General features: G+C 44.2%; 75 protein-coding genes and 1 other RNA gene (1 of these 76 running past the window's edge). 54 read left to right on the top strand and 22 right to left on the bottom strand.

All coding sequences use genetic code 11. The features are described 5' to 3' along the window. The 13 genes from ftsI to lpxC all read left to right on the top strand — a co-directional run. Positions 1 to 510: the final stretch of a peptidoglycan DD-transpeptidase PBP3 gene (ftsI, locus tag OO184_RS06540; RefSeq protein WP_265378475.1), read on the top strand. 1,257 nt of this gene lie to the left of the window's left edge; the window shows 510 of its 1,767 coding nt (coding positions 1,258–1,767); its start codon lies beyond the left edge, outside the window; its stop codon occupies positions 508 to 510. Continuing rightward, entirely contained in the window at positions 497 to 1,984 is a 1,488-nt protein-coding gene (gene murE, locus OO184_RS06545) for a UDP-N-acetylmuramoyl-L-alanyl-D-glutamate--2,6-diaminopimelate ligase (protein ID WP_265378476.1), read from the top strand. The genes ftsI and murE overlap by 14 nt, the downstream gene beginning before the upstream one ends. Beyond that, positions 1,981 to 3,360, top strand: coding sequence for a UDP-N-acetylmuramoyl-tripeptide--D-alanyl-D-alanine ligase (gene murF, locus OO184_RS06550; protein WP_265378477.1), 1,380 nt, complete (start codon positions 1,981 to 1,983; stop codon positions 3,358 to 3,360). Before murE ends, murF begins: the two co-directional genes overlap by 4 nt. Beyond that, positions 3,354 to 4,436, top strand: a complete 1,083-nt coding sequence (gene mraY, locus OO184_RS06555) for a phospho-N-acetylmuramoyl-pentapeptide-transferase (protein WP_265378478.1) — start codon at positions 3,354 to 3,356, stop codon at positions 4,434 to 4,436. The genes murF and mraY overlap by 7 nt, the downstream gene beginning before the upstream one ends. 2 nt (positions 4,437 to 4,438) lie before the next feature. Then, positions 4,439 to 5,749, top strand: coding sequence for a UDP-N-acetylmuramoyl-L-alanine--D-glutamate ligase (gene murD / locus OO184_RS06560; RefSeq protein WP_265378479.1), 1,311 nt, complete (start codon positions 4,439 to 4,441; stop codon positions 5,747 to 5,749). Next, on the top strand, positions 5,749 to 6,942 hold the full coding sequence (gene ftsW / locus OO184_RS06565; RefSeq protein ID WP_265378480.1) for a cell division protein FtsW: 1,194 nt from the start codon (positions 5,749 to 5,751) through the stop codon (positions 6,940 to 6,942). Before murD ends, ftsW begins: the two co-directional genes overlap by 1 nt. Then, positions 6,939 to 8,006, top strand: coding sequence for an undecaprenyldiphospho-muramoylpentapeptide beta-N-acetylglucosaminyltransferase (murG, locus tag OO184_RS06570; protein ID WP_265378481.1), 1,068 nt, complete (start codon positions 6,939 to 6,941; stop codon positions 8,004 to 8,006). Before ftsW ends, murG begins: the two co-directional genes overlap by 4 nt. 55 nt (positions 8,007 to 8,061) lie before the next feature. Beyond that, the gene (murC, locus tag OO184_RS06575; RefSeq protein ID WP_265378537.1) at positions 8,062 to 9,537 is read left to right on the top strand and encodes a UDP-N-acetylmuramate--L-alanine ligase; all 1,476 of its coding nucleotides are present in this window, start codon (positions 8,062 to 8,064) and stop codon (positions 9,535 to 9,537) included. Further along, on the top strand, positions 9,530 to 10,450 hold the full coding sequence (locus tag OO184_RS06580) for a D-alanine--D-alanine ligase (RefSeq protein WP_265378482.1): 921 nt from the start codon (positions 9,530 to 9,532) through the stop codon (positions 10,448 to 10,450). Before murC ends, OO184_RS06580 begins: the two co-directional genes overlap by 8 nt. Position 10,451: 1 nt before the next feature. Then, positions 10,452 to 11,258 carry a cell division protein FtsQ gene (ftsQ, locus tag OO184_RS06585; protein WP_088373324.1) on the top strand — a complete coding sequence of 269 codons (807 nt, stop codon included), beginning with the start codon at positions 10,452 to 10,454 and terminating at the stop codon, positions 11,256 to 11,258. 41 nt (positions 11,259 to 11,299) lie between these two features. Continuing rightward, positions 11,300 to 12,556 carry a cell division protein FtsA gene (gene ftsA, locus OO184_RS06590; protein ID WP_265378483.1) on the top strand — a complete coding sequence of 419 codons (1,257 nt, stop codon included), beginning with the start codon at positions 11,300 to 11,302 and terminating at the stop codon, positions 12,554 to 12,556. Between the two features lie 64 nt (positions 12,557 to 12,620). Next, the gene (gene ftsZ / locus OO184_RS06595; RefSeq protein WP_265378484.1) at positions 12,621 to 13,781 is read left to right on the top strand and encodes a cell division protein FtsZ; all 1,161 of its coding nucleotides are present in this window, start codon (positions 12,621 to 12,623) and stop codon (positions 13,779 to 13,781) included. A 98-nt stretch (positions 13,782 to 13,879) separates the two neighbouring features. Continuing rightward, complete coding sequence (gene lpxC / locus OO184_RS06600; protein ID WP_265378485.1) at positions 13,880 to 14,797, top strand: UDP-3-O-acyl-N-acetylglucosamine deacetylase; 918 nt, start codon at positions 13,880 to 13,882, stop codon at positions 14,795 to 14,797. 95 nt (positions 14,798 to 14,892) lie between these two features. Here lpxC and OO184_RS06605 read toward each other — a convergent pair whose 3' ends face one another. Continuing rightward, a complete protein-coding gene (locus tag OO184_RS06605) occupies positions 14,893 to 15,411 on the bottom strand; it encodes a DUF721 domain-containing protein (protein WP_265378486.1) in 519 nt (172 codons plus the stop codon). A gap of 32 nt (positions 15,412 to 15,443) precedes the next feature. Between OO184_RS06605 and secM the strand changes: the two genes are divergently transcribed. The 3 genes from secM to mutT all read left to right on the top strand — a co-directional run bounded on the left by secM (position 15,444) and on the right by mutT (position 19,255). Further along, positions 15,444 to 15,968 carry a secA translation cis-regulator SecM gene (secM, locus tag OO184_RS06610; protein ID WP_265378487.1) on the top strand — a complete coding sequence of 175 codons (525 nt, stop codon included), beginning with the start codon at positions 15,444 to 15,446 and terminating at the stop codon, positions 15,966 to 15,968. 82 nt (positions 15,969 to 16,050) lie between these two features. Continuing rightward, on the top strand, positions 16,051 to 18,762 hold the full coding sequence (gene secA, locus OO184_RS06615; RefSeq protein WP_265378488.1) for a preprotein translocase subunit SecA: 2,712 nt from the start codon (positions 16,051 to 16,053) through the stop codon (positions 18,760 to 18,762). A 100-nt stretch (positions 18,763 to 18,862) separates the two neighbouring features. Beyond that, complete coding sequence (gene mutT / locus OO184_RS06620; RefSeq protein ID WP_265378489.1) at positions 18,863 to 19,255, top strand: 8-oxo-dGTP diphosphatase MutT; 393 nt, start codon at positions 18,863 to 18,865, stop codon at positions 19,253 to 19,255. A gap of 37 nt (positions 19,256 to 19,292) precedes the next feature. Here the strand turns inward: mutT and yacG are convergent, their stop codons facing one another. From yacG to nadC, 7 genes are all read right to left on the bottom strand, one after another. Further along, entirely contained in the window at positions 19,293 to 19,490 is a 198-nt protein-coding gene (gene yacG / locus OO184_RS06625; RefSeq protein WP_265378490.1) for a DNA gyrase inhibitor YacG, read from the bottom strand. Positions 19,491 to 19,520: 30 nt separating this feature from the next. Further along, positions 19,521 to 20,273, bottom strand: coding sequence for a cell division protein ZapD (zapD, locus tag OO184_RS06630; protein ID WP_088373318.1), 753 nt, complete (start codon positions 20,271 to 20,273; stop codon positions 19,521 to 19,523). After that, entirely contained in the window at positions 20,266 to 20,889 is a 624-nt protein-coding gene (coaE, locus tag OO184_RS06635) for a dephospho-CoA kinase (protein WP_265378491.1), read from the bottom strand. The genes zapD and coaE overlap by 8 nt, the downstream gene beginning before the upstream one ends. Before the next feature lie 91 nt (positions 20,890 to 20,980). Next, a complete protein-coding gene (gene hofC / locus OO184_RS06640; protein ID WP_265378492.1) occupies positions 20,981 to 22,180 on the bottom strand; it encodes a protein transport protein HofC in 1,200 nt (399 codons plus the stop codon). Positions 22,181 to 22,182: 2 nt separating this feature from the next. Then, the gene (gene gspE / locus OO184_RS06645; RefSeq protein WP_265378493.1) at positions 22,183 to 23,625 is read right to left on the bottom strand and encodes a type II secretion system protein GspE; all 1,443 of its coding nucleotides are present in this window, start codon (positions 23,623 to 23,625) and stop codon (positions 22,183 to 22,185) included. 166 nt (positions 23,626 to 23,791) lie between these two features. After that, entirely contained in the window at positions 23,792 to 24,214 is a 423-nt protein-coding gene (gene ppdD / locus OO184_RS06650) for a prepilin peptidase-dependent pilin (protein WP_265378494.1), read from the bottom strand. Positions 24,215 to 24,436: 222 nt separating this feature from the next. Next, positions 24,437 to 25,327, bottom strand: a complete 891-nt coding sequence (gene nadC, locus OO184_RS06655; RefSeq protein ID WP_265378495.1) for a carboxylating nicotinate-nucleotide diphosphorylase — start codon at positions 25,325 to 25,327, stop codon at positions 24,437 to 24,439. Positions 25,328 to 25,707: 380 nt separating this feature from the next. Here nadC and ampE point away from each other — a divergent pair, with 380 nt between their 5' ends. After that, the gene (ampE, locus tag OO184_RS06660) at positions 25,708 to 26,562 is read left to right on the top strand and encodes a beta-lactamase regulator AmpE (RefSeq protein WP_265378496.1); all 855 of its coding nucleotides are present in this window, start codon (positions 25,708 to 25,710) and stop codon (positions 26,560 to 26,562) included. 102 nt (positions 26,563 to 26,664) lie between these two features. Here ampE and OO184_RS06665 read toward each other — a convergent pair whose 3' ends face one another. From OO184_RS06665 to OO184_RS06700, 8 genes are all read right to left on the bottom strand, one after another. Beyond that, a complete protein-coding gene (locus OO184_RS06665) occupies positions 26,665 to 27,984 on the bottom strand; it encodes a hypothetical protein (RefSeq protein WP_265378497.1) in 1,320 nt (439 codons plus the stop codon). Further along, entirely contained in the window at positions 27,968 to 30,610 is a 2,643-nt protein-coding gene (locus OO184_RS06670; RefSeq protein WP_265378498.1) for a fimbria/pilus outer membrane usher protein, read from the bottom strand. Before OO184_RS06670 ends, OO184_RS06665 begins: the two co-directional genes overlap by 17 nt. Positions 30,611 to 30,692: 82 nt before the next feature. Further along, complete coding sequence (locus tag OO184_RS06675) at positions 30,693 to 31,358, bottom strand: fimbrial biogenesis chaperone (RefSeq protein ID WP_265378538.1); 666 nt, start codon at positions 31,356 to 31,358, stop codon at positions 30,693 to 30,695. Beyond that, positions 31,336 to 31,458 carry a hypothetical protein gene (locus OO184_RS06680; RefSeq protein ID WP_265378540.1) on the bottom strand — a complete coding sequence of 41 codons (123 nt, stop codon included), beginning with the start codon at positions 31,456 to 31,458 and terminating at the stop codon, positions 31,336 to 31,338. Before OO184_RS06680 ends, OO184_RS06675 begins: the two co-directional genes overlap by 23 nt. A gap of 62 nt (positions 31,459 to 31,520) precedes the next feature. Further along, entirely contained in the window at positions 31,521 to 32,186 is a 666-nt protein-coding gene (locus OO184_RS06685) for a fimbrial biogenesis chaperone (RefSeq protein ID WP_265378499.1), read from the bottom strand. Positions 32,187 to 32,288: 102 nt separating this feature from the next. After that, a complete protein-coding gene (locus tag OO184_RS06690; RefSeq protein WP_265378500.1) occupies positions 32,289 to 32,864 on the bottom strand; it encodes a fimbrial protein in 576 nt (191 codons plus the stop codon). Further along, on the bottom strand, positions 32,864 to 33,583 hold the full coding sequence (locus tag OO184_RS06695) for a fimbrial biogenesis chaperone (RefSeq protein WP_265378501.1): 720 nt from the start codon (positions 33,581 to 33,583) through the stop codon (positions 32,864 to 32,866). The genes OO184_RS06690 and OO184_RS06695 overlap by 1 nt, the downstream gene beginning before the upstream one ends. A gap of 101 nt (positions 33,584 to 33,684) precedes the next feature. Continuing rightward, positions 33,685 to 34,299, bottom strand: coding sequence for a fimbrial protein (locus OO184_RS06700; RefSeq protein ID WP_265378502.1), 615 nt, complete (start codon positions 34,297 to 34,299; stop codon positions 33,685 to 33,687). A gap of 861 nt (positions 34,300 to 35,160) precedes the next feature. On the opposite strand from OO184_RS06700, the gene OO184_RS06705 reads away from it, so the two are divergent. The 9 genes from OO184_RS06705 (at position 35,161) to acnB (ending at position 47,525) form a co-directional block, all read left to right on the top strand. Next, the gene (locus tag OO184_RS06705) at positions 35,161 to 35,739 is read left to right on the top strand and encodes a hypothetical protein (protein WP_049582366.1); all 579 of its coding nucleotides are present in this window, start codon (positions 35,161 to 35,163) and stop codon (positions 35,737 to 35,739) included. A gap of 8 nt (positions 35,740 to 35,747) precedes the next feature. After that, on the top strand, positions 35,748 to 35,969 hold the full coding sequence (locus tag OO184_RS06710) for a helix-turn-helix domain-containing protein (RefSeq protein WP_049582365.1): 222 nt from the start codon (positions 35,748 to 35,750) through the stop codon (positions 35,967 to 35,969). Positions 35,970 to 36,313: 344 nt separating this feature from the next. After that, entirely contained in the window at positions 36,314 to 36,586 is a 273-nt protein-coding gene (locus OO184_RS06715; RefSeq protein WP_244161530.1) for a lipoprotein, read from the top strand. 47 nt (positions 36,587 to 36,633) lie between these two features. After that, a complete protein-coding gene (locus OO184_RS06720) occupies positions 36,634 to 37,002 on the top strand; it encodes a hypothetical protein (RefSeq protein WP_049582362.1) in 369 nt (122 codons plus the stop codon). A 597-nt stretch (positions 37,003 to 37,599) separates the two neighbouring features. Further along, the gene (pdhR, locus tag OO184_RS06725) at positions 37,600 to 38,364 is read left to right on the top strand and encodes a pyruvate dehydrogenase complex transcriptional repressor PdhR (protein WP_265378503.1); all 765 of its coding nucleotides are present in this window, start codon (positions 37,600 to 37,602) and stop codon (positions 38,362 to 38,364) included. A gap of 189 nt (positions 38,365 to 38,553) precedes the next feature. Continuing rightward, on the top strand, positions 38,554 to 41,217 hold the full coding sequence (gene aceE / locus OO184_RS06730) for a pyruvate dehydrogenase (acetyl-transferring), homodimeric type (RefSeq protein ID WP_088373302.1): 2,664 nt from the start codon (positions 38,554 to 38,556) through the stop codon (positions 41,215 to 41,217). Between the two features lie 14 nt (positions 41,218 to 41,231). Continuing rightward, on the top strand, positions 41,232 to 42,830 hold the full coding sequence (gene aceF / locus OO184_RS06735; RefSeq protein WP_265378504.1) for a pyruvate dehydrogenase complex dihydrolipoyllysine-residue acetyltransferase: 1,599 nt from the start codon (positions 41,232 to 41,234) through the stop codon (positions 42,828 to 42,830). A 206-nt stretch (positions 42,831 to 43,036) separates the two neighbouring features. After that, positions 43,037 to 44,464, top strand: a complete 1,428-nt coding sequence (gene lpdA, locus OO184_RS06740; RefSeq protein ID WP_088373300.1) for a dihydrolipoyl dehydrogenase — start codon at positions 43,037 to 43,039, stop codon at positions 44,462 to 44,464. A gap of 463 nt (positions 44,465 to 44,927) precedes the next feature. Then, entirely contained in the window at positions 44,928 to 47,525 is a 2,598-nt protein-coding gene (acnB, locus tag OO184_RS06745) for a bifunctional aconitate hydratase 2/2-methylisocitrate dehydratase (RefSeq protein ID WP_265378505.1), read from the top strand. A 1,052-nt stretch (positions 47,526 to 48,577) separates the two neighbouring features. Here acnB and OO184_RS06750 read toward each other — a convergent pair. Continuing rightward, positions 48,578 to 48,874 carry a Dabb family protein gene (locus OO184_RS06750; RefSeq protein WP_265378506.1) on the bottom strand — a complete coding sequence of 99 codons (297 nt, stop codon included), beginning with the start codon at positions 48,872 to 48,874 and terminating at the stop codon, positions 48,578 to 48,580. A 376-nt stretch (positions 48,875 to 49,250) separates the two neighbouring features. Between OO184_RS06750 and OO184_RS06755 the strand changes: the two genes are divergently transcribed. Then, positions 49,251 to 49,619, top strand: coding sequence for a YacL family protein (locus tag OO184_RS06755; RefSeq protein WP_265378539.1), 369 nt, complete (start codon positions 49,251 to 49,253; stop codon positions 49,617 to 49,619). A gap of 134 nt (positions 49,620 to 49,753) precedes the next feature. After that, a complete protein-coding gene (gene mscS, locus OO184_RS06760; RefSeq protein WP_265378507.1) occupies positions 49,754 to 50,626 on the top strand; it encodes a small-conductance mechanosensitive channel MscS in 873 nt (290 codons plus the stop codon). Between the two features lie 112 nt (positions 50,627 to 50,738). Here the strand turns inward: mscS and OO184_RS06765 are convergent, their stop codons facing one another. Further along, on the bottom strand, positions 50,739 to 51,119 hold the full coding sequence (locus OO184_RS06765) for a hypothetical protein (protein ID WP_265378508.1): 381 nt from the start codon (positions 51,117 to 51,119) through the stop codon (positions 50,739 to 50,741). A 235-nt stretch (positions 51,120 to 51,354) separates the two neighbouring features. Here OO184_RS06765 and argO point away from each other — a divergent pair, with 235 nt between their 5' ends. Further along, positions 51,355 to 51,978, top strand: coding sequence for an arginine exporter ArgO (gene argO, locus OO184_RS06770; protein WP_265378509.1), 624 nt, complete (start codon positions 51,355 to 51,357; stop codon positions 51,976 to 51,978). Between the two features lie 113 nt (positions 51,979 to 52,091). Further along, positions 52,092 to 52,814 (top strand): oxidative stress defense protein, encoded by a 723-nt coding sequence (locus OO184_RS06775; protein WP_265378510.1) that lies wholly within the window; start codon positions 52,092 to 52,094, stop codon positions 52,812 to 52,814. Here the strand turns inward: OO184_RS06775 and OO184_RS06780 are convergent. Continuing rightward, entirely contained in the window at positions 52,811 to 53,713 is a 903-nt protein-coding gene (locus OO184_RS06780) for a LysR family transcriptional regulator ArgP (protein WP_265378511.1), read from the bottom strand. The two genes, OO184_RS06775 and OO184_RS06780, sit on opposite strands and share 4 nt — an antisense overlap. Positions 53,714 to 54,116: 403 nt before the next feature. On the opposite strand from OO184_RS06780, the gene OO184_RS06785 reads away from it, so the two are divergent. From OO184_RS06785 to serA, 4 genes are all read left to right on the top strand, one after another. Beyond that, positions 54,117 to 54,671 (top strand): hypothetical protein, encoded by a 555-nt coding sequence (locus OO184_RS06785; protein ID WP_265378512.1) that lies wholly within the window; start codon positions 54,117 to 54,119, stop codon positions 54,669 to 54,671. 201 nt (positions 54,672 to 54,872) lie between these two features. After that, a complete protein-coding gene (locus OO184_RS06790; protein ID WP_167337834.1) occupies positions 54,873 to 55,034 on the top strand; it encodes a hypothetical protein in 162 nt (53 codons plus the stop codon). Between the two features lie 177 nt (positions 55,035 to 55,211). After that, positions 55,212 to 55,871: a ribose-5-phosphate isomerase RpiA gene (gene rpiA / locus OO184_RS06795; RefSeq protein WP_265378513.1), complete on the top strand. Its 660-nt coding sequence runs from the start codon at positions 55,212 to 55,214 to the stop codon at positions 55,869 to 55,871. 273 nt (positions 55,872 to 56,144) lie between these two features. After that, entirely contained in the window at positions 56,145 to 57,386 is a 1,242-nt protein-coding gene (serA, locus tag OO184_RS06800) for a phosphoglycerate dehydrogenase (protein WP_088373289.1), read from the top strand. Positions 57,387 to 57,437: 51 nt separating this feature from the next. Here serA and OO184_RS06805 read toward each other — a convergent pair whose 3' ends face one another. The 3 genes from OO184_RS06805 to zapA all read right to left on the bottom strand — a co-directional run bounded on the left by OO184_RS06805 (position 57,438) and on the right by zapA (position 58,695). Next, the gene (locus OO184_RS06805) at positions 57,438 to 58,031 is read right to left on the bottom strand and encodes a 5-formyltetrahydrofolate cyclo-ligase (RefSeq protein WP_265378514.1); all 594 of its coding nucleotides are present in this window, start codon (positions 58,029 to 58,031) and stop codon (positions 57,438 to 57,440) included. A 37-nt stretch (positions 58,032 to 58,068) separates the two neighbouring features. Next, positions 58,069 to 58,255, bottom strand: a non-coding RNA gene (ssrS, locus tag OO184_RS06810) — 6S RNA. A 110-nt stretch (positions 58,256 to 58,365) separates the two neighbouring features. Continuing rightward, positions 58,366 to 58,695, bottom strand: coding sequence for a cell division protein ZapA (gene zapA, locus OO184_RS06815; RefSeq protein ID WP_049582342.1), 330 nt, complete (start codon positions 58,693 to 58,695; stop codon positions 58,366 to 58,368). A 187-nt stretch (positions 58,696 to 58,882) separates the two neighbouring features. Between zapA and OO184_RS06820 the strand changes: the two genes are divergently transcribed. From OO184_RS06820 to OO184_RS06915, 20 genes are all read left to right on the top strand, one after another. Next, complete coding sequence (locus tag OO184_RS06820; protein WP_049582340.1) at positions 58,883 to 59,458, top strand: YecA/YgfB family protein; 576 nt, start codon at positions 58,883 to 58,885, stop codon at positions 59,456 to 59,458. A gap of 48 nt (positions 59,459 to 59,506) precedes the next feature. Continuing rightward, positions 59,507 to 60,826, top strand: a complete 1,320-nt coding sequence (pepP, locus tag OO184_RS06825) for a Xaa-Pro aminopeptidase (RefSeq protein ID WP_265378515.1) — start codon at positions 59,507 to 59,509, stop codon at positions 60,824 to 60,826. A 7-nt stretch (positions 60,827 to 60,833) separates the two neighbouring features. Beyond that, on the top strand, positions 60,834 to 62,012 hold the full coding sequence (gene ubiH, locus OO184_RS06830) for a 2-octaprenyl-6-methoxyphenyl hydroxylase (RefSeq protein ID WP_265378516.1): 1,179 nt from the start codon (positions 60,834 to 60,836) through the stop codon (positions 62,010 to 62,012). Positions 62,013 to 62,050: 38 nt separating this feature from the next. Further along, positions 62,051 to 63,283, top strand: a complete 1,233-nt coding sequence (gene ubiI / locus OO184_RS06835; RefSeq protein ID WP_265378517.1) for an FAD-dependent 2-octaprenylphenol hydroxylase — start codon at positions 62,051 to 62,053, stop codon at positions 63,281 to 63,283. A gap of 358 nt (positions 63,284 to 63,641) precedes the next feature. Beyond that, the gene (gene gcvT / locus OO184_RS06840; RefSeq protein ID WP_265378518.1) at positions 63,642 to 64,736 is read left to right on the top strand and encodes a glycine cleavage system aminomethyltransferase GcvT; all 1,095 of its coding nucleotides are present in this window, start codon (positions 63,642 to 63,644) and stop codon (positions 64,734 to 64,736) included. Between the two features lie 123 nt (positions 64,737 to 64,859). After that, positions 64,860 to 65,252, top strand: coding sequence for a glycine cleavage system protein GcvH (gcvH, locus tag OO184_RS06845; RefSeq protein ID WP_265378519.1), 393 nt, complete (start codon positions 64,860 to 64,862; stop codon positions 65,250 to 65,252). Positions 65,253 to 65,339: 87 nt separating this feature from the next. Then, a complete protein-coding gene (gene gcvP, locus OO184_RS06850; protein WP_265378520.1) occupies positions 65,340 to 68,216 on the top strand; it encodes an aminomethyl-transferring glycine dehydrogenase in 2,877 nt (958 codons plus the stop codon). A gap of 672 nt (positions 68,217 to 68,888) precedes the next feature. Then, positions 68,889 to 77,807 carry a two-partner secretion domain-containing protein gene (locus OO184_RS06855; protein WP_265378521.1) on the top strand — a complete coding sequence of 2,973 codons (8,919 nt, stop codon included), beginning with the start codon at positions 68,889 to 68,891 and terminating at the stop codon, positions 77,805 to 77,807. A 4-nt stretch (positions 77,808 to 77,811) separates the two neighbouring features. Next, complete coding sequence (locus tag OO184_RS06860) at positions 77,812 to 78,159, top strand: immunity 8 family protein (protein WP_265378522.1); 348 nt, start codon at positions 77,812 to 77,814, stop codon at positions 78,157 to 78,159. A gap of 144 nt (positions 78,160 to 78,303) precedes the next feature. Continuing rightward, a complete protein-coding gene (locus OO184_RS06865) occupies positions 78,304 to 79,149 on the top strand; it encodes a hypothetical protein (protein ID WP_265378523.1) in 846 nt (281 codons plus the stop codon). Between the two features lie 5 nt (positions 79,150 to 79,154). Continuing rightward, complete coding sequence (locus OO184_RS06870) at positions 79,155 to 79,568, top strand: hypothetical protein (RefSeq protein ID WP_265378524.1); 414 nt, start codon at positions 79,155 to 79,157, stop codon at positions 79,566 to 79,568. Positions 79,569 to 82,062: 2,494 nt separating this feature from the next. Continuing rightward, complete coding sequence (locus OO184_RS06875) at positions 82,063 to 83,496, top strand: NAD(P)/FAD-dependent oxidoreductase (RefSeq protein ID WP_265378525.1); 1,434 nt, start codon at positions 82,063 to 82,065, stop codon at positions 83,494 to 83,496. After that, complete coding sequence (locus OO184_RS06880) at positions 83,493 to 84,335, top strand: HemK/PrmC family methyltransferase (protein WP_265378526.1); 843 nt, start codon at positions 83,493 to 83,495, stop codon at positions 84,333 to 84,335. Before OO184_RS06875 ends, OO184_RS06880 begins: the two co-directional genes overlap by 4 nt. A gap of 24 nt (positions 84,336 to 84,359) precedes the next feature. Continuing rightward, positions 84,360 to 85,634, top strand: a complete 1,275-nt coding sequence (locus OO184_RS06885) for an 8-amino-7-oxononanoate synthase family protein (protein ID WP_265378527.1) — start codon at positions 84,360 to 84,362, stop codon at positions 85,632 to 85,634. Positions 85,635 to 85,694: 60 nt separating this feature from the next. Then, entirely contained in the window at positions 85,695 to 86,018 is a 324-nt protein-coding gene (locus OO184_RS06890) for a chorismate mutase (protein ID WP_118988063.1), read from the top strand. Beyond that, positions 86,019 to 88,094: an aminodeoxychorismate synthase component I gene (pabB, locus tag OO184_RS06895; protein ID WP_265378528.1), complete on the top strand. Its 2,076-nt coding sequence runs from the start codon at positions 86,019 to 86,021 to the stop codon at positions 88,092 to 88,094. Next, positions 88,087 to 88,974 carry a prephenate dehydrogenase dimerization domain-containing protein gene (locus OO184_RS06900; RefSeq protein ID WP_265378529.1) on the top strand — a complete coding sequence of 296 codons (888 nt, stop codon included), beginning with the start codon at positions 88,087 to 88,089 and terminating at the stop codon, positions 88,972 to 88,974. Before pabB ends, OO184_RS06900 begins: the two co-directional genes overlap by 8 nt. 22 nt (positions 88,975 to 88,996) lie before the next feature. Beyond that, the gene (locus OO184_RS06905) at positions 88,997 to 90,529 is read left to right on the top strand and encodes an MFS transporter (RefSeq protein WP_265378530.1); all 1,533 of its coding nucleotides are present in this window, start codon (positions 88,997 to 88,999) and stop codon (positions 90,527 to 90,529) included. 909 nt (positions 90,530 to 91,438) lie between these two features. Beyond that, positions 91,439 to 92,719, top strand: a complete 1,281-nt coding sequence (locus tag OO184_RS06910) for a hypothetical protein (protein ID WP_265378531.1) — start codon at positions 91,439 to 91,441, stop codon at positions 92,717 to 92,719. Between the two features lie 587 nt (positions 92,720 to 93,306). Then, positions 93,307 to 94,629 carry a hypothetical protein gene (locus OO184_RS06915; RefSeq protein WP_265378532.1) on the top strand — a complete coding sequence of 441 codons (1,323 nt, stop codon included), beginning with the start codon at positions 93,307 to 93,309 and terminating at the stop codon, positions 94,627 to 94,629. Positions 94,630 to 95,257 lie beyond the last annotated feature (628 nt).

Below are 95,257 nucleotides of genomic sequence, written 5' to 3' on the forward strand. Positions count from 1 at the left end.
GGGCTGATGGTAACACCATTACAGTTAGCGCGGGTCTATGCAACGATTGGTAGCTTGGGTATTTATCGTCCTCTGTCAATTACCAAAGTTGATCCACCTGTGCCGGGCACAAGAGTATTTCCTGAGCCTATCATGCGAACAGTCGTTCATATGATGGAAAGTGTGGCTTTGCCTGGCGGAGGTGGAGTACGGGCTGCGATAAAAGGTTATCGGATTGCAATCAAGACGGGTACAGCCAAGAAAGTCGGGCCGGATGGCAAATATGCTAATCGATATATCTCTTACGCCGCAGGTATTGCCCCTGCAAGTAACCCAAGATTTGCACTGGTTGTGGTCATTAATGATCCACTGACAGGTAAGTATTACGGTGGTGTGGTTTCTGCGCCGGTATTTGGTGCCATTATGGGGGGTGCTTTACGCATCATGAATGTGGAGCCGGATGCTTTGGCGGCAGGTGATAAAAACGAATTTGTGATTAATAAGAAAGAGGATACAGGTGGCAGATCGTAATCTACGCGATTTACTCGCGCCGTTGGGTATTGATGCCCCAGTGCGTGAGTTACGCGAAATGACATTAGACAGTCGTAAATCGTCTGCCGGAGATCTGTTTGTTGCGATTAAAGGGCACCAGACAGATGGTCGACACTACATTCCTCAAGCCATCGCACAAGGGGTTGCGGCGGTTATTGCAGAAGCCCAGGGCGAGGCTGATAACGGAACCGTACAAATTATGCATGGTGTTCCGGTTGTTTATGTGAACGATTTGAATAATAAGTTGTCACAGTTAACTGGTGAGTTTTACTGTCACCCTGGTGATAAATTGCGCTTGATTGGTGTCACTGGAACCAATGGTAAAACAACCACGACTCAATTACTTGCGCAGTGGAGCCACGGATTAGGCGAAACCAGCGCAGTGATGGGAACTGTTGGCAATGGTTTACTGGGGCGTGTGGCGCCAAGTGAAAATACTACAGGCTCTGCTGTTGATATCCAACTGGATTTGCAACAACTTGTTCAGCAAGGGGCGACTTTTGCAGCAATGGAAGTCTCTTCTCATGGGCTGGTCCAGGGGCGTGTGGCTGCGTTGCCGTTTGAGGCGGCAGTGTTTACCAATTTGAGCCGTGACCATCTTGATTACCACGGTGATATGGAACACTACGAAGCAGCTAAATGGCTGCTATTTTCCACTCATAATGTGAAGCAACAAATCATTAATGCTGATGATGAGATTGGATTGAAATGGTTATCCCATTTACCACAAGCGGTTGCTGTAACGATGGAAAACCGTCTGCCGGAAAATTGGCAGGGCCGTTGGTTGGCGGCGCATGAAATAAAGTATCACGATAAAGGGGCATCTATCACTTTCGAGTCCAGTTGGGGAGGCGGTACAATTGATAGTTCGCTAATGGGGGCATTTAATGTCAGCAACCTATTGTTGGCGCTTTCCACCCTATTGGTTCTGGATTATCCGCTGGAAAAACTGCTGGAAACAGCTTCCTGTTTGGAACCTGTCTGTGGGCGAATGGAAGTATTCACTGCACCGGGCAAACCCGTTGTCGTTGTTGATTATGCTCACACACCTGATGCGCTGGAAAAGGCTTTAATGGCTGCACGTTTGCATTGTCAAGGTAAGCTTTGGTGTGTTTTTGGTTGTGGCGGTGATCGTGATAAAGGTAAACGTCCATTGATGGGGGGCGTTGCAGAACAGTGGGCCGATTATGTGATTGTTACTGATGATAATCCGCGCAATGAAGAACCACAGGCAATTGTTGCTGATATTCTGACGGGGCTTCTTGATCCGGGGAGGGCGTTAGCAATTCATGGCCGTGTTGAAGCGGTAACCAACGCTATTATGCAGGCAAAAGCAGATGATGTTGTATTGATAGCGGGTAAGGGCCATGAAGATTATCAATTGGTAGGCCATCGTCGTCTGGATTACTCGGACCGGTTAACTGTTGCTCGGTTATTGGGGGTGATTGCATGATTTCCCTCACTTTGCAACAACTAGCACAAGTAACGAATGGCGTATTGAATCAGGTGACTGAACAGCAGGCAGCAAATATTTGTATCAGTGATGTGGCTACTGACAGCCGTCAGGTTGGAAATGGCAGTCTGTTTATTGCCTTGAAAGGTGAGCGTTTTGATGCCCATGATTTTTTTGCTGATGCAGTAAAAGCCGGTGCTGGCGCTTTGCTTGTCAGCCGTATGTTGGATGTTAACTTTCCACAGGTCGTGGTTAAAGATACTCGTTTAGCAATGGGTAAATTAGCGGGTTGGGTTCGCCAGCAGAGTAACGCTCGTGTCGTTGCGTTGACGGGATCGTCCGGCAAAACATCGGTGAAAGAGATGACTGCGGCGATTTTGCGCCAGTGTGGTAACACCCTCTATACCGCGGGTAACTTGAATAATGATATTGGCGTACCGCTGACATTGTTCAGACTGACGGAACAACATGAGTTTGCTGTGGTTGAATTAGGTGCAAGTCATGTTGGTGAAATCGCTTATACCGTAGAAATGGTTCGGCCAGAAACGGCATTAGTCAATAACCTGTTTGCCGCGCACTTATCGGATTTTGGTTCTCTTGCGAGTATTGCAAAAGCTAAAGGCGAAATTTTTACCGGCCTTCCAGAAAAAGGTACGGCCATTGTCAATATGGAAAGTAATGATTGGGCTCACTGGCAACAAGTTATTGGTGACAAAACAATTCAGCGTTTTTCCATGCAACAAGTATCAGGCGCTGATTTTTACGCTACGGATATTCAGGTTAAACAACTGACGACGGATTTTTGTCTGCACACGCCTATTGGTAGCACAGAAATCAACTTGCCGTTGCCTGGGAAACACAATGTCGCCAATGTGTTAGCTGCCAGTGCGTTGGCAATTTCTGTTGGTGCAACCTTACGAGATATTCGTCTGGGCTTGTCTGAGCTGAAAGCGGTACCGGGGCGGTTGTTTCCAATCAATTTGGCAGAAGGAAAATTGCTGCTTGATGACACGTATAACGCCAATGTTGGTTCAATGACCGTTGCCGTTCAGGTGTTATCACAGATGCCGGGTTACCGAGTGCTGGTTGTCGGCGATATAGGGGCATTAGGTGAACAGTCAGAAGATTACCATCGTCAAATTGGTGAAACCGCAGCTTCTTGCGGTATCGATAGCGTGTTCAGTGTCGGCAAATTAAGTATTCATGTTAGTGAGGCAAGCGGCTGTGGTCAGCATTTTGCGGATAAAGCCGCATTGATTGCAACATTGATTCCACTATTACAGCAACACAAAGTCATTTCAGTGCTAATTAAAGGTTCGCGCAATACCAAAATGGAAGATGTTGTTTACGCCTTACAGGAGAGCTTCACATGTTAGTTTGGCTGGCCGAATATTTGGTCAAATATCACACCGGCTTTCACGTCTTTTCTTACTTGACGTTTAGGGCTATCGTCAGCCTGCTGACTGCTTTGGCTATCGCATTGTGGATGGGGCCGCGCATGATTGCCTTCCTGCAAAAATTACAAATTGGGCAGGTTGTTCGCAACGATGGGCCGGAATCTCATTTTAGCAAGCGTGGTACGCCGACGATGGGTGGTTTGCTGATCTTACTTGCAATTACGATTTCTACATTGTTGTGGGTTCGCTTGAATAACCCTTATGTTTGGTGCGTGCTGATTGTGCTGATTGGTTACGGCATTGTTGGTTTTGTAGATGATTACCGCAAAGTTGTGCGCAAAGATACTAAGGGGTTGATTGCCCGCTGGAAGTATTTCTGGCAGTCCGTCTTGGCATTGGGTGTGGCGTTTGCCATGTATAGCGTCGGTAAAGATACGCCGGCAACGCAATTGGTCGTGCCATTCTTTAAAGATGTGATGCCGCAACTGGGTGTGCTTTACATTCTGTTGACCTACTTTGTGATTGTCGGAACCAGTAATGCAGTGAATCTGACGGACGGATTGGATGGTTTGGCAATTATGCCAACCGTTTTTGTTGCGGCGGGTTTTGCTTTGGTGGCATGGGCAACAGGTAACGTCAATTTTGCTAACTATCTACATATCCCTTATCTGAGCCATGCTGGCGAGCTGGTTATCGTCTGTACTGCGATTGTTGGCGCGGGGCTGGGTTTCTTATGGTTTAACACTTACCCGGCTCAGGTGTTCATGGGGGATGTGGGTTCTTTGGCATTAGGCGGCGCACTGGGGACGATTGCTGTGTTGTTACGCCAGGAGTTTCTATTGGTGATTATGGGCGGTGTATTTGTGGTAGAAACCCTGTCAGTTATTTTACAGGTGGGTTCTTTTAAACTGCGCGGGCAGCGTATTTTCCGTATGGCGCCTATTCACCATCACTATGAATTGAAAGGCTGGCCAGAACCGCGCGTTATTGTGCGTTTTTGGATTATTTCTCTGATGCTAGTGCTGATTGGGCTGGCAACATTGAAGGTACGTTAATCATGACGGATTATTTGGGTAAAAAAGTCGTCATTATCGGGTTGGGACTGACAGGTCTCTCCTGTGTTGACTTTTTTATGGCACGAGGCGTGATCCCTCGTGTGATGGATACTCGTGCGGTACCACCCGGCAAGGATAAACTGCCCGATGGTGTTGAGTGTCACAGTGGAAGCCTGAATATCGGTTGGTTGATGGATGCTGACTTGATTGTTGTAAGCCCAGGCGTTGCTTTGGCAACGGTGGAATTACAGGCTGCGGCTAATGCAGGTATTGAAATTGTTGGTGATATCGAGTTGTTTTGCCGTGAAGCAACAGCTCCAATTGTCGCAATTACGGGCTCTAATGGTAAAAGCACCGTTACCAGTCTTGTCGGTGAAATGGCGAGAGCGGCTAATTGGCAGGTGGGTGTTGGCGGTAATATTGGCCTACCTGCATTAGAATTGTTGAAGAAATCTTGTCAGCTTTATGTTTTAGAGCTCTCCAGTTTCCAGTTGGAAACCACATATAGCCTGAATGCAACAGCCGCCGCTGTGCTTAATGTGACTGAGGATCATATGGATCGCTATCCTCAAGGAGTATCTCAGTACCGGGCGGCTAAACTTAGGATTTATCGCCAGGCGAAAAGATGCATTGTGAACGCTCAGGATCTTCTGACACTGCCTGAAACGGGTATGGACAGCCGTTGTGTTAGCTTTGGTGTCGATTGTGGCGACTATCAGCTTGATAGTGAAAACGCCTGTTTGAAAGTTCACAACCAATCACTACTGGCGACAAATGAAATTAAGCTGACTGGACGACATAACTACGTCAATGGATTGGTTGCATTGGCTTTAGCTGATGCGGTTGGTATTCCTCGTGAAGCCAGTTTGACAGCATTGACGGTTTATCCGGGGCTTGACCATCGTTTCCAACTTGTTCATTTGAACAACGGAGTGCGTTGGATTAACGATTCTAAGGCAACCAATGTTGGCAGTACGGTGGCGGCGCTTAATGGTCTGACCTTGGAAGGCACGCTTTATTTGCTGTTAGGTGGTGATGGTAAGTCGGCAGACTTTTCTCCGCTCAAGCCTTTCCTTTGTGGGGATAAAATTCGGTTTTATTGCTTTGGCCGGGATGGGAAACGACTGGCGCAACTACGCCCGGAAATAGCGACATTAACTGAAACTATGGAACAGGCGATACGTGATATCGCTCCGCGGCTGGTGGCGGGTGACATGGTGCTGTTATCTCCTGCTTGTGCAAGCCTTGATCAGTTCCGCAATTTTGAACAGCGTGGTCATGAGTTTGCTCGTTTGGCAGAGGAGTTGGGCTGATGTCTATTCCGGGATTCAGTAGATTAAAAGACTGGGTTATTGGCGGCCGTGAAACTGATGCTGCCAATATGGTGTTGTATGATCGCACACTGGTTTGGCTGACGCTCGGATTGGGAATTATCGGCTTTGTTATGGTGACATCAGCATCAATGCCGGTCGGGCAGCGTCTTGCAGAAGATCCGTTTCTGTTTGCTAAGCGTGATGCGATTTATCTCTTGCTGGCTTTCGGATTGTCATTGATCACACTGCGTATCCCGATGGATTTCTGGCAACGTTATAGCAATCTGATGCTGCTTACTTCCGTTATTTTGTTGTTGGTTGTCTTGGTGGTGGGAAATTCAGTAAATGGCGCATCGCGTTGGATTGCCATTGGGCCTTTGAGAATTCAACCTGCTGAGTTATCGAAACTTTCTCTATTTTGTTATCTCGCCAGCTATTTGGTGCGCAAAGTAGAGGAAGTGCGGAATAACTTTTGGGGGTTTTGTAAGCCAATGGGTGTGATGGTCGTGCTAGCGGTATTACTTCTGGCTCAACCTGACTTAGGAACGGTGGTTGTACTGTTTGTCACAACGTTGGCAATGCTATTTCTGGCCGGGGCGAAGTTATGGCAATTTCTAGCGATTATTGGTTCGGGAATATTCGCGGTGGTTTTGTTAATCATTGCTGAACCTTACCGTATACGCCGTGTGACTTCTTTTCTGGATCCTTGGGAAGATCCATATGGTAAAGGTTATCAATTAACGCAATCTTTGATGGCTTTTGGTCGTGGGGAATTTTTGGGGCAAGGACTAGGAAATTCAGTACAGAAACTAGAATACCTGCCGGAAGCGCATACTGACTTTATTTTCTCTGTTTTGGCAGAAGAATTAGGTTACGTAGGTGTGGTTTTGGTGTTGTTAATGATATTCTTCGTCGCTTTTCGCGCAATGACGATAGGTCGTCGCGCATTACAGATGGATCAGCGTTTTTCGGGTTTTCTCGCTTGTTCGGTGGGTATCTGGTTTAGTTTCCAGGCTCTGGTTAACGTTGGGGCCGCCGCAGGTATGTTACCGACTAAAGGTTTGACTTTACCTTTGATTAGTTACGGTGGTTCAAGTTTGCTGATTATGTCGACAGCTATCGTATTGCTATTAAGAATTGATTTTGAAACACGCTTGGCAAAAGCTCAGGCGTTTGTAAGGAGCCCCCGATGAGTGGCAAAACCCGGCGTTTGATGGTGATGGCAGGTGGAACCGGAGGACATGTCTTCCCAGGGTTGGCTGTCGCTCATCATTTAAAAGACCAGGGCTGGGACGTTCTCTGGTTGGGAACAGCGGATCGTATGGAAGCCGATTTAGTACCGAAACATGGCATTGACATTGAATTTATTCAGATTTCTGGCCTGCGAGGTAAAGGGATCAAAGCATTGTTAGCTGCTCCGGTCCGAATTTTCAAAGCAATCTGTCAGGCAAAGGCGATTATACGTCGCTATCAACCAGATGTCGTGCTGGGCATGGGGGGATATGTTTCTGGTCCCGGCGGTATTGCTGCGTGGATGTGCGGTATTCCGGTTGTATTGCATGAACAGAATGGTATTGCCGGCCTGACAAACAGATGGCTGGCTAAAATTGCTACGACTGTTTTACAAGCATTTCCCGGCGCATTTCCAAAAGCGCCCGTTGTTGGCAACCCTGTCCGCGCAGATATGTTGGCGCTGCCTATGCCTAAACAACGTTTAACAGGGCGTGAAGGTCCGATTCGGATTCTGGTTGTTGGCGGCAGTCAGGGGGCGAGAGTTCTTAACCAGACAATGCCTGAAATTGCTGCCCGTATGGGTGATAAAATTACGCTTTGGCATCAGACAGGCAAAGGGGCGAAAGAAAGTGTTCAGAATGCCTACAACAACTCAGTTAAATGTGAACATAAGATTACTGAATTTATTGACGATATGGCACAAGCTTATGCCTGGGCTGATGTGGTGATTTGTCGTTCTGGCGCGTTGACGGTTAGTGAAGTGTCTGTTGCGGGATTACCTGCGATTTTTGTGCCATTTCAGCATAAAGATCGTCAGCAATACTGGAATGCGTTACCTCTAGAAAAGGTTGGCGCAGCAAAAATACTGGAGCAACCCCAATTTACGGTTGATGCAATAATCGAATTGTTAACTCAGTGGCAACGGCCGCAATTGTTGGAAATGGCGGAAAAAGCCCGTTCAGCAGCAATTGTTGATGCAACTGAGCGAGTATCGGCGGCATTAATCGATGCGGCGAAAAAATGATTTAGATCGCCTTAAAAAGGGCGGTGAAGCAAACATATATAGTGAAGAAGAAAACGTGAATACACAGCAACTGGCGAAATTAAGAGCTTTCGTGCCTGAGATGAGAAAAGTCAGGCATATCCACTTTGTTGGCATTGGAGGTGCTGGCATGGGGGGGATCGCCGAAGTGTTAGCTAATGAAGGTTATCAGATTAGTGGATCTGATTTAGCGCCAAACCCGGTAACTCGGCAACTGACTAAGTTGGGTGCTCAGATTTACTTTAACCATCGTCCTGAAAATATACTGGATGCCAGTGTTGTTGTGGCTTCAAGCGCAATCTTGGCGGATAACCCGGAAATTGTTGCTGCTCGTGAGGCCCGAATTCCGGTTATTCGCAGAGCAGAGATGTTGGCAGAACTCATGCGCTACCGTCATGGTATCGCTATTGCCGGGACTCACGGTAAAACAACCACAACGGCGATGATTTCTAGCATCTATGCACAGGCTGGTTTAGATCCCACTTTTGTTAATGGTGGTTTAGTTAAAGCAGCAGGAACACATGCTCGTCTTGGCAGTAGCCGTTATTTAATTGCGGAAGCTGACGAAAGTGATGCCTCTTTCTTGCATTTGCAGCCAATGGTGGCGGTCATTACGAATATCGAAGCAGACCATATGGATACCTATCATGGTGACTTCGAAAACTTGAAACAGACTTTTATTAACTTTTTGCACAACTTACCTTTCTATGGGCGTGCAGTTATGTGCCTTGATGATCCGGTTGTCAAAGAGTTAATCCCTCGTGTGGGGCGCTATATCACGACGTATGGTTTTAGTGAAGAAGCAGATGTCCGTATTACCCATTATGAGCAAAAGGGCGCTCAGGGATATTTTACTGTCAGCCGTCAAGATATGGCGGATCTGAAAGTCGTATTGAATGCGCCAGGTCGCCATAATGCGCTGAATGCAGCGGCGGCAGTAGCCGTTGCGACTGAGGAAGGGATTTCTGGCAGTGATATTTTGGCTGCATTGGCTGGTTTTCAGGGAACTGGTCGCCGTTTTGATTTTTTGGGCAATTTCTCTCTGGAACACGTTAACGGCAAAGGTGGCAGTGCAATGTTGGTTGATGATTACGGTCATCATCCAACGGAAGTGGATGCAACGATTAAAGCCGCTCGTGCAGGCTGGCCGGATAAACGTATTGTGATGATATTTCAACCTCATCGTTATACCCGAACCCGTGATTTGTACGATGATTTTGCCAATGTATTGAATCAGGTAGATGTATTGCTGATGCTGGATGTTTACTCGGCGGGTGAAGCGGTTATTCCGGGGGCGGATAGTCGTTCGTTGTGCCGTACTATCCGTAGCCGCGGTAAGTTAGATCCGATTTTAGTATCTGATTCAGCAAAGGTAACCACTGTGTTGGCACAGGTGCTGGATGGTAATGATTTAGTTCTGGTTCAAGGGGCCGGCAATATAGGCAAAATAGCGCGTAATCTGGCTGAAACAAAATTACAGCCATCTTTGAATGAGGAAAAACGCAATGGCTGAGAAAGTCGCGGTACTGTTGGGGGGAACTTCCGCTGAGCGTGAAGTTTCGCTGTTATCGGGACACGCCGTGTTGGCTGGATTGAGAGAAGCAGGTATTGATGCACATCCAGTTGATACAAAAGATTTTTCTGTAACTCAACTTAAAGAGGCCGGATTTGAGAAAGTCTTTATCGCGCTTCATGGGCGTGGTGGGGAAGATGGTACTTTGCAAGGTGTATTAGAGTTTTTGCAGTTACCCTATACCGGTAGCGGCGTGATGGCCTCTGCACTGTCAATGGACAAATTGCGCACAAAACAGTTATGGCAAGGGATTGGATTGACTGTTTCGCCATATGTTGCAATGAATTCTCAGCAATTTGAACGATTGACGGATTTTCAACTCCAAGAATATGTAGCAGATTTAGGTCTGCCATTAATTGTTAAGCCAAGTCTGGAAGGTTCCAGTGTTGGTATGACTAAGGTTAATGAGATTTCGGAGTTGCGTAGCGCATTAGAGATAGCGTTTCGTTATGACGTTGATTTGCTGATAGAAAAATGGTTGTACGGCCCGGAATACACGGTAGCCATCCTTGGTGATACGGCTTTACCTTCTATTCGTATTCAACCCGCTGCTATTTTTTATGACTATGAGGCAAAATATCTGTCTGAAGAAACACAGTATTTTTGTCCAAGCGGATTAAGTGATGAAAAAGAGCAGCAATTGGTAGAACTGGCGCTTAAAGCTTATCAATCAGTGGGATGTAGTGGTTGGGGACGGGTAGATGTCATGATGGATACTGATGGTGGTTTCTATCTATTGGAAGTGAATACATCGCCAGGGATGACCAGTCACAGCTTGGTGCCGATGGCTGCGCGTCAGGCTGGATTAAGTTTTTCACAGTTGGTGGTAAAGATTCTGGAGTTGGCTGATTGATATGTCTCAAGCGGCCCTGAAAGTAAGGGGGCGGGATAATGAAAATAGCAGTTCCCGTCCTAGTAACGGCTCTTACCTGGCAGGGCTTATTTTCTTCCTGATGGTAATTGGGACCATTATTTGGGGAGGTTGGGCAGTTCTTAACTGGATGAAAGATGCTAACAGATTGCCTATATCAAAACTGGTGGTAACGGGTGAGCGTCACTACACTACCAACGATGATATCCGGCAGGCAATTTTATCATTAGGGCAACCGGGAACTTTTATGACGCAGGATGTGAATATCATTCAGCAGCAAATTGAACGGATGCCGTGGATAAGGCAAGTCACTGTCCGTAAACAGTGGCCTGATGAACTGAGAATTCATCTGGTAGAATATGTCCCTTATGTGCGCTGGAATGAAACACAGATGCTGGATGCCGAAGGTCAAGTATTCAGCATTCCGCCTGAATGGGGAGCTAAAGGATATTTCCCGATGCTTTATGGCCCACAAGGCAGTGAAAAAGAAGTACTTGATGGTTACCGAGCTATGGCTAAACTTCTCGCCGCCAATAAACTGAAATTAAAAGCGGCGGCAATGACTGCGCGTCGTTCCTGGCAATTGACGCTGGATAATGGTGTCCAGCTAAAGCTGGGAAGAATGGATACAACAGGCCGTATTAAACGTTTTATCGAGCTTTATCCGCTGTTACAGCAGAACACAGAGAAAAGGGTAGATTACGTGGATTTGCGTTATGACAGTGGTGCCGCGGTAGGTTGGGCGCCTTTACCAATTGGTGATCCTAATGTTCCGGCCAAAGGGCAATAAACAATTACTGGCAATAATTATATGAGGCAGGCAGAACAACGATGATCAAATCGACGGACAGAAAATTAGTAGTTGGCCTAGAGATTGGCACAGCAAAGGTATCTGCCCTTGTTGGTGAAATTCTGCCCGATGGTATGGTTAATATTATCGGGGTGGGAAGCTGTCCATCCCGCGGTATGGATAAAGGCGGTGTAAACGACCTGGAGTCGGTTGTTAAATGTGTACAGCGGGCTATCGATCAGGCTGAATTGATGGCAGATTGTCAAATTTCTTCTGTTTATCTGGCGTTATCTGGAAAACACATCAGTTGTCAGAATGAAATCGGGATGGTTCCTATTTCCGAAGAGGAAGTCACTCAGGAAGATGTAGACAATGTTGTTCATACTGCCAAATCAGTTCGTGTACGTGATGAATACCGAATACTACATGTTATTCCGCAAGAATATGCTATCGATTATCAGGAAGGCATTAAGAATCCGGTAGGGCTTTCCGGTGTGCGCATGCAGGCGAAAGTTCACTTGATTACCTGTCATAATGATATGGCGAAAAATATTGCAAAAGCCGTTGAACGCTGTGGTTTGAAAGTCGACCAGCTTATTTTTTCCGGGTTGGCTGCCAGCTATGCTGTTTTGACCGAAGACGAGCGTGAATTGGGCGTTTGCGTGGTAGATATTGGCGGAGGGACGATGGATATTGCGGTGTATACCGGCGGAGCGCTGCGTCATACCAAAGTTATCCCTTATGCCGGCAACGTTGTTACCAGTGATATTGCTTATGCCTTTGGTACGCCGCCAAGCGATGCAGAAACGATAAAGGTACGCCACGGTTGTGCGCTGGGTTCGTTAGTCAGCAAAGATGAAAGTGTGGAGGTACCCAGTGTCGGTGGACGTCCACCACGTAGCTTACAGCGTCAGACGTTGGCTGAGGTCATTGAGCCGCGTTACATCGAATTACTGAATTTAGTGAATGATGAAATCTTGCGATTGCAGGAACGGTTGCGCCAGCAGGGGGTTAAACACCACTTGGCTGCGGGTATTGTCTTGACTGGTGGTGGCGCTCAGATTGATGGTTTGGCTGAATGTGCTCAGCGTGTGTTCCATGCTCAGGTGCGTATTGGTCAACCTCTTAATATTACTGGCCTGACGGACTATGCGCAGGAACCCTATTATTCAACAGCAGTGGGGTTGCTGCATTACGGGAAAGCCTCTCATCTTAATGGTGATGCGGATATTGAAAAACATGCTTCAGTGAGTCGCTGGTTTAAGAGAGTCAGTAGCTGGCTGAAAAAAGAGTTTTAATTTTATACAGAGGCTGCATCTTCTTTTAGCCTCGATATAAAGGCACAAAGCGGAGAGAAACTATATGTTTGAACCAATAGAATTAACCAATGACGCGGTGATTAAGGTCATCGGCGTCGGCGGTGGCGGCGGTAACGCTGTTGAGCACATGGTGCGTGAACGCATCGAAGGTGTTGAATTCTTTGCAGTAAACACGGATGCTCAGGCATTGCGTAAAACGGCTGTCGGCCAGACTATCCAGATTGGTAATGGTATTACCAAAGGTTTGGGCGCTGGGGCAAACCCGGAAGTGGGTCGTACTGCTGCTCAAGAAGATCGGGATGCATTGCGCACTGCGCTTGATGGTGCGGATATGGTATTTATCGCTGCCGGTATGGGTGGTGGTACTGGTACTGGCGCAGCGCCTGTGGTAGCTGAAATTGCAAAAGAGCTTGGGATTTTGACAGTTGCTGTGGTGACTAAGCCTTTCAATTTCGAAGGTAAAAAACGCATGGCGTTTGCCGAACAAGGGATCACTGAATTATCCAAACATGTAGATTCATTGATTACTATCCCTAACGACAAACTGTTGAAAGTGCTTGGCCGCGGCATTTCATTACTGGATGCTTTCGGCGCAGCTAATGACGTTTTGAAAGGCGCGGTTCAGGGTATCGCTGAACTGATCACGCGTCCAGGCCTGATGAATGTTGACTTTGCTGACGTGCGTACCGTGATGTCCGAAATGGGCTACGCTATGATGGGTTCTGGTATTGCACAGGGTGAAGATCGTGCAGAAGAGGCCGCTGAGATGGCGATTTCCAGTCCATTGCTGGAAGATATCGACTTGTCAGGCGCTCGTGGTGTTTTGGTTAACATTACTGCTGGCTTTGATCTGCGTTTGGATGAGTTCGAAACAGTGGGTAACACGATCCGCGCATTTGCATCTGATAATGCAACTGTCGTGATTGGTACCTCTCTGGACCCAGACATGAACGATGAGTTGCGTGTGACTGTGGTTGCCACCGGTATTGGTATGGATAAACGTCCTGAAATTACGTTGGTTACCAATAAGTCTTCTCAGTCAAGTGTAATGGAACACCGTCATCAGCAAATGTCTAGCGGTATGTCTTCATTGTCCGAGGAAAATAAACCAGCAGCAAAAGTGGTGAATGACCAAAGCGTACAAACTAGCAAGGAGCCCGATTATTTGGATATTCCTGCATTTTTGCGTAAACAGGCCGATTAATAGCTAAAAAATTGGATTCTCCGCTTTTTGTGCTAAACTTGCCCGCCAACCATAGTGTATAGTGGTTGGCAGGATGGATAACATTGCGAGATAAAACGATGATCAAACAAAGGACACTTAAACGTATTGTTCAGGCGACTGGCGTCGGTTTACACACCGGTAAAAAAGTCACGCTGACAATGCGCCCAGCACCGGCTAATACCGGGGTCATCTATCGCCGCACTGACTTGAATCCACCGGTTGATTTTCCGGCAGATGCAAAATCCGTGCGTGATACTATGCTCTGTACTTGCCTGGTAAATGAGCATGACGTGCGAATCTCAACGGTTGAGCATCTGAATGCAGCACTTGCGGGGTTAGGTATCGATAATATTATTATCGAAGTTGACGCGCCAGAAATTCCTATTATGGATGGTAGCGCTAGCCCGTTTGTTTTCCTGCTGCTGGATGCGGGCATCGAAGAGCTGAACACGGCTAAAAAATTCCTGCGTATTAAGGAAACTGTACGTGTGGAAGAGGGTGATAAGTGGGCAGAGATGACACCTTATAATGGTTTCAGTCTGGATTTCACTATTGATTTCAATCACCCTGCAATTGATTCAAGCTCTCAACGTTACTGCATGGACTTCTCGGCAGAAGCGTTTGTTCGTCAAATCAGTCGTGCACGTACATTTGGCTTTATGCGTGATATTGAGTACTTACAATCTAAAGGCTTATGTTTAGGCGGTAGCTTTGATTGTGCGATTGTTGTTGATGACTATCGTGTGCTTAATGAAGATGGTTTGCGTTTTGAAGACGAATTTGTCCGCCATAAAATGCTGGATGCAATTGGCGATCTGTTTATGTGTGGCTATAACATCATTGGCGCATTTACTGCGTTCAAATCTGGTCATGCGTTGAACAATAAACTGTTGCAGGCAGTTCTGGCGCAAGAAAGCGCATGGGAACTGATCACTTTCGAAGATGAAGCTGAAATGCCATTGGCTTTTCTTGCTCCATCAACTGTAATGGCATAACTCTCTCATGTGCTGAGAATAATTCAATGATATATCAGTGAGTTATGTTATCAGTGGTATTGTTCTCGCTGATGTTTTTTACTCAGCGTTAGCGCTTATTTTTTAGCTGTACTGGCACTCTCTCCGGCCAGTGCAGCTAATCGCTCTAATCTTTCCTTCAGCTTTTTTGGACTACGGTTCGCTAGCACTATTAATTCTTTCGCACTCTCTTGACTTAACTGACGCGTCGGTAACGTTTTGTGATCATTGCTCATCGTTTTTGCGAAGCTCTGCGCACTATTGCCATGCTTAATCATAAGTGATGGGTTAATCCTGATGTCGATAGATGACAATGATGGTAGAATTCCGCTTCTTAGTGTAGAAAGCAGCGTTGGCAGCTCGTAACGTAATCTGGTCATCCAACTGGCGTTTCCTGCTTCCAGTACCAGAATTTGTTTGCGATAATTAGCGACCCGACACCACGGATGTAATTGTGCGGGAAGCAAGCTAATAACGGCACGGTTAAGTTTTAACAAAGCGACGGCACGTTGCTGGATAACATGAAGCGGGCTTTTCTCAACGGCAGCGGCGTCTTCAAAAAGAACATCTAATGATTGTGGGCGGCTATCGCGCATAATAAAAGTAGCTCCGGTATGATGAAGGATTAATGGGTATTCTAAATCTTTGGCGACAATTTGGCAGACGTTATTTCTGGTCACATCTATTATTAGGGGTGGTTGCGGCAAGTATTGGCGTTCCTACCATTGCAGCGGGTGTTACCGATAATATTTCACAAGCGAATACCTCGCCTAGCCAAAGTTGGCAAAATCAGGCTTTATCAGCTTTTGATAATCTATTCTCATTGCAGAATGTTCAACACCAGCCGGCTAATGGTATTAATTACTGGCAACAACATGCTGTACGCAATGTGATCAGGCAACTTTCTTTTGTTTTTTCTATTTCCCAACCTGTGAGCGATGAAACAGCAAAACAAAGTATCCGGTTAAGCTCTTCTAGTATTCAGCAGCTTGTGCTAGAAACCCTGAATGCACTATTAACTCAGGAACCTAAGCCGCCTGAACCAGTTTCAGATATACCTTTCCTGAATGTTTCATCACAATCTTCTTATACTCCGACGTTTTGGATTGCTAAAGCCCAAGGTATCCGCGCAGGTCCTACTGCCTACCTCTGAATCTTCGTTTTTTTACAAATTCCGAAATAAATAACTATTTGCTGGCTGCGAGATAACGGCCTTATCTGAGATGTAATTAACTATGCTGATTAAATTATTAACAAAGGTTTTTGGTAGTCGTAATGACCGTACACTGCGTCGTATGCGTAAAGTTGTTGATGTGATCAACCGCATGGAGCCAGAGTTTGAAAAATTGTCTGATGACGAATTGAAGGGTAAAACAGCCGAATTTCGTGCCCGTTTGGAAAAGGGGGAATCGCTGCAAAATTTGTTACCTGAAGCATTTGCAACAGTACGTGAAGCAAGTAAGCGCGTATTTGCTATGCGTCATTTCGACGTTCAGTTACTGGGGGGAATGGTTCTAAATGAACGTTGTATTGCTGAAATGCGTACTGGTGAAGGTAAAACATTGACAGCGACTTTGCCGGCTTATTTGAATGCATTAACTGGGCGTGGTGTTCACGTAGTCACAGTGAATGATTATCTGGCACAACGCGACGCTGAAAATAACCGCCCATTGTTTGAATTTCTGGGATTGAGTGTTGGTATTAACCTGCCAGGTATGCCGGCTCCCGTTAAACGCCAGGCATATGCCGCAGATATTACCTATGGTACTAACAACGAATATGGCTTTGACTATCTTCGTGACAACATGGCATTTAGTCCTGAAGAGCGTGTTCAGCGCAAACTACATTATGCGCTAGTGGATGAAGTTGACTCCATTCTGATTGACGAAGCGCGGACGCCATTGATTATCTCTGGTCCCGCTGAAGATAGTTCTGAACTTTATATCAAAGTTAATAAGTTGATCCCTAAATTGATTCGTCAGGAAAAAGACGACTCAGAGACTTTCCAGGGAGAAGGCCACTTTTCTGTCGACGAAAAGTCCCGTCAGGTTAACTTGACGGAACGTGGTTTGGTTTTAATTGAGCAATTGCTGGCGGAAGCCAAATTGATGGAAGAGGGTGAATCCCTATATTCACCAACCAATATCATGTTAATGCACCATGTTACGGCTGCGTTACGTGCTCATGCGCTGTTTACCCGTGATGTTGATTATATTGTGAAAGATGGTGAAGTCATTATTGTTGATGAGCATACTGGTCGTACCATGCAGGGGCGTCGCTGGTCTGATGGATTGCATCAGGCTGTTGAAGCTAAGGAAGGAGTAGAAATTCAGAATGAAAACCAAACCTTGGCTTCTATCACTTTCCAAAACTACTTCCGGTTGTATGAAAAACTGGCGGGTATGACTGGTACAGCAGATACCGAAGCATTTGAGTTTAGCTCTATTTATAAGCTCGATACCATTGTGGTGCCGACAAACCGCCCAATGATCCGTAATGATTTGCCGGATTTGGTTTATATGACCGAAGCTGAAAAAATTGAAGCTATCATTGAAGATATCCGCGAACGTACCGATAAAGGGCAGCCTATATTGGTGGGAACTATTTCTATTGAAAAATCTGAACTGGTTTCCCGTGAACTGACTAAAGCGGGTATCGAGCACAACGTACTTAACGCCAAATTTCATGCAATGGAAGCAGATATTATTGCTCAGGCTGGTCAAGTAAGCGCGGTAACCATTGCGACTAACATGGCTGGTCGTGGTACGGATATTGTGCTAGGAGGTAGTTGGCAGGCAGAAATTGCTAAATTGGTAGAGCCAACAGAAGCTCAGATTGAAGGGATTAAAGTTGCATGGCAGGAACGTCATGATAGGGTTCTGGCCGCAGGTGGTTTGCATATTATCGGTACGGAACGTCATGAATCTCGTCGTATTGATAATCAGTTACGTGGGCGCTCTGGTCGTCAAGGGGATGCGGGATCGTCCCGTTTCTATTTATCAATGGAAGACTCGCTGATGCGTATTTTTGCCTCTGATCGTGTCACAGGCATGATGCGTAAATTGGGTATGAAACCGGGTGAGGCGATTGAACATCCGTGGGTGACTAAAGCCATTGCCAATGCTCAACGTAAAGTAGAGAGCCGTAACTTCGATATACGTAAGCAATTGCTAGAGTACGATGATGTTGCTAACGATCAGCGCCGCGCTATTTATGCTCAGCGTAACGATTTGCTGGATGTGAGAGATGTTAGTGAAACCATTGGTAGCATTCGTGAAGATGTATTTAAAGCAACCATTGATGCTTATATTCCCCCTCAATCTCTAGAGGAGATGTGGGATGTGGAAGGTTTGCAGCAACGTTTAGCGGCTGATTTCGATTTAGAGCTGCCGATCAAAGAGTGGTTGGACAAAGAGCCTGAACTACATGAAGAGACGTTGCGTGAGCGTATTCTTGAACAGGCTGTTGAAGTTTATAAACGTAAAGAAGAGGTTGTCGGCGTTGAAATGATGCGTAACTTCGAAAAAGGTATCATGTTGCAGACTCTGGATATGTTGTGGAAAGAGCATCTGGCAGCAATGGATTACCTACGCCAGGGTATCCATCTACGTGGTTATGCTCAGAAAGATCCAAAACAGGAATATAAACGTGAATCTTTCGCTATGTTTGCCAACATGTTGGAATCGCTGAAATACGAAGTGATTAGTACATTGAGCAAAGTTCAAGTGAGATTGCCGGAAGAAGTCGAGGCATTAGAGCAACAGCGCCGGGCAGAAGCTGAACGCTTGGCAAGACAACAGCAATTAAGCCATGAAGTTGAAAAAGGCGCATTGATGTCTACAACAGAAGCTCAGATTGCTAGTGGAGCTCGTAAAGTGGGCCGTAATGATCCTTGTCCTTGTGGATCGGGTAAAAAATATAAACATTGTCACGGGCGCTTGCAGTAATGATAAAAAGGCGGGAAACCGCCTTTTTACTGTTAGTTTTAATGGATATAACTTTTGGTTGTAAGCAATCAAAAAGAATAGATGAAGAAGTAAGAGTAATATGAAAAAGAAACATCTGCATATAGCCGCTGGTATTATTAGAAATGCGCAACATGAAATTTTTATTACTCAGCGTCATGCTGATGCTCATATGGGTGGTTTCTGGGAATTCCCAGGCGGGAAAGTTGAGAAAGAGGAAACGCCTGAACAGGCTTTACTACGTGAGTTACAGGAAGAGATTGGTATTGCCGTTACTCATTATGAGCTGGTAAAAACGGTTGAACATGATTTTCCTGACAGGTTGATTACCCTGTATTTCTTCTTGGTGGATGGATGGGAAAACGAACCTTTTGGTAAAGAAGGGCAGCTTTCTCGGTGGGTATTACAGAAAGATTTAATTGCTGATGAATTCCCGCCAGCTAATCGCAGCATTGTTGCATTACTTACCGCTTGAGTTGTCAATAGCCGCATTATAATAACGCGGCTATTTCTTATTGCTCAGGTTGTTCACTCCAATCGTCGCTATCGGAGTTTTCACTTTGGCTTGGTATCCGTTTCTCTTCACTTGCCCACTCGCCTAAGTCAATTAATTGACAGCGCTTACTACAAAATGGGCGGTGTGGGCTTATTTCTCCCCAAACCACGGTCTTACTGCATGTTGGACATTCAATGGTTAATAATTCAGACATAATAATTTTCCTGATAATTAGTTCGTAATATTAGCAGCATGCCAATTCAAATGGTAAATGAGCAGGCACGAAGCCTTTTTCACTATCCAATGGTAAAAAACGGATAGCAAACCGGGTCTTATGACCAGAAATTTGAGGAAACAGTAAAGGTTTTAGTGGTAAACGTAACCTCAGTAAATCTGCGCCTTCTGCTGTGTTCTGATGAAAACCGTTTTTACTGATTTCTGAACGGAAAATAGCAGATTGACGGATGAGTTCTAAAATACTTTCCAGGGCTTGTTGGAGAGGCAGCAAACTATCAATCCAGAATGCAACCATTTTATCTCTTTCTGATTGTGGTAAGTGAAGCCATAAATGTAGGGTGGGTAGATCAAAACCACAGCATCCACTTGGAATACTGAGACGCTGGCGCACCATACTGATAATTTTATCTTCTTTCAGGGATTGTCCTAACCGTGGTGCTTTACTTAATGCGATAGCTCGCTCTTTCAATTTTAATCTGAAACTATTGACAATATTAATATCAACATCGGGTATTTCAGCCCATTGTTTTAATTTGGCCTGTTGGCGTTCTAATTCTTTTAGCAATTCTGAACGTACTTCCCCCCGTTCTAGCACTTCAAGTAGCTCAGTCACTGTGCGGAAAAAGGCGAGGCTGCTTGCTAGTGAGTTTAAATGGCGTTGACTGGTGAGTTGTTGCAGAGAAGATTCAATTCTCAACCATGCTCGCATTTTTTCATTCAGTGGGTGTTCAAAAATGATTGTAGAAGTTGTGTCACTCATCATGATTATCCTGTCTGGCTGAACCAGCTAATCTTAAATATTGTTGATGTAGTTCGGCAACACGAGGAGCAATTGCCTGTACATTATCATGATTTGAGATAATGTCATCGGCATAAGCCAGCCTCTCGCTACGGGATACTTGGGCAGCCAAAATATTTTCAACCTGTTGGTTGCTAATACCATCACGAGTGGCTACCCGGCGGATTTGTAATTCAGGTGAAACGTCAACGACTAGAATCCGATCTGCCAGATGTCCCAAATTATTTTCGACTAATAATGGAATAACCCAAATAACATAAGGTGCAGTTATCTGTTTTAATTGTCGCTGGGTTTCTTGATGTATTAGAGGGTGAAGAAGTTGATTAACCCACTGTTTCTCTTGTTTGTTTGTGAATATTTTCTGGCGTAACAGTGCTCGGTTAAGGCTGCCATCGGGTGTCAATATGTCATGACCAAAGTGTTCTGTTATGGCTTGTAGAGCCGGCGTTCCAGGAGCAACGACTTCTCTGGCAATAATATCTGCATCGACAAGAGGAACACCAAGAGCTGCAAAAGCATTGGCGATTGTGGTTTTACCGCTGCCAATCCCACCTGTGAGTGCAATAATATAAGTCATCCTATCCCTTAATATTACTTGATACTATTTTAGGATTGTAACCGAAAGGAGGCAGATGACCTAGAGACAAAGCTATGGAATTATTTTTACTTTAGGTAAGTATCGTACCTAGCTGAAAAATGGGTAAATACATTGCGAGCAATAGTGTACCGACAATGATCGCTATTATGACTATAAGTATTGGTTCTAGTAACTGGGTCATATTATCAGAAATTTCCAATGCTTGTTGTTGGTACCAGTTAGCGAGATTTCCTAATAATAGTTCCAGATTGCCAGATTCTTCGCCAACACTGACAAACTGTTGACACAGAGCAGGAAAACAAGATTGTTGTTTCAGTGTTTCGCTCATTGGTATCCCTTGATTAATTTGAGCTCGTAAGAATTTAGTCGCTTGCAGAAATACCGGATGATTTATTGATGCAATAGCACTATCTAACCCTGCGGTGAGTGTCAGGCCGGCTTTTTGTGTCATAAACAGGATATGGAAAAGTTGCCCTAATTGCTGGCAACTAATTAATTTTGCAATAACGGGTAAACGTAACATTAGATTTTTTTCACGAGTGATCCATATTGTATGACGTTGACGTAATTGTAGGTAAAATAGAAGCAATATAATTAATCCAATAACACCATAGCTACCATACTGAATTAGCCAGTTGGAAGTTATTAATAAACTGCGGGTAAGCAGGGGAAGTTGTGCATCAAATGAATGATAAATATGTTCAAATTCGGGTAAAACAAAAACAAGCATTAATAAAATAATGATGCCGGCAACGACGGTAATAATCAGAGGGTAACGCAATGCTTTTGCTATTTTCTTCTGTAATTTATCTTGTTGCTCCTGTTGTTTAACCAATAATTGACAGCAGACTTCTAATTGCCCGGTTAATTCTCCAACAGTAATAAGTTGACAAAATAAAGGCGGAAATAGAAATGGATAATTTTTTAATGAGGAGGAAAATGACTCTCCACGGGTAATTTTTTTGCTAATATCTAATAATACACAGTGCCATAGTGAGTGATCACATTCGCGAATAAGAATATTGAGACAATTTAGCAATGGCATTCCTGATGATAATAGTGTTGCCAATTGACGAATAAAATTCAGACGATAGGCAATTTGTTGTTGATGATAAAATATCAATTTTTCACATTTTATATTATAAGGTTGCAACCCAGAATGAATAAGCTGCTGATATAAATCTTTCCGGCTATCACATAGTGATTTCCCTTTTGATATTTCGCCTTTGTTGTTCACTGCTTGCCAATTATAAAGATAATGAATTTTCATTATTACTCCTGACCAGTGACTTGATAAACTTCTTCTAATGTAGTGATACCTTGTTCCACTAATAAAATACCAGATGAAAGTAAAGTCTCTTTTCTTTGAGATGTAATGGTTTTTTGTGTATTTTGAGAGTTCTGTTCTGATAATATTTGTTGAATATCATCCGTTATTTCTAAAAACTCATAGATAGCTGTTCGACCATAATAACCGGAAAAACAGTGTTCACAGCCAACGGCCAGCCATTGCTTAATAAATAGAGAATTATTTTCAGTATTAATAATGGTTTCTTCTGTTTGTTGTTTACGACAATGAAGACATAATTTTCTAACAAGCCGTTGGGCGATAATTAATTTGATACAAGAAGCCGCCATATAACCTGAAATACCCAAATTTTGTAGGCGGGATAATGTATCTATGGTTGAATTAGTATGCAATGTAGAAAGGACCAGATGACCTGTTTGTGCCGCTTTTACTGAAATTTCCGCTGTTTCGCTATCACGTATTTCTCCCACCATAATGACATCAGGATCTTGGCGTAACAGTGCCCGTAATACTTTGGCAAAATTGAGGTCGATTTTGCTGTTAGTTTGTGTCTGGTTAACGCCGTTCAGTGGGATTTCTACTGGGTCTTCTACACTGCAAATATTCTTTTTATTCTGATTCAGATGTTGTAAACAGCTATATAAAGTCACGGTTTTTCCGCTACCTGTCGGGCCAGTGACTAAAATCATTCCTTGTGGTAATGCGAGTTTTTGTCGAAGCTGATTTAATAATGGATTAGGAATACCTAGTTGATCTAACGACAATTGTTGCATTGTATTTAATATCCTCAGTACAACTTTCTCTCCATGTATTGTCGGCAAAGTTGCCATACGGATAGCATAATTGTGTCGGGTGTCAGACCAATCAAATTGTCCATCTTGAGGTAGCCGTTTTTCAGCAATATTCAATTTGGCCATTATTTTAAGGCGTGCGGCAATGCTTGCGCTCATTTGAGAAGATGGCGAAGACAAGGGGTGTAATGCGCCATCAACCCGGATACGAATACGATAACCTTGTTGGAATGGTTCAAAATGAATATCGGATGCGCGTCGTTGAATTGCAGTTAATAAAGTTTGATTAATAAGTTGAATAACGGGCGCATCATTTTCATCTGTATTGGTATCAACTATAAGTGGTAATAACGCGGATTCTTCCTCTGGTACACGACTCAGCGAAGTATTTTGATGTAATATTGATTCTATCCTTGCCAGTGGCCAAATTTCCACATTAACGATACTCCCAGAAATAAAGCGTAATGCTGATAATAAATCATCATTAGGCAATTCGCTGCTGGCGATTGTTATCGTATTATCATCTTTTTTTATTACAACAGATTGGTGGCGTTGACAAATATCATGGATTTCTCTTTCCATCAATGTGTTTTCTGCTGTTGAAAGTGAGTTCATCGTTGCTTCCTGTATAAATATATATTGATATAACCGTTATCTTTCAAGTTGCCTCTTTGTTGGCTGCATTCACTCACCCCGGTCACATCGTTATCTATGCTTCCGGGGATTCGCTCCCTTGCCGTCGCGATGCATCTTGAAATCCATAGGGTATAAGAGTAATGAATTAAAATTCAAATAGTTCCTGACAACGGCTCTTTAATGAATTGTTTGCTGATTCACATTTAATATTCCATTTAATTAAACCTGTTTGTGTATTTAGTATCGGCTTTAATATAACACTGAGGTTTTTAAGACTCTGTTTCCCGTTAATGGTAACTTCCCCATTTTTAACTGAAATGTTTTCGATATATCTGCTGTTATGTTCTTTGGGGATTGACATTGCTCCTGCATTGCAACCATTAAAATCTTCAATTTCAAAACCGCAAAGTTCTATACCTGATTTATAAGGTACAATATTTTGTAGTATATCTGTTAAAGCGGCTTTCTGGATATACCCTTGATAACTGGGAATGCCAATAGCACTTAAGATGGAAATGATAGCAATAGCAACCATAATCTCCATTAAAGTAAATCCTTGTTGTCGCATATTTTTTCTCCGTGTTGTGGTATTGCGATATATACCCATTACCATCGGGTATAGAGAATGAAGGAAAGAGAAAAAAATAAAACAGGATATATGGAGGTTATGGAATTGACTCGAAAAAATATTTTTGGATTGCAAGGTTTGCAAAAATATTTACGGTGGTGTTCGCAAATTTTCTAGCTACCAATTGCTGATTTACACCACCATCAATATTATTATTGCTAATTACTGAAAGCGCATGGAGAGATCTAATGCTTTAATATGTTTAGTGAGCGCTCCAACAGAAATAAAGTCGATGCCTGTTTCAGCATAGCTGCGTAGAGTATCCAGGGTGATATTACCGGATACTTCTAAAGCGACTTTACCTGATGTGATAGCGACGGCTTCTTTCATCATTGGAATAGTAAAATTATCTAGCATAATAATATCAACATGAGCTTTTAGTGCCAGAATGAGTTCATCTAGAGTTTCTACTTCGATTTCAACAGGGATGCCAGGATGAGAATAACGAGCTTTATCTACTGCCTGTTTAATAGAGCCATTGGCAATAATATGGTTTTCTTTGATCAGGAAAGCGTCGAATAATCCAAGGCGGTGATTATTACCACCTCCGCAAAGTACAGCATATTTTAGGGCTGTGCGTAATCCTGGTAAAGTTTTGCGGGTATCAAGTAACTGAGTTTTTAAGCCGGCAAGACGGTGAACATAATGACTGGTTTCCGTTGCGACACCAGAGAGAGTCTGAATAAAGTTAAGAGCGGTGCGTTCACCAGTTAATAATATCTGTGCTGGGCCTCGTAATATGCAAAGTTTTTGGTTGGCTGTAATTGTATCACTATCTTTGACTAACCATTCAATGGAGATTTGGTCGCCTAATTGAGTAAAGACTTCATTCAGCCATTGTTGTCCACAGAAAATGCCATCTTCCCGAGTGATAATGACTGCGGTGGCTTGTTTATCTGCGGGAATTAATTGGCCGGTAATATCAGCAGTGAAATTTGTATTTCCGCCCAGATCTTCTTTTAGTGCTAGGGTTACGCTGGCAGGAATGTCGTTCTGCAAGTGCTCCATAAGAACGGCACGGCGCTGATCTGTATTGTAATTTTGTTTTGTCATTAAAAAGCTCCAGAGGTGATAACAATATTGATGGTTTGAACATGCTACCCTGTTGCGTAGTGAACAACTACTATCTTGGTTTTGTTATCTAGATTTAGTACGAGCTTTGTTGTATTGACACAATGATTTATACCCAATGGATTTCAAGATGCATCGCGACGGCAAGGGAGCGAATCCCCGGGAGCATAGATAACTATGTGACTGGGGTGAGTGAATGCAGCCAACAAAGAGGCAACTTGAAAGATAACGGGTATACAGGCAGACCCGGATGTAAAAGGGCATATCACTGGTTAAAGTGACGTTGCTTCGGAAAGAAAAATTGATCTGGGGCTTTATTTCGATTGGACACATTACCAGCAATTGTTGCAGGAGCAGAAAGAATGACTCTCTTTATACTGTTGTTAGTGTTGGCATGGGAACGGGTTTTTAAAATGGGTGACCATTGGCAATTGGAGCACCGTCTTGAGCCATTGTTTACCAATTTGAAGTCTTTTTCGTTATGGAAAAGCCTTTTAATGACGTTAGTAGTCATGATGATTACATGGACGTTGATTGAAATATTAAATGATTTTATGTTCGGTATTTTTGAACTGGTTTTATGGGTATTCATTTGTTTGCTGTGCATCGGGGCAGGGCGCTTACGGCATGATTATCGTGAATATTTTCGTACTGTTCATCAGGATAACAGGGAACAACAAAGAGAATATCTTACGCGTCTCGCAATTATTCATGGTTTACCTTCTGATGCCAGCAAAGAGAATATGTTGCGAGAGATACAAAATGCGTTGCTATGGATAAATTTTCGCTATTATCTGGCGCCGATTTTTTGGTTGATTGTGGCGGGTGAATTAGGGCCGGTTGCTTTAATGGGATATTGTTTCTTAAGAGCTTATCAGGGATGGTTGGCACAATATGGTACGCCGGTTCAGCGAGCTCAATCTGGCGTTGATGGCTTGTTGCATTGGTTGGATTGGATTCCCGTTCGTCTGGCTGGCGTTACTTATGCTTTATTAGGGCATGGTGAACGAGCTTTACCGGCGTGGGTTGCTTCTCTTAGTGATTTAAGAACCTCACAATATAAAGTGCTCTGTCAGCTTGCTCAGTTTTCATTAAGTCGCGAACCTCATCTTGATTCAATTCAAACGCCTATTGCAGCAGTGATATTGGCGAAAAAAGTGACTTTCTCTATCATCGTTGTTGTTGCCTTACTGACAATTTATGGGGCATTGGTTTGATTCGTTGGCTTAATGACTCTGATTGGTTCGGGTTTTATTCATCCCTTTAGCTATTAGAGCCGGTTTATGCAGCGCCGACTGGCGCTGCAACAATCGCAATAACTAAGCAGAAGGTTCGATGAAATTAACATCCGACCAGACTGAAATAACAGCGACAGCCTGGGCTAGTCCTCCGGCGCCATCCGCCTTCATCAGAATGGGTACAACGGATACTTGCGTTGATGCCGTATAGCTATCGTCCCCTCGCTTAACGTATCTCGCGTTTTCTCCTGAACCTCGGTGCCCGGTACTGAGTGATAAGGGGTTATTGGCAGAATCGAAGAACGCAAAGGCGACCTGATCTATTGACGAGGCCAGCGCATTCGGTTTACCCGGCACAAATGGCCCATCAATTCGGTAGAGTAGGCGTGAATGTTGAAAGACCTCGTCATCGCCGGAACAGGTGCTGTTTATCCCTATTTGCCTGGCTGATTCCAGTGGATCTCCCGCTTTTTTACCGGCTCTCTTCACTGTTCCCCAATTCACCGATGGCGGGGTAAGGACAACGGCACAGGTGGACGGCTTTTTAACGGATGAGAGGATGACGGTGGTCCACAGGGGTTTCAGCATGCCGTTAGGCCCCGATATTGCCGCTGGAGTCCAGCCGATCGAGCCCACTGACAAATGACTTCCCCCCGGTTTTGCATTGAAATTGCCGTCACTGTCCGGGTAAATCGCCCCGGTCACCGTGCGAACGCTGATATCAACCAGACCGTTAGCATCCGGGACGCAAGGAAGGTTCACGCCGCTATTCCCGGTTGCCAGATTGGCGGTGTGGTAAGTATTGGCTGAACCATGCGTCTGGCAAGAGAGTGAAGATTGCCCGATATCGACGGTAAAGTCACCGGTTCGACCTACTCGGGTGCTACTCGGTGACGACGAAGAGAGTAATGGGCTGGCGCCCGATCCCACGGTGTAGGCCATAAACTGCGTTCCGGCAGGGACACGACAGGTTGTCGACCAATCCAGCGGGCCGCTGGTGGTATAACCCACTATTTCATCACGTGAATAATCCCGCTTATCTTTGTTGTTTGGCGCCATTGCATAACCGGTGACATTGCGAACCATATGCACCAATTCAGCCTCACAGTCCTGATAAGTCTCTGTTGCCTGGAGTGGCAAAGCGGTGAATAAAAAGAGCAGTGATACTCCCAGGCCCATAAGGGTTGGGACCGGGTTTTCGACATGACTGCCCCACAAACGTTCAGTATTTAACATCCTTCTTCTCTCCAAATTATTCATCTGTTCAAATCGCGGGTCTAACTTCCGGGGATAACCGCTCTTTTGGCTGTGTTCCGGAGGCAAACGCGAGACAGGTGATGTTTTACCGGGCGCGCAGGTCAAGCTGCCCATATGAAGGTCACGCTTATAGACATACGGCATCGGCCTGCACCAGTTGTCCGGGGGTATCGGACGACACCTGATAACGGGTGGTGCATTGTTGATTTGCCCCGTTTCCCCATTTGACTTTCACATGACCGGCGGGCGGCATGCCGCTCAGATAAACCCGGCCGTTATCGCCCACAATGCCGCCGCCGGCCTGAGCCGCGTTACCTGCTAGCGTTGCCGTGGCGCCAAAGGGCACGGGTTTGCCATGATGTGTCAAAGTCAACAGCAACTGGCTGCCTAAGCGCACCTGATAATTGGCCAGCGTCACCGCCCCTTTTGTCGGGTAAACGTTCTTACTGGTCTGGTCAATATCAACCCCGTCCGGCAGTGTGGACGGATCTAGATTGATGGTGTTTTTATGGTAGACCGATCCGCCCGGCAGGACGGCGTAGCCGCGCCAGTCGGTCTGGACGTTGCCGTTACTGACCGTCACCCCTTTTGCGCCGGGCGCGCGGACTAACACCGCTTCATCACCTAATGAGCGTGATAGCGTCATGCCGTAAGGATGGATCAGGAGGGCGCCGGAAGTTCCGTAGGTGAAATGATGGCTATTGGCGCTGTCGTTGTAACCCAGATTAACGCTGCCCTGGCTGCCCTGATAACCCAGAGACAAAGACCGGCTGTTTTGCTGGCCGCTGTGTCCCCAGCCTTGCTGGAGGTTATAATTCAGGCGGTTATCCCATAACGTGCCGCTGATGCCGGTCTGTTGAGTAGTGTGACCCTGCGAGTCGCGCGAGGCGGTATAGCGGGTGTAAACGCCCTGTAATGCCGACGATGATCCAAAAAGACTGAGCGGGATCTGCATATTCAATGACAACTGGCGGTTCTCCGGCCAGTGGCCCTCGCCTTTTATACGAGAAATGTTATAACTCAGGTTATAGCTGATCCCCATCAACATGGCGTTGTAACCCAGACTCAGATTGTTGTCGGTACGGCCATTCCAGTAATCGTTGCGCGTCCCGGAGGCATAAAGACTGCCCCAGCGTCCCAGTGTCTGACGTAGATTGACCTGCAAGGTGCTTTGACGTCGGTCAAGCGCCCACGGGACCTGATATTCATTCAGGCTGTATCCCATGCTGTTAACATCACTGAAACTGTAGTAATGCTGAGTGGAATAGCGGTAGGCGGCCAAATCAATGCCGGTCCCGGTACTGATCAAGTTCTTGGAGTATTTCACCCGATAAGATTGGCCCTGTTGCTGGTTATCCTCCTGCCCTTTAACCCCTTGTAACTGGGCGCGGGCAAACGTCGCATCCGCAGACAGAGCGCCAAAAACCCCCAGTGACACGCCCGAGCCTAATACCCCCGACTGGTAGTTGCCGGCGACCAGCCCGCCGCCGTACAGTGTGATATTGTGCGGCAGGCCATAAACCAGCGTGCCTAGCGCAAATACCGGGGAACGGCTGCCATCGGTGAGGTTACCGCCGTGATATTGACCGGTCGTCAACTCATATTTAATGCCGCCGGGTCGCTGCATCACAGGAACAGACGAAGCAGCGAGGGTGGAGACCCGGGTACTGCCATCTTCCTCTTTGATGGTGACCGTCAGGTCGCCCGCGCCCCCGGTAGTGTACAGATCGTTGAAACGAAACGGCCCCGGCGCTACCGTGGTTTGATAGACGGTATAACCATTCTGGGAGACGGTCACCTGCGCATTGGAGTTTGCCACCCCGGTTATCTCCGGGGCGAAACCGCGCTGACTGTCAGGCAACATAGCCTCCTCAGAAGCCAGTTTCATGCCGCGAAACGGGATGCTGTCAAAAATGTCCCCGCCGGTATAGGTTTCACCCGCGGTGAGCTCACTGCGTAGTGACTGGATATCACGTTGCAGGTAGGTATTACTCACCTGCCATTGGGTCTGTGCCGGCATGGAAAAACCGGCGGGCCCCTCGTTGCGTTGACGGTTGTAACTGTAAGTTTGCGTGCTGCGCAGACGCCACGGGCCCAGATTCAACCCATTGCGAAAAGAGGCGAACAGATTGCGGGAGCGTGATCCGCCGCCGACTCCCTGACCGTCATAACGCCCTTCTGAACCGTTAACGGTGTAGTTCATCAAAAAGGCCGGAATGCCGTTATCCCACAGTGACGGATCGACCATCCCGGAATGATGAGGCTGCATGGCGATCTGAGGGACACTCAGATCCAGACGTAAACGGGCGAAATCCAGAGTTGCGCGGGCCTGCGGGATCTGTTTCGTCAGATCGGTAATGAGGCTGTCGTTCGTTTTTCCCTTAAAAGCCGGTAACCCGCGAACATTGACCCCATATTCTTCTAGCTGCGCAACCGTTAATACCGGTTGAAGATGGTTGTTAATCAGCCTGAATTCAATCTCGCGGTTGTCCACCTTATTCTGATTTATGTAGACATCGACCAGATAGCGTCCCGGTGCGACATACCCCGCGGTTTCATACGCCGAGAGATCGACATGACTGCGTTCACCGTCAGCGCCCATCAGGAAAGCCGGATTAAAGTATTCCCGCGCCGAGGCGGGCAGAGCCGTTGCCGTCAGTGAACACAGCAGACATAGGTACACCGGGCGGGGCCGGAAACTGCCCGGTTGACCGGACGCACGTTGGTTACCCGCCCGCAGCGCAGACGGAAATAAAATGTTTATTGCCATAGCTCATCTCTGCTTCTAATTAAGCTTATGCTGTTAATCTTGAGGTCACTTTGCCGGTACACCGTCCGCAGATGCGGCGGGTTTATAACGGGACGTGGCGATCCTGACTGTCACCGGGAAAACGCCAGACCAGCAGGCCCGGTGTCCCGGCAGTAAACGAATGGGTTTGAAACAAATAGGTTTGTATGCCTTTCGGCGGCACCATCGTTTGGCGTGTGTGGTTATCCGCGTGTTGTGCGCCTATTTTCAGGACAGAAAAAGTCAGAAAATAGGGCGTGGGATTTTCCACCCGCAATTGCGTTCCCTGAAGGGAAAATTTCACCTGTTTAGCCACCGTGGCGTTATCCCGGGCGGGGACGCCCTGAGGACGATAAAACAGCCGAATATTCATCTGTAAGGCGACTTGCACTTGCGAATGCTGGCCGGTTTGGCGCTCAGATGCGCCTGTGTCCGGTATAGCGACGCCCGGGATAGATCGCAGCGAGACGACAAAGGCCGATTCCCGATCCTGCGGCAACTGCCCGCCAAGCTGGCGAATACGGAACAAAAATTTCCCACCGGCTTCGACCCGCTTTAACGGCGGCAGGACAACAAAAGGGGGAACTTGCCCGGTTTTGGTGTCAAAGCGACCGGTATCGGGGTCCATCGGGCTGACAAATCCCTGTACCAGATAGCCTTGTTCGGTGTGATTCGTCATGCTGAGGGTCACTCCGCCCGGGCTATCTTTAGCCACATACGATAACTGCATCGGGGAGAACGATAACCCCTGATTCTCCGCCGCCTGCGCCTTTAACAGGCCCCCTAGCAGCAGGGCGAAACAGAAGGGGTAAATCATTGATCCACCGCATGCTCGCCCATTTCCGTTACTGATTCTCTTCACTTTCCACCTCTGGAGAAAACACGGGCGAATTTAACGCGCCACTTTGGCGGTAAACAGGTTTGAAGCCCCGCCGTAATCATTAATCATCGACCAGCTCACCGATTTTTTGCCCTCCTGTCCGACATAGGTCACACAATCTTGCGGCGCTATCATGGAGGGATAGCGGTTCAGATCGAGCGCCTGTCCGTCCAGCGTCAGGCTGTCCAGCGACAGGAAATACGGGGTGGGATTGCACGCCTTTATGCCATCGGGTTGCGACTGAAAGCGAAGCTGTCCATACGCCTTTTCCGGAAACATCGGCAGGCCATGCGGTCGCCAGAAAAACTTGATCCGCATCCCCACGCTCATCGACATCTGATCCTGAACCGGCTCATCCGTTACCGGCTGAGTTGCGGGGATGGCGTTCATCTGCACATATCCAAGCGATTCCCGATCCATCGGAAAGGAAGGCCGGTTAAACGTCGGCAAAATACGCAGGCTGTTCTGACTGTTGGCCTCCAGCCTGAACAGCGGCGGTGTTACCACAAACGCCGGTGCGGCTTTCTCCTGATTTCCCGTGATTCTTACCTGCACCAGCCACGCCTGAGATGTGGTGTTGACCACCGTCAGCGTTTGCGCCCGTTCCCCCTGGCTAAAAATCACCCGGGTTTTATTCAGGCTGATACCGGCTGCCTGACAAGGTTCTGTTCCAGTCATGCCTAACCCCAGCCAGAATAGTAGCGGCGCCAGCCTGTACCGCGTTGGGCGTGCCCGACTTGTTTCCACAACGCCTCCTGAAATCGGTTACCCGAGCTACGCTCAGTGATAGTCAAATTGAAATTGAATGTGCGCGGTCAATTCACCGGGGGTCGGTACAGCCGCGCCGGATTCATGTCGCATATCCATCTGGAAGGTGATTTGACTGTCTTTGGCGGCGCTACCCAGTGATGCCAAATCCACATAATCGCCATTTTTCAGGTAGCTCCCCAGTCCGCCTCCCGGCGCTTGATAGCGCAGGCCAAATCCCACATTGCCCGCTACCGTGGAAGCCTTATCCCGAAATAACGTCGGGTAGTCTTCTGATGTGGAACCGGCTATTTTAATGGCCGGGGTACGGCCCGTGCGGGCTGATCCGGCACAACCTGACAACGCCAGCGTAATAGGTTTGCTGCTCACAGAATCAATGTGTCCCGCACTGTTTTGCACCTCGGTGAGTGGTACGGATGAAAATTTCACAGTGGAAGATGTCTGTACATTAAGCTCACAGGTTGGCTGCTCCAGCGTCAATGCTAGCGTTAGCTCTGCTGTATTGGAGCTCGCTCCCCCAGACAGGGGGGCGGTACAGAACAGACTGGCCAGGGTTGTCTGTCTGATAAGGGTCCACGGTTTTAACATTACGGTATCTCCCCCTGATAGGATGATTCTCCGCCAAGGTCATTAATTACTGTCCAGCTCACTTTGGCCGGGTAATGTGCCCCTTTGAGCGGTAAAGCCAGAGCAGAGAAGGGGGATACCATGTTCTCCTTTTGTTGCTTCGTCATCAGCTCCTGTCCGCCCACTTTCAGGGAGGTAAAAGTGATGTAATAGGGTGACGGGTTGGTGACCGTTATCCCCTCGGCTGTCGGTTTGAAATGCAGGGTGCCAAACCCTTTTTCGGCAGAAATCGGTAGCCCTTGTGGGCGGTACATCAGTTTAATCGTGTTGGCCAGAGCAATCTGTACGCCCCCGGTAATCTGCTTACCGGCGGGATTGTCGGATTCAGGACTTAACGGGATGGCCTGCGCGGTAAACCAGAACAGGGATTCTCGGTCGGCGGGTAGTGCCTGTCCGGTTTTGATGATGCGCACCTGATTCTGGCTGCCTGGTTCCATACGAAACAGAGGTGGCGTCACCACAAACGGTGCGATTTTGCTCCCCTCAGGGGTAGAACTGACCGTCACCTGCATCAGATAGACGGCCTCTTTACTGCTATTACGTAGCGAAGCGGTTGCAGCGTGGCTGTCCGCCCGGTATATAATGCGGGTGGCATTGATCCCCACCCCTTCCGCTTGTGCGGAAGAGATAGGGCAGCCTAACAGACCGGCCACCATCATCGTTGTAATCAATCTTTTCACTGAGTCACCTGAATGTGTCTGGTTTGGTGTTGCGTCAGCAAGAATTGGACTTCCTTGTCCAATTCGATTGCTATGATGCCCTTAGCACTTGATGACGTTGATTATTGATAAACTATTTGAAATGTTACTGGGGCTATTACCTCTTGGACCTCCGGTAGGTTGCTGGACTTGGAAACTAGCGCCACTTTGAATTTTTTCATGCCCTTTCCATCTGTTGGGCTGGCTGGATCGAATTCTGTGGTATCAGCGATAGTAATAGGAGTTCCCTTAGTAATGGCGTTTGCCCCGTCATACACAGCCACCCCTACGTCAGCTTTAGCATTGGCGTTGAATAGATTGTCTTTGTTCTCAAGAGTCTGTCCCAAAATTTGCACTTTAATATCTTTTTTAGGAGTGAATTTATTACCGACTCCGGTACTTCCCATTTTGTTACTACAGTTAGCTAGTTTAACCGCTAATTCTTTTTCTTTTCCTGAAGAATTAGCGGTAGAGATGTTAGTACTAACATTTGTCGGGGAGATCATTCCCATATCTAAGGCGTAAGCACCTTTAGAACCACTGATACCAGTGCCAGAGACATCAAGCTCACAAGTCGCCGCGCCTATGGTGGCCATCACGTTTACTGTAGCACCACCTGTTGAAGCATGTGCCATACCCATTCCCATGCTCAGGAGCACTGCGGCTAATACGCTGGTTTTCAAAATTTGCTTTTTCATTTCATCTATTCCTTATCTACATCTATTTACATACATTTTGCCTAAAACAACATCACGACAGATTAAACAGTCAGGCCGCCAACGCGGTGCGTTTACTAGTCATTTAGAGTTATTTTGTTTGGTTATTAACTAGATGAAATATTTATAAAAAAATATTCACTACAAGAAATGACTTGTGGCTTATATCGTTTAGTTTGAGGGCCTTAGCCCTTAGCATCAGGAAATGAATATCAAATTGATCAAAAAATAGCCTAAAAACGGTTCGTAATATTCATAATTTAAGAAATAATTTCCTTTTGAAATCAAAAAAATAAGTAATTTTTTACAAAATAATACAAAAAATCTCTTTTAAGTGATGAAATTTTCCGTATACTGCCCCGGCGGTTGAAGATAACCGAACAAAATAACTCTAAATGTTCGGTTTTTTATCCCGTGTCAGAAACTGGCTTCCACTGAAAGCGCCATCACAACCTTAAGCAACTTTTTCTTCGCGTTCCGTCTATTCCTATCATTGCCCAAAAACCAAGACTTCCAGATTCACAAAAGAAATACATTAACTATTTTTATGAATTTTTTGGTATTGAGCGAGCATATTGAGCTTTGAAAAGGCTTCCTGTGTAAACGGCACTGTTAACCTTTATGACAAAATATCGCCGTGGCGGATAAATTGCTTTGGAAGGAATAACTACTTTTTTCTTTTTCTATCAATAAATTAATGACAGTTTTCAATGATTATCGCTATGATTTATCGATTACCCTGAATCATATTCTGTCTATTTAGTGATAAAAAATTATTGTCATACGATAACTTTTAAAGTACTTTAACGACAGTTTAGTTGAACATGTATATGGAATGACACAATGTGTGATAAACAGGAGTTTGTAACTAATCCCAGAATCAAGCTACTTAGCTTTCTGGCTATTATTATTGCTGCTGTTATGGCAATTGGTGATATAGGGTTCCATATTGCGTCTTGGTCGTTATGGCATGATACCACTCGTCAAGCTGTTCTTCAGGCATATAGTGATCTGATGCCTGCATTAATTGCAAAAGGATTTAAGCAGTCTTTATTAAGTGAGGTACTTTATATCTTACTGGATACGATACCTCGAATCATATCAACCGCTTCTTATGTATTAATCGGAATTTTGTTTTTCCGGTTTGCTAAAGGTGAAATATGGAGTGATCGTAATATTTCCGCTTCATTTATTATTGGTTTCCTGATGATTCTGGAGCAACTGCTTTACCCTGTGATTAATACATTACAAGGGATGGCGTTATCTGTGGATTTAGGAAAAGGACAACGGGTATTTAGTTTCTCGCTTGGTGTTAATTCAGAATCTCTGTTTATTATTATGTTTGGTGTATTCCTTCTGATATTTAGCTTAATTATGCGTGAATCTAAGAAGATAAGTGATGAGCAACGTTATTTTATCTGAGAATCATCATGAGTATTATAATAAGACTGGATGTGATCTTAGCGAAAAGGAAAGTAAAGTCTAAAGAATTAGCCGCCATTATTGGCATTACTGAGCAAAATTTATCATTGCTGAAAAATGGCAAAATAAAAGGTATCCGTATCGAGACGCTGGAAAAAATTTGTAAACATTTACAGTGTCAGCCTGGAGATATATTGGAATATGTGGAAGATGGAGAGGATAGCCGTTAATACAAAAAATAAAGTCACTGTATGTCTTTTGGTATCTTATAAGATGGAACTTTATATTCATTAGCCAGTTTTAAATACATGAAAATATTAACTATTTCATGTTTTTTATCTAGCCTGTTACTCTTCGGTGTTAATGGAACGCCAATAAAGCAGGTTTTTCCTTGCGATAAGAATATATATTTCTCTCTGGGGGGATATTGTTCTGATATTCCGTGGAATGCCAGAAAGATAAAATGCATATGTAGATATTACTTACTCGATCATAAAAAATAATCTCTCTTTTTATATGGTTTTTATTTAAGTTAAATTTTTATAATATATACAGCAATTTAAGGATATTAGGAATGAATAAATTTCTCATTGCTTTGTTATCAATATTTATGGTTACAGGATGTTCCATACCACAATTAAGTGATGCTTATGTTTCAACCTGTGGTTATCTTGAATGTAATGTCAAAGATATAATTTCGGGTGAAGAAGTTAAAGTCAATACCACGCATTCTGTGCCTGATTTTGATAAAAACACATCAATCCAAGACAGACAAATTATACAATCTGGTGGAAGGCCATCTTTTGAGAAAGATAGTTACCGTATTAGTGGGACTTTTAAATTCTAATTTAATTTCCCTGATTATTTTCTTTAGTTTTATTTGAGGCATTTTTTATGAATTCCATAAAAAAAATCACTATTATTCCTTTAATTATATTGTTTACTTTATTAACTGGTTGTACATCGTGGGAAAAACCGGGCGCAACTAAGTATGAAAGGGATAGGGATTATACTGAATGTAAGGCATTTGGTTATTCTCAATTACCATCAGACTGGACCAGCGAAATTGTTCATTCTTTCGAGACAAAACATTTTTCCTGTAAAGATAAAGACAAAAAAGAAGATAAATCCTGTAATCATTACGTTACTGTGCCAAAAACTGAAGTTAAGCGTTGGGATAAAAATGAATCGTCAAGGAGTTGGATAATTTCATCCTGTATGTATAGAAAAGGGTGGTATGAAAAGACGCGCTATTGGTTTTAATGATAGTACATTTTTCCCATCAGCAAGAGTTATGTGGAACTGTTGCTGGTGGTTCCTCACATATTTGCCATTATTCCTTTCTGATCACCAGTTTTAGCCCCTCAGTTTTATTGATTTGAGCTACATTTATAACCTGATGGTATGCAATTGTGTTTAAAATCAACAAGTGATGATTTGGTCGCTATATTTTTTTAATAAAGATTCAATTCTTTTATTGCTGTAACGATTCACTATACTCATTTATACGTTTAAAAAGGTTAGGTTAAGATATTATCTTAGGATATTTATTAACCTATTGGTTATCAACTTTTGCTAATTTTTAAAAAAAATTGTTAAAATTTGCAGGTTTTTATGATTTAGCACAAGGTCTTTATGGACAGTTGGTGAATACTTTGTTACTTTTATGGCCCAGTAGTTTAAATTGGTATTACCAATTGACTTCGGCAAAGACCGAAATAATGTTTATTCATATAACCTACCTTAAGTAGGCATTATTGATACAGGCTGCTTAAACACTGCCTAGGTTCGAAACGACAAACAAAATAGCCTAATGAGATAGGTTCTAACTGGCTTGGTTTTAACTGACTTATAGTAAATATGGCTTATAGCAAAATCCGCCAACCAAAATTATCAGATGTTATTGAGCAACGTCTCGAACATCTCATCCTTGAAGGATCTGTGCGTCCAGGGGAGAAGTTGCCGCCTGAACGTGAGTTGGCGAAACAGTTTGATGTGTCACGCCCTTCACTGCGTGAAGCCATTCAGCGGTTAGAAGCTAAAGGTTTTCTTTTTCGCCGTCAGGGTGGGGGGACGTTTGTTCAGAGTAACCTCTGGCAAAGTTTCAGTGATCCACTGGCACAACTACTGGCTGGTCACCCAGAATCTCAATTTGACCTCCTCGAAACCCGCCATGCTTTGGAAGGTGTTGCTGCCTATTACGCGGCCCTGCGTGGAACTGACGAAGATTTTGAACGCATTCGTGAATATCACCTTGTTATTCAACAAGCTCAGGAAAGAGGGGATGTCAATGCTGAATCCGAGGCTGTTTTGCAATATCAGCTTGTCGTTGCCGAAGCTGCGCATAATGTGGTTCTCCTTCATTTATTACGCTGTATGGCGCCTATGCTGGAACACAATATCCGGCAGAATTTTGAGTTTTTGTATACCCGCCGAGAAATGCTGATGGCCGTCAGCGATCATCGGTCGAAGATTTTTGAAGCGATAATGGCGAGGCAACCAGAGAAAGCCCGTGAGGCATCCCATCGCCATTTAGCTTTTATTGAAGATGTCTTATTAGATCTCAGTCGCGAGCATACTCGTCGCGAGCGATCATTACGACGTCTTCAACAGCATCAGGAATAAAATTAGCTGTGTAGATCTTGAAGTTTGCTGCGTCTGCACAGCTAAGTTGAGTCCCTTTACTGAGGGCGCTAGCGGCAACAACAGTGAGGGCCTATCTTCCAGTCATGACCGGCTGAACGTCAAAGGGTATGACGGGAAGGTAGGCTCCAAAACAATCATTAGAAACAGATAACAGATAAGGAATACACCATGTCAGACATTTTGAAAAATGACGTGGATCCGATCGAAACTCGCGACTGGTTACAGGCGATCGAATCGGTCATCCGTGAAGAGGGTGTTGATCGTGCCCAGTTCTTGATTGATCAGGTACTGAATGAAGCACGTAAAGGTGGCGTGAATGTTGCGGCAGGTGCTGCGAACCGCGATTACATCAATACCATTGCTGTTGAGGATGAGCCTGCTTACCCTGGCAACCTGGATTTGGAGCGCCGTATTCGCTCTGCTATTCGTTGGAATGCTGTGATGACCGTGTTGCGGGCATCCAAAAAAGATTTGGAATTAGGCGGTCACATGGCTTCATTCCAATCTTCAGCAACCATGTATGAAGTTTGTTTCAACCATTTCTTCCGTGCCCGTAATGAAAATGACGGCGGTGACTTGGTTTATTTCCAAGGTCACATTTCTCCAGGTGTCTACGCTCGTGCTTTCCTTGAAGGCCGTTTAACTGAAGAGCAGATGAATAATTTCCGTCAGGAAATTCATGGCAACGGTCTCTCTTCTTATCCGCATCCAAAATTGATGCCTGAATTCTGGCAGTTCCCAACTGTTTCAATGGGGTTGGGGCCAATTGGTGCGATTTATCAGGCTAAGTTCCTGAAATATCTGGAACACCGTGGTCTGAAAGATACATCCAAGCAGACCGTTTATGCCTTCCTGGGCGACGGTGAAATGGATGAGCCAGAATCTAAAGGGGCGATCACTATCGCAACCCGTGAAAAACTGGATAACTTGGTATTTGTCATCAACTGTAACCTGCAACGTCTGGATGGCCCAGTTACAGGCAATGGCAAAATCGTTAATGAGCTGGAAGGCATTTTTGATGGCGCCGGCTGGCAGGTGATTAAAGTGCTTTGGGGCGAGCGTTGGGATGAACTGCTGCGTAAAGATACCAGCGGTAAATTGATCCAAGTGATGAACGAAACGCTGGATGGTGATTACCAGACGTTCAAATCCAAAGATGGCGCTTATGTGCGTAAGCATTTCTTTGGTCGTTACCCAGAGACCGCTGAATTAGTCAAAGATATGACTGATGACCAAATTTGGGCGTTGAACCGTGGTGGTCATGATCCGAAGAAAGTCTTTGCCGCGTTGAAAAAAGCGCAGGAAACTACCGGCAAACCAACGGTTATCCTGGCTCAGACTATCAAGGGTTACGGTATGGGTGATACCGCTGAAGGTAAAAACATCGCTCATCAGGTTAAGAAGATGAATATGGAAGGCGTTCGCCATTTCCGTGATCGTTTCAATGTATCTGTGGCTGATGATCAACTCGAAAACCTGCCGTATGTGACTTTTGATAAAGACTCTGAAGAGTACAAATATTTGCATGAACGTCGTGCAGCGTTGGGTGGCTATTTGCCAAGCCGTCGTACTCATTTTGAAGAGAAGCTGGAACTGCCAACGCTGGAAGATTTTGGTCCATTGCTGGAAGAGCAAAACAAAGAAATTTCTACCACTATCGCTTTCGTTCGTGCCTTGAATGTGATGTTGAAGAACAAGTCAATCAAAGATCGTCTGGTTCCAATCATTGCTGATGAAGCGCGTACTTTTGGTATGGAAGGTCTGTTCCGTCAGATCGGCATCTACAGCCCTAACGGCCAGCAGTATACTCCGCAGGACCGTGAGCAGGTTGCTTACTATAAAGAAGATGCTAAGGGCCAGATTCTGCAAGAAGGTATCAATGAACTGGGCGCCGGTTCATCATGGCTGGCGGCGGCAACGTCTTACAGTACCAATAACCTGCCAATGATTCCGTTCTACATCTACTACTCTATGTTCGGGTTCCAACGTATTGGCGACCTGTGCTGGGCGGCAGGCGACCAACAGGCGCGTGGTTTCCTGATTGGTGGTACTTCTGGTCGTACAACCCTGAATGGCGAAGGCTTGCAACACGAAGATGGGCACAGCCACATTCAGTCTCTGACTATCCCTAACTGCATCTCTTACGATCCGGCATTTGCTTATGAAGTTGCTGTGATTATGCATGATGGTTTGGAGCGTATGTATGGTGAGAAACAAGAGAACATTTACTACTACATCACTACGCTGAACGAAAACTACCACATGCCGGCGATGCCAAAAGGTGCAGAAGAAGGTATTCGTAAAGGTATCTACAAGCTGGAAAGCTTGGCAGGCAGCAAAGGTAAAGTTCAGCTATTAGGTTCTGGTTCTATTCTGCGTCATGTTCGTGAAGCGGCACAGATTCTGGCTAACGATTATGGTGTGGGTTCTGATGTGTACAGCGTGACGTCATTCACGGAACTGGCTCGTGATGGTCAGGATTGTGAACGTTGGAACATGCTGCACCCAACAGAAACGCCACGTGTACCTTATGTTGCTCAGATCATGAATGAAGCACCGGCAGTGGCTTCTACTGATTATATGAAGCTGTTCGCAGAACAAATTCGTAATTTCATCCCTGCAAGCGAATTCCGCGTATTGGGCACTGACGGTTTCGGTCGTTCCGATAGCCGTGAAAACCTGCGTCATCACTTTGAAGTTGATGCTTCTTACGTGGTAGTTGCTGCTTTGGGTGAGTTGGCTAAGCGCGGCGAAATCGACGTGAATGTTGTGGAAGAAGCAATCAAGAAATACAACATTAACCCAGAAAAAGTTAACCCGCGTCTGGCATAAGAGGTAAAGAATCAATGGCTATCGAAATTAAGGTACCGGATATCGGTGCGGATGAAGTTGAAGTCACCGAAATCATGGTGAAAGTTGGCGATACAGTGGAAGCTGAGCAATCGCTGATCACCGTGGAAGGTGATAAGGCTTCTATGGAAGTTCCATCCCCACAGGCGGGTGTTGTTAAAGAGATCATCATTGCGGTTGGCGATAAAGTTGAAACCGACAAACTGATTATGATTTTTGATTCCGCGAAAGGTGCGGTAGAAGCTGCGCCAGCGGAAGAGCCAGCAGCGATAGCATTGTCTTCGCGTATGGCAGAGCCAGAACCAGTAGCTTCTGCGGCTATGGATGTTCATGTACCGGATATCGGTGGTGATGAAGTTGAAGTTACCGAAGTGATGGTTAAAAAAGGCGATACGGTTACAGCGGAACAGTCGCTGATCACCGTAGAAGGCGATAAAGCCTCTATGGAAGTACCGGCGCCATTCGCAGGTATCGTTAAAGAGATTAAAATCAAGGCCGGTGATAAAGTGAAAACCGGTTCTATGATTATGGTATTTGAAGTTGCGGGTGCAGCGCCTGCTGCTCCGGTTGCCTCAGCTCCAGCGCCAGCGGCTGAACCAGAGAAAGCGGCAGCGCCGGTTATTGCTAGCAGAAGCTTCGCAGAAGAAGATAAAAATGATTTCGCTGAAAATAGCGCTTATGTTCATGCAACGCCGGTGATCCGTCGTCTGGCGCGTGAATTCGGCGTTAACCTGGCTAAAGTGAAAGGTACCGGGCGTAAAGGTCGTGTTCTGCGTGAAGATGTTCAGGCTTACGTGAAGGACGCGGTTAAACGTGCTGAGTCTGCTCCTGCATCAGCGGGTGGTGGCCTGCCTGGTATGTTGCCTTGGCCGAAAGTTGATTTCAGCAAATTTGGTGAAATTGAAGAAGTTGAACTGGGCCGTATTCAGAAAATCTCTGGTGCTAACCTGAGCCGTAACTGGGTGATGATCCCTCATGTTACCCAGTTCGACGAAACGGATATCACTGAAGTTGAAAACTTCCGCAAACAACAGAATCAGGAAGCTGAGAAGAAACAGCTTGGCGTGAAGATTACTCCGCTAGTATTCATCATGAAAGCGGTAGCAAAAGCGCTGGAAGAGATGCCGCGTTTTAACAGCTCTATCTCGGAAGATGGTCAAAAACTGACGCTGAAAAAATACATCAACATTGGTGTGGCAGTTGATACGCCTAATGGTTTGGTGGTTCCAGTGTTCCGTGATGTTAACAAGAAAGGCATCATTGAGCTGTCCCGCGAGCTGACTGAAATATCTAAGAAAGCTCGTGCAGGCAAACTGACTGCATCTGATATGCAGGGTGGATGTTTCACTATTTCAAGTCTGGGCGGTATCGGCGGCACATCATTTACGCCAATCGTTAATGCGCCGGAAGTGGCTATCTTGGGCGTATCCCGTTCATCAATGAAGCCAGTATGGAATGGTAAAGAATTTGCACCACGTCTGATGCTGCCTCTGTCGCTTTCCTTCGATCACCGTGTGATCGATGGTGCTGATGGCGCGCGTTTCATCACATTTATTAATCATGCGATGAGCGATATCCGCCGTCTGGTGATGTAATCTCAAAGGCCGGCCATGCGCCGGCCTGATTGTTATTGCGGTGACAGAGAAACAGCTTGTATCTGGTTGGTTTGTTGCGAGTTCTGTCACGTTAACGCGCTTTTCAGGTTATTAACAATTCTGTAAACTGCTCGCGGTGTGTAGGTCCCGGTGGAATATATCGTTTTTGGCGCCTGACCCGCCGGACAAACAATTAAGAGGTCATGATGAGTACTGAAATTAAAACCCAAGTTGTGGTGCTTGGGGCAGGTCCAGCAGGGTATTCTGCTGCTTTTCGTTGCGCGGATTTAGGTTTGGAAACCGTCCTGGTGGAACGTTACTCTACCTTAGGTGGTGTTTGTCTTAACGTTGGTTGTATCCCTTCTAAGGCATTGCTGCATGTAGCAAAAGTTATTGAGGAAGCTAAAGCGCTGGCAGATCATGGCATCGTTTTTGGCGAACCCAAAACTGACATCGAAAAAGTCCGTGTTTGGAAAGAAAAAGTTATTAATCAGCTAACCGGTGGTTTGGCTGGTATGGCTAAAGGCCGTAAAGTTAAAGTGGTTAATGGTGTTGGTAAATTTACGGGAGCTAACACGCTGGTTGTTGAAGGTGAAGGCGGCGCAACAACGATTAATTTTGATAACGCCATTATTGCCGCGGGTTCCCGTCCTATTCAACTGCCATTTATTCCTCATGATGACCCGCGCGTTTGGGATTCTACCGATGCGTTGGCGCTGACAACAGTTCCTGGTCGCTTGTTGGTAATGGGCGGCGGTATTATCGGTCTGGAAATGGGAACCGTTTACCACGCTCTGGGCTCTCAGATTGATGTTGTTGAAATGTTGGATCAAGTTATTCCTGCGGCTGATAAAGACGTGGTGAAAGTCTTTACTAAACGTATCAGCAAACAATTCAATCTGATGCTGGAAACCAAAGTTACCGTGGTAGAAGCCAAAGAAGATGGTATCTACGTCACGATGGAAGGCAAAAACGCACCGACAGAACCACAGCGTTATGACGCGGTTCTGGTTGCCATCGGTCGTGTACCTAACGGTAAGACGCTGGATGCAGGTAAAGCCGGTGTTGAAGTTGACGACCGCGGCTTTATCCATGTTGATAAGCAAATGCGTACCAATGTACCGCACATCTTTGCTATTGGCGACATCGTTGGTCAGCCTATGCTGGCGCATAAAGGTGTTCACGAAGGTCATGTTGCGGCGGAAGTTATTTCCGGTAAGAAACACTACTTTGATCCAAAAGTGATTCCATCTATTGCTTACACTGAACCAGAAGTTGCATGGGTTGGCTTGACTGAGAAAGAAGCGAAAGAGAAAGGTATTAGCTATGAAACGGCAACTTTCCCGTGGGCAGCTTCTGGCCGCGCAATTGCTTCTGATTGTGCTGACGGTATGACCAAACTGATTTTCGATAAAGAAAGCAATCGCATTATCGGTGGTGCTATTGTTGGTACTAACGGCGGTGAACTGCTAGGTGAAATCGGCCTGGCAATTGAAATGGGTTGTGATGCGGAAGATATCGCGTTGACTATCCACGCTCACCCAACGTTGCATGAATCGGTAGGTCTGGCTGCTGAAGTCTTTGAAGGCAGCATTACTGATTTGCCAAATGCGAAAGCGAAGAAAAAGAAATAACTTCTTAAATCGATTAGTCTAATTTACCGAAGCGGCTTTCATTGATATGAAAGCCGTTTTTTATTCTGGTATGACCTGTTTGAAGAAACTCGGTATAAAAAGTATGGCTTTTATAGGTGTTACTGGCAAAAATCAGTGGAATAATCTGTTTTAATAGCTTTGTCTGCTGTTAATTCAGTATATTACTATCAGTTAATGTTACTTTTATGTGAACGAATTAACATCGCATTCAAATTTTGGTATGCTGGGTGCCCGAAGCTGGGCATAACTTGTTTGCATTTGCTGAGTTATGCTGGCAATCCTCTGACCTGGCACCCGGAACCATAATTAACAACCTGTCCCTGGAGGGGCTATTGTTGCGAAAACACATGTTGTTGCGCAAAGACGATAGCTTTATGAGGCAGGTTTTAAGGCGGGTGCAGAGCCGGGTAGATAAAATGACAATGAGAGCGAGGAGAAAGTCGTGCTAGAAGAATACCGCAAGCACGTAGCCGAGCGTGCAGCCCAAGGCGTCGTCCCTAAACCATTGGACGCGACACAAGCGGCGGCGCTGGTTGAGTTACTGAAGAGCCCACCAAAAGGTGAAGAAGATTTCCTGTTAGATTTGCTAATTAACCGTGTTCCCCCAGGCGTTGATGAAGCGGCATATGTAAAAGCCGGTTTTCTTGCCGCCATTGTGAAAGGCGAAACTATTTCACCACTAATCACGCAAGAAAAAGCGGTTGAACTGCTTGGAACAATGCAAGGTGGTTATAATATTCATCCTTTGATTGATGCTCTGGATAATGAAAAACTGGCTCCAATTGCAGCTAAAGCGCTCTCTCATACTTTGTTGATGTTTGACAACTTCTATGATGTAGAAGAAAAAGCAAAAGCAGGTAATCCACAAGCCAAACAAATTATGCAATCTTGGGCTGATGCGCAATGGTATCTGGAACGCCCTGAATTGGCAGAAAAAATTACAGTCACGGTGTTTAAAGTGACGGGTGAAACAAACACTGACGACTTATCTCCTGCGCAAGATGCATGGTCACGCCCTGATATTCCGCTGCATGCTCTGGCAATGTTGAAAAATGCTCGCGAAGGGATTGCCCCGGATCAAGCTGGTGTTATTGGTCCAATCAAACAAATTGAAGAGCTGAATAAGAAAGGCTATCCGCTGGCTTATGTCGGTGATGTTGTAGGTACAGGTTCTTCCCGCAAATCGGCCACTAACTCAGTATTGTGGTTTATGGGCGAAGATATTCCATTTGTGCCAAACAAACGTGGTGGCGGCGTTGTTCTGGGCGGTAAAATTGCGCCGATCTTCTTCAATACGATGGAAGATGCTGGTGCGCTGCCAATAGAGATAGATGTGACCAAACTAAATATGGGGGATGTGATTGATATCTACCCATATAAAGGGGAAGTACGTCACCACGAAACCAATGAGCTACTGGCTGAATTTGAACTGAAAACAGATGTCTTGTTGGATGAGGTTCGTGCTGGCGGCCGTATTCCACTGATTATCGGCCGTGGCTTGACCAGTAAGGCGCGTGAGTCTCTTGGTTTACTCCCCAGCGATGTCTTCCGTCAAGCGAAAGCGGTTGAAGAAAGTAGTCGCGGTTTCTCTCTGGCTCAGAAAATGGTTGGCCGGGCATGTGGCACGGCGGGTATTCGTCCAGGTGAATACTGTGAACCTAAAATGACTTCTGTTGGTTCTCAGGATACAACTGGTCCAATGACTCGTGATGAACTGAAAGATCTGGCGTGTTTGGGTTTCTCTGCGGATCTGGTAATGCAGTCATTCTGCCATACGGCGGCTTATCCTAAGCCAGTTGACGTCACTACTCACCATACCTTGCCTGATTTCATTATGAATCGTGGAGGTGTTTCTCTGCGTCCCGGCGACGGCATCATTCACTCATGGCTGAACCGTATGCTGTTGCCTGATACCGTTGGTACGGGCGGTGATTCTCATACTCGTTTCCCGATTGGTATTTCCTTCCCGGCAGGTTCTGGTCTGGTGGCGTTTGCTGCTGCGACGGGGGTAATGCCTTTGGATATGCCAGAATCTGTGTTGGTTCGTTTTAAAGGGCAGATGCAGCCCGGTATTACTTTGCGTGATTTGGTTCATGCAATCCCTTACTATGCGATTCAGCAAGGTCTTCTGACGGTTGAAAAGAAAGGTAAGAAAAACATCTTCTCTGGTCGTATCCTCGAAATCGAAGGTTTGCCAGATCTGAAAGTTGAGCAGGCATTTGAACTGGCGGATGCTTCTGCGGAGCGCTCTGCGGCGGGCTGTACTATTAAATTGGATAAAGCGCCGATTATTGAATACCTGCAATCCAATATTGTGTTGCTGAAATGGATGATTGCCGAAGGTTATGGTGACCGTCGTACACTGGAACGCCGTGTAACGGGTATGGAAAACTGGTTGAAAGATCCTCAACTGCTGGAAGCCGATGCTGATGCAGAATACGCAGCGGTTATCGAAATCGATCTGGCCGAAATTAAAGAACCTATTCTGTGCGCGCCGAATGACCCAGATGATGCCCGTTTATTGTCTGATGTGGCTAACAGCAAAATCGATGAAGTTTTTATCGGTTCTTGTATGACTAACATTGGCCATTTCCGTGCAGCCGGTAAGTTATTGGATCAACATAAAGGCCAATTACCAACTCGTTTGTGGGTTGCTCCGCCAACGAAAATGGATGCAGCTCAACTCACAGAGGAAGGTTATTACAGCATCTTTGGTAAGAGTGGAGCACGGGTTGAAATTCCTGGTTGTTCCTTATGTATGGGTAATCAGGCACGCGTTGCTGACGGTGTAACTGTGGTTTCCACTTCGACTCGTAACTTCCCGAATCGTTTAGGGACGGGTGCGAATGTTTACCTTGCATCGGCTGAACTGGCGGCTGTAGCTTCTCTGTTGGGACGTCTGCCGACACCGGAAGAGTACCAGCAATTTATGGATAAGGTTGATGAGACCGCGGAAGATACTTACCGTTATCTCAATTTTGATCAACTGAACCAATACACTGAAAAAGCGGATGATGTGATTTTCCAAACCGTGGTGTAATTCCGATATATTGCAATACCAATGAATGGGAGGTAAAAACCTCCCATTTTAGATTGCTGGTTTTTAGCGTCTCGACTATTACTGCTGAGTTTTTATCAATGATAAAACGAGTGTTAAAAAGGTCGTTTTTGCCTGTCAGTATGGTTTTAAAATCTGGAAAAAAGGGTAAACATATCGTGAAAAAGCAAATAAAAACTTTAATCATTAAAAGTAAAAAGTAGTGATTAAGGATTTTTAAAAGTGGATAAAATACTCGATGCTATAACTGACATGAAAAGAGAAAGTATCAGGAAAAATGGATTTTAAATTGATTAATAATGTGATAAATAACAATATTAACCGTGTTAGGAAAGTTATCAATTAAAAAGAATAAAAACATTTGTCGATATCAAAAACTATTGAAGGAAAATGGGGTTTGATTTTAATGCTATTAACAGGCTTGTTACTCTTTCTGGTTTTAAATCTAAAAAATAAAAACAGAAAAAACTTAATTATCAATATAATATAATTCCAAGCTACATAATTTTACAGCACGTGAATCGGGTTACTTACAGTGTTATTGTGTTGCATTTATTATACAAAATAACGATAACTTAAATATGTCGGTTTAAACGGGTTTCATACTGTTTTAATTCGTCCTGTTTATATGGTTTTTATTTTATTTTCAATGAGGTAGGTGCGATTCTTCTTTTTTAAATGGGTTTTTTAGCATCCTAAAATGGGAGGTAAAATACGCTATTTTATTATTTTATTATTTTATTATTTTATTATTTTATTATTTTATTATTTTATTATTTTATTATTTTATTATTTTATTATTTTATTATCTTTTATAAATAATGCTAATTCTACAGCAAGCTATTATCTGATAGGTAGGGTTAAAAACTTTTTATGTGGTATTTGATTATTGATTAAATATTTAAATTCTCTATGGAAAACTGCGTAATTCTATTTCTATCGATAATCGGCGCGTCTAATTATTTTTAGGCGCGCCAGCAATATTCGTTATGTTGAACATTAATTAGCAGATAGTTATTCCCCAGAAATGAAAATTACACTTCATAATCAAAGACAATGATATCAGCGACAGAATCTACAAGTAGATTTTTTAATTTGTCATGCTCTGGGTGAGACAAATAATTTGAAATAGCTTTTTGGTCATCAAATGTCATGGTGATGGCATGTGTAAAACCTTTATTTTTATTTTCACTACTTACATTATTCCCCCACTCAATAGCAGAAATACCTTTGATTTTATGCTGCATGGAAATGGCGGTATCTCTTATCGTCGCTAATTGTTGTTCTTTTATCTCGGATGTGAATGTTAACAAGAGAATATGACGTATCATAATGGCTCCTAAAGGGTGTCTTTGCTTTTCCAGACAAGATAGAAAATAAATGGTTGTATTGCAAGACTCTTGAATATACCTCATCGATTAGCGGACATGTGTTCGATTTTGCTGTTTTTGTTTCTCTGAGATATTATTAATCATAGTGCATTTGTTTATATTTGCACTGAGGCTGAACTCATCCTCCGATGAAAGCCGTCGCGGACACAAACCTCAAGAATAACTTGGGGTGTACATTTTGGTTATCCTAGGTGGAAACCTTACCGTTGTGTCGGCATAGAGCCTTTAATCTCCCGCTTCTTATCAGTTTGTGGGTTGATTCTGGGGCAGAATTGTTAGCAAATATTAAAATGAAAAGAACGTACCGGAGGTGATGATGGAATACGAATTTTTGCTGGATGTCACTGGACAGGTGACTAGCCGGTTCTCAATGGATCATGAAGCTATTGGTCAGTGGCTGAATGAAGAAGTTAAAGGTGATTTGACGGTGATAGATAAGGTTGCCGCCGCGCTGGCTGAAATTAAAGGTAGTGAACGTCAATGGCAACTTGTGGGTCACGAATATACGCTGCTAATGGATGACGAAGAGATTATGGTTCGTGCTAATCAGCTTGAGTTTGAAACTGATTCGATGGAGGAGGGCATGAGCTATTACGATAATGAGAGCCTGGCTTTTTGTGGTACCAAGGATTTTATTGATATGTTGAATGATTATCGGGACTTTATTTTAAAAAACGATTGGTGAAAAGCTGTATATAGACAAAAAGCATTCTCTGGCACGATAGTTTTTTTCTTACTGTTAATGGTTGTTATGAAGGATAGTCATCGAGTGATTTTACTCAATTATAGTTGAATAGCTAAAGAATCAAGGTGGTTTTAATGGAAGATATCAATCTGTCTGGTGGCATTAATCAAGCTACAAGCTGGCTTATTAATCATCAGGATTTAATCATTCAATATCTGGTCAATACTGTTGCTGCTATTCTGATTCTTGTTCTGGGATTGATGGCGGCGAAACTCATTAGTAAGGGCGTGAAAAGAGTTATGTCATTGCGTGGCATTGATGTAACGGTATCAGATTTCTTGGCTGCTATTGTTCGTTATTCGATAATTGCATTCACTATTATTGCAGTTTTGGGCAAATTGGGTGTTCAGACGGCTTCTGTCATTGCAGTTATCGGTGCTGCTGGTTTAGCTGTTGGTTTGGCTTTACAAGGCTCTTTGTCCAACTTTGCCGCAGGGGTATTGTTGGTGGCTTTTCGTCCAATCCGCGCGGGCGAATATGTTATTTTGGGCGCTGTTGAGGGTTCTGTCGTTCAGGTGCAGATTTTCTCTACGACATTGCGTACAGCAGATGACAGAATCATCGTGATCCCGAATGGGAAAATTATTGCAGATAATGTTATTAATACTAGCCGCGAACCGAATCGCCGAACCCAGATCATGGTCGGTGTTGCGTATGATGCGGATATTGATGAAGTCAAAAAAGTATTAGGCAATGTTATTGCCGCAGACAACCGTATTCAGCATGACAAAGGCGTGACGATTCGTTTGCATGAAATGGCGCCTTCTTCACTGAATTTTATTGTGCGTGTATGGACGACCAATGGTGATGCTTGGGAGGTTTATTGGGATTTGATGGAGAATTTTAAACGCACGTTGGATAAACACAATATCAGTATTCCTTATCCACAAATGGATGTTTATTTGCATCAGAATCAAGCTATGGCGCGGAATAAAATGAGTGATTAAGCAGAGGACGTTGGATAATAACCATCTGATGGTGTAAATAGCCTGTAAATTCTTACCGGTAAATCAGCGCCGCGCTGTGAATAGCGCGGACGCTCTATTTCCTAGGTTTATTTTATTGACATAAGGTATTAAGGTTGTTTTTGATAAAATCATCGTTGATATCTTCTGTCAGTGCTATTTTCTTGTTATCAGACAAGCAAAGGACAGCGAATGAAACTTCTGACGTATGGAAATTAATATCAGCAGTGACTATCCCATTACCTTTTTCACCTTGTATTTTTAGAATAAAACGCTCGCAGCCTTTTTTACATAAGAAAGGTTGATAATGACTGAGTTCTACATCTGTAATATTGGCTGTACCAATATGGTATTCAATTATCTCATAGTGGTTTAATGCCTCTTCAACATCATTTCGCAGTAAATAGTAGTTTCTGACAGTAAGAGCAGCAATAATAATGATTGCTAACAGTATGAAACTAATGATTTTTTTCAAAATAACCTCTTCCTCTTATTTTCATAGAATTGATAGATTCATTAATGCTTTTAGTATGTATTAGCTTGATTTCCTTTGAATTAATCAAATGGTTCTCCTGTAAAAATCTGCTTTTTGGTTGGTTATTAAAATTTCTTATGATCAATTAGACGTATTTATTTCCTCTAATGCGCTATTCTTCTTAATATTCTGAACATTGAAATAGCAAAGTGAATAATTATCGAGGAGTTTTTTTATGTTATCGACATTTGTGCAGGGTTTTTTTCTTAGCGCAGCAATGATTTTGCCTCTTGGTCCACAAAATGCCTTTGTTATGCAGCAAGGTAGCAAGAGACAATTTCATTTGATGAGTGCAACTTTGTGCGCGATCAGTGATGGTTTTCTGATTGGTGTCGGTGTATTTGGTGGTAGTGCATTACTTAGTCAGTCAACTTTACTCTTGCAATTTGTTACCTGGGGGGGTGTTGCTTTTTTATTCTGGTATGGATGGGGGGCTTTACGTGTGGTTTTGTTTGCCAATGTTGAACAGATGCAGGCGAGTAGTACAGCAAAAAACCGTTGGCGGGTAATTGCGATTATCTTTGCGGTCACGTGGTTAAATCCGCATGTTTATTTAGATACCATTGTTGTTTTGGGTAGTATTGGCGGTCAGTTATCTTCAGAACTCAGGCCCTGGTTTACTTTTGGTGCGGCAAGCGCTTCTGTTAGTTGGTTTTTTTCTCTGTCATTGCTGGCCGCATGGTTTTCCCCTGTGTTAAGTAAGCCGCTTTCTCAACGGATTATTAATGGGTTTATCTGTGTCATAATGTGGTATATCGCATGGCAACTTGCTAAGCAGGGATTACTAATTTCTGATTGAGCTGGACACTTCTTTGCATGCAGTCTCTGTGTTAGTGTTTTATTCATCCCATGTATATTTCGGTTTTTCCGTGGGATGAACATTTTCTGTAACAGGTTTTCTTCGGAGGTTGTGTGAAATTGAAATCATTAGGGTTGGCCGCCATGTTAAGTGCCGGGGTGCCACTTGCTGCACAGGCTGCTGATTTACCCGGAGTCCCTCATGTTATTACTTCTGGCAATGCGGTAGTGAAAGCAGAACCGGATATAGCAACATTGATGATTAACGTCAATATTTCTGCTAAAGATGCTTCTGGAGCTAAAAAGCAGGTTGATGAACTGGTTGCTAAATATTTTGATTTTCTGAAAAAGAACGGTATTGAAAAGAAAGATATTGATGCAGCGAATTTGCGTACTCAGCCTGATTATGAGTATGACAATGTATCTGGCAAATCAGTGCTGAAAGGCTATCGTGCGATCCGTTCAGTGGAGGTGAAGGTTCGTAAGTTAGATCAACTTAATGATCTGCTAGATGGTGCATTAAAAGCGGGTTTGAACGAAATCGTATCTGTTCAGTTTGGGGTGGACAATCCGCAAAAATATCGTGACGAAGCCCGTCAGAAAGCCATTGAGAATGCGATTGAACAAGCTGATGCATTGGCGAAAGGCTTTAATAGCCAAGTTGGTTCGATATACAGTATCAATTACCGGGCGCCAGAGGTGATTGACCATATGAAATATCGCAATTCTGATGTGATGATGGCGGGAGGTGCTGCTGCTGGAGTGGGTGAAACTTACCAGCAGGATAGCATCAATTTCAGCGATCAGGTTGATGTTGTGTTTGAACTAAAACCTTAATCAGTGTCATCTTGTCTTAACATCTGACGCCCAAATTTTAACAGGGCGTCAGTCACTTTTTTCATGGTCCTGCTTTCTGGTGCGAAACGATGCCAATAGAGCATCCGGCGCTGACATAAACCCGGTGTCAGGTCGATCAGTTCACCATTTTTCAATTCTTGATCAATCTGTAAATGAGGGATCATACAACAGGTGGAGCCCTGTTTTGCCAGTTGTACAAAGGCTTCAGATGAGTTGACGATATGACATGGAACGCTACCCGGCGATAATTCGAAGTTCTGTTGTAAAAATGCCTGATGCATATCATCCAGGTGGTCAAATGCAACCGCAGGGGCTTTTAGTAACGCCGAACGGGTAACCCCATTTGGGAAATAGCGAGCAGCAAATTCTGGTGAGGCGACAAACAGATAATCCAGGGCGCCTATTTTATCGACCAGACAACTGGGTAAGGGTTGTGGTTGAATACTGACCGCGCCAACGACTTCGCCTCTTCTTAACTGTTCCTGAGTCCGGGTTTCATCTTCAACTTGAATATTGAGTCGGATGGGTAGATCAGAAAGTACTGGATGTAGTGCCGGTAACAGCCAGGTGGCTAAACTGTCAGCGTTGACTGCTAATGAAAGTAGCAATGGAGTATCTGTACCCTGTTCATCGCCTAGCCATTGTTCTTCCAACAACTCTACTTGATGTAATAGTGCCAGTAGTTTTTGTCCTTGTTCGGTGGGGCGCGGAGGAACGGTACGTACCAGCAGAGGCTGACCGAACAGATTTTCCAACTGCTTGATACGTTGAGAAACTGCGGATTGAGTGATACAGAGTTTCTGGGCAGCACGCTCGAAACCGCGTTCTCGGATCACCGCATCTAAGGCTTGTAGTGTTCGGTAGTCAGGGCGTTTCATTGTAGAAAGATTCTCCACTTAATTTTGCTGAGTAGCACTGTTTATTTTTCTGAATATCACTATGCCATATTTTCCTGATGGATGAGGCAATTTATCTGGTGGGCCGTAAAATCCTACCTTCCAGAAATTACTCATGTTATACCCCATTTGGATAAATTTTTGTTGGTTAATAACCTTTGGGAAGGTGGTTCCATTTTTGAAGGCTAAGTTTGTTGACGTGGTTGAATAGGCGATATGCTCAGGAGAAAGCACCAAGTGAGGTTGTTTTTGTTAATTTAATAATTAATTCTTGATTGAACTCGGGATTGTTTGCATGTTTCGCTTAGGTGTGTATTTTTTATAAAGTTGTTCAAAAAGCGTTACTTTTGGCTATTAATAACAATGTAAGTAAGGTTGCTTTATTATGCTGTTACTGAAGCATGTTGCACAATTAACATATAATACTTTGCAGTCATATATGGATCAGAGAGGAATAGATTTGGCTGTTGGTCCTATTTCTGACAGCGATGCAAACATGTTAACAAGAGCGTATGGTGAGCTTAATTGGGACTATTATATTACAGAGATCAGTAATCGACATGACTGTTTCAGCTTATGTATAAAATTTGTCACATCAAGAGAAAATCTCCAAATTGAGTCTGTTCCGGCTGGGGTCGCCCTATCGACATATGATTTGAACGATAAGAGTTTTAATATCCATGTATTGGAAAATTTTGTGAAGGATACAGAAAATCACCCGTTGCATAGAAAGATGCTTTTGTATACTCTGTATGCAACATTGATTTTCATGAATATGGTTGATGGTGAAGACGTCAGGATTCATGAACCCGTTAAGGATAAAATAGCTTACTATCGTTCGTTTGGTTTTGAGCTAGAGCGTTGTGGATATGTAATGTCATGTGATATTAAGACATTAACAGCAAAATTGAAAAGTAGGTCTAAGGAGTTAGCTCTTTGAAATCTCTGCGTTTATATGTGCGTTATAGTATCCAGATGGACCAAGTCAAGTAGAATAGTTATGTTGTTTATTTAGATTGGTTGAAGGTGAAGTCTTACTAAATTTGTTGCTATGACCATAACAGAAAGATTTTGTCGGGGAATTTTTATCCCGTATGACTAAATCAGTTCAGTAATGTGAAGTTGTTTTAGAGGTGTTGCTATGAGAGCACAAAAAGAACCGATGTTCGATACCATTCAAACTTATAAAAAAGCTGGAGAGACTTTGGATTTTCTTATGAAAGTGGGGCCGGTTTTGGAAGAACATGCACAGGCGCCAAGCCAAGAAAAGCAAGGTCGTCGTCGCAATAAAGAAGCTGCATAAACATCACTTTTTTTGTAGCCCGCCATATGGCGGGTTTTTGGCATCATTTAATCTTATATTTCCCATAATTTATCCTACTCAACTTTAATTGAATTGCGGTTTCTTTGTTGCCGTCAAAGTTTATACTAGTCGAGGTCTTTCCTTGTAACTGGTAACTGATATAGGCAATGAATTGATATGACTCAGGACGAACTGAAAAAAGCAGTAGGTTGGGCAGCACTCGAATTTGTTACACCAGGAACAATTGTGGGTGTGGGGACAGGTTCAACGGCTTCACATTTTATTGATGCCCTCGGTTCCATTAAAGATCAGATTGAAGGGGTAGTATCCAGCTCTGAGGCTTCTACTGAGAAGCTAAACAGCTTGGGAATTCCTGTATTCGATTGTAATGAAGTGGATTCCCTTGATATCTATGTTGATGGTGCGGATGAAATCAATGGCAATATGCAGATGATTAAAGGCGGTGGCGCTGCATTAACGCGTGAAAAAATCATTGCTGCAATAGCTAAAAAATTCGTTTGTATTGTTGATGCTTCTAAAAAAGTTGATGTATTGGGTAAATTTCCTCTGCCGGTTGAAGTGATTCCAATGGCTCGCGCCTATGTTGCTCGTGAGTTGGTTAAATTGGGGGGAGTACCAAAATATCGTCAGAATGTTGTGACTGATAACGGCAATCTAATCCTTGATGTGCATAATCTAGCCATACTCGATCCTGTTGAGTTAGAGAATAAAATTAATCGTATCTCAGGTGTGGTGACTGTGGGCCTATTTGCTAACCGTGGTGCGGATATTATATTGATGGGAACACTTGATGGAGTGAAAACCATCACTCAATAATATTATTCGTAGAGGGCGAAATTTTTCGCCCTTAAAAATTTTTTCACTTTTAAAATAGGTGAAGAATTTAGTGATATATTTCATATCTCTGATTGTTATTTAATCCAAATCCTAATTTTGTTCTTTTTCGGATCATTTTATTCCGCATAATAACTACTTTGTTAAGACTTATGTGACGGGAATAGCAATCGTTTATATTGCTGTGTTCGTTTTTTTTGTTATGTTGAGGGAATGAATCTTAAATGTAACGAAGCGTAACAATAGGCAGGATAAATGGTTAAGGTATCTCTGGAAAAAGATAAGATTAAATTTTTGCTATTAGAAGGTGTGCATCAGAGCACGGTAGAAAATCTGCGGGCAGCCGGTTATAGCAATATCGAATATCATAAGGGAGCATTAGATTCCAAAGAGTTAAAAGAGGCAATTCGTGATACCCATTTTGTTGGTATTCGTTCCCGCACACAACTGACCGAAGACATTTTTCAGGCAGCCGAAAAACTGGTTGCTGTAGGTTGTTTCTGTATTGGTACCAATCAGGTTGACCTGAAAGCGGCGGCAAAACGTGGTATCCCTGTCTTTAATGCGCCATTTTCTAATACTCGTTCGGTTGCTGAAATGGTCCTTGGTGAGTTGTTACTATTGCTGCGTCGTATCCCTTTAGCGAATGCGAAAGCGCATCGAGGAGTGTGGGATAAGCAGGCTAAGGGCTGCTATGAAGTGCGTGGGAAAAAACTAGGTATTATCGGTTACGGTCATATTGGTACTCAGCTTGGTATTCTGGCTGAAAATATTGGTATGGATGTCTACTTTTATGATATTGAAAACAAATTGCCATTAGGTAATGCCCATCAGGTGCGTCATTTGTCAGAATTACTGAATATGAGTGATGTGATTAGTTTGCATGTACCGGAAACGCCATCAACTAAAAATATGATTGGTGTAACCGAACTGACACTGATGAAACCGGGTTCTATCTTGATCAATGCTTCACGTGGGACGGTGGTGGATATCCCGGCATTATGTGATGCATTGGAAAGTGAACATCTGTCAGGGGCGGCTGTGGATGTGTTCCCTGTTGAACCGGCAACTAATAATGATCCGTTTGAGTCACCGCTGTGTAAATTTGATAATGTGTTGCTGACCCCACATATTGGCGGTTCTACCCAGGAAGCGCAAGAAAACATTGGTTATGAAGTCGCAGGAAAGTTAGCGAAATACTCTGATAATGGTTCTACCTTATCAGCAGTAAACTTCCCAGAAGTGTCTCTTCCTGTTCATGCTGATGATACCAACCGGTTTTTGCATATTCATGAAAATCGTCCGGGTATATTGAACAGTATTAACCAGGTTTTTGCTGAACAGGATATCAATATTGCCGCTCAATATCTGCGTACCAGTGGGGATATGGGTTATGTGGTTATTGATATTGTGACTGAAAATCCTGTTCAAGCTGAAATGGTATTCCAGAAACTGAAAGCACTGCCGGGCACTATCCGTTCTCGTCTGCTTTACTGATTATTTTGAACTGTCATAAATGGGTGCTTTGTATAAGGCGCCCATTTTTTACTACCATTGCCAGATTTTTTCAGGTGTGATGATTTCGGGTAATGGGATATCCCATTCGGCTGATGGCAGTGTATCGACTAACTGGCAGTTATGCGCCAGACCTATCGGATAGAAATTTTTTTGTTGCCACTGACTCAGAGTACGATCGTAAAAGCCGCCTCCCATGCCGAGTCGCTGCCCTGTGCGGTCAAAAGCGACCAGAGGAATCATCATGATATCCAGTTCTGGTAATGGTAAAACCTGTTCAACATCTAGCGGTGGCTCTTCTATATTGAAGCGATTTCTGATGAGTGGGGTATCGGGTTGATAGTTTAAAAACAGCAGATGGTGATAACTGAAAGGGTGTAATACGGGCAGGTAGATCTGCTTATTTTGTTGCCAGAGTTGATTAATCAGTGGACGGGTATCAAGTTCACCATCAAATGAAAGAAATAGTGCGATTTTATTGGCTTGGCGAATTTTGGGGTGGTTAATAGCTCGCTCAGCAGCCTGTTTTGCAAAAAGGGATTGTTGTTCAGAAGTGAGCTCACGGCGTTGCTGGCGTATTTTCTTTCTAATGCTTTGTCTGAGTGATAATAGAGACTCTGATTGCATAGAACCTGCCGGTGGGTAGCAGTAGCGATTAAGGTTGAGATTCTCCAAGATGCCGTTACAGGTAGTAACCCTTGAACCCTTGGTTCAAGGTGAACGCAGCGTCGCAGCTTTAAGGCTTCTCGGCCGGACCGAGCATGCACACCAGACTACGGAGCACCACATTCTATAATGTATGAAATATCGGCTCAGGGGACTTTCCCCGTTAACGAACATCTCAGAGAAATTTATTCAGCGCTTGTAAGCAACTTTGTGACACCTATTGTATGAAACTAAATACAGAAAGCAACTAATTCTCGAATGATTCACTCACTAATGTATGATTTATCAATAGAATTCATTCATTTGGTGAAATAGTGCTCTCAGTGATGCGACCTTGTTCCACTAATGCTTGTTCTATAGTCTGTTGAAGCATCTTTATTTTCTGCTCCATATTATAGGCATAGTCACGGGTTTTCACTTTTTCTTGTGCCAATTCGTGACAGATATTCAGTGCTACAATAAAAATCAGTTGTTCAGTATTGGTTACTCTGGTGCGCTCTTTTAAATCGTCTAAACGTTGTTCAAGTTCCACAGCCGCTGCCAGTAATGCTTCTTTTTGCTCTGATGGACAATTGACACGTAGTGACCGCCCAAAAATCTGGATATCTACCGGTTGTGCAGACATGACCCCTTCCTGACTTATTACTGCGCTCCGGTTTCAATTCTGAATTTACAGAATTGAAACCGGCGCCAATCATTATAACGCGATACCGATAGACAACTCACGATTAGCGACGGTTGTTGTCTGGTATAGCGACTCCCCTTGGTGGTAGCATAGCATGAACTTACACCGTCAACGATGACCAATACACATGTCTATACAGAATTCATTACCAGATTATCAATCTTTTGACGAAATATTGCATCAACAGTCAGTAGCACTGACGGCAGCGGAGATGCATGGGTTAATTAGCGGCCTGCTGTGCGGCGGTAATCGCGACAGTAGTTGGCAGGTCTTAGTTCATGACTTAGCGAATGATGGGCTCGCTTTTTCCTATCCATTAGCTCAACAATTGCGTGAATTACGTGAAATCACATTTGAATCACTGGATGACAGTAATTTTACATTCGGTTTATTGCTGCCTGATGAGGAAGATAATGTGTTTGAACGAGCAGATGCATTAGCTGGATGGGTTAACCATTTTTTGCTGGGATTAGGCGTTGCTCAACCGAAGTTCGCTGATAAAAAAGAGATCGGGGAAATTATTAGTGATTTGCGCAATATCGGTCTGCTTGGTTATGAAGAAGGTGATGATCAAGAAGAGTTAGCCCAGGCGCTGGAAGAGGTCCTTGAATATGTGCGGGTGGCTGCACAGCTTTGTTATATCGCCTTTACTGAACCTAAAACCGTTTTAATCGCAAAAAATGACAAACCAACATTGCATTAATTGGTGTTTATTGAACGCAAAATAATTAACTCAGTCGCAGGAGAGGGTATGATCAAACAAGAGTATTTATCCCGCCGTCAGGCTTTACTGGCAAAAATGGCTCCAGCCAGCGCAGCGATTATTTTTTCTGCCCCGCCTGCGCCACGAAATTCAGATAATGAACATCCTTATCGTCAGCATAGCGATTTCCTTTATTTAACTGGGTTTAATGAACCGGAAGCGGTGCTGATATTAATTAAGAGTGATGATACGCATAGTCATAGTGTGCTTTTTAATCGAGCGCGTGACTTGACTGCGGAAATTTGGTTTGGTCGCCGTCTTGGACAAGAAGCGGCGCCGGAAAAACTGGGTATTGATCGTGCTTTGCCTGTTGATGATATCAAAGAAGAGCTTTATCTGTTGTTGAATGGTTTGGATGTGGTTTATCACGCACAAGGCGAATTTGCTTACGCAGATGAAATTATCTTTCAGGCGTTGGATATATTAAGAAAGGGCAGTCGTCGTAATCTTTCAGCGCCTTTAACGATAACTGACTGGCGACCTTGGGTGCATGAAATGCGGTTGATCAAATCTAAGGCGGAAATTGAAATTATGCGCCGGGCAGGTGAAATCAGCGCGCAGGCCCATATGCGCGCGATGAAAGCTTGCTGCCCGGGCATGTTTGAGTATCAACTGGAAGCTGAAATTCATCACGAATTTACTTATCACGGGGCTCGTTACCCTGCTTACAACACGATTGTAGGGAGCGGTGAAAATAGCTGTATTCTGCACTACACCGAGAATGAAAGTAGGATGAAAGAAGGTGATTTGGTGTTGATTGACGCAGGTTGTGAATATCTGGGTTATGCCGGAGATATCACCCGTACCTTCCCTGTCAGTGGCAAATTTACCCGTGCTCAGCGTGAAATTTACGATATCGTACTGAAAACGCTCAATGTTTCATTGGAGTTGTATAAGCCAGGCGCCAGCATCAACAAAGTCACAGAACATGTCGTGCGGATTATGGTGGAAGAGTTGGTGAAACTAGGCATTATGCACGGCGAAGTTGAGCACTTAATCGAAACTAAAGCTTATCGCCAGTTCTTTATGCATGGCCTCAGTCATTGGTTAGGATTGGATGTGCATGATGTTGGTGACTATGGTGTAGAGCGTGACCGTATTTTGCAACCAGGAATGGTATTGACGGTTGAACCGGGGCTTTATATTGCACCGGATGCAGATGTGCCGGTGGAATATCGGGGTATCGGTATCCGTATTGAAGATGACATCTTGATCACTGAAACAGGTAATGAAAACCTGACAGCCAGTGTCGTTAAAGAAGCTGATGAGATTGAAGCTCTGATGGCGAAAGCAAAACAGCAGGGTTAAGTTAAGAATGAACGTGATTATCGTTGGTGGAGGCATGACCGGCGCGACGCTTGCGCTGGCGATATCTTCCCTGAGTAAGGGGCAGATTCATGTGTCCCTGATTGAAGCAGCAGAGCCGGAGCAGAAACATCCCGGTTTTGATGCCAGAGCGATAGCGCTGGCTTACGGTACTTGTCAGCGTTTACAACAGATTGGCGTTTGGTCTGCTCTGGAAGATTATGTGATACCAATAACTCACGTTCATGTTAGTGATCGTGGTCATGCAGGGTTTGTGAATCTTTATGCAAAAGAATATAACATTCCAGCTTTAGGTAATGTTATCGAATTGTATGATGCAGGGCAGTGTTTGTTCAAATTACTGAAAAATGCGCCTGGTGTAACGCTATATTGTCCATCCAGGGTTATGGCTGTTGAAAGAACCCTATCATCGGTCGCGGTTACTCTGGACAGTGGCGAACGCCTGCAAGGTGAATTGTTGGTAGCGGCAGATGGTAGTCATTCTGCCATTGGTGACGCTTGTAATATTCAGTGGCAACGACACGCTTATGAACAAGTTGCCGTGATTACTAATGTACTGACTTCAGAGCATCCGCAAGGCAGTGCATTTGAACGTTTCACAGAATATGGCCCACTGGCTTTGCTGCCAATGTCCGGGGGGCGGAGCTCGCTGGTATGGTGCCACCAGTTGGCGCGGAGAAAGGAGATAGCGAGTTGGAATGACGAGCAATTTCTTAGGCAGTTACAGCAAGCATTTGGCTGGAGACTAGGGAAAATATTGGAAACCGGTCAGCGTCACAGCTATCCATTGACACTATCTACTGCAAATCAACAAATTAGCCACCGATTGGCGCTGGTGGGAAATGCCGCGCAAACATTACATCCGATTGCAGGTCAGGGTTTTAATCTTGGTATGCGAGATGTTATGACACTGGCTCAGATTGTTTCTGAGGCTTTTGCTGCTGGTCAGGATATTGGTACTTATCAGGTTTTGACCAACTATCAACAGCAACGGGTTTTAGATCGGGAAAACACCATTGATATTACCGATGGATTGATACGGATATTTGCCAATCGTCATTTTCCATTACAAATCGGGCGTCACTTCGGCCTGATGATGATGGAAAAATGCTCTCTTATGCGGGATATACTGGCCCGTCAGACTCTGGGTTGGGTCGCCCAAAGATAACCGCCAATAAAGCAGACAAAATAAGAGGATATTATATTATGCAATCATTTGATGTGGTTATCGCTGGTGGCGGTATGGTGGGTTTGGCGCTTGCCTGTGGTTTGCAAGGTAGTGGTTTGCGGGTGGCGGTGGTGGAGAGTTATCCGCCTGCTCAACCTGTTATTGCTGGAGAAGAGTATGCTTTGCGGGTTTCTGCGATTAATGCAGCTAGCGAGCGCCTGTTACAGCATCTTGGTGTGTGGCGACAGATCTTGGATATGCGTGCCAGTCCTTATCAAGAAATGGAAGTTTGGGAACGGGATAGTTTTGGCCGTATTCAATTCAGTGCGGCTGAATATGGGCTGGAATATCTTGGTCATATCATTGAAAACCGGGTTATCCGTGAGACATTATGGAAAAAGGCAGACAGCTTATCTGATGTGACCATTTTGGCGCCGGCGGCTTTGAAGCAGGTTGCTTGGGGTGAAAATGAAGCTTTTATGACTTTATCCGATGGTCGTATGTTAACTGCTCGTTTAATTGTTGGCGCTGATGGCGCTCATTCATGGTTGCGTCAACATGCTGATATCCCTCTCACATTCTGGGATTATGAACATCATGCATTGGTAGCCGCTATTCGCACCGAAGAGCCACACGGCGGGGTTGCCCGTCAGGTCTTTTATGGTGATGGTGTTTTGGCGTTTTTGCCGCTTGCCGATTCCCATTTGTGTTCTATCGTCTGGTCACTGCCGGGTGAGGTCGCAGAACAGTACAAACAGTTTGATCATAAGCGTTTCAACCAGCAATTGGCGGTAGATTTTGATCTGCGTCTTGGTCAATGTGAACTGATGAGTGAGCGTCTGACAATTCCACTGACCGGTCGCTATGCCCGTAATTTTGCGGCTCATCGTCTGGCCCTGTTAGGCGATGCCGCCCATACCATTCACCCATTGGCAGGTCAGGGGGTGAATTTGGGCTTTATGGATGTTGCTGAACTGATAGGTGAATTGCGTCGTTTGCATGGTCAGGGAAAAGATATTGGTCAGCACTTTTATTTACGTCGCTATGAGCGCCGTCGTAAACATGGTGCTGCTGTGATGCTCGCTGGAATGCAGGGCTTTCGCCAATTATTTGATGGCAATAATCCGGCGAAAAAACTTTTGCGGGATGTCGGGTTGTCTCTGGCAGATAATTTACCGGGAATTAAACCTAAATTACTTCGTCAGGCAATGGGGTTGAATGACTTGCCGGACTGGCTCTCCTCTAAGTCCTATTCGGCTGAAAAAATCTAATTTAGCCTCTGCTTATCGATAACTTTTTCTCATATCTTGCTGAAATATGAATAGGTGATTTTATTCATATTTCAGTTAGTTTGTAACAGAAAATGAGTGTTTTCTAAAGTTAATTGTTAATTTTGAGTATTATGACTCATTTTAATAGTTGAAAATTCTGCATACTCACAACACGTTTTTTTGTGGTCACTGAATTGAACCCTATTTTTACTTATGGTTCATTTGGGTTTTCAGTGATAACTTTCATTTTAAGATATCGTTTGCGTCGCGTTTTTTAGCCGCTTTTTGTTCATGATTCACAGTATCTGTCGGTTAATACGCGGTATGTTTTCATGTAGGAAATGAAAAGAGGGAAATAATGGCAAAACAAACTCCATTGTATGACCAGCATCTGGCTTGTGGTGCGCGTATGGTAGATTTTCATGGCTGGATGATGCCTTTGCATTATGGTTCACAAATGGATGAGCATCATACTGTCCGCACTCATGCCGGTATGTTTGATGTTTCCCACATGACGATTGTGGATCTGCATGGTACGGGTTGCCGTGATTTCTTGCGTTATTTGCTGGCAAATGACATTGCTAAATTGACAGAAAAGGGTAAAGCCCTATACACCGGGATGCTTAATGCTTCTGGCGGTGTAATTGATGACCTGATTGTTTATTACCTTAGCAATGATTTTTATCGGCTGGTGGTCAATTCTGCGACCCGTGAGAAAGATCTGGCTTGGATCAATGAGCATGTAGTCAATTATTCGGTTGATATTCAGGTTCGTGATGATCTGGCGTTAATCGCGATTCAAGGACCGGAAGCTCAGGCAAAAGTACAGTCTCTGTTAAATGATGAACAAAAACAGACTATTGCCGGAATGAAACCTTTCTTTGGTATTCAGGCGGATGATCTATTTATCGCAACAACGGGTTATACCGGTGAAGCGGGTTATGAAGTGGCGCTGCCAAAAGAGCAGGCAGTCGATTTCTGGCAAAAATTGCTGAGTGTCGGCGTTAAGCCCGCGGGATTAGGTGCGCGTGATACGCTGCGACTTGAAGCGGGTATGAATCTCTATGGACAGGAAATGGATGAAACCATTTCTCCCCTTGCAGCTAATATGGGCTGGACAATCGCTTGGAAACCCGAAGATCGCCAGTTTATCGGCCGTGAAGCGCTAGAAAAACAGCGCGAAGAGGGCGCTGAGCAGTTGGTTGGCTTGGTGATGAGAGAAAAAGGTGTGTTACGTGGTGGTTTAGCGGTTAGCTTTACTGATGAGATGGGCGCCTTACATTCTGGCGTTATTACCAGTGGTACATTCTCTCCAACATTAGGATTCAGTATTGCCCTTGCTCGTGTGCCGCAGGGGATTGGTGAACAGGCGGTTGTCCAAATCCGCAATCGTGAAATGCCGGTTCAGGTAGTCAAACCCAGTTTTGTACGGGCGGGTAAACCTCTCGTATAGTCATTTTTATCGAATAATAACTTGATGAGTAAATAGCGATTTATCCCGGTGGGCATGATTGGTGCGCAGGAACACAAAATAGCCGGATAGGGGTAGATTGCAGGATTGAAGGAGATAATGGTAATGAGTAATGTACCCGCAGAGTTAAAATATGCTGAATCACATGAGTGGGTTCGTGCAGAAGGTAATGGTGAATACACAGTAGGTATTACCGAGCATGCACAGGAGCTGCTAGGCGATATGGTTTTTGTTGATTTGCCGGAAGTAGGCGATGGAATCAATCTTGGCGATGACTGCGCCGTTGTTGAATCAGTAAAAGCGGCTTCTGATATCTATGCGCCACTGAGTGGTGAAATTATTGCCGTTAATGAAGCGCTAAATGACTCGCCTGAATTAGTTAACAGCGAGCCTTATAACGAAGGTTGGCTGTTCCGTATTAAAGCCTCTGATGAAAGTGAACTGTCGAGTTTGCTGGATGCCGAAGGATATCAGGCACTTCTGGACGAAGAAGAATAATATGCTTACCGTCGCCCTGCTTCACATTGTGAGCAGGGCGTTTTTATTTGTATGCCATTTCTGGCCAGCTTCAGGAATTAGTAACAAATGACCCAGACATTAAGCCAACTCGAGAACCAGGGCGAGTTTATCCGCCGTCATATTGGCTCTTCCGCTGAACAGCAAAAAGAGATGCTGGCGACAGTGGGGGCAAGTTCCCTCGATGAGTTAACACAGAAAATTGTTCCCCGTGATATCGCGTTGCCAGAGCCACCCGATGTTGGCGATGGTGCGACTGAACAGCAAGCATTAGCTGAACTGAAAGCAATCGCCAGCCAAAATAAACGTTACCAATCCTATATTGGTATGGGATATGTGCCTGCTGTGCTTCCGCCGGTTATTTTACGTAATTTATTAGAAAATCCTGGCTGGTATACCGCCTATACGCCTTATCAGCCAGAAGTTTCTCAAGGTCGCCTTGAATCACTGTTGAATTTCCAACAAGTGACGATCGATTTGACGGGTTTGGATATTGCCTCTGCCTCTTTGCTGGATGAAGCGACTGCTGCCGCTGAGGCAATGGCAATGGCAAAACGGACCAGCAAACTGAAAAATGCTGACCGTTTCTTTGTTGCTGATGATATCCATCCACAGACACTAGATGTTGTTCGTACCCGCGCTGAAACCTTTGGCTTTGATGTGATTGTGGATAAAGCAGAAAAAGTCTTGGAACTGGAAAGCGTATTTGGCGTGTTGTTGCAACAGGTTGGCACAACAGGCGAAGTTCATGATTATGCTGATCTGATCGCACAACTGAAACAGCGCAAAATCATTGTCAGTGTTGCCGCTGACTTGATGGCGTTGGTGCTGCTGACTGCCCCGGGTAAACAAGGGGCTGACATTGTGTTTGGCTCTGCTCAACGCTTTGGGGTACCAATGGGTTATGGCGGTCCTCACGCAGCATTCTTTGCCAGCCGTGATGAATTCAAACGTTCTATGCCGGGACGTATTATTGGCGTTTCCCGTGATGCGGCAGGTAATACCGCACTGCGCATGGCAATGCAGACCCGTGAACAGCATATTCGTCGTGAGAAAGCCAATTCCAACATCTGTACTGCTCAGGTGTTGTTGGCAAATATCGCGGCGATGTATGCGGTATATCATGGTTCGAAGGGATTGAAACGTATTGCGGGCCGTATTCATCGTCTGACTGACATTCTGGCAGCCGGGTTACAGAAAGCTGGATTTACTCTACGTCACAAAACTTGGTTTGATACGCTGACGGTTGAAGTCACGGATAAAGCGGCAATATTGGCCCGGGCAGACAAAGCTGAAATCAATTTGCGAACCGATATTTACGGCGCGGTGGGTATCACATTGAGTGAGACTACCAGTCGTGATGATCTGGTCAAATTGTTCTCTGTGCTGACAGGTACGGATGAAGAGTTAGATGTTGAAGCATTGGATAAAGAATTGATGACGGAAAGTCACTCTATTCCTGCATCAATGTTGCGTAATGATGACATCCTGCTGCATCCAAATTTCAACCGTTATCACAGCGAAACGGATATGATGCGCTATATGCATCGCCTTGAGCGCCGAGATTTGGCACTGAATCAGGCCATGATCCCATTGGGTTCTTGCACAATGAAACTCAATGCTGCGGCAGAAATGTTACCGATCTCTTGGCCTGAATTTAATGAACTGCATCCGTTCTGCCCGCCAGAACAAGCACAGGGTTACCAGCAAATGATCAGCCAATTATCTCACTGGCTGGTGCAATTGACAGGTTATGATGCTGTTTGTATGCAGCCAAACTCCGGCGCGCAGGGTGAATATGCGGGTCTGCTGGCTATTCGCCGTTACCATGAAAGTCATGGGGAAGGGCATCGTCATATCTGTCTGATCCCAAGTTCTGCTCATGGCACCAATCCGGCTTCTGCTCATATGGCGGGAATGACGGTTGAGGTGGTGAGTTGCGATAAAGAGGGCAACATTGATCTGGCAGATCTGCGTGAAAAAGCGGAAAAATCCGGTGACGAGCTTTCCTGCATCATGGTGACTTACCCATCAACTCATGGCGTATATGAAGAAACTATCCGTCAAGTGTGTGAAATCATTCATCAGTATGGTGGTCAGGTTTACCTTGATGGTGCGAATATGAACGCGCAGGTTGGTATCACCGCGCCAGGTTTTATCGGTGCTGATGTTTCGCACCTCAACCTGCACAAAACATTCTGTATCCCACATGGCGGCGGTGGCCCAGGTATGGGGCCGATTGGCGTAAAAGCTCATTTGGCGCCGTTCTTGCCGGGACACTCAGTAGTTCAAATGGATGGCATTACTGAACAGAGAGCTGTCTCAGCGGCGCCATTTGGTAGCGCTTCTATTCTGCCTATTAGCTGGATGTATATTCGAATGATGGGCTCGCAAGGGCTGAAACAGGCAAGCCAGACGGCGATTTTGAATGCTAACTATATTGCTGCCCGTTTAAAGAATGATTATGCCGTGCTGTATACGGGCCATAACGGTTATGTAGCCCATGAATGTATTCTGGATATTCGACCGTTGAAAGAAGAGTTTGGCATCAGCGAAATGGATATTGCCAAACGCTTGATTGATTACGGCTTCCATGCGCCGACCATGTCATTCCCGGTTGCCGGTACGTTGATGGTGGAACCTACGGAATCAGAAAGCAAAGTGGAAATTGATCGCTTTGTGGATGCTATGTTGGCAATTCGTGCTGAAATTGGCAAAGTGGCGCAAGGTGAGTGGTCATTGGAAGATAACCCATTGGTCAATGCGCCTCACGTACAAGCTGAGCTGGTTTCTGACTGGAGCCATAGTTACAGCCGTGAAACCGCGGTTTTCCCAACCTTAGAAACCAAAGCCAATAAATATTGGCCTGCGGTTAAACGCCTCGATGATGTTTACGGTGATCGTAATCTGCATTGTTCCTGCGCACCTATCAGTGATTATCAATAATTACTAATATAATAGTCAACACCAGTATAATAACTGGTGTTGATATTTTTATATTTACTGGTTAAATTGATTTAAATATAAATTAATTTTATATATTTATCGCCTTTCTCTCCCATATTTTACATGCTATTTCTAATCTAATAGTATCTTTTATTACCGATATTTTTATTTAACAAACTGTTTTTATTTATATTTTATTTAAATGAATTTTTATGGGTAATGATATTTCATTAATAACAAATTGAAACTATTATTAATATAATAATTTATTATTATTGTATATTTGTAAACCTCATGAATTAAATTTTCCTATGGATGTCTCTTCTATTGAGACAGGAAAACACGGCGAGTAGTACGAGATTGATTCTTTTCCTTAATATCCCGTCACCATTTAATATCTCCAGCCTTACCGCGATTTAACGACATTTCATATAACAAATTCCCCATTATCAGGATTAAAAAATTGAAGGCTGATCACATTTTGCACTATATATTCATGCGGTGAATTAATTTCACATTAGAATGGTTTAATGTTGTCACTATTAAATTATCAATATTCTCTGTGGGAATATGACCGTTTTATCACCAAAGGCAGACTGTGGGTAACGGGGTCGCTTATTTAGTCAGTATCACTGACTTTGTCACACTTAAATTAAGAAAAGGGACAGTACGATGGATAAACGTCACAACTCGGTGGCTAGTGCCACGAGTTATCTTTTAATTTACCTGACGGCAATCCAGCCGTTGCACCCGGCTATGGCCGCTGGCATAACACCGGATAACAGCCGTACACAGGTACAAAATCAGGATAATGTGCCGGTGGTGAATATTGCTACGCCGAATGAGGCAGGGATATCCCACAACACCTATCAAGAGTTTAATGTTGCTACTCAGGGGGCCGTACTTAATAACGCTACACAGGCGGCTCAATCACAACTGGCAGGACAACTTAACGCAAACCCTAACCTGAAAGGCAAAGCGGCGGAACTGATTATTAACGAAGTGACCGGCAGCGGCCGATCTGACCTGCAAGGCCGGTTGGAAATTGCTGGCAATAAAGCCAATGTGATGATTGCCAACCCTAACGGCATTACCTGTGATGGCTGTGGTTTTATTAATACCGCTAGCGCAACCCTGACCACCGGTAAACCCCAATTTGATAAACAGGGTGCGCTGGAAGCACTAGAAGTGAAAAAAGGCCAGATTACCATCGGCGGCAAAGGGCTGGACGGCAAGGCGACGGATTATGTCGATATCATCAGCCGGGCAGCGGAATTGAATGGAAAAATTCAGGCTAACACCCTGTCGATGACTCAGGGGGCCAACCGTATCAGCTTGAAAGACGGCTCGGTTAAACCTATCGCCGGAGAAGGGACAAAACCGCAATTGGCGGTTGATACCAAAGCCTTAGGCGGCATGTATGCCAATAAAATCCGACTGATTGCCACTGAAAAGGGGGTTGGGGTTAATCTCACCAACCTGACCACAACCCAAGACGCTATCAGTTTAACCGCTGAGGGTAAAATTATCTTGGGGGAGGTACATGCCAAGACGGACCTCAATGTCAACAGCAAAGCCATTGAAACGGCGGCACAAAGCCATATGCAAGCGGATCAACATCTGATATTGACCACCGAAACATTGCAAAATCAAGGTCAAATCCGTGCGGGTGGTGATGTCACCATTAAAGCGACTAAACTTGATAACGTAAACCCGACCAGACGAAGTCACCCCATTATTACCGCGAATAAAAATAACAACATTACTGCTAACGAGATAAATAATGTTGGCGAGTTAAGCGCGGGACAAAATCTCACCCTGACAGGCAAAAATTTTTCAACTCAGGCGATAAAAGACAATCAGGAAAATATCATCGGTAAACTGAGTGCTGGTGGGGATCTGACGGCTGTATTTAAAGATGGATTTCGTTTTAATTTTGATAAAGAACATTTTAAACAGGGAAAGAAACCCACTGATCTGGCTTTAATCACCGGAAAAAACATTTCTCTCACTGCCAGAGATTTAGTGAATCGTGCGCCAATGATGGCAGAACAAAACTTAACCGTTTCCGCAGAAACAATCTATTTAGGCCAGGGGAATTTAAAAGCCGGGAACCATGTCATGCTGGAGGGAAAGTCACATCTTGATGTGAATGGCTATGATATTTCCGCTCGTGATGTCACCTTGCTAGCGAGTCGGGGGCTGCTTTCTGTTGCCTCTGGAGACGACTATACCCCGGAGGGAATAAGGGTATTAACCACTCTTTCTGCTGATAACATATTACGCATTATCGCCGATGGTCCTATTAATATCGTAGATACCCTGATTAACCGGGCGAAAAATATCTTTTTGGCAACCAATGATAAGCTTGAGATTTATGCCTCTGGAGATTTAATTGATTTTAATGATGAGCGGAGTCCACTCAATGACGGCGCTAAACAAGAGTTAATTAATCAGCGTCTGCGCCAACTCAGCCAATTGCAAGCGGATGAAAATATTGAGATCCAGGCGGGAAAGATTGTCGATCTGCGAAGCATTTCCTTGACGGCAGGGAAGGATATCACGCTGACCAGTGGCGGCACGCTTGATATAAGTAAAATAACAGCAGAGAACCCCTATGAATATGAAAATGAACACGGAGAGGGTTATGAAAAGCAGGATGAATATGGAAATGCCGGTGACGAAGAAGACGAACAATCTTACCCACAATTTCAATTCCCAATAGAGAGAAGTACCATCACTGCCGGCAATAATTTAACCCTGAATGCTGGCGGTAACATCATTGATACTGAGACAGCGTTGTCGGCAAAAGGGACGACTGTCATCAACAAAAACAATGCTGAATTGCACTCACCTGAAGGAAAGTATAATTCAGTTGGAGGAAAATATACGCCGGTGACTTCTGCGCTGATTGAAAGTGCGTTAAGGCATGGTCCTGAACTGACAATGAACTTCTCCGAAATAGAAGGAGAAGTACCGGGAATTAAACTTGCGGATAAGCAAACGCGAATTACCTCGAAAAACAATCGCCCTATTATTCATATTGCGGCGCCTAACGTCCGTGGTGTTTCACATAACCGTTATCAGGCGTTTAATGTTGGCACTTCGGGACTGGTATTGAATAACGCGACCCATGATGTGCAGTCTCTACTGGCAGGACAAATTGGCGCGAATCTGAACTTCAACGGTAAATCGGCGGAACTGATTATTAATGAAGTGGTGGGGGCTTTTGCCTCAAATCTGCAAGGTTTGTTGGAAGTCGTAGGGCAGAAAGCTAATGTCTTTATCGTCAACCCGAATGGCATGATTTGTAATGGCTGTGGCTTTATCAATACTCCGGCTGTCACCTTATCGACCGGTAAACCGGTGTTTGATAAAGACGGGGCGTTAGCGGCCTTGGAAGTGAAAAAAGGCGCCATCATCTTGGGTGAAAGGGGACTGGATGCGAGGGCGCAGGATGATGTCGATATCATCAGTCGGACCACTCAGCTCAACGGTAGACTACAGGCGAAAAACCTGACATTGACACAAGGTCCCAACCAGATTGATTTCAAACGTGGGACGATTGTCCCCATTGCCGGGGAAGGTTATACCCCTTGGGAAGCGATTGATACCGGGTTATTGGGGGGAATGTATGCCCATAAAATCCATCTGGTGAGTACCGAGCCGGGTAAGGCTGTCAATCTCACCAACCTGACGGCGACGCAAGGCGACATCAATTTGATCGCCGACGGTAAGGTTATTCTGGGGGATGTGCAGGCCAAAACTGACATAAACATGCGCGGTAAAGGCATTGCAATGGCGGAACAGAGCCATATGCAAGCCGGTCAACATCTGACATTGACCACTGATACCTTGCAGAATCGGGGACGAATTCGTGCCGACGGTGATGTCGCCATTAAAGCGAAAGCATTGTCTTTAAATGGGGGAAATGTCAACGCCGGGAACCATGTCCTGCTACAGGGCGAGAACAGTTTTACGATGCGTGGCGCGGATATCTCCGGTCTTAACATTACCTTGATTTCCAACGGCTATAGTACGGCTGTTTTACCTGGCGGCAGTGACACGCCGGAAGGCACACAGGCATTATCCCTTATTTCTGCGGTTAATACGTTGCGTATTTTGTCTGAACGCGGAATATCTCTTTCAGATACGTTAATTAGCCGGGCAAAAAATATCTTTGTGGCGAGTAATGAGTGGATTGGTATTAATCAGCATTTGGCTGCGGATGAGAATATTGATCTTCACGCGGGTGGCGGGATAAATTTGGCTGGCATTTCCCTGACCGCTGGGAAAGATATTAGCCTAACCAGTGGTGACTCGCTTTATGTTGGTAACGTCACCGCCGGCAACAATTTAACCTTGATTGCCGGCGGCAATATGGCGGAGACAACATTATCGGCAGAAGGGACGGCCGCAGTCGCCAAAAATAGCACGGCGTTGCACTTAGCTGACGGGAAATATACCCCAGTGACTTCTGCGTTGATTGACCTCGCATTAGGCAATGCTCCCCAATTGGACATCAATATCCCAGAAATAGCTGGTGGAATACCCGGGATTCAACTGGCGGATAAACGAGCGCGGATTGCTGTGAGAAATAACCTGCCTATTATCCATATTGCGGCGCCTAATTCCCGCGGGGTTTCACATAACCGTTATCGGGAGTTTAATGTTGGGGCTTCGGGGCTGGTGTTAAATAACGCTACTGATGCTACCCAATCCGTACTGGCGGGACAAATTGGGGCAAACCCTCACTTTAACGGTAAATCGGCTGAGTTGATTATTAATGAAGTGGTGGGGACTTTAGCCTCAAATCTACAGGGATTGTTGGAAGTGGTGGGGCAAAAAGCCCCGGTCTTTATCGCTAACCCGAACGGCATAACCTGTAATGGCTGTGGCTTTATCAATACCCCGGCGGTCACCTTATCGACCGGGAAACTGGTGTTTGATAAAGCGGGAGCATTAGCGGCCTTGGAGGTGAAAAAAGGCGCCATCACCGTTGATGAAAAGGGGCTGGATGCGACGGCGCAGGATGATGTCGATATCATCAGCCGGACCACTCAGCTTAACGGTAAACTACAGGCGAAAAACCTGACATTGACACAAGGGCCCAACCGGATTGATTTCAAACGCGGGACTCTTGTCCCCATTGCCGGGGATGGTTATGCCCCTTGGAGAGCGATTGATACCGGATCACTGGGGAGCATGTATGCCAATAAAATCCGTCTGGTCAGTACCGAGCAGGGCAAGGCGGTCAATCTGACCAACCTGACCGCAACGCAGGGCGACATCCGTTTGACCGCTGATGGCGAGATGACGCTGGGAAATATACAGTCCAAAACCGATATCGCCGTAAGCAGTAAAGGCATTAAAACGGCGGAACAGAGTCAGGTGCAGGCAGGGAAAGATATTACGCTGGCCGCGAACACATTGGACAATCAGGGTAAGATTATCTCCGAAGGGGATATGCGATTGTTTATTGACCGTTTAAACAATCAGAATAAGGGGCTGATTCAGGCCAATAATCATCTCTGGTTGCAAAAAGATGCGAGCGGTCACCTGAGCACGTGGATTAACAACACGTCAGCGACGCTGAAAACCCATCATGGCGATATCGTTATTCGCACAAAAGCATTCAGTCATGCCAGTCAGGCTAACCTTGTTTCAGGGGCGAATGCTTATATCAATGCGACCAAGCTGGATAACAGCCAAAGCCAGTTTCATGCGCAGAAAAATCTCATCTTAACCGGCCGCGACTTTAACAACGGGATGGACGGTAAACTCTCAGCCGATCTTAATGTGGTGGCTGATTTTATTGATAAATTCAACGGAACTGCATTCATATCGGCGAAAAATATTCTGCTTCATGCCGGTGACATTATCAGCATGGGATACCTCAAAGCGGACAATGATCTGTCAGTCATCGCCGAACATAGAATTAATGCCCGCCAAAATAAACTGGCAGCAAAGAGAAATCTGACCTTGATTGCGGGTAAAGATATTGACGCCTTTCAAGCTGAGTTGAAGGGAGAAAATGTTGAACTACTGACGCACGAAGGCGACATTCGGATGTGGGGGGATAGTTCCCGTATTTCGGCCGGCAATAATTTGCAGATATTCGCGAGTCACAAGCTGGATCTCTATGGTCTTTTGTTCGATAAATCAAGCAACATAACGTTAAATGCGGGTCGTGAAATTGATGCCAGCCAAATTAAATTGGCCGCACAGAAAAATCTGACACTTATTGCGGGCAAAGATATCACCGCCCGTCAAATCGAGCTGAAAGGGGAAAATGTAGAGCTTCTGGCGCGCGAAGGTGATATTCGGATGCCGATGGGAGGGGATGATTCCCGTATTTCGGCCAGCAATAATTTGCAGATGTTCGCGAATAACAAGCTGAATCTCCAGGGTATTTTATTTGATAAAGCAAACAATATTACGTTAAATGCGGGTCATGAAATTGCTGCCGACCGGGTTAAATTAGCGGCGAATAACAATCTGACATTAATTGCGGGCAAAGATATCACCGCTCGTCAGGCCGAATTAAAGGCGGAAAATGTAGAGCTTCTGGTGCATGAAGGCGACATCCAAATGGGATGGAATAAGTCTGATATATCATTACCCTCAATTTCGGCCAATAATCATTTGCGGATTTCAGCGGGTAACGATCTGGATCTCTTCGGTATCCAGTTAAATCAATCACGCAATCTGACATTAAGTGCGGGCCGTAACCTGAATGCCCGACAGGGGAAATTGAACGCTACGGGCAATATTAATCTGTTTGCGGGCAATGATTTAATATTGCGAAGAGCGCAAATCAGTGCCGGGCAACAAGTCACGCTCAGTGCGGGTCACGATATCGATATGTTTCGTCCTAATACGCCGGAAGCGTCAGAGCGTCTATTTTATTTATCCGAATTATATGGATTGGACAAACTCACTGAATTAAAAGAACGGATGACCCCGGTTGATTTATCCGAATTAGGCACGCAAATTACCGCCGGTGATCACCTGCAACTCAGTGCAGGGGGCGATATCGCGGGTATTGCGAAATTAACATCGACGCAGGGGAGCGTCTCGATTAACGCCGGCCGGGATTTACTGTTCTCTGCCCAGAAATATTCGCCGATTAATGATGGCGATAAACACTACCTTTATGCAACCGGCTCCATCAATGCTGCCAGGAATCTCACCTTAGTTGCCGCAGGCAATCTGCTGACATCAGGAACCCGTTTGACATCCGGCAATGATATGTTGCTTTCCGCGGGTGGAAATGTTCGCTTTGAATCGCAACAAGAATTTATCCGCGAGGGGAATATTGAGCGCTTTACGCAACACGCCAGCCGACTGAATAGTGGTGGCGCATTAACTATTCGTTCTCAGGGCAATATTTTATTTCAGGCGACGGAGTTAATCGCCAAAGGCGTGATGGATATCGCGGCAACAGGCGGCTTTCTTTATGCGCAAGCAATGGAAGAAGTCTATAGGCGGGAAGAAACGGAGAAAAGCTGCAAAGGTTTTGGTCCCATAAAATCGTGCAAAGTATTTGGTTCTAAAACAGAACATAAAATACAAATCAAGAATATCAACAAAGTCACGGAATTTACTGCCGGTGGTGATATTAACCTGATGGCAAAAGATGAAGTGACATTAGAAGCGAGTCGAATAGAAACCGATAAAAACGCGAAAATCACCAGCCAGACCGGGAAGGTGAACTTCAAGGCGATGCCAAATATTGATTTTGAGCAGACCCTCACCACATCAAAAGGCTTTTTTATTACGCAGCACGATAAAGGTCATCGTGAGGAAACATGGGTCATTCCGTCAGTGCATGTTGGCGGTACGCTGACGGTAGAGGCGGCGAAAGGTATCAACGCGGATGTGAAAGTGAAAGAGGGACAGTTACTGGAAGACGCGTTAGGGGTACTGGGTAACACCCCCGGTACGGAGTGGTTGAAAAATCTTCAAGACCGAAATGATGTCCAGTGGAGTCGGGTTAAGGACGCTTACAGCAGTTGGGACAAAAAAAGCGAAAGCTTAAACCCCGTTGCGGGGGCAGTGATTGCGATTGCCGTCGCTGCGGTCACGGCGGGTTCGGGCTTGGCTGCTTGGGCGGGAAGCGGCGCCGTGGGAGCGACAGGGGCCACAGGAGCAACGGCGAGCGCAGTTTATGGGGCGGCTTATGGCGGTATGATAGGGCTGACCTCTCAGGCGGCGGTGGCGTTAGTTGAAAATAAAGGGGATCTCACCAAAACACTGGCCGCCTTAGCGAAGCGCGATGCCGTCAAATCCCTCGTGACCCAAATAGCCGTGGGCGGCGCATTAGGGGGACTGGACCACACGATGGGTTGGGGAAAATTAGTAGAGGGACAAGGCGTTGTCGATCCCGTAAAAGCGCAGCTTCCCTTATTGAGTAATCATAACTGGAGTCAGGTAGCTCAACGTGTCGCGGCGCAATCCGTCGTGAGCTCAACCATAGGGACGGCTATTAACGGGGGCAGTTTTACGGATAACCTGCAAGCGGCGTTATTGAGCAATGTGGGTAACCAGATTAACGCCGAGGGAGCCGGATTGATTGGTGATAAGGGTCAGATTCTGGGTGTCCCGGGTAAAGCGATTAGCCATGCTGCGGTATCTGCCTTGGCTGCCGAGATTGGCGGAGGGAATGCCAAAGGGGCAGCGGTGGGGGCATTAGCAGCGGAACTGGCGGCTATAACGCTGGATAAAACCTTTAGCGACCCGATGGCAATTCAGGCTGGTGGTAAAGTCATCGGCGGTGTTGCTGGAGCGATTGCAACTCATAGCGCAGAGGGGGCTAACAGCGGCGCCAATGCCGGGGAAATAGTGATTGTGTATAATTCTCTAGCCCATCTTCTGTCCGCCGCAGAGAAAGAAAAGTCAGGCACAATCAAAGCCTACGAGGAGAAAAAGCAAGCCTTTTGTCAGCAGTCACCGGAGGCGTGTAAACAAGCCGGAGACGTTATCAGTTTTGGTACTGACTTCGTGCCAGTTGTCGGAGATATCAAAGGTTTTGTTGAAGCGCAGAGTGCGTTAGATTATTTGGCAGCCGCAGTAGCGATTATTCCGGGAGCGGGTGATGCCGCCGGGAAAACTATCAAGGCGGTAGAGAAAGCCTTACAGAAAGGTGACGTTGGAGAAGCCTCTAAGCTTATTAATAAAGCTAGTAGTGAAATCTCTGCATATAACTCGGCAACCTATCCGAAATTGAAGCATGACTTGACAAAACAAAATTTGCACAATATTGCTTCACAGGATTCAAGACTAGCCGCAGCGATTAAAGGGGATAATGGTAAGGTTAACTTCGGCATAGGAAGTGGAAGTCGTGAAGAAGCTGATCAGTTAGGGAAGATATGGGTTGGTGATGGTGCAAGACCAATCAGCGATGGAACTGGCTTAGTTAGCGCTGATGGTACACGTGTATATAGATACCCCAAAGAAAAACCTAACGCACCAATCTCTGTAAATCCAACAGGGTTTCAGGCTAATTTTGAAACGTACACCATTAATCCAATAACAGGACAAAAAGTTAAAACTGGTGATGGTCATTTGAGTGTATTTAAAGAGAAATAAGAAGATGAAAGCTGTGTTAAAAACTTTAGGAAATGATTGGTGTGATCTTAATACTTTCGTACCTGAAGAAGTTGATAGTTTTAATTTATTGCTAACTCTATCTATAGGTCCAGAACAAGAAGATGGTATAAATTATTTTCAGGTAAATGTTTGTACCCCTGAATGGTTTTGCAAACACCAATGGGTGCCAGAACTAATGCGGCACACACTTCTGGTACGTAAATATGATCTGGGTGAAATCCAAAAAACTATCACGGACTATATTGATCAATGCGAAGGTGATGACTGGATGGAAATAGCCCAAAAGCTTTCCCGTGTCTTTGCATGGGAATATGAAGATTATCAACCTTAACCTGTTGTTATTCAAAGAGTCCAGCTCAAGAGCTGGATTCTTCCTTTAGCCATCAGTCATTCTCAGCCAGTTGAATGATGAACTGTCTGACCATTAGCAGCGGAACTGGCGGCTATAACGCTGGATAAAACCTTTAGCGACCCGATGGCAATTCAGGCTGGTGGTAAAGTCATCGGCGGTGTTGCGGGGGCGATTGCAACTCATAGCGCAGAGGGGGCTAACAGCGGCGCTAATGCCGGGGAAATAGTGATTGTGTATAATTCTCTGGCCCATCTTCTGTCCGCCGCAGAGAAAGAAAAGTCAGGCACAATCAAAGCCTACGAGGAGAAAAAGCAAGCCTTTTGTCAGCAGTCACTGGAGGCGTGTAAACAAGCCGGAGACGTTATCAGTTTTGGTACTGACTTCGTGCCAGTTGTCGGAGATATCAAAGGTTTTGTTGAAGCGCAGAGTGCGTTAGATTATTTGGCAGCCGCAGTAGCGATTATTCCGGGAGCGGGTGATGCCGCCGGGAAAACTATCAAGGCGGTAGAGAAAGCCTTACAGAAAGGTGACGTTGGAGAAGCGTCTAAACTGATCAATAAGGCCAGTGATGAAATCGCATCAGTTTCACGCCCTAGTCACAGAAAATCAGAAATTGATGTCGGGAAAGATTTAGGAGATGGCTGGAGTGGTCAGGTTACATTTAAAGAGGGTAAGGAAGTTCCTTATGGAACTAAAGGCAGTGTTCGTCCAGACTGGTGTCAGGGTAATATTTGCAGCGTTGAAGTGAAGAATTATAACATTGCAACGAACAAAAATGGCCTGATTAATAATGTTGCCAAACAAGCGATTGAGCGGCAGAAAAATCTACCTGCGGGAATGGAACAGCGAGTAATTATTGATATCCGTGGGCAAACTGTGTCGCTAGAACAGGAGAGGGAAATTATTAAAGGTATTGTTCAAAGATCAAATGGAATTATAGATCCGGCGGTAATCGAGTTTAAAAGGTAACTAACATGAAACATATTGGTTTTTATGGCGGTAGTTCTATTGTGGAGCTTGGTTCTGCATCAGAAATGACCTACTTTTTTTCTATTTTAAATGAACAGATACATGATATTAATGATCGAAAAATCTTGTCTCAGTTTTACCAAAAGTATCTTCATCTTCATGAACTAGAAGAAGCATCTTCGTTGATAACGCAGCTCCGTCAGAGATTATCAAAGGAGCAGGAATGCAGATTTTTTAAATACTTTGAAGGAATAGAGCATTGTATAAAATCCGCCCAAGGATTTCATGGAGACTGGGGTATTTATAAGCCAGTTAGAATAGTGATAACAGACATGCCTGATTTTATGACAGATAGAGATCGCCCTCTTGAGCAATACGATGCTTTAAGCCCAGACGATCCACCATTCTGGTTACGTTAAAAGAAGCTTCCGGTTTTATGAACTGCACCCTCAAAAGTTAGACACCAACTGATTAAGGTACAGTTCATAACTGCGGTTTTTTTATTTAATCAGCCTCGCGATTTCAGCGAGGTTTTTTATGGGTGAAATATGGTAAAAGTGATCATCTGTGGATACCGTAAGTAGAAAATGCGATTAAATCAGAAAAGCGCGTTAGGTTATCTAGCCGCCGCAGTTGCGACTATTCCCGGTGCGGGTGATGACTTAAACAAAACTCAGGTTAATTATCTTTTCTTTAATGTTTAATAACGCTTTATTGTATCGACAATGGTTAAAAGTCTGGTGGGTTAATAATCCAGAAATATGATAACAGTTAAACAGGTATTTAACCGTTAACAGTACTGAAAATAACTTGGGGAAATAATGATATAAATTTATTTTAGCGTTAAATCACATTGACAGTATAAAAAGAGGAATGGTTTAAATTAAGCAGTAAAAAAGATGTTATTGGATGGGTTAAAGTAGTGTAAAGCCAGTTTAAAATGGCGGATTTAAGCTATCACGGGTTTCTATAATAAAGGTAATATAATAACGTTGTAAGTAACTTAATTCGTATGCTGTTAAATCATTTATTTTTAGATTTTGTTATTCAAATTTTCATAATTGATGATTTATCTGGTTTATTAAAAATTTTATTCCTTGATTGAATACGTTATTAAAGGCGATTCCTTTTTAAAAAATAGATTATCTGATTAACTTATTCATATTTTTATTTATCCGCTTTTTTCATGAGACATAATCATTAATAAAATCAACCTTTGTTTTTTATTTTTCACTGATGGTTTTATAATGGGTAGGCTTTAGACTATTATTAAAAGTCATTGTCTTAACTCTTGGGTTAATCAGTATAAAGTTTTAACGATGGTTTTACCCCTTTTACCCCTTTTACCCCTTTTACCACTTTTTTTATTAAGTTTAATCATCATGGTATACTGTGTTTTATGTTTAAAAAACATTAATCACATTAGCCTTTTATCTTTATAAATCAGCCAGTAAACAGTATGGTTATGTAAAGATACTCTTTCGAATAGTCATGCTTTTTTCAGGACTTAAATCCTGCTAAATTAACCTGTTTTACCCATTTTTTATTACATTATTTTGATGGTTTGCTTCATAAAATGATGGTAATAAATCACTTTAATATCAGACTGTATGAATAATATTATTTTACTTGCTGATTTTTTAACTCTTTATTAATGATTAATGGATTTCGATTAAATACAATTAACTATTCTGATAAAAATTTTACTTACTGAGTTAAATCTACCTTTTATATAAAAACTCTAATTTATCTATATTCTCACTTTTAAATAATCATGGCAGATTAAATGAATGTAAAACAAGCGAAGAGTAATATCTCTGATAAATATATTAAACGTGAAGATGAAAAAGCTTTTTTTAATCACACGATACCTTTTAAAAACGGGTGTTAATGAAATTCTGGTTTTCTTAACCCTTAGTTGAATTATTACAGATAAAAAGGCGTTTACTATCGCCGAAAAAGGGAAATATAGGTAAAAGGAAAAAAGTGAATAATGTTAAAAACATAATGTGCTTGCTCTTTTTTCCTGATTTTAAAACTACACTGACAGATAAAAAACGGATTTTCTTCACAAGATTAAAAGCATTAAAAACAGGGTTAAACTCCTCTGATGGCAGCAAAATGCCATTCTCATGCAGACTGCCAGTACAAACTTTCTCATTTTATTATTGAGGAGAACCCAGCAGTGATAGTTGAGACGCTAAAAGTTAATAATCTAAAATGTGTATTTGCACGCCAATTAGAATAATCACCAATATGATAGTTAATTAGGATATAATAACTCATGTATTCTAGTCTATATTGGTGAAAGTTGATATAAAATATAAATTTAAAAAAACACCTTTCTTGAGAATTTTTGTTTTTTTATTGAAGAATAAAAGTCATTTAGAATATTGTTCCCCGTAACAATTTAAATTTAAATTGTTTTTATTTTATACTGAAAATATTTATATGATTTTTTTGTTTATAATATAAGACGAAATTTATTTGACAGTTTTGTATTTGATGATTATTGTTCATCCCTGATTTGCAGATGTTATTTTAGATATAATAATATCTCTTGTTATTATTTTCTTTAAATATAAATAGCATTTTGTGATGCTGCTCAATTTATTGTTTTTATTGTGGATTTTTATTTTAGAAAATTAATTAATATGGGTGATTATATTTGTCTGATAATAAATTTAAACTGTTTCTAATGTAATGGTTTGTTATTGCATATTTGTTTTTAGATTTAATGCAAATCTGAGAGTGATTCGTCATTTTAATTGCTGATGAATACGGGATTATTTTTTTTACAATTGATGTAAAGCAGTAAAAATATCCTCACTATAGAGGATGATAATTATTTGTCCGTCTTTGTTGACAAAATATTTAAAATAAATTGACCACAGGTCATATAGGAGTAAATAAGTGAAATACGATTTTATTGTTGTTGGTTCAGGGGCAATTGCAGGTTCAATCGCCTATGAACTGGCAAGCAGAAATCTTTCGGTCTGTAGGGTTGGAGAGACTGATCGAACCAATGCTGCTTCCAAAGCTGCCGGTGCAATGAATGGTTGTTTTGGCGAAATTACCAGTGGTTTATTAGCGAGTGAACACGGTAAGTTGAAATTGAATATGGATTGTATTTCTAGAGAGCTTTGGCCGGCCTGGGCGCAACGGTTAGCTGACTCTTCCGGTGATGCCCGATCGCTGTTTACCGCTAAAGGTACTCACGTGATACTGAACACTGCCGGGATGGAAGAGATTGACAGTGTCAATTATGACGCCATCGAGCAAACCTTGATCGATTATGCGGCGCCTTATGAAACAGTTGACCCGCGTGAAATTGAGTGGTTAAAGCCCAATGACTTAGTGCGTCCGCTGCGTGCTTTATATATCCCTGATGAACATGCGCTGAACTCGCATTTATTGCTGGAAAAGCTGGATGCGGCATTTGTGGCTGAGGGTGGGGTCCTTAAAGCAGAGAATATTAAATGTGTGCTAATCGAAGATGGTTTAGCTACTGGCGTTGAACTGCTGAGTGGTGAGCGTTTAATGGCAGATAAGGTGGTTGTGGCTGCTGGCGCGCATTCGTTGGATCTGTTATCAAATATACCTTCTATTGTTCGCCAAATTCCGCCAATCTTTGCCGGCTATGGGGTATCTATTCTGGTCAAGATGCCAAAAGGCAGAGAATTGCCGACCTCAGTCATCCGTACTCCTAACCGGGCATTTGCCTGTGGTCTGCATTGTGTACCACGCGGTGATGGCGTGCTGTATCTTGGCGCGACCAATATTCTGTCTGAAAAACCCCGTAGTCAGGCACTGATTTCTGATGTGCAGTTCTTGTTGGATTGTGCGTTAGATCAGTTGGATATTAACTTACATGATGCTGAAATCCTCTCAATTCAGGTTGGCAACCGGCCAATTCCTGCTGATGGGTTCCCGTTGATTGGCGAATGTGGCGTGAATGGTCTTTGGCTGGCTACCGGGACTTACCGTGATGGTTTACATCAATCACCGTTATTAGCGGATTATGTCGCTAATGCTTTGACGGGAGTAGAAAATACACTCATTAATCTTGATGATTTCAACCCAGTTCGTCCTCCGTTGGTGGGTTTCTCCCGTGAAGTGATGGCTAAAGAGACCGCCCAACAAATGTTTGCTACCGGTTACGAATATCGTTGGGATATCAAACCTTACTGGTTGCCGCTGCTAAATGAAGGGATGATGCGCAATTATCAGAATTTAATTGAGTCTCTTCATCCTCAATTCACGCCGCCGCCAGAGCTGGTTGCCTTCTCCCATATTTATGAATCCATGCGTGAACGGTTACGTAGTTACTATGAGGCATGGTCATGAGTTTAGATCAATCTGTTATTGATAAAGCCAGAGAGTTACTGTCAGAAGCTGGCGTTTGGGACGTGGAAGCCGATCTTGATTGCCTGATTGACCGTTATCTGGAAAGACGCTGTAAAGATCGCGCCCGTGATGAATTTATGCTTGCGGTTCATGAACGCTGTAATCGGATTCCACTTGGGCATATTGTCGGTACTGTGGATTTTGATGGCTTGCCTCTGACGGTGGGGACAGGGGTATTTATTCCGCGTCCTCATAGCCAGGTCATTCATAAATGGCTGGAGAATGAATATCAAACGCCTCACGGGGCAACAGTTCTGGATTTATGCTCCGGTAGTGGCGCCATTGGTTTAGCCATTGCTAAGCGTCGCCCAGATTTAAAGGTCACTTGTGTCGAATATGATGATGTGGCTTTTCAATACCTGACACGCAATATCTATCGGTTGGCGAGTTGGGCGATTAAAGCCGATGCATTAAAAGCGGATTTACGGGATTGGCAAGCATTTTCTCAATTTAACGAATCGGTGGCGTTGATTGTGGCTAATCCCCCTTATGTTCCTGAACAGCAGGAAATATTGCCGGAATGGGAGGAACATCACCCTTATGCGTCGGTGTATTCGGGGGATGATGGGCTTGATTTAACCCGGTTGATTATCAAACAAGCTAAACAGCTACTGCAATCAGAGGGTTGGTTAGTCATTGAACATGGTGAAAGTCAGGAAGAGTGCGTCAGAGCATTATTTTCAGATGCGGGTTTTTCCTTAGTACGCACCATTATTGATGAAGATATTTCTGACACAACGGGCAGTTCGGTAATCACTGTTGGTTGTAAGCGCATTTGAACTTAGACAGTTGGAATCTAAATAATGAATGTAAAACACAAGCAGGATTGGATGACAATTCGCCGGTCACGGACAACCGGAGCTTTAGCACAAGCTATCGATGAAGGTTTGACTAGCTTCACTGTAGTAGAACGTCAAGGTAAACAAATTACTACAGAGGAAGGAGAAATCTTTACTGAATTTGTTTCCTGTTCTTATTTGGGATTAGAACATCATCCTGTCTTAATTGAAGCGGCAAATCAGGCAATGTCCCGTACAGGGATACATTTGTCATCATCCCGTGGTGCAATGCGGCCACAATATTTGGGGCAATTAGAGAAACTGTTGGAAGAGATTTATCCGGGCGGTTCCGTTGCTGTGTTTACTTCCACCAGTAATGTTCACCTTGGCGTATTACCGTTATTGGGCAGTGGCTCTTTACCTAGCTATCCCCTTTCTCGGCCTGTACATTGGTTGATGGATAAAACGGCTCATGCCTCTATGCAGGTATTACGCGGTATTCTCGAACAGTTCGGACCGGTATCGCGGGTCGATAGTGCTGATCCGCAGTCGATACAGCAAGCTTTACAGAACTGTAAAGAGAATCAGCATACACCTATCCTACTGATTGATGGTATTGGTTCAATGAACGGTTTAATTCCGGTTGCAGAATTAACTCGACAATTGGCCGCTGCCGGAGGTTATGTCTATGTCGATGATGCTCATGGTATTTCTATTATGGGGCGTCATGGCGCCGGTTATGCTTTTGCTGCGCTTGACCATATTCTGCCATCCAACCTTATACTTGCAGGCTCATTATCCAAAGCGTTTGGCGGCGCGGGCGGGTTTGTCGTGGTTGCAGGCGCCGATGATGTCGAAGTGATCAGTACCTTAGCGAATCCTCTGGTTTTTGGTCATTCGATTATGGTGCCGATGTTGGCAGCTAACGTTGCCTCAGCAAAACTTCACCTTAGCCTTGAAATAGAAATCCGGCAGGAGCAGTTGTGGAAAAACATCGAGCTGTTTGATTCTTTAATGGATAACGGCTTGATGAATGCCGGTGTGCAATCTCCCGTCCGTGGCGCTTTATTCGAAAATGAAACGGAAGGGCTTGAAGCCGCTCGTTTGCTGCGTAACAACGGCATCTTATTATTCCCGGTATTTTATCCACTGGTCCCAGATGGTAATGCAATGTTGCGTTTTGCCTTCTCCAGCGAGCATAAGGCAGGTGAAATCAAACATTTAGCAAATACCTTATTTGAAATAAGGGAAAAGGGGTTGAATTGGGTGGAGCCACAAGCGGTAGTTCCACAGGTATAATTGACGCCAATTTATCGATAAAGAAGATCATCGAAATGAATCAGTAACGAAGATCAACATATGACTCAATCAATAATAAATAAGCAGGACATATTACAACCTTACAGGGAATCTCTGGATGTTATTAATATGCAGATTCTGGCGCTTCTTTCAGAACGCATGAAAGTCTGCATGAAAATCGCTGAGATAAAAGCGGAACAGGATATTCCGATGATGCAGCCACAACGTATTACTTCGTTATTGGATATGTTGCGGGATAAATCAACAGATTTTGGGTTACGGCCTGAATATACTGAATCAATATTTCAACTGGTAATCAATGAAACTTGCTGTCGGGAAGAAGAATTGATTGATCAGTTGTTAAACGAGAAAGTAAAAAAATAAATGAAAATACTGCTCATTGATAATTATGATTCTTTTACGCAAAACATTGCTCAATATCTGTATGAAGTGACGGGCAGTGTGCCGTCCGTAGTCACCAATTCTTTGACTTATGAAGAGTTAGAGATAGACGAGTATGATGCGGTAGTTCTTTCTCCGGGGCCAGGGCATCCGGCTGAAAGCAGTGATTTTGGCGTCTGTGCTGAAGTTATTGCACGTGCCAAAGTTCCACTGTTGGGTATTTGTCTCGGTCATCAGGGAATTAGTCTGGCATTTGGCGGCTTTGTAGAACATGCTCCCAATCCGGTACATGGTTATCGCAGTCGCATCAGAAATACCGGAGAAGGATTATTCCTTGGTTTGCCTGAACAGTTTGAAGTGGTCAGATATCACTCGCTGGTATGTACCCGGCTGCCTGACAATTTAAAATGTACTGCCTGGACTGATGATGGCTTAATCATGGCGATTGAGCACACCGAAAGGCCGATCTGGGGTGTTCAATTTCACCCTGAATCGATTGATTCTGAATATGGGCGTGAGCTACTCAGTAATTTCGTGCGTATAGCGAAGACGTATAAAGAGAATAACGAACAGGAAGTTGCCGCTCAGAATATATGTACTAATGTCAATGAGGCCTATCTTGCGGTAGGTGGAAGACAATATCTCAAGCTGAATTATCGTGAATGTAAGGAGATCGTCGATCCTGAATCCTTGTTTATTCAACATTATGGCAACGATACACATGCTTTCTGGCTTGATAGTGAAAATTCCGATAGACCCAATGCCCGCTTCTCAATAATGGGAAGCGGTAATGCACAGGGCGCTGTCAGACTTGAATACAGTGTACAAACTGAGAGTTTGCGTTTGACTGGCCCTGATGGGGAGAGGATTGTTCAGGGAGATTTTTTCTCACTGATGTCTGAATTGCTTGGTTTTGTGGAAATTTCGACGCCAAAATCGATGCCATTTGTATTTAAAGGCGGCTTTGTTGGTTATTTAGGATATGAATTAAAGGCGCTGACAATTGGCAGCAACAAATATCATTCAGAACATCCTGATGCCAGCTTAATATTTACTCCGCATTTTTTTGTATTCGATCATCAGCAGAGTAAACTTTATGAATGCCTTATTACACCAGTAGGGCAGCCACAAAATTGGCTGCCGGAACTTTTAGTGACTAATGTAAAAAATACCGGTGAAGCGATACCTGACTTTATTCCTGGTGCGGTTGATCAGAACAAGATTTGTCTGGAATATGGTGCTCAGAAGTATATAGATGGAATCCATAAATCACTTCAATACATCACAGATGGCGAATCCTATGAAATCTGTCTGACGAATAGGGCAAAAATGGTTTATTCAGGGCATCCGTTGGATGCTTATCGGCGTATGCGTCATGCCAGTCCTGTACCTTATGGCGCCTATCTGGCGTGTGGGGATTTTTCTGTACTGAGCGCATCGCCGGAAACGTTTTTACGTATTGATGAGGCCGGAAATATTGAATCCAGACCGATTAAGGGAACCCGGCCACGAGGAAAAACGGCAGCAGATGATCAGCATTTGCAGATGGAACTGAGTCAGTCCACTAAGGATAGAGCAGAAAATCTGATGATCGTGGATTTAGTGCGTCATGATCTTAATCAAGTATGTCGTCCAGGCAGTGTGCATGTACCTGAATTATTTAAAGTTGAGAGTTTTTCTTCCGTACATCAATTGGTTTCGACCATACGCGGTGAATTATGCGAAGAAACGTCATCAATGGAAGCTATCCGGGCATGTTTTCCGGGAGGATCAATGACCGGCGCGCCGAAGAAGCGCACGATGGAGATTATTGATGCTTTAGAGTCATCGGCTCGCGGTGTTTACTCCGGTGCGCTTGGATGGTTATCCTTCAGCGGTGAAGTGGAATTGAGCATTGTGATACGTACCGCTGTATTACATCAAGAATGTGCTGAATTTGGCATCGGAGGCGCAATTGTCGCTCACTCCGATCCTTATGGCGAATTTGAAGAGACATTGGTCAAAGCGAGTGTGCCCTATTTCAGCTTTAGCCATATGACGGAGGAAGTGTGTGAGTAACCATAAGGTAGTCATTCTTGGTGGAGAAGGTGCTATTGGTGCTTTATTGGGGCGCCTTTTTACTCGCTGTGGCCACATCGTATACAGTGTTGACAAACGAACGCAGGGAGTGCGTTCTTATCACTATCATTCTCATTATTACCAGATTGATATCTTAAATCCGGTTGTTGATGCTGGAGAGGTTTTTAGTGGGGCAAAGGCGGTAGTCTTTGCTCTACCGGAAGCGGTTGCTGTACAGGCATTGCCTTGGGTGTTGTCAGCTATTGGCGATGATGTACAGATCGTGTCAACCTGTTCAGTTCAGGTCCCTTTCTATTCTGCGTTAAGAGCTGCCGCCCCGGGGCAGCCCTTCATTGGTGTTAACCCGATGTTCTCGCCATCTTTGCCGGAACAAAAAAGGCCGGTTGCAGTCATTCTCGATAACTGTCATGTTAGTGAGCATTGGATTGAGTGGGTATTGACGCAGGCTGATATGCGTATCAGCAGAATGATGCCAGAGGAACATGATAGGGTTATGGCGCTTTGTCAGGCTTTGCCCCATGCTGCGATACTGATTTTTGGCTTAGTGTTGGCGAAAAGTCCGTTAGATATTCGTACCTTGGCAACTATTGCGCCACCGCCTATGCGTACAATGCTGGCGTTATTATCAAGGATTTTACGCAATCCAATAGAAGTGTACTGGGACGTTCAATATGAAAATCCGATGGCTGCCGAACCGCGTCAGGGGTTGCTGCATGCCATACAACAGTTAGATTCGATAGTACAGGCTGGCGATCAAACTGAATTTGGCAATAACCTCAGAGATATTGCGCAACAACTGGGGGAACAGCTCGATATCAGTGCTGCTGATTGCCAGCATATTTTTTCAACGCTTGAATGATAATAGGAAAGGAGTTGAGGGGATGTCGTTAAATAGAGTTGCTGAGGCTAACGGGCGGGCAGGACTCAGAAATTGGCTGGGATTGCTGATATTGATGTTACCAGTACTGTTGGTGACGGTGGACAATACGATTTTAAGCTTTGCTTTACCGAAAATTGCGGAAGCTCTGGGACCCAGTGCAAGTCAGCAATTATGGATAATTGATGCTTATTCGTTGGTATTGGCTGGTTTGCTGGTATCAATGGGGAGTATTGGTGATCGTGTTGGCCATCGTTCATTACTGTTATTTGGATCTTTGGGATTTACTGTTATTTCAGTGTTCACCGCACTGTCAACTTCACCTGAACAATTGATTATAGGACGAGCCGCACTTGGATTTTTTGGTGCGATGCTGATGCCTTCAACTTTGGCGTTGATCAGCACTCTTTTTGAGGATCGTGAACAGCGTCGAGTGGCTGTTGCTATCTGGGCGACAACATTAACTATCGGTTCGGCCGTAGGTCCCGTAGTCGGTGGTGTGTTATTGCAGTTTTTCGATTGGAGTTCAATTTTCCTATTGGCAGTACCGGTATTAGTACCGTTGCTGATCTTCGGACCGATGTTATTGCCTGAGTCCGATAAAAAACAGACTGGCATTATCGATGTGTATAGCGTTTTATTATCGATCATCGCTATGGGTGGTATTGTTTACGCGATTAAACACCTTGCCAGTGATGGGTTTGAAATAAGTGTCATACTCGAACTGTCGGTTGGTCTTATTGCTGGTGTGCTATTTGTTCGCCGGCAACAGCGCCTGCCTGTACCGTTGATGGATCTTTCCCTGTTCCGTAATGGTATGTTTACCGGTTCAGTTATTGTTAACTTACTGAGTTTGGCATTGCTGGTGGGTTTTGTCTTTTTTGCCACACAGGTCTTGCAAATCGTACTCGGTATGGAGCCGATTTTGGCTAGCTTGGCACTGGTTCCCGGACAAATAATGGCGATTGTGATGGGTATGGCGATAGTGCCGATTGCTCAACGGGTGCCGGCTCATTATCTGGTGCCAATTTTGCTGAGTATTGCAGGTATTTCATTTCTTCTGGTCGCGAGTATCGGCAGTGATTTAGTCACTCTGATTGTTGCTTTCGCATTACTAGATATTAGTGTGGGAGCAATTGCTTCGGTGTCTAACGATTTGGTGCTTTCGTCAGTCCCTTCTTCTAAAGCAGGGGCGGCATCATCAATAAGCGAAACGGCTTATGAAGTGGGTGTTGTACTTGGTACGACGATTCTGGGGGGATTGGTCACTGCTTTCTATCGAATAACATTGCAATTGCCGAATGAGATCTCTCAGGAACAGGCTGGATTGGCTTTAGAGACGTTAGCGGGGGCTTACGTTGTTGCGAATTCATTAGCTGAATCAGAGGGACAGAAACTGATGGCAGCGGCATCGGAATCATTCACCAGCGCTATTCATATGATGAGCTGGATGACGGCAATATTAACCGCAGGAGTGGTATTGCTTGCTTGGCGTTTGCTGAAAGCTCCGCAGAAAACTCAAGTGCTTGAATATTGATTGTGTCTTATTGTGCAGCCGTTGGTAACGGCTGCACCGTGTTATGTTGATTTGGTTTCGTTCAGTTACTTTGATTTACTGTATACCCGTTATCTTTCAAGTTGCCTCTTTGTTGGCTGCACTCGCTCACCCCGGTCACATAGTTATCTATGCTCCCGGGGATTCTCTCCCTTGCCGTCGCGATGCATCTTGAAATCCATAAGGTATATGGCTTCATTAAGGCTATTTTATTTATTTTTTGTCGGTCATTTAGTAATTTATTTTTGGCATTAATTTATTTAAAAATTGAAAATTATTCGTAAAAAGATCTTGTTCTTAATTGTTTTTACCCTTTACTGAAGTTACATATATAATTTCATCATCAAATAATATCTATATACCCGTCATCTTTCAAGTTGCCTCTTTGTTGGCTGCACTCACTCACCCCGGTCACATAGTTCTCTATGCTCCCGGAGATTCGCTCCTTTGCCGTCGCGATGCATCTTGAAATCCATAGGGTATAGGTTTCTGTCTGGCTGTTATTTATGAACGATACAATCATACTCATTATTTGTATTTTACAATAGTACCTGATGAGACAAATATAAAATTAAAAGTTTTAATTAGTACATGTTAAAAGGTAGTGATGTATCACAGAAATATTCTCCATAATTAATGAAAAAAATTAAAAATTACACTAATATTTAAAATTGTGTAATTTGAATTTTGCATCCAATTGTGTCTGCAAAGTGAACAAATATTTACCTGATTAACTCTCACAGGAATTATTTCTGGCATGCCAGATGTTGAAGTACTTATATTCTTTGCCAGAAAAATTGATGTTTTCGCTATTGCTAAATTTGGTGATTAACCAGAGGCAATATTCTGGCTATTAGTAATATATATGGACTTAAATTCTGGAGAATATCTATGAATAAAATAAGAACTGTTGCCGAAACTTTGGCAATATTACATCAGAATCATCATCCGGTTGGTATAGAACGGCAGCCGAATCAACTTAAGACCTCGGATTTTGGCGGCAAGGTAATATTCTCTAACGATCCGAGGGCAGCGACTGTGCCCCCGGCATTTTTCACGGTACAAACCATACAGGAGCTGAAAGTACTTGGCGGTATACCTGACAGTGAATATGGCCCCGGTAGAATGGAACCTCATCATCCGTTACCTGAACCGTTTTCAGTTGAACGACTGGCGGATGTCTCGGGCAATCATATTGATTTATGCAAAGCTTTTCGGGCCTATATCTATGGTGATTCTGCGTTGGTCAAAGATTATGAAGAAATGCTGAATGCTAAGCGCTTCCCGATGAAGGTGGCGTTATACAGTGGGGGAAAAATCACAGTTACCGCAGATGCGCCATTGATTGTTGAAGATAAGTATGACCACGGCGAACCGATTCTTTTGGTGTATGACCAGATAGTTATTGAATCGGGAGGTCAAATTATTTGCCGCACTAATGGTCGAATCGAAGCTAACGCTATTGTAGGGAATGAAAACGCTGGAACTGAAAACATTGTCAATAAAGGCAGTAATGGCGTCAATGGTTTTGATGGCGCGCCAGGATATGATGGCGCTAATGGCAGCAATGGTAGTCCTGGTCAAGATAGTAAGAACGGTTGCTTATTTAGCGCCACGCCAGGTACTGATGGCTCCAGTGGTTCTACCGGAGCAATCGGGGGAGATGGCGCCGCGGCTGGAAATGCAAATGACTTAACCGTGAGTGTCCAATCTATTACTGGAGTCATAGGGGCAGCAACGGTAGGAGGGAATGGCGGTAATGGCGGAAGGGGAGGTCATGGCGGACATGGGGGGCTTGGGGGTAACGGGGGTAATTGGGGGAATGGAACAATCAAGTGGTGTCCTGATGAGGATGCAGGAAATGGGGGTGACGGAGGAAATGGCGGGAAGGGAGGGAATGGGGGTAAAGGTGGGGACAGTGGTAACATATATATTAATTTCTCTGAAGGCGATCCAAAACTTGAGGTTGTGTCACTTAATGGTCTTGGCGGTGAAGGTGGTAGGGGAGGATGGGGTGGAGTAGGCGGGAGACCTGGACATTCTCTTAAAGCGGTCGTTAGATATCGTCGATATGGAGAAGATGGTAGAGATGGCGCCAGAGGAGAATTTGGCGATGACGGTATCACTGGCAAGATATATATCAACGGTCATGAAAGGAAACCTGATCGCTAGCGGCGCCGCAATCGGACCGGTACGAACGATTATAAATGTCGAGAGATGAGGCCAGATATTCGTTTTGCTTATACCCAATGGATTTCAAGATGCATCGCGACGGCAAGGGATCGAATCCCCGGGAGCATAGATAACTATGTGACCGGGGTGAGCGAGTGCAGCCAACAAAGAGGCGACTTGAAAGATGACGGGTATATATTCAAGTGGCTTACATTATTAATTACTGAATGGTAATTAAATCTGGCCTTGCTGGTTAGCTCTTTTCTGTTTTGTCGTTATTTTTGAAAAATACGACCATAATTATGGTTTTCTATTTGTATTTCCTAATAATACCTGATGAGATAAATATAAAATTAAAAGTTTTAATTAGTACATATTGAAAGGTAGTGATATATCACAGAAATATTTTCTTTAATTAATGAAAAAGTGGGGGACATATATTAATATTTTAGATTGTGCAATTTAAATATGATATTCAATCACTTTTCTGTAAAGTGAATATACCTAATAGATTTCGAGTTGCAGCCAACAAAGAGGCAACTTGAAAGATGACGGGTATAAACTTAAAAAAACTCGGGAGAATTACCGTGAATAAAAGAAAAACTGTTGCTGAAACTTTGGCGATATTACGTCAGGATTATAATCTGATTGGTGTAGAGCGGCAGCCAAAGCAACTTAAGACCTCGGATTTTGACGGCAAGGTAATATTCTCTAACGATCCGGAGACATCTACTGTGCCGCCTGCGTTTTTTACGGTACAAACCATACAAGAGTTAAAGGCGCTTGGAGGTATACCAGACAGTGAGTATGGCTCTGGTAAAATGGAGCCCCATCATCCGTTACCTGAACCGTTTTCTGCTGAACGACTGGCAGATGCCACGGATTATCATATCGATTTGTGCAAAGCTCTTAGGGCCTATATTTATAGTGATTCTAATCTGGTCAAAGATTATGAAGAAATGCTGAATGCGAAGCGTTTCCCGATGAAGGTTGCGTTATACAGTGGCGAAAGAATCACGGTTATCGCAGGTGCGCCATTGATTGTTGAAGATAAAGATGATTATGGCGAACCGGTTGTCTTGGTGTATGACCAGATAATCATTGAACCGGGCGGTCAAATTATTTACCGCACTAATGGCAAGATTGAAGCGAACACGGTTGTAGGGAATGGCAATGATAAAAAGCAGAGCATTGTCAGTATAGGCACTGATGGAGCCGATGGTTTTGAGGGCGAACCGGGAAGTAATGGGATTAATGGCAGCAATGGCAGTATTGGTTCAGATTATAAACACGGTTGCTCTGTCGCATCCACACCGGGTACTGATGCAACTGGCGGTTCTTCTGGAGCGCAAGGGATGGATGGCAAAAGGGCTGGAAGTGCAAATGATGTCATTGTTGATGTTGAACTTTTTACTGGAGTCGTCAATGCGGCATCGATAGGTGGTAAGGGGGGAAATGGTGGATATGGCGGTAACGGGGGTAATGGAGGGAATGGCGGCAATGGAGGCGCTGCAACAAACAAATGTAGTGCTGGACATGGAGGAAAGGGAGGAGATGGCGGAAATGGAGGGAATGGGGGGAATGGGGGTAAAGGTGGGGACGGTGGTAACATCTATGTGAGTTTCACTCAGGGTCAACCGATAATTAATGCTTTGTCACATCGAGGGGATGGCGGAAGAGGAGGGTCGGGAGGAAGAGGAGGAAGAGGCGGATTCGGTGGGGGAAGCGGTGCTAATAGTGGGGGAAGGACTGATGGCCCTCCCGGAGTATCTGGTGAAGATGGTACTGATGGAACAGCCGGCAATGAAGGCACTTCTGGCAAGGTATATGTTAACGGTAATGCACGGAAGCATGGTGATCATCAGACTTTAGACTGGCTAAACGACTATAAGCTAAGCAACTATAAATAAGAGGAATGGATTCATATTTTCCGTATCGATTGGCAAGGTTTACTCGCAACAACGAAGATGTGTTCATAAATAACTCTTTTTTTATCGTTTTATAGATCACTTGGAGGGAACTCAGTCCGATTTTTGCGATCTGATCAATTGCGAAAAATCCCAAACCCCAACACGGACTGAGTTATGCTTATCGTAGCAATTATAAATGGAGGCAATGGTGGAGTAGGAGGAAAACGATAATACTCCTCAAGCTAATCAACTACGTGATGATGTGGGAGGTTGTAATTTAAAGAGATTGTAATTTAAATTGCCTGATTCAATTATTTTGATTTGCTGCTTATTTAATTAGGGTTATTTTATTGATCTTTTTATCAGTCATATAAGCGTTTCTTTGTGAAAAATCTTCTTTTTGTAAAGAAGAATTATTTCCCAATATTAATTTAAATTACATTCACGCTTTCATTGCTCAATAATACCCAATGAAATAAATGTAGAATTAAAAGTTTAAATTAACATGTATTAAAAGATAGTGATATATCACAGAAATATTCGCTTTAATTAATGAAAGAAGAAGGAAATTACATTACTATTTGAAATTGTGTGATTTAAATATTGCGCGATCGCTTTCTGTAAAGTG

This window comes from Photorhabdus aballayi (genome assembly GCF_026153155.1).
Lineage (GTDB): Bacteria > Pseudomonadota > Gammaproteobacteria > Enterobacterales > Enterobacteriaceae > Photorhabdus > Photorhabdus luminescens.

What these genes read in the sequence shown, in the direction of transcription:
- murF (WP_265378477.1), top strand. Translation starts at nt 1,981, where the DNA reads ATGATTTCCCTCACTTTGCAACAACTAGCACAAGTAACGAATGGCGTA.
- mraY (WP_265378478.1), top strand. Translation starts at nt 3,354, where the DNA reads ATGTTAGTTTGGCTGGCCGAATATTTGGTCAAATATCACACCGGCTTT.
- murD (WP_265378479.1), top strand. Translation starts at nt 4,439, where the DNA reads ATGACGGATTATTTGGGTAAAAAAGTCGTCATTATCGGGTTGGGACTG.
- ftsW (WP_265378480.1), top strand. Translation starts at nt 5,749, where the DNA reads ATGTCTATTCCGGGATTCAGTAGATTAAAAGACTGGGTTATTGGCGGC.
- murG (WP_265378481.1), top strand. Translation starts at nt 6,939, where the DNA reads ATGAGTGGCAAAACCCGGCGTTTGATGGTGATGGCAGGTGGAACCGGA.
- OO184_RS06580 (WP_265378482.1), top strand. Translation starts at nt 9,530, where the DNA reads ATGGCTGAGAAAGTCGCGGTACTGTTGGGGGGAACTTCCGCTGAGCGT.
- ftsQ (WP_088373324.1), top strand. Translation starts at nt 10,452, where the DNA reads ATGTCTCAAGCGGCCCTGAAAGTAAGGGGGCGGGATAATGAAAATAGC.
- ftsA (WP_265378483.1), top strand. Translation starts at nt 11,300, where the DNA reads ATGATCAAATCGACGGACAGAAAATTAGTAGTTGGCCTAGAGATTGGC.
- ftsZ (WP_265378484.1), top strand. Translation starts at nt 12,621, where the DNA reads ATGTTTGAACCAATAGAATTAACCAATGACGCGGTGATTAAGGTCATC.
- lpxC (WP_265378485.1), top strand. Translation starts at nt 13,880, where the DNA reads ATGATCAAACAAAGGACACTTAAACGTATTGTTCAGGCGACTGGCGTC.
- OO184_RS06605 (WP_265378486.1), bottom strand. Translation starts at nt 15,411, where the DNA reads ATGCGCGATAGCCGCCCACAATCATTAGATGTTCTTTTTGAAGACGCC.
- secM (WP_265378487.1), top strand. Translation starts at nt 15,444, where the DNA reads ATGGGTATTCTAAATCTTTGGCGACAATTTGGCAGACGTTATTTCTGG.
- secA (WP_265378488.1), top strand. Translation starts at nt 16,051, where the DNA reads ATGCTGATTAAATTATTAACAAAGGTTTTTGGTAGTCGTAATGACCGT.
- mutT (WP_265378489.1), top strand. Translation starts at nt 18,863, where the DNA reads ATGAAAAAGAAACATCTGCATATAGCCGCTGGTATTATTAGAAATGCG.
- yacG (WP_265378490.1), bottom strand. Translation starts at nt 19,490, where the DNA reads ATGTCTGAATTATTAACCATTGAATGTCCAACATGCAGTAAGACCGTG.
- zapD (WP_088373318.1), bottom strand. Translation starts at nt 20,273, where the DNA reads ATGAGTGACACAACTTCTACAATCATTTTTGAACACCCACTGAATGAA.
- coaE (WP_265378491.1), bottom strand. Translation starts at nt 20,889, where the DNA reads ATGACTTATATTATTGCACTCACAGGTGGGATTGGCAGCGGTAAAACC.
- hofC (WP_265378492.1), bottom strand. Translation starts at nt 22,180, where the DNA reads ATGAAAATTCATTATCTTTATAATTGGCAAGCAGTGAACAACAAAGGC.
- gspE (WP_265378493.1), bottom strand. Translation starts at nt 23,625, where the DNA reads ATGAACTCACTTTCAACAGCAGAAAACACATTGATGGAAAGAGAAATC.
- ppdD (WP_265378494.1), bottom strand. Translation starts at nt 24,214, where the DNA reads ATGCGACAACAAGGATTTACTTTAATGGAGATTATGGTTGCTATTGCT.
- nadC (WP_265378495.1), bottom strand. Translation starts at nt 25,327, where the DNA reads ATGACAAAACAAAATTACAATACAGATCAGCGCCGTGCCGTTCTTATG.
- ampE (WP_265378496.1), top strand. Translation starts at nt 25,708, where the DNA reads ATGACTCTCTTTATACTGTTGTTAGTGTTGGCATGGGAACGGGTTTTT.
- OO184_RS06665 (WP_265378497.1), bottom strand. Translation starts at nt 27,984, where the DNA reads ATGCCGTATGTCTATAAGCGTGACCTTCATATGGGCAGCTTGACCTGC.
- OO184_RS06670 (WP_265378498.1), bottom strand. Translation starts at nt 30,610, where the DNA reads ATGGCAATAAACATTTTATTTCCGTCTGCGCTGCGGGCGGGTAACCAA.
- OO184_RS06675 (WP_265378538.1), bottom strand. Translation starts at nt 31,358, where the DNA reads ATGCAGTTATCGTATGTGGCTAAAGATAGCCCGGGCGGAGTGACCCTC.
- OO184_RS06680 (WP_265378540.1), bottom strand. Translation starts at nt 31,458, where the DNA reads ATGCGGTGGATCAATGATTTACCCCTTCTGTTTCGCCCTGCTGCTAGG.
- OO184_RS06685 (WP_265378499.1), bottom strand. Translation starts at nt 32,186, where the DNA reads ATGACTGGAACAGAACCTTGTCAGGCAGCCGGTATCAGCCTGAATAAA.
- OO184_RS06690 (WP_265378500.1), bottom strand. Translation starts at nt 32,864, where the DNA reads ATGTTAAAACCGTGGACCCTTATCAGACAGACAACCCTGGCCAGTCTG.
- OO184_RS06700 (WP_265378502.1), bottom strand. Translation starts at nt 34,299, where the DNA reads ATGAAAAAGCAAATTTTGAAAACCAGCGTATTAGCCGCAGTGCTCCTG.
- OO184_RS06705 (WP_049582366.1), top strand. Translation starts at nt 35,161, where the DNA reads ATGTGTGATAAACAGGAGTTTGTAACTAATCCCAGAATCAAGCTACTT.
- OO184_RS06710 (WP_049582365.1), top strand. Translation starts at nt 35,748, where the DNA reads ATGAGTATTATAATAAGACTGGATGTGATCTTAGCGAAAAGGAAAGTA.
- OO184_RS06715 (WP_244161530.1), top strand. Translation starts at nt 36,314, where the DNA reads ATGAATAAATTTCTCATTGCTTTGTTATCAATATTTATGGTTACAGGA.
- OO184_RS06720 (WP_049582362.1), top strand. Translation starts at nt 36,634, where the DNA reads ATGAATTCCATAAAAAAAATCACTATTATTCCTTTAATTATATTGTTT.
- pdhR (WP_265378503.1), top strand. Translation starts at nt 37,600, where the DNA reads ATGGCTTATAGCAAAATCCGCCAACCAAAATTATCAGATGTTATTGAG.
- aceE (WP_088373302.1), top strand. Translation starts at nt 38,554, where the DNA reads ATGTCAGACATTTTGAAAAATGACGTGGATCCGATCGAAACTCGCGAC.
- aceF (WP_265378504.1), top strand. Translation starts at nt 41,232, where the DNA reads ATGGCTATCGAAATTAAGGTACCGGATATCGGTGCGGATGAAGTTGAA.
- lpdA (WP_088373300.1), top strand. Translation starts at nt 43,037, where the DNA reads ATGAGTACTGAAATTAAAACCCAAGTTGTGGTGCTTGGGGCAGGTCCA.
- OO184_RS06750 (WP_265378506.1), bottom strand. Translation starts at nt 48,874, where the DNA reads ATGATACGTCATATTCTCTTGTTAACATTCACATCCGAGATAAAAGAA.
- OO184_RS06755 (WP_265378539.1), top strand. Translation starts at nt 49,251, where the DNA reads ATGGAATACGAATTTTTGCTGGATGTCACTGGACAGGTGACTAGCCGG.
- mscS (WP_265378507.1), top strand. Translation starts at nt 49,754, where the DNA reads ATGGAAGATATCAATCTGTCTGGTGGCATTAATCAAGCTACAAGCTGG.
- argO (WP_265378509.1), top strand. Translation starts at nt 51,355, where the DNA reads ATGTTATCGACATTTGTGCAGGGTTTTTTTCTTAGCGCAGCAATGATT.
- OO184_RS06780 (WP_265378511.1), bottom strand. Translation starts at nt 53,713, where the DNA reads ATGAAACGCCCTGACTACCGAACACTACAAGCCTTAGATGCGGTGATC.
- OO184_RS06785 (WP_265378512.1), top strand. Translation starts at nt 54,117, where the DNA reads ATGCTGTTACTGAAGCATGTTGCACAATTAACATATAATACTTTGCAG.
- OO184_RS06790 (WP_167337834.1), top strand. Translation starts at nt 54,873, where the DNA reads ATGAGAGCACAAAAAGAACCGATGTTCGATACCATTCAAACTTATAAA.
- rpiA (WP_265378513.1), top strand. Translation starts at nt 55,212, where the DNA reads ATGACTCAGGACGAACTGAAAAAAGCAGTAGGTTGGGCAGCACTCGAA.
- serA (WP_088373289.1), top strand. Translation starts at nt 56,145, where the DNA reads ATGGTTAAGGTATCTCTGGAAAAAGATAAGATTAAATTTTTGCTATTA.
- OO184_RS06805 (WP_265378514.1), bottom strand. Translation starts at nt 58,031, where the DNA reads ATGCAATCAGAGTCTCTATTATCACTCAGACAAAGCATTAGAAAGAAA.
- zapA (WP_049582342.1), bottom strand. Translation starts at nt 58,695, where the DNA reads ATGTCTGCACAACCGGTAGATATCCAGATTTTTGGGCGGTCACTACGT.
- OO184_RS06820 (WP_049582340.1), top strand. Translation starts at nt 58,883, where the DNA reads ATGTCTATACAGAATTCATTACCAGATTATCAATCTTTTGACGAAATA.
- pepP (WP_265378515.1), top strand. Translation starts at nt 59,507, where the DNA reads ATGATCAAACAAGAGTATTTATCCCGCCGTCAGGCTTTACTGGCAAAA.
- ubiH (WP_265378516.1), top strand. Translation starts at nt 60,834, where the DNA reads ATGAACGTGATTATCGTTGGTGGAGGCATGACCGGCGCGACGCTTGCG.
- ubiI (WP_265378517.1), top strand. Translation starts at nt 62,051, where the DNA reads ATGCAATCATTTGATGTGGTTATCGCTGGTGGCGGTATGGTGGGTTTG.
- gcvT (WP_265378518.1), top strand. Translation starts at nt 63,642, where the DNA reads ATGGCAAAACAAACTCCATTGTATGACCAGCATCTGGCTTGTGGTGCG.
- gcvH (WP_265378519.1), top strand. Translation starts at nt 64,860, where the DNA reads ATGAGTAATGTACCCGCAGAGTTAAAATATGCTGAATCACATGAGTGG.
- gcvP (WP_265378520.1), top strand. Translation starts at nt 65,340, where the DNA reads ATGACCCAGACATTAAGCCAACTCGAGAACCAGGGCGAGTTTATCCGC.
- OO184_RS06855 (WP_265378521.1), top strand. Translation starts at nt 68,889, where the DNA reads ATGGATAAACGTCACAACTCGGTGGCTAGTGCCACGAGTTATCTTTTA.
- OO184_RS06860 (WP_265378522.1), top strand. Translation starts at nt 77,812, where the DNA reads ATGAAAGCTGTGTTAAAAACTTTAGGAAATGATTGGTGTGATCTTAAT.
- OO184_RS06865 (WP_265378523.1), top strand. Translation starts at nt 78,304, where the DNA reads ATGGCAATTCAGGCTGGTGGTAAAGTCATCGGCGGTGTTGCGGGGGCG.
- OO184_RS06870 (WP_265378524.1), top strand. Translation starts at nt 79,155, where the DNA reads ATGAAACATATTGGTTTTTATGGCGGTAGTTCTATTGTGGAGCTTGGT.
- OO184_RS06880 (WP_265378526.1), top strand. Translation starts at nt 83,493, where the DNA reads ATGAGTTTAGATCAATCTGTTATTGATAAAGCCAGAGAGTTACTGTCA.
- OO184_RS06885 (WP_265378527.1), top strand. Translation starts at nt 84,360, where the DNA reads ATGAATGTAAAACACAAGCAGGATTGGATGACAATTCGCCGGTCACGG.
- OO184_RS06890 (WP_118988063.1), top strand. Translation starts at nt 85,695, where the DNA reads ATGACTCAATCAATAATAAATAAGCAGGACATATTACAACCTTACAGG.
- pabB (WP_265378528.1), top strand. Translation starts at nt 86,019, where the DNA reads ATGAAAATACTGCTCATTGATAATTATGATTCTTTTACGCAAAACATT.
- OO184_RS06905 (WP_265378530.1), top strand. Translation starts at nt 88,997, where the DNA reads ATGTCGTTAAATAGAGTTGCTGAGGCTAACGGGCGGGCAGGACTCAGA.
- OO184_RS06910 (WP_265378531.1), top strand. Translation starts at nt 91,439, where the DNA reads ATGAATAAAATAAGAACTGTTGCCGAAACTTTGGCAATATTACATCAG.